This is a genomic window from Novosphingobium sp. LASN5T, assembly GCF_003856955.1.
Classification (GTDB): domain Bacteria; phylum Pseudomonadota; class Alphaproteobacteria; order Sphingomonadales; family Sphingomonadaceae; genus Novosphingobium.
In genome coordinates, this window is record NZ_RQSI01000008.1 from 55130 (window position 1) to 148043 (window position 92914).

The 92914-nt window shown below is 65.6% G+C and carries 96 protein-coding genes and 1 tRNA gene; 52 read left to right on the forward strand and 45 right to left on the reverse strand.

Annotated elements, in window-relative coordinates; all coding sequences use genetic code 11:
* The first annotated feature begins 44 nt into the window (after window positions 1–44).
* A complete protein-coding gene (locus tag EH199_RS07605; RefSeq protein WP_124808740.1) occupies window positions 45–2342 on the forward strand; it encodes an ATP-dependent helicase in 2298 nt (765 codons plus the stop codon).
* A 15-nt stretch (window positions 2343–2357) separates the two neighbouring features.
* On the opposite strand, the gene EH199_RS07610 is transcribed toward EH199_RS07605, so the two are convergent.
* From EH199_RS07610 to EH199_RS07620, 3 genes are all read right to left on the reverse strand, one after another.
* Window positions 2358–3107, reverse strand: coding sequence for a hypothetical protein (locus EH199_RS07610; protein ID WP_124808654.1), 750 nt, complete (start codon window positions 3105–3107; stop codon window positions 2358–2360).
* A gap of 27 nt (window positions 3108–3134) precedes the next feature.
* Complete coding sequence (locus EH199_RS07615; RefSeq protein WP_124808655.1) at window positions 3135–4523, reverse strand: DEAD/DEAH box helicase; 1389 nt, start codon at window positions 4521–4523, stop codon at window positions 3135–3137.
* A gap of 169 nt (window positions 4524–4692) precedes the next feature.
* Window positions 4693–5172: a hypothetical protein gene (locus tag EH199_RS07620; protein ID WP_125955782.1), complete on the reverse strand. Its 480-nt coding sequence runs from the start codon at window positions 5170–5172 to the stop codon at window positions 4693–4695.
* A gap of 274 nt (window positions 5173–5446) precedes the next feature.
* Between EH199_RS07620 and EH199_RS07625 the strand changes: the two genes are divergently transcribed.
* Window positions 5447–6877 (forward strand): FAD-binding oxidoreductase, encoded by a 1431-nt coding sequence (locus EH199_RS07625; protein WP_124808657.1) that lies wholly within the window; start codon window positions 5447–5449, stop codon window positions 6875–6877.
* Window positions 6878–7019: 142 nt separating this feature from the next.
* Window positions 7020–7799 (forward strand): SapC family protein, encoded by a 780-nt coding sequence (locus tag EH199_RS07630; RefSeq protein WP_124808658.1) that lies wholly within the window; start codon window positions 7020–7022, stop codon window positions 7797–7799.
* 348 nt (window positions 7800–8147) lie between these two features.
* Here the strand turns inward: EH199_RS07630 and EH199_RS07635 are convergent, their stop codons facing one another.
* Window positions 8148–9110, reverse strand: a complete 963-nt coding sequence (locus EH199_RS07635; protein ID WP_124808659.1) for an N-formylglutamate amidohydrolase — start codon at window positions 9108–9110, stop codon at window positions 8148–8150.
* A gap of 164 nt (window positions 9111–9274) precedes the next feature.
* Between EH199_RS07635 and cpdR the strand changes: the two genes are divergently transcribed.
* From cpdR to EH199_RS07655, 4 genes are all read left to right on the forward strand, one after another.
* A complete protein-coding gene (gene cpdR, locus EH199_RS07640) occupies window positions 9275–9661 on the forward strand; it encodes a cell cycle two-component system response regulator CpdR (RefSeq protein ID WP_124808660.1) in 387 nt (128 codons plus the stop codon).
* A gap of 121 nt (window positions 9662–9782) precedes the next feature.
* A tRNA-Val gene (locus EH199_RS07645) sits at window positions 9783–9857 on the forward strand.
* 238 nt (window positions 9858–10095) lie between these two features.
* Entirely contained in the window at window positions 10096–10998 is a 903-nt protein-coding gene (locus EH199_RS07650; protein ID WP_124808661.1) for a haloalkane dehalogenase, read from the forward strand.
* An 11-nt stretch (window positions 10999–11009) separates the two neighbouring features.
* Window positions 11010–11423: a DUF1330 domain-containing protein gene (locus EH199_RS07655; RefSeq protein WP_124808662.1), complete on the forward strand. Its 414-nt coding sequence runs from the start codon at window positions 11010–11012 to the stop codon at window positions 11421–11423.
* A gap of 31 nt (window positions 11424–11454) precedes the next feature.
* Here EH199_RS07655 and EH199_RS07660 read toward each other — a convergent pair whose 3' ends face one another.
* Window positions 11455–12015, reverse strand: a complete 561-nt coding sequence (locus tag EH199_RS07660) for an MOSC domain-containing protein (protein ID WP_124808663.1) — start codon at window positions 12013–12015, stop codon at window positions 11455–11457.
* A 58-nt stretch (window positions 12016–12073) separates the two neighbouring features.
* Window positions 12074–13162, reverse strand: coding sequence for an MBL fold metallo-hydrolase (locus EH199_RS07665; RefSeq protein WP_124808664.1), 1089 nt, complete (start codon window positions 13160–13162; stop codon window positions 12074–12076).
* 119 nt (window positions 13163–13281) lie between these two features.
* Here EH199_RS07665 and EH199_RS07670 point away from each other — a divergent pair, with 119 nt between their 5' ends.
* Together EH199_RS07670 and EH199_RS07675 are read left to right on the forward strand one after the other, a co-directional pair.
* Window positions 13282–13665 carry a hypothetical protein gene (locus EH199_RS07670; RefSeq protein WP_124808665.1) on the forward strand — a complete coding sequence of 128 codons (384 nt, stop codon included), beginning with the start codon at window positions 13282–13284 and terminating at the stop codon, window positions 13663–13665.
* A gap of 120 nt (window positions 13666–13785) precedes the next feature.
* Window positions 13786–14367 carry a TetR/AcrR family transcriptional regulator gene (locus EH199_RS07675; RefSeq protein ID WP_124808666.1) on the forward strand — a complete coding sequence of 194 codons (582 nt, stop codon included), beginning with the start codon at window positions 13786–13788 and terminating at the stop codon, window positions 14365–14367.
* Here EH199_RS07675 and EH199_RS07680 read toward each other — a convergent pair.
* A complete protein-coding gene (locus EH199_RS07680) occupies window positions 14357–14812 on the reverse strand; it encodes a MarR family winged helix-turn-helix transcriptional regulator (protein ID WP_124808667.1) in 456 nt (151 codons plus the stop codon). The genes EH199_RS07675 and EH199_RS07680 overlap by 11 nt on opposite strands.
* Before the next feature lie 128 nt (window positions 14813–14940).
* On the opposite strand from EH199_RS07680, the gene EH199_RS07685 reads away from it, so the two are divergent.
* Entirely contained in the window at window positions 14941–15369 is a 429-nt protein-coding gene (locus EH199_RS07685; protein WP_124808668.1) for an organic hydroperoxide resistance protein, read from the forward strand.
* Window positions 15370–15453: 84 nt separating this feature from the next.
* On the opposite strand, the gene EH199_RS07690 is transcribed toward EH199_RS07685, so the two are convergent.
* The gene (locus tag EH199_RS07690; protein ID WP_124808669.1) at window positions 15454–16218 is read right to left on the reverse strand and encodes a crotonase/enoyl-CoA hydratase family protein; all 765 of its coding nucleotides are present in this window, start codon (window positions 16216–16218) and stop codon (window positions 15454–15456) included.
* Window positions 16219–16428: 210 nt separating this feature from the next.
* On the opposite strand from EH199_RS07690, the gene EH199_RS07695 reads away from it, so the two are divergent.
* Together EH199_RS07695 and EH199_RS07700 are read left to right on the forward strand one after the other, a co-directional pair.
* Entirely contained in the window at window positions 16429–17652 is a 1224-nt protein-coding gene (locus EH199_RS07695) for an NADP-dependent isocitrate dehydrogenase (protein WP_124808670.1), read from the forward strand.
* Between the two features lie 252 nt (window positions 17653–17904).
* The gene (locus EH199_RS07700) at window positions 17905–19689 is read left to right on the forward strand and encodes a cation:proton antiporter (protein ID WP_124808671.1); all 1785 of its coding nucleotides are present in this window, start codon (window positions 17905–17907) and stop codon (window positions 19687–19689) included.
* A 6-nt stretch (window positions 19690–19695) separates the two neighbouring features.
* On the opposite strand, the gene EH199_RS07705 is transcribed toward EH199_RS07700, so the two are convergent.
* Together EH199_RS07705 and EH199_RS07710 are read right to left on the reverse strand one after the other, a co-directional pair.
* Complete coding sequence (locus EH199_RS07705) at window positions 19696–20637, reverse strand: glutaminase (RefSeq protein WP_124808672.1); 942 nt, start codon at window positions 20635–20637, stop codon at window positions 19696–19698.
* The gene (locus EH199_RS07710; protein ID WP_124808673.1) at window positions 20634–22664 is read right to left on the reverse strand and encodes a S9 family peptidase; all 2031 of its coding nucleotides are present in this window, start codon (window positions 22662–22664) and stop codon (window positions 20634–20636) included. Before EH199_RS07710 ends, EH199_RS07705 begins: the two co-directional genes overlap by 4 nt.
* A 396-nt stretch (window positions 22665–23060) precedes the next feature.
* Here EH199_RS07710 and EH199_RS07715 point away from each other — a divergent pair, with 396 nt between their 5' ends.
* From EH199_RS07715 to EH199_RS07730, 4 genes are read left to right on the forward strand one after another with little or no spacing between them, the layout of a single operon-like run.
* Entirely contained in the window at window positions 23061–24341 is a 1281-nt protein-coding gene (locus tag EH199_RS07715; RefSeq protein ID WP_190287184.1) for an arylsulfotransferase family protein, read from the forward strand.
* Window positions 24332–24601 carry a hypothetical protein gene (locus EH199_RS07720; RefSeq protein WP_223806533.1) on the forward strand — a complete coding sequence of 90 codons (270 nt, stop codon included), beginning with the start codon at window positions 24332–24334 and terminating at the stop codon, window positions 24599–24601. Before EH199_RS07715 ends, EH199_RS07720 begins: the two co-directional genes overlap by 10 nt.
* A complete protein-coding gene (locus EH199_RS07725; protein WP_124808675.1) occupies window positions 24598–24990 on the forward strand; it encodes a hypothetical protein in 393 nt (130 codons plus the stop codon). Before EH199_RS07720 ends, EH199_RS07725 begins: the two co-directional genes overlap by 4 nt.
* Window positions 24941–26014 carry a sulfotransferase gene (locus tag EH199_RS07730; RefSeq protein WP_124808676.1) on the forward strand — a complete coding sequence of 358 codons (1074 nt, stop codon included), beginning with the start codon at window positions 24941–24943 and terminating at the stop codon, window positions 26012–26014. Before EH199_RS07725 ends, EH199_RS07730 begins: the two co-directional genes overlap by 50 nt.
* Window positions 26015–26036: 22 nt before the next feature.
* Here EH199_RS07730 and alaS read toward each other — a convergent pair whose 3' ends face one another.
* The 6 genes from alaS to smpB all read right to left on the reverse strand — a co-directional run bounded on the left by alaS (window position 26037) and on the right by smpB (window position 34498).
* Window positions 26037–28688, reverse strand: coding sequence for an alanine--tRNA ligase (gene alaS, locus EH199_RS07735; protein ID WP_124808677.1), 2652 nt, complete (start codon window positions 28686–28688; stop codon window positions 26037–26039).
* A gap of 68 nt (window positions 28689–28756) precedes the next feature.
* Window positions 28757–29593: a trans-aconitate 2-methyltransferase gene (locus EH199_RS07740; RefSeq protein ID WP_124808678.1), complete on the reverse strand. Its 837-nt coding sequence runs from the start codon at window positions 29591–29593 to the stop codon at window positions 28757–28759.
* 136 nt (window positions 29594–29729) lie between these two features.
* Window positions 29730–30800 (reverse strand): recombinase RecA, encoded by a 1071-nt coding sequence (recA, locus tag EH199_RS07745; RefSeq protein WP_124808679.1) that lies wholly within the window; start codon window positions 30798–30800, stop codon window positions 29730–29732.
* 145 nt (window positions 30801–30945) lie between these two features.
* Window positions 30946–33366: a response regulator gene (locus tag EH199_RS07750; protein ID WP_124808680.1), complete on the reverse strand. Its 2421-nt coding sequence runs from the start codon at window positions 33364–33366 to the stop codon at window positions 30946–30948.
* Window positions 33363–33923, reverse strand: a complete 561-nt coding sequence (locus EH199_RS07755) for a DUF2062 domain-containing protein (RefSeq protein WP_124808681.1) — start codon at window positions 33921–33923, stop codon at window positions 33363–33365. Before EH199_RS07755 ends, EH199_RS07750 begins: the two co-directional genes overlap by 4 nt.
* A gap of 92 nt (window positions 33924–34015) precedes the next feature.
* Window positions 34016–34498 carry an SsrA-binding protein SmpB gene (smpB, locus tag EH199_RS07760; RefSeq protein WP_124808682.1) on the reverse strand — a complete coding sequence of 161 codons (483 nt, stop codon included), beginning with the start codon at window positions 34496–34498 and terminating at the stop codon, window positions 34016–34018.
* A 182-nt stretch (window positions 34499–34680) separates the two neighbouring features.
* Between smpB and EH199_RS07765 the strand changes: the two genes are divergently transcribed.
* Both EH199_RS07765 and EH199_RS07770 read left to right on the forward strand, forming a co-directional pair.
* Window positions 34681–35817 carry a patatin-like phospholipase family protein gene (locus EH199_RS07765; protein ID WP_124808683.1) on the forward strand — a complete coding sequence of 379 codons (1137 nt, stop codon included), beginning with the start codon at window positions 34681–34683 and terminating at the stop codon, window positions 35815–35817.
* 49 nt (window positions 35818–35866) lie between these two features.
* On the forward strand, window positions 35867–36649 hold the full coding sequence (locus EH199_RS07770; RefSeq protein ID WP_124808684.1) for a 3-hydroxybutyrate dehydrogenase: 783 nt from the start codon (window positions 35867–35869) through the stop codon (window positions 36647–36649).
* 129 nt (window positions 36650–36778) lie between these two features.
* Here the strand turns inward: EH199_RS07770 and dapA are convergent, their stop codons facing one another.
* Window positions 36779–37660: a 4-hydroxy-tetrahydrodipicolinate synthase gene (dapA, locus tag EH199_RS07775; protein WP_124808685.1), complete on the reverse strand. Its 882-nt coding sequence runs from the start codon at window positions 37658–37660 to the stop codon at window positions 36779–36781.
* Between the two features lie 119 nt (window positions 37661–37779).
* Between dapA and EH199_RS07780 the strand changes: the two genes are divergently transcribed.
* The 6 genes from EH199_RS07780 (at window position 37780) to EH199_RS07805 (ending at window position 41935) form a co-directional block, all read left to right on the forward strand.
* The gene (locus EH199_RS07780; protein ID WP_223806534.1) at window positions 37780–39780 is read left to right on the forward strand and encodes a lytic transglycosylase domain-containing protein; all 2001 of its coding nucleotides are present in this window, start codon (window positions 37780–37782) and stop codon (window positions 39778–39780) included.
* 77 nt (window positions 39781–39857) lie between these two features.
* Window positions 39858–40346: a GreA/GreB family elongation factor gene (locus EH199_RS07785; RefSeq protein WP_124808687.1), complete on the forward strand. Its 489-nt coding sequence runs from the start codon at window positions 39858–39860 to the stop codon at window positions 40344–40346.
* A gap of 40 nt (window positions 40347–40386) precedes the next feature.
* Window positions 40387–41028: a phosphoglycerate mutase family protein gene (locus EH199_RS07790; RefSeq protein WP_124808688.1), complete on the forward strand. Its 642-nt coding sequence runs from the start codon at window positions 40387–40389 to the stop codon at window positions 41026–41028.
* The gene (locus tag EH199_RS07795; protein WP_124808689.1) at window positions 41028–41219 is read left to right on the forward strand and encodes a DUF4169 family protein; all 192 of its coding nucleotides are present in this window, start codon (window positions 41028–41030) and stop codon (window positions 41217–41219) included. Before EH199_RS07790 ends, EH199_RS07795 begins: the two co-directional genes overlap by 1 nt.
* Entirely contained in the window at window positions 41219–41422 is a 204-nt protein-coding gene (locus EH199_RS07800; protein WP_124808690.1) for a hypothetical protein, read from the forward strand. The genes EH199_RS07795 and EH199_RS07800 overlap by 1 nt, the downstream gene beginning before the upstream one ends.
* A 3-nt stretch (window positions 41423–41425) precedes the next feature.
* Window positions 41426–41935 carry a hypothetical protein gene (locus tag EH199_RS07805; RefSeq protein ID WP_223806535.1) on the forward strand — a complete coding sequence of 170 codons (510 nt, stop codon included), beginning with the start codon at window positions 41426–41428 and terminating at the stop codon, window positions 41933–41935.
* A gap of 93 nt (window positions 41936–42028) precedes the next feature.
* Here EH199_RS07805 and EH199_RS07810 read toward each other — a convergent pair whose 3' ends face one another.
* Window positions 42029–42703, reverse strand: a complete 675-nt coding sequence (locus tag EH199_RS07810; RefSeq protein WP_124808691.1) for an outer membrane protein — start codon at window positions 42701–42703, stop codon at window positions 42029–42031.
* Between the two features lie 274 nt (window positions 42704–42977).
* Here EH199_RS07810 and rlmN point away from each other — a divergent pair, with 274 nt between their 5' ends.
* Both rlmN and EH199_RS07820 read left to right on the forward strand, forming a co-directional pair.
* A complete protein-coding gene (gene rlmN / locus EH199_RS07815; RefSeq protein WP_124808692.1) occupies window positions 42978–44225 on the forward strand; it encodes a 23S rRNA (adenine(2503)-C(2))-methyltransferase RlmN in 1248 nt (415 codons plus the stop codon).
* Window positions 44226–44352: 127 nt separating this feature from the next.
* Window positions 44353–45666 (forward strand): cyclopropane-fatty-acyl-phospholipid synthase family protein, encoded by a 1314-nt coding sequence (locus tag EH199_RS07820; protein WP_124808743.1) that lies wholly within the window; start codon window positions 44353–44355, stop codon window positions 45664–45666.
* Here EH199_RS07820 and EH199_RS07825 read toward each other — a convergent pair.
* Entirely contained in the window at window positions 45624–47669 is a 2046-nt protein-coding gene (locus tag EH199_RS07825) for a S46 family peptidase (protein WP_124808693.1), read from the reverse strand. The two genes, EH199_RS07820 and EH199_RS07825, sit on opposite strands and share 43 nt — an antisense overlap.
* Before the next feature lie 423 nt (window positions 47670–48092).
* Here EH199_RS07825 and EH199_RS07830 point away from each other — a divergent pair, with 423 nt between their 5' ends.
* The 3 genes from EH199_RS07830 (at window position 48093) to EH199_RS07840 (ending at window position 51476) form a co-directional block, all read left to right on the forward strand.
* Window positions 48093–49394, forward strand: a complete 1302-nt coding sequence (locus tag EH199_RS07830; protein WP_124808744.1) for a cyclopropane-fatty-acyl-phospholipid synthase family protein — start codon at window positions 48093–48095, stop codon at window positions 49392–49394.
* 62 nt (window positions 49395–49456) lie between these two features.
* Window positions 49457–50146 carry an aquaporin Z gene (gene aqpZ / locus EH199_RS07835; protein WP_124808694.1) on the forward strand — a complete coding sequence of 230 codons (690 nt, stop codon included), beginning with the start codon at window positions 49457–49459 and terminating at the stop codon, window positions 50144–50146.
* Between the two features lie 115 nt (window positions 50147–50261).
* Window positions 50262–51476 carry an argininosuccinate synthase gene (locus tag EH199_RS07840; protein ID WP_124808695.1) on the forward strand — a complete coding sequence of 405 codons (1215 nt, stop codon included), beginning with the start codon at window positions 50262–50264 and terminating at the stop codon, window positions 51474–51476.
* Between the two features lie 891 nt (window positions 51477–52367).
* On the opposite strand, the gene EH199_RS07845 is transcribed toward EH199_RS07840, so the two are convergent.
* Window positions 52368–52790 (reverse strand): CHRD domain-containing protein, encoded by a 423-nt coding sequence (locus tag EH199_RS07845; protein WP_124808696.1) that lies wholly within the window; start codon window positions 52788–52790, stop codon window positions 52368–52370.
* Window positions 52791–52915: 125 nt separating this feature from the next.
* Here EH199_RS07845 and EH199_RS07850 point away from each other — a divergent pair, with 125 nt between their 5' ends.
* Window positions 52916–53902, forward strand: coding sequence for a 2-hydroxyacid dehydrogenase (locus EH199_RS07850; protein ID WP_124808697.1), 987 nt, complete (start codon window positions 52916–52918; stop codon window positions 53900–53902).
* Window positions 53903–53911: 9 nt separating this feature from the next.
* On the opposite strand, the gene EH199_RS07855 is transcribed toward EH199_RS07850, so the two are convergent.
* Complete coding sequence (locus EH199_RS07855) at window positions 53912–54691, reverse strand: enoyl-CoA hydratase (RefSeq protein ID WP_124808698.1); 780 nt, start codon at window positions 54689–54691, stop codon at window positions 53912–53914.
* 211 nt (window positions 54692–54902) lie between these two features.
* Here EH199_RS07855 and rpsF point away from each other — a divergent pair, with 211 nt between their 5' ends.
* The 3 genes from rpsF to rplI are packed head-to-tail and all read left to right on the forward strand — an operon-like array spanning window position 54903 to window position 56099.
* Complete coding sequence (rpsF, locus tag EH199_RS07860) at window positions 54903–55265, forward strand: 30S ribosomal protein S6 (protein ID WP_124808699.1); 363 nt, start codon at window positions 54903–54905, stop codon at window positions 55263–55265.
* A gap of 3 nt (window positions 55266–55268) precedes the next feature.
* A complete protein-coding gene (gene rpsR / locus EH199_RS07865; RefSeq protein ID WP_011445073.1) occupies window positions 55269–55493 on the forward strand; it encodes a 30S ribosomal protein S18 in 225 nt (74 codons plus the stop codon).
* A gap of 12 nt (window positions 55494–55505) precedes the next feature.
* Window positions 55506–56099 carry a 50S ribosomal protein L9 gene (gene rplI, locus EH199_RS07870; protein WP_124808700.1) on the forward strand — a complete coding sequence of 198 codons (594 nt, stop codon included), beginning with the start codon at window positions 55506–55508 and terminating at the stop codon, window positions 56097–56099.
* 59 nt (window positions 56100–56158) lie between these two features.
* On the opposite strand, the gene EH199_RS07875 is transcribed toward rplI, so the two are convergent.
* On the reverse strand, window positions 56159–56731 hold the full coding sequence (locus EH199_RS07875) for a septal ring lytic transglycosylase RlpA family protein (RefSeq protein WP_124808745.1): 573 nt from the start codon (window positions 56729–56731) through the stop codon (window positions 56159–56161).
* 106 nt (window positions 56732–56837) lie between these two features.
* On the opposite strand from EH199_RS07875, the gene EH199_RS07880 reads away from it, so the two are divergent.
* Both EH199_RS07880 and EH199_RS07885 read left to right on the forward strand, forming a co-directional pair.
* Entirely contained in the window at window positions 56838–58277 is a 1440-nt protein-coding gene (locus EH199_RS07880) for an AMP nucleosidase (protein ID WP_124808701.1), read from the forward strand.
* 335 nt (window positions 58278–58612) lie between these two features.
* Window positions 58613–59929 (forward strand): HD-GYP domain-containing protein, encoded by a 1317-nt coding sequence (locus EH199_RS07885; protein ID WP_124808702.1) that lies wholly within the window; start codon window positions 58613–58615, stop codon window positions 59927–59929.
* Here EH199_RS07885 and EH199_RS07890 read toward each other — a convergent pair.
* The 15 genes from EH199_RS07890 to ffh all read right to left on the reverse strand — a co-directional run bounded on the left by EH199_RS07890 (window position 59904) and on the right by ffh (window position 74381).
* Window positions 59904–60482, reverse strand: coding sequence for a YbjN domain-containing protein (locus tag EH199_RS07890; RefSeq protein WP_223806536.1), 579 nt, complete (start codon window positions 60480–60482; stop codon window positions 59904–59906). The two genes, EH199_RS07885 and EH199_RS07890, sit on opposite strands and share 26 nt — an antisense overlap.
* 85 nt (window positions 60483–60567) lie before the next feature.
* Complete coding sequence (locus EH199_RS07895; protein ID WP_124808703.1) at window positions 60568–62394, reverse strand: M2 family metallopeptidase; 1827 nt, start codon at window positions 62392–62394, stop codon at window positions 60568–60570.
* 86 nt (window positions 62395–62480) lie between these two features.
* Window positions 62481–63242: an alpha/beta fold hydrolase gene (locus EH199_RS07900; protein ID WP_124808704.1), complete on the reverse strand. Its 762-nt coding sequence runs from the start codon at window positions 63240–63242 to the stop codon at window positions 62481–62483.
* Window positions 63239–63685 (reverse strand): GFA family protein, encoded by a 447-nt coding sequence (locus tag EH199_RS07905; protein WP_124808705.1) that lies wholly within the window; start codon window positions 63683–63685, stop codon window positions 63239–63241. Before EH199_RS07905 ends, EH199_RS07900 begins: the two co-directional genes overlap by 4 nt.
* 52 nt (window positions 63686–63737) lie before the next feature.
* Window positions 63738–64430, reverse strand: a complete 693-nt coding sequence (locus tag EH199_RS07910; protein ID WP_124808706.1) for a hypothetical protein — start codon at window positions 64428–64430, stop codon at window positions 63738–63740.
* Window positions 64423–65073: a 2-hydroxychromene-2-carboxylate isomerase gene (locus EH199_RS07915; RefSeq protein WP_124808707.1), complete on the reverse strand. Its 651-nt coding sequence runs from the start codon at window positions 65071–65073 to the stop codon at window positions 64423–64425. Before EH199_RS07915 ends, EH199_RS07910 begins: the two co-directional genes overlap by 8 nt.
* Before the next feature lie 118 nt (window positions 65074–65191).
* Entirely contained in the window at window positions 65192–66217 is a 1026-nt protein-coding gene (locus EH199_RS07920; protein WP_124808708.1) for an aspartate-semialdehyde dehydrogenase, read from the reverse strand.
* A 99-nt stretch (window positions 66218–66316) separates the two neighbouring features.
* On the reverse strand, window positions 66317–68623 hold the full coding sequence (locus tag EH199_RS07925) for a S9 family peptidase (RefSeq protein ID WP_124808709.1): 2307 nt from the start codon (window positions 68621–68623) through the stop codon (window positions 66317–66319).
* Between the two features lie 140 nt (window positions 68624–68763).
* On the reverse strand, window positions 68764–69144 hold the full coding sequence (gene rplS / locus EH199_RS07930) for a 50S ribosomal protein L19 (protein ID WP_124808710.1): 381 nt from the start codon (window positions 69142–69144) through the stop codon (window positions 68764–68766).
* Between the two features lie 3 nt (window positions 69145–69147).
* Complete coding sequence (trmD, locus tag EH199_RS07935; protein WP_124808711.1) at window positions 69148–69888, reverse strand: tRNA (guanosine(37)-N1)-methyltransferase TrmD; 741 nt, start codon at window positions 69886–69888, stop codon at window positions 69148–69150.
* Between the two features lie 19 nt (window positions 69889–69907).
* Entirely contained in the window at window positions 69908–71428 is a 1521-nt protein-coding gene (locus tag EH199_RS07940) for a serine hydrolase (RefSeq protein ID WP_223806537.1), read from the reverse strand.
* Between the two features lie 100 nt (window positions 71429–71528).
* Window positions 71529–71849, reverse strand: coding sequence for a hypothetical protein (locus EH199_RS07945; protein WP_124808712.1), 321 nt, complete (start codon window positions 71847–71849; stop codon window positions 71529–71531).
* Window positions 71850–71901: 52 nt separating this feature from the next.
* Window positions 71902–72390: a ribosome maturation factor RimM gene (gene rimM, locus EH199_RS07950; protein ID WP_370385485.1), complete on the reverse strand. Its 489-nt coding sequence runs from the start codon at window positions 72388–72390 to the stop codon at window positions 71902–71904.
* A 2-nt stretch (window positions 72391–72392) separates the two neighbouring features.
* On the reverse strand, window positions 72393–72851 hold the full coding sequence (gene rpsP / locus EH199_RS07955) for a 30S ribosomal protein S16 (RefSeq protein ID WP_124808714.1): 459 nt from the start codon (window positions 72849–72851) through the stop codon (window positions 72393–72395).
* Between the two features lie 45 nt (window positions 72852–72896).
* Window positions 72897–74381 carry a signal recognition particle protein gene (gene ffh / locus EH199_RS07960; protein ID WP_124808715.1) on the reverse strand — a complete coding sequence of 495 codons (1485 nt, stop codon included), beginning with the start codon at window positions 74379–74381 and terminating at the stop codon, window positions 72897–72899.
* Between the two features lie 259 nt (window positions 74382–74640).
* Here ffh and dapF point away from each other — a divergent pair, with 259 nt between their 5' ends.
* The 6 genes from dapF (at window position 74641) to EH199_RS07990 (ending at window position 79604) form a co-directional block, all read left to right on the forward strand.
* A complete protein-coding gene (gene dapF / locus EH199_RS07965) occupies window positions 74641–75465 on the forward strand; it encodes a diaminopimelate epimerase (protein ID WP_124808716.1) in 825 nt (274 codons plus the stop codon).
* Window positions 75462–76664: a MiaB/RimO family radical SAM methylthiotransferase gene (locus EH199_RS07970; protein WP_124808717.1), complete on the forward strand. Its 1203-nt coding sequence runs from the start codon at window positions 75462–75464 to the stop codon at window positions 76662–76664. Before dapF ends, EH199_RS07970 begins: the two co-directional genes overlap by 4 nt.
* Window positions 76661–77599: a signal recognition particle-docking protein FtsY gene (gene ftsY, locus EH199_RS07975; protein ID WP_124808718.1), complete on the forward strand. Its 939-nt coding sequence runs from the start codon at window positions 76661–76663 to the stop codon at window positions 77597–77599. The genes EH199_RS07970 and ftsY overlap by 4 nt, the downstream gene beginning before the upstream one ends.
* Before the next feature lie 129 nt (window positions 77600–77728).
* Window positions 77729–78382 (forward strand): inner membrane-spanning protein YciB, encoded by a 654-nt coding sequence (locus tag EH199_RS07980; RefSeq protein ID WP_124808719.1) that lies wholly within the window; start codon window positions 77729–77731, stop codon window positions 78380–78382.
* A 159-nt stretch (window positions 78383–78541) separates the two neighbouring features.
* Window positions 78542–79117: a urate hydroxylase PuuD gene (locus tag EH199_RS07985; RefSeq protein WP_124808720.1), complete on the forward strand. Its 576-nt coding sequence runs from the start codon at window positions 78542–78544 to the stop codon at window positions 79115–79117.
* 145 nt (window positions 79118–79262) lie between these two features.
* A complete protein-coding gene (locus EH199_RS07990; RefSeq protein ID WP_124808721.1) occupies window positions 79263–79604 on the forward strand; it encodes an entericidin EcnAB in 342 nt (113 codons plus the stop codon).
* A 50-nt stretch (window positions 79605–79654) separates the two neighbouring features.
* On the opposite strand, the gene EH199_RS07995 is transcribed toward EH199_RS07990, so the two are convergent.
* The 8 genes from EH199_RS07995 to ccmC form a co-directional block, all read right to left on the reverse strand.
* Window positions 79655–81592 carry a potassium transporter Kup gene (locus tag EH199_RS07995; RefSeq protein WP_124808722.1) on the reverse strand — a complete coding sequence of 646 codons (1938 nt, stop codon included), beginning with the start codon at window positions 81590–81592 and terminating at the stop codon, window positions 79655–79657.
* Window positions 81593–81752: 160 nt separating this feature from the next.
* Complete coding sequence (locus tag EH199_RS08000) at window positions 81753–82460, reverse strand: tetratricopeptide repeat protein (protein ID WP_124808723.1); 708 nt, start codon at window positions 82458–82460, stop codon at window positions 81753–81755.
* The gene (locus EH199_RS08005; RefSeq protein WP_124808724.1) at window positions 82457–82939 is read right to left on the reverse strand and encodes a cytochrome c-type biogenesis protein; all 483 of its coding nucleotides are present in this window, start codon (window positions 82937–82939) and stop codon (window positions 82457–82459) included. Before EH199_RS08005 ends, EH199_RS08000 begins: the two co-directional genes overlap by 4 nt.
* Window positions 82936–83505 (reverse strand): DsbE family thiol:disulfide interchange protein, encoded by a 570-nt coding sequence (locus EH199_RS08010; RefSeq protein ID WP_124808725.1) that lies wholly within the window; start codon window positions 83503–83505, stop codon window positions 82936–82938. Before EH199_RS08010 ends, EH199_RS08005 begins: the two co-directional genes overlap by 4 nt.
* Entirely contained in the window at window positions 83502–85451 is a 1950-nt protein-coding gene (locus EH199_RS08015) for a heme lyase CcmF/NrfE family subunit (RefSeq protein ID WP_124808726.1), read from the reverse strand. Before EH199_RS08015 ends, EH199_RS08010 begins: the two co-directional genes overlap by 4 nt.
* Window positions 85452–85464: 13 nt before the next feature.
* Window positions 85465–85908 carry a cytochrome c maturation protein CcmE gene (gene ccmE / locus EH199_RS08020; RefSeq protein ID WP_190287187.1) on the reverse strand — a complete coding sequence of 148 codons (444 nt, stop codon included), beginning with the start codon at window positions 85906–85908 and terminating at the stop codon, window positions 85465–85467.
* Window positions 85909–85913: 5 nt separating this feature from the next.
* The gene (locus EH199_RS24365; RefSeq protein ID WP_190287185.1) at window positions 85914–86054 is read right to left on the reverse strand and encodes a hypothetical protein; all 141 of its coding nucleotides are present in this window, start codon (window positions 86052–86054) and stop codon (window positions 85914–85916) included.
* Window positions 86055–86075: 21 nt separating this feature from the next.
* Complete coding sequence (ccmC, locus tag EH199_RS08025; protein WP_124808748.1) at window positions 86076–86804, reverse strand: heme ABC transporter permease CcmC; 729 nt, start codon at window positions 86802–86804, stop codon at window positions 86076–86078.
* A gap of 325 nt (window positions 86805–87129) precedes the next feature.
* Here ccmC and EH199_RS08030 point away from each other — a divergent pair, with 325 nt between their 5' ends.
* The 11 genes from EH199_RS08030 (at window position 87130) to EH199_RS08080 (ending at window position 92790) form a co-directional block, all read left to right on the forward strand.
* The gene (locus EH199_RS08030) at window positions 87130–87540 is read left to right on the forward strand and encodes a hypothetical protein (protein ID WP_124808728.1); all 411 of its coding nucleotides are present in this window, start codon (window positions 87130–87132) and stop codon (window positions 87538–87540) included.
* A 16-nt stretch (window positions 87541–87556) separates the two neighbouring features.
* Window positions 87557–87763 (forward strand): hypothetical protein, encoded by a 207-nt coding sequence (locus tag EH199_RS08035; protein WP_124808729.1) that lies wholly within the window; start codon window positions 87557–87559, stop codon window positions 87761–87763.
* Window positions 87764–87956: 193 nt separating this feature from the next.
* Window positions 87957–88142 carry a hypothetical protein gene (locus EH199_RS08040; protein ID WP_124808730.1) on the forward strand — a complete coding sequence of 62 codons (186 nt, stop codon included), beginning with the start codon at window positions 87957–87959 and terminating at the stop codon, window positions 88140–88142.
* A gap of 1 nt (window position 88143) precedes the next feature.
* Window positions 88144–88359, forward strand: a complete 216-nt coding sequence (locus EH199_RS08045; RefSeq protein ID WP_124808731.1) for a hypothetical protein — start codon at window positions 88144–88146, stop codon at window positions 88357–88359.
* Window positions 88360–88701: 342 nt separating this feature from the next.
* A complete protein-coding gene (locus tag EH199_RS24635; protein WP_223806538.1) occupies window positions 88702–89109 on the forward strand; it encodes a hypothetical protein in 408 nt (135 codons plus the stop codon).
* A 45-nt stretch (window positions 89110–89154) separates the two neighbouring features.
* On the forward strand, window positions 89155–89880 hold the full coding sequence (locus EH199_RS08055; protein WP_124808733.1) for a hypothetical protein: 726 nt from the start codon (window positions 89155–89157) through the stop codon (window positions 89878–89880).
* 95 nt (window positions 89881–89975) lie between these two features.
* Window positions 89976–90335, forward strand: a complete 360-nt coding sequence (locus EH199_RS08060) for a hypothetical protein (protein WP_124808734.1) — start codon at window positions 89976–89978, stop codon at window positions 90333–90335.
* A gap of 86 nt (window positions 90336–90421) precedes the next feature.
* Complete coding sequence (locus EH199_RS08065; protein WP_124808735.1) at window positions 90422–90772, forward strand: hypothetical protein; 351 nt, start codon at window positions 90422–90424, stop codon at window positions 90770–90772.
* Window positions 90769–91362 (forward strand): hypothetical protein, encoded by a 594-nt coding sequence (locus EH199_RS08070; RefSeq protein ID WP_124808736.1) that lies wholly within the window; start codon window positions 90769–90771, stop codon window positions 91360–91362. The genes EH199_RS08065 and EH199_RS08070 overlap by 4 nt, the downstream gene beginning before the upstream one ends.
* A gap of 34 nt (window positions 91363–91396) precedes the next feature.
* On the forward strand, window positions 91397–91531 hold the full coding sequence (locus tag EH199_RS24960; RefSeq protein ID WP_255420447.1) for a hypothetical protein: 135 nt from the start codon (window positions 91397–91399) through the stop codon (window positions 91529–91531).
* Window positions 91532–92379: 848 nt separating this feature from the next.
* Complete coding sequence (locus tag EH199_RS08080) at window positions 92380–92790, forward strand: hypothetical protein (protein WP_124808737.1); 411 nt, start codon at window positions 92380–92382, stop codon at window positions 92788–92790.
* Window positions 92791–92914: the final 124 nt, after the last annotated feature.

Genomic DNA, 92914 nt, shown 5'->3' on the forward strand with positions numbered 1-92914 from the left:
GAATGATCGTTGCGACGACCTGTTTTGGTCCCTATCTGTTCACGATGTCCGTTCCCCACCCTACGAATCCCGCAGACAACGAAGCCTGGCTGGATGGCCTGAACCCGCCACAACGCGAAGCCGTGCTGACCACCGAAGGCCCCGTGCTGATGCTGGCGGGCGCGGGCACGGGCAAGACCGCCGCGCTCACCGCGCGCATGGCATATTTGCTGCGCACGCGCCGGGCGTGGCCGTCCGAAATCCTCTGCGTCACCTTCACCAACAAGGCCGCGCGCGAAATGCGCGAGCGCGTGGGGCAATTGATTGGCCCAGCGGTGGAAGGGATGCCCTGGCTGGGCACGTTCCACGCCATCGCCGCGAAAATGCTGCGCCGTCATGCGGAGATCGTCGGGCTGCAATCGAACTTTACGATCATCGACACCGACGACCAGTTGCGCCTGCTCAAGCAGCTGATCCAGGCGGAAGGGCTGGACGAAAAGCGCTGGCCCGCCCGCCAGCTGGCGGGGCTGATCGACAAGTGGAAGAACCGGGGCCTCAACCCCGCCGATCTCGATGCGGGCGAGAACGAAGCCTACGCCAACGGGCGCGGCCAGAAATTCTACGCGCTCTATCAGGCGCGGCTCCAGGCGCTCAACGCCTGCGACTTCGGCGATCTGCTGCTCCACATGCTCAACGTGTTCCGGCGCGAGCGCGAGGTGCTGGAACAGTACCAGCAGCGCTTCAAATACGTGATGGTGGACGAATACCAGGATACCAACGCGGTGCAGTACCTGTGGCTGCGGCTGATCGCCCAGGCCCGCAAGAACATCTGCGTGGTGGGGGATGACGACCAGTCGATCTATTCCTGGCGCGGCGCGGAAGTGGCCAACATCCTGCGCTTCGAAAAGGATTTCCCCGGCGCCAAGGTGATCCGGCTGGAGCAGAACTACCGCTCCACCCCGCACATCCTGGGCGCGGCGTCCGGACTGATCGCGGAAAATTCCGAACGGCTGGGCAAGACGCTGTGGACCGAACAGAACGGCGGCGACAAGGTCCGCGTCGTGGGCGTGTGGGACGGGCCGGAGGAAGCCCGCCGCGTGGGCGACGAGATCGAGCGGCTGGAACGCGAAGGCTGCGGGCTCAACCAGATCGCCATCCTCGTTCGCGCGCAGTTCCAGACGCGCGAACTGGAAGACCGCTTCATCCAGATCGGCCTTGGCTATCGCATCGTCGGCGGCTTCCGCTTCTACGAACGCGCCGAAATCCGCGATGCGCTGGCCTACCTGCGCCTGATCGCGTCACCATCGGACGACCTCGCGTTCGAGCGGATTTACAACACGCCCAAGCGTGGGCTGGGCGACAAGACGCTGGAAAAGCTCCACCGCCATGCCCGCGCGCGGGGCGTGCCGCTGTCGCTGGCGGCGGTCGAAATCCTCGATACCGATGAACTGCCCGCCCGCGCGCGCGGCACGCTGACCGCGCTGATGCGCGATTTCGCGCGCTGGCGCGATGCTTCGAAAACGCTGGTCCCTGCCGAACTCGCGCGGACCATCCTCGATGAAAGCGGCTATACCGCCGCGCTCCAGGCCGAACGCAGCGCGGAAGCGAACGGCCGGCTGGAAAACCTGTCCGAACTCGCCCGCGCGATGGAGGATTACGAGACGCTGGGCGATTTCCTCGAACACGTCAGCCTCGTGATGGACAACGAAGCCGCGCCCGATGACGAGAAGGTCACGGTGATGACCATCCATGCCGCCAAGGGGCTGGAGTTCGACCAGGTGTTCCTGCCGGGCTGGGAGGAAGGCGTGTTCCCCTCGCAACGCGCGCTCGACGAAGGCGGCCTTGCCTCGCTGGAAGAGGAACGCCGGCTCGCCTACGTCGCCATCACCCGCGCGCGCAAGCGCTGCACGATCCTGCATGCCGCCAACCGCCGCATCTATGGCCAGTGGACCAGCTCGATTCCCAGTCGCTTCATCGGCGAACTGCCGCAAGGGCATATCGAGGAAGAGACGACCCTGTCCGGCGGCGCCTCGCTTTGGCGCGCGAACTGGTCGGAACAGAGCGATCCCTTCGCCGACGTCGCGCGCGCGCAACCGTCGCGCGGCGTGGGCCGCGGCCCCGGCTGGCAGCGCGCGGCGGCGCAGAGCTATGACCCCAGCCCCCGCCGCATTCCCGAAGCCACCCGCAGCGCCGCCAGCTTCGCCGCCAAGCCGCGCGCCGACATCGCCATGGGCGCACGCGTGTTCCACGACAAGTTCGGCTACGGCACCGTCGCCGCGCAGGAAGGCAACAAGCTGGAGATCGATTTCGAAACCGCCGGCCGCAAGCGCGTGATCGACAGCTTCGTCAAGCCGGCGGGGTAGTCCAAAGCGCGATCGTTAGTTTCCGTCCGGCATCTGCCGAGGAGCGGCTAGGCATAAACGCCAAAATACAGGATGCGCCAAGCGCATATGGAGCCCAACGAGCCAACCGAATTTAATCCAAAAGGTATAGCAGATTGGCCCGATTGTAAGTGAGCTTTGAAAACCTTTAACTCGTTTTCCGGAATTATTTAAAAGTGCCTGCAGTCCGCCATGTGCAGCGTAGGAATTAATGCCGAATTCCGTAGAAAAGCGTGCATAATTATCGTCATATTTTATCTTAAGCAGAACAATATTGCGTCTCACAAGACCACGTGCAAATTGCGTAAGAGGTGTAAGGCGAGGTCCGCAATCTTCAGCGATATGGCAGGCTAGAATTTTTGCAAAATAGCGAAAGAGATTCAGATATTCTGAGCTGTTTACAGCAAAGTCCGCATGCTGAAATGCACTATCTGGATCATCACCACTCTGGAAGTGATCCAAAGCCAACAAATGAAACCGCTCGAACGCACGATCCGCAGGTTGCGTTAGCGTACCATTACAATCTTTGCAAAGAGAAGCATTGCTTTTAAAATGAAATACTTTGGACTTTGGTCCCTGAGCATAACGTGGTTTATCGCTGCCATCAAAACGGCCCATTACCATCGCTTCTTGACCAAAAAGACGTCTTAACAAAGACGCTTTAATTTTGTGCTCGCCCGTAAGGTTTTTGCTGGACCCACAAAGGCTGCAACTATCAGGAGCCCACGGTTCAGTCAGAAGCTCCATTTCTGACTCTGCTCAGACTTCAAAATTCTATAACGCTGAAACGTTCAGGAATCCCGGTATCGGCCCGTTCCACGCGCCCGGTTCGCTCGGCGGTTCCGCATCCTGATAGCGTGGCGCGCGTTCCGCCGGCGCCTCGCGGCGGGGCCGCGCTTCGCTCCGAGGCGGGCGGGCGCGGGCGGGTGATGCTTCTTCCTCCGACGCGCGCGGTTCGGCCTTGCGGCCGCGCTTCGGCTTTTCGGCCGCTGCGGGTCTTTCCTCGCGCGCCTTGCGGGCCGGCCGTTCCTCCGCCGGAGCGCCAGCGATATCGAGCTTGATTTCCGGGATCGGAGCGCCGGTAAGCTTCTCGACGTTCTCGATCGCTTCGGCATCCTCCGGCGCGACGAGCGTGAACGCGCGGCCGGTGGCTCCGCCGCGGCCGGTGCGGCCAATGCGGTGGACGTAATCGTCCGGATGCCACGGCGTGTCGAAGTTGAAGACGTGGCTCACGCCCTTGATGTCCAGCCCGCGCGCGGCAACGTCGGACGCGCACAGGATGTTGATGTCGCCCGACTTGAAGCGATCCAGTTCGGCGATGCGGCTGGACTGGTCCATGTCGCCATGAATCTCGCCGGCGGCAAAGCCGTGGCTCTTGAGGCTCTTGGCGAGTTCGCGCACGGTGGTCTTGCGGTTGGCGAAGATGATCGCGGTGGTCACGTTGTCGTTGCGCAGCAGGTGGCGCAGCACTTCGCGCTTCTGCCGGCTGCCGACCTTCACCTTGTGCTGGGCGATGCTGGCGTTGTTCGAAGCGGGCCGCGCGACCTCGATGTACTTGGGGTTCGAGAGGAAGCGATCCGCCAGCTTCTTGATCGGCGGCGGCATCGTCGCCGAAAACAGCAGCGTCTGCCGCTGCGCCGGCAGCTTGGTGCAGATGTTCTCGATGTCCGGAATGAAGCCCATGTCGAGCATCCGGTCGGCTTCGTCGATCACCAGCAGGTTGCAGCCCGTGAGCAGGATCTTGCCGCGTTCGAACAGGTCCATCAGCCGGCCGGGGGTGGCGATCAGCACGTCCACGCCTTCGGACAGGGCCTTGATCTGATCGCCCATCTGCACACCGCCGATCAGCAGCGCCATCTTGAGATCGTGGTTCTTGCCGTACTTCTCGAAATTCTCGGCCACCTGCGCGGCGAGTTCGCGCGTCGGCTCCAGGATGAGCGAACGCGGCATCAGCGCGCGGCGGCGGCCATGGGCGAGGATATCGATCATCGGCAGCACGAAACCGGCGGTCTTGCCGGTGCCCGTCTGCGCGATGCCGATCAGGTCGCGCATCATCAGCACGCTGGGGATGGCCTGCGCCTGGATCGGAGTCGGCTCGTCATAGCCGGCGTCCGTCACCGACTTCAGCAATTCGTCAGACAGGCCGAGATCGGCAAACTTCATCAGCGACAATTTCCGAAAGAAGCGGGGCCGGATATACTCCTCCCCGACCGTCGCCGCATGACGCCGGTTCCCTTAGCGCGCGCTATGACCATTGCGGGGCCAAAGTCAAGGAAACCCGAGAACTTCGGACGCTTTCAGGCTTAATTTTCGCAATGGTGGCGTTTTGGGATCAGTTTTCGGGAACGAGCTCGCGCATGCGGCTGATCTCGCAGGTCGCCCCGGCGCGTGAATGAATGGTGTCGCGCCCGGCACAAAGCATCCCGTCGGCGGTCTGCTCCACATAGAAGCCCAGATAGAAATCGCGCGCGTTGCAGGATTTGTCGAGGCTGGCGCCGATGATGCGGCGATCGCGCATGAACAGCACCAGCCGGTCAGCCATATCGCGCTGTACGCCGGCGATCCCGGCCACGGGCAGGCAACGTGCGGACTTGCGCTCGCGAAGGCGCATCGGCCCGGGAGGCGGTGGAGGCGGCGCGAACGAATCACGGCCCGGCGCGCGCGGCGCGATGCGAATAATCAGGCGCTGTTCGATACGGACCTGATCCCAGGAATCCTCTGGAAACCCGCCTGTCCACTCCGCTAGCGGTCCTCCGCCGAAACGGCCGTCCCCGGCGAATCCGCCGATAAGCGGCGGCCCTTCCGGCGCCACGGCCGTCGGCCACGGATCGCCAACGCCCTCTCCTCCCGCCACGGCGGGAAACAGCAGCGCGAACGGCGCTAGAAATGCGGCAAGCACCATCATGGAAGGAAAACGGCCAACCTGATCCCTCATCCCGCACGCGAACACGCACCCCCCGGCAGGTGTCGCTGCGAATGTAGCTTCGTTACATCGTCCTGTTGAACGGCTGCTTAACCCGATTGCCGGACCGGATGACAAGCAGATTTGAATTGCAGCACCCCGACGCGCGGCCTAGCGCTGCCGGATGTCCACATCCTTTTCGCCGACCGCCTTTCTTGAAGAAGCAACCGCCCTACTCGGTCCCAAGGGCATCACCGCCGATCAGGAGGCCATGGACGGGTGGCTGACCGACTGGCGCGGGCGCTTCACCGGCCGCGCGCTGGCCATGGCGTCGCCCGCCGATACGGACGAGGTGGCGGCCTTGGTCAAGCTTTGCGCCCGGCATGGCGTGCCGATCGTACCTCAGGGCGGCAACTCCGGCATGTCTGGCGGGGCAACGCCCGACCGGACCGGCAACGCGCTGTTGCTCACCCTGCGCCGTATGAACGCCATCCGTGCCGTCGACACCGAAAACCGCACCGCTACCTGCGAAGCGGGCGTCGTGCTGCAAGTGCTGCACAAAGCGGCCGAAAAGGAAGCCTTGCGCTTTCCGCTTTCGCTGGGCGGCAAGGGTTCGGCGACGGTGGGGGGCCTCATCTCCACCAATGCCGGCGGCACGCAAGTGCTGCGCCACGGATCGATGCGCGCGCTGGTGCTGGGGCTTGAAGCGGTGCTGCCCGATGGTTCCGTGTTCGATGCGCTCACCCCGCTGAAGAAGGACAATCGCGGTTTCGACCTGAAGCAGCTGCTGATTGGATCGGAAGGCACGCTTGGCATCGTCACCGCCGCCACGCTCAAGCTGGAACCGGCGGTTGCGGCGCGCGCGGTGCTGTGGGCGGGCGTGGAATCGCTCCCGGTCGCGCGTACCCTGCTGCTGCACGCCGAAAGCGTCGCCGGCGGCGCGCTGGAGGGTTTCGAGGTACTGCCGCAGCACAGCCTCGATGCGGTGATAGATTACCTGCCGACGGCGCGCGCACCGCTGGCGGAACCCCATCCCTGGCATGTGCTGATCGAACTGGTTGCCGATGCCGACCGAGCAGAAGGCCTGCCCGACCTGGCCGAACGCCTGCTGATCAGCGCGTTCGAGGCGGGGCTGGTCACCGACGCGACGATCGCCGCGAGCGAGACTCAGGCCGAGCAGATGTGGCTGATCCGGGAATCGATCGCCCCGGCGGAGCGCGCGATCGGCCCGGCGGTCCAACACGACATCAGCGTGCCCGTGGAGCGAATGCCCGAATTCGTCGAAACGGCCGTTCCACTGATCGAAGCCGCCTGGCCCGGCACCCGCGCGGTGGGCTTTGGCCATCTGGGCGATGGCAACATCCATTTCCACGTTCTGGCGCCCTCCGGCGTCGATGCCGCGGAATGGCAGGCAGGCGATGGCAAGGCGATCAGCCGCCAGGTCCACGATCTCGTCACCCAGTGGAAGGGGTCGATTTCGGCCGAACACGGCATCGGGCAACTCAAGCGCGACGAACTGGAGCGGCTGGGCGATCCGGTGGCGTTGCACATGATGCGTGCCATAAAGCAGGCGCTCGATCCGCAGGGGCTGATGAATCCCGGCAAGCTGATCTGAAACGGTTCGCCGTGGCCCTGCAAGGGTGTGGATGCGTGGTTACCGGCCTTGCCTCGCCCCGATGGACCGCTTAAAGCCCCTGTTCCCGCCGGACCCGCGGCCCGCCCGCGCGTTTTCGCGAAAGTTTTTTCGGAGAGACCTCATGGCCAGCGCGCCGCAAGCCAACCTTCCGTTGTTCTACAATGACCTGATGCCGCTCAACAGCCGCGATCACGCCACCTGGCATGCCCGTGGCGCGAATGCCGCTCCGTGGCTGATCGACCAGCACGCCGTGCCGCTGACGGTGGAAGAGTTTCCGCAGGCCGCGCGCCATTTTCCCATCGTGTTCTCGTCGGGCGACAACCCGGTGCCGCTGGCGCTGATGGGGCTGAACGAAGGCGTCAACGTGTTCGTCGACAGCGAAGGCAAGGTCGATCAGCCGGTCTATCTGCCGGCCTATGCCCGCCGCTATCCGTTCCTGCTGGCCAAGCTCGATCCCAGCAGCGAGGAACTGTCGCTGTGCTTCGATCCGTCCTCCGGTCTGATCGGAGAGTTCGAGGAAGGCGACGCGCTGTTCAACGGCGATCAGCCGTCGGACGCGACCAAGGCCGCGCTGGAATTCTGCGAACAGTTCGAACAGGCCGGGATGCGCACGCAGGCTTTCATCGATGAATTGAAGAAGCACAACCTGCTGATGGACGGCGAAGTCTCGATCCAGCAGACCGGTCTGGAGCAGCCGTTCGTCTATCGCGGCTTCCAGATGGTCGATCAGGAAAAGCTGCGCGAAACCCGTGGCGACGTGCTGCGCGGCTGGGCGCAGAGCGGCCTTCTGCCGCTGCTCTACGCCCATGTCTTCTCGCTCGATCTGATGAGCACGATCTTCGGCCTGCAGGCACAGCAGGGCAAGGGTCCGGTTCCGGCGATTCCCGTTCCGGCGGAATGAATCACCAGCCGCACGCTGGAAACCCGATTTATTTCAAGAGTGTGAATGCGGTGGTCGGATTAGCGTCCGGCCGCCGCATTTTTTTGCGCGCAGTCGCCAAAACGCAGCAAAAATTCCAAACGAAACCACTTGCGCGCCCATGGCGCCTCACCTATCTTTAGTACGTCGCATCGGTGCTCCCCTCATGGCCCGGTGTGACTGGTGCACTTTGTGCACCTCCTCCCTGAACCTTGGCCACCTGGAGCATGTCTCCAGGTGGTTTTTTATGGGGTTTCTGCGTGAGGATCGTCCGAACCGAGAGCCGGTTGCCCGCTCCGGTTTCCTCGCCGGCCCACCTGCCTCGCTGATCTACTCGGCGGCCGCGCGCCACCGTTCGCGTTGCCGATCGCGCCCCAGTTCAGCCACATCGCCGGCCAGCCGCTGGACCATGCCCACCAGCAGCGCGATCGTTTCATCCATGCCCGGCCCCGGCTCGCTGAATCGGGCATCAAGGTAGCAGCGCCGGTCGATCTCGATCTGGATGCAGTGAATGCCTTCCTTGCGCCGCGCATGCCGCTCCAGCACGTAGCCGCCGGCATAAGGCCGGTTGTGCGCCGCCAGCCGCCGCGCCGCCGCGAAGTGCGCGAAGGCAGAAGCGACCAGCGCGCCGGCGCAACTCGCCCCGAACCGGTCGCCCAGCACGAATTCAGGCGCAGGCTCCGCTCCGCAATAGGCGGTCAACGGCGGCATCGAATGCAGATCGATCAGCAGAGCCGCTCCCCAGCGGTCGCGCGTATCTTGCAGCGCATCGCCCAGGGCGCTGTGATAGGGTTCGTGGACCAGCGCGATGCGATCGTCCAGTTCGGCCCGGTCCAACCGCCGCTTCCACAGTTCCCCCAGCCCCGGCAGCCGGCGCGGGATCAGGCCCAGCCCGGTGCGCGCCCGATGGGCAAGGCCCTGCAGGGCGGAAGAAGCATCGGGCGGCGGGCCGCCAACCATATCCCAGTCGATGTCGTCGGCAGCCCGATTGAGATCGATCATCGCGCGCGGCGCATGGGCGACCAACAGCGAGGCGCCGGTCTGCCGCGCCACCGCATCGGCCACGAGGTCGACATAGCGGTCTTCCAGGCGCAGCGCGGCGAACGCCGGGTGGCGCATCCGGTCCAGCAAGGTCCGGGCATAGCTGCGCCCGGCGTGCGGCACGGCGATGATGACGGGAATCGCGGACGGCTCCACCAGCCGCAGCGCATAGGCGGGCACATCCGGGCAGCCGGGCACCGCCCCGCCCTGCAGCAGGCGCGAATCGCCCCCTGGATCGCCTTCGTCACGCATGGAATAACGCTGCAACTGATTCGCGGCTGTGTCAAAGTCGGCCACCGCGAACAAGGGCGCAGAAACTTAACCCAACCCGGTATATATTCGTTTCCTGCCATGCCTTAAACCAAAACGTTACGACATGGCCCGATGAGGCGACCACTCGAATCGCGAAGGTAATCATGATCCGGATTCTACTGGCCGAAGACGAAGAAGCGATGCGCACCTATCTTGCGCGCGCCCTGGAAAACGCCGGGTACAGCGTGGTTGCGGTCGATCGCGGAACGGAGGCCCTGCCCCTGCTGCGGTCGGAACACTTCGATCTGCTGCTGTCCGACATCGTCATGCCCGAGATGGACGGCATCGAGCTTGCCAAGCATTGCGCCGAGATCAGCCCCGAAACGCGGGTTATGTTCATCACGGGTTTTGCCGCCGTCACGCTCAAGTCCGATCGCGAGGCACCGCAGGCCCGTGTCCTGTCCAAACCGTTCCACCTGCGCGACCTGGTGCTCGAAGTCGAACGGGTCTTCGCCGATGGCGCGCTGACGGGGGCCGGGCCTTACGCCTGACAGCCCGCCAGGCGCGCGCACGGGATGGGGAAAAGAGCCTGCAAAAGTCTCTTGCCAGCATTCCCAAGCGCCGCTAATGGGCTGCCTCCCGCGCCGGAAACGGCCGGGCGCACGATGGTTCGGGCGTATAGCTCAGTGGTAGAGCACTATGTTGACATCGTAGGGGTCGCAAGTTCAATCCTTGCTACGCCCACCATCGAAAAAGCCCGCTAAGCCCTTGGCTTGAGCGGGCTTTTTTCATGGCGATCATGGCATTCGCCGACACAAGGCGCGGAACGCCCACCCCGCTGCGACTAGCACCACCTGCGGCGGCGCACGTCTCGCTCCCCTCCCGCCCGCGGGAGGGTGTGGGGGTGGGAAATGCCCCAGCCGGCATTTGACCTCCGCGTTTATTATGGCATTATGCGTGCCACAATAATCAACTGGGAGATGCCATGGAGATCCTGCGCACGCCGGACGAACGCTTTGCCGGCCTGGATGGCTTTGATTTTTCGCCGCATTACAGCGAGGTGATCGACGGACAGGACGGTACGCGCCTGCGAATCCACCATCTCGACGAAGGCCCGCGCGATGCCGCGCCGGTGCTGCTCATGCACGGCGAGCCGAGCTGGTGTTACCTCTATCGCCGTTTCATCCCCGATCTCGTCGCGCGCGGTCATCGTGTCGTCGCCCCCGACCTCGTCGGCTTCGGCCGCTCCGACAAGCCCGCGCGGCGCGACGACTATACCTACGAACGCCATGTCCAGTGGATGAGCGACTGGCTGACGCAGCTTGATCTCACCGGCATCACCCTGTTCTGCCAGGACTGGGGCGGCCTGATCGGCCTGCGACTGGTCGCAGCCTTCCCCGATCGCTTCGCCCGCGTGGTCGTCTCCAACACCGGCCTGCCGGTGGGCGCGGGCGCAACCGACGGCTTCCGCGCATGGCTCGATTTCAGCCAGAACGTGCCCGTCTTCCCAGTCGGCATGATCGTCAACGGCGGATGCCATCGTGATCTTTCGCCGGCAGAAGTCGCCGCCTACGACGCCCCTTTCCCCGACGAAACCTACAAGGAAGGCGCCCGCCAGTTCCCCACGCTCGTGCCGATCACGCCCGAACATGGCTCGGTGGCGGAGAACAAGGCGGCCTGGGACGTGCTGGCGCGTTTCGACAAGCCGCTGCTGACCGCCTTCGGCGCCGAGGATGCCATCACACGCGGCGGCGAACGGCCGTTCATCGATCGCGTTCCGGGCGCGAAGGGGCAGGCGCATACCGTGCTGCAGGGCGCGGGCCACTTCCTGCAGGAAGATGTTCCCGCCGAGCTTTGCACGATCATCGACACACTCATTCGCGGCTAAGGGAGGCCACCATGGAAGTCGTCAACGCCGTCACCCCCGGCCCCGAACAGATCGCCGCCTTCTTCGGCAGTGGCGAGGACGGGCCATTCGTGATGATCAACCTGCTCAAGTTCAAGCCGCACGCAACCTATGCCGATGGCAGCGAACCCGAACTGACCGGACGCGAGGCCTATGCCCGCTATGGCACGGCGGTGCAGGCCTGTGTCGCCGCCGTCGGCGGACGGCAGGTCTATGCCGGCGCCGTCACCGGTCTGATGATCGGGGAGGTCGGCGAACTGTGGGACATGGCGGCGCTGGTCGAATACCCCTCACTCGCCGCGATGATGCAGATGATCCAGTCACCGGAATACCAGGCAATCGAGAAGCACCGCCATGCGGGGCTGGCGGGCCAGCTCAACATTCGCACGAGGCCGCTGGGCCGATAGAATGGCGCGGGAGGCGCGAGCCTCCCCGCTTTCACACCGGCGCGAGCGGCTGGTGCGGCTCGGGCGGCAGGCAGACCTCGATAAGGTCCCCCACGGCCATTTCGCCGCCGGACAGGACCACGCTCATAACCCCGGCCTTGCGCACGAGTTCCCCGTCCGGCCCACGATCGAGCACGGCGACCAGCAACCCCTTCTGGAATGCCTCGATCTGTGCGCAGGGATTGCGCAGCCCGGTCACTTCCAGTTCTACATCCGGCCCGATGCGCAGCACGGCGCCCCGGGGGAGATCGAGAAGGGCGATCCCGGCCGTGACGATGTTCTCGCCAAGGTCGGCAGGCCCAACGGCGAAGCCCTTTTCGCGCAGTTCCTCGAACAATTCCGCATGGATCAGGTGGACCTGCCGCAGGTTCGGCTGGTCGGGGTTCGCTTTCACGCGGGAGAGGTGCTGGACCTTCTCGCCGGCATGAGCGTCACCCTCGACGCCGATCCCCTGGATCACCTTCACGCGCTCGATCGCCTGTTTCGAGAAAGCATGGTCGCCAGATCGCGCGAGCGAGACCACGCGGGCCGGTGCGGATGGCGCCTTGTCCATATCCGCAACGGCTATCGCGTGCGGCGGCCCGAAGCAACGGAAACCCGGCTACGTCGAATCATCTGACCGACCATGTACGCAGTTCCATGCCCTTGCCGCCGGCCGGCAGGCTGAACACCATGCCGTCCTCGCCCACCGTGATTGTGCCGTCGAATTTCTGGCGCGCGTTGCCGAGATAGGCGGGATACATGGCGCGCGTGGGCAATTGCGGCACGTTGTGGCTGAACACCAGATTCTTCACGCCGGCCTCCTGCGCCTCGGCCGCAGCGGCCTCTGGCGAGGTATGATAACCGGGGATGTCGCTCATGATCTTTGCGAGGCCTGGCTGTCCGCGCTTGCGCAGCGTTTGCTCCATCAGGCTGACCAGCCGGGGCTGCAACCCTTCATGCACCAGCAGGTCCGCGCCGCGCGCGTTGCGCACCAGCAGCGGCGTGGGCGCGGTATCGCCGCTGAACACGATCGAGCGCCCCTTGTAGTCGAAGCGATAGCCCACCGCCGGATCGACCGGGCCATGATCCACGCGGAACGCGGTCACCGTCAGCCCGTCGCGTTGCAGCACGGTGACGGGCGTGCCATCGCCCCTTGGCGGCAGCGCGAAAGGATAGGCGGTGCCACCCCTGCCCGATGGCGGCGCAACCGCGGGGCCATGGTGCGCGGTGCGATAGCCCCCGTCGATCGCATAGGCCTCGTTGATGCCCGCTACGACGCGCTCGGTTCCCGCCGGTCCGTAGATCGGCAGCGGCACGGTGGCATTCGCCCCGGTCCAGCGCAGCAGCATCATTGGCCCCAGCCCATCGATATGGTCGGAATGGAGATGCGTGAGGAACACCGCCTCGACATGGCCATTGGGAATGCGCATCAGCGTCATGTTACGTGCGCCGCCCTCACCCGCATCGACCACGAAGACATGCTTGCCGGCGATTACCATGCTGCACGGCCCGGCGCGGGTGGGATCGGGTAGCGGAGAACCGGAGCCGCACAAGGCCACATGCAGCCCCTCGGGCAGTTCCTGCGTGGCATCCACGCCGGCACGCGCATCGATCGCCAGCCGGGCCATCGCCAGTCCGATCGGCGCCGGAAATGCCGCCAGCGCCAGCACGCCGGCGAGCATAGCACCACCAAGGCCCCATTTCACCGCCCCGTGCATCCGCGTTCTCCCTTCCTGTTTTGCGGAAAGATACGCGATATTATGGCATTTACAATGCCGATATATTGCCACGCGCCCGGAACGTGGTAGTCTGGCTCGAACAGTGGGGAGAGAATGACATGAAAAATGCCATGCGCGTGATCGCCGGCCTGCTCGGCCTGTTCAATGTGGCGATCGGCCTCGGTTTTCTGCTCGATCCGGCGATCGCGGGCCAGCGCTTCTTTCTGGCCTCGCTCGGGACGCAGGGAATGGCAACGCTGCGAGCCGATTTCACCGCGCTGTTCGTGGGCATGGGGTTGTTCGCGCTGGCGGGCGCCTGGAAGGCCAGCCGCGCGCTGGTGCTGGTCCCGGTGGCGCTCCTGCCGCTAGCGCTGATCGGACGCGGCGTCAGCCTGATCGCCGATGGCGCGCCCGCCACGGCCTTTCCGCCGATGGTGGTGGAAGCCGCGATGATCGCGATCCTGGTGCTTGCGGCACGCAGTTTCGACGAGAAGCGGGGCTGAGGCCATCCGCGCCTGCCCCTCCAGGCTTGACCGTTGCAATCGATCGCAGGCTTGGTAGGGCGCAAAACCGAAATGCAAGCGCATACTGGACATACGGGATTGCCACAGAAACAGGCCACCATGGACATCACCGCGACGGACGGACGCCGCAAGCGTTCGGAAACCAGCCGTCAGCGCATTGTCGAGGCGATGATCGCGCTGGTGGGCGAAGGGCATATGAGCCCCAGCGCGGAACAGGTGGCGACGCGTGCCGGCGTGGGCCTGCGCACCGTGTTTCGCCACTTTGCCGACATGGACAGCCTCTACGCCTCGATGGCGCTGCGGCTGGAGCGCGAATACGAGAACTGGCTCGATCCGTTCGAGGGGCCGGACTGGCGGGCCAAGCTGGCGGAAATGATCGAACGCCGGCTCAGCACCTATGAAAAGCTGATGCCCTACAAGCGCGCTGCCGATGGCCACCGCCATTCGCTGCCCACGATCCAGCGCAACTACGGGCAGAGGCTGGCGATGATGCGCGAACGGCTGGTCGCAATCATGCCTCCCGCAATCGCCGAGGATCCGATCCTGCTGGAAACGATGGACCTCCTGCTCAGCTTTGAAACCTGGCAACGCCTGCGGCTGGACCAGCACCTGCCCCCGCCTCAGGCGCGTGCGGTGATCGAAAGCGCGGTGGCACGGCTGACCGAAACGGTCAGTCCCTGACCGCGCGACGCAGCCCGGCGGCAAGTTCGTCGAGCGTCTGTGCCATTTGCCCCAGCCTCGCATGGTCGATGCCGATCGCCTCGCCGATCTGCGGCGGTACGCATTCGATATCGATCGCCAGCGCCCTGCCCGCGTCGCTCAGGCTGACGCGCACCACGCGTTCGTCGCGCGTATCGCGCCGGCGCTCGACCAGCCCGGCCGCTTCCAGCCGCTTGATCAGCGGCGTCAGCGTGTTTGATTCCAGGAACAGCGCCTCGCCCAATTCGCTGACCGTCCGCCCGTCGCGCTGCCGCAGCGCCACCAGCACCAGATATTGCGGATAGGTCAGCCCGAAGCGATCGAGCACCTGCTTGTACAGGCGGTTGAACGCCAGCCCCGCCGTATAGACGGAAAAGCACAAGTAGCCTTCGAATGGGCCAGCGGCGGTCTGGGAAGCGTCTGTCATGTCCGGAATATAAATCGCACACGATTTAATCGCAAGGGGTTGACGACTCGGTGCGACAAGTCCATATAGATCGCACACGATTTAATCGTTCTCGATTTTAACCCTTCTCAAGCAAAAGGAAGCATCCCATGAGCACCAAGATCCTCTATTCGACCAGCGCCACTGCCACCGGAGGCCGCGATGGCCGCTCGCGCACCGCGGACGGTTCGCTGGACGTGGTGCTCGCAAGCCCCAAGGAGCTGGGCGGCAACGGCCAGGGCAACAATCCCGAACAGCTGTTCGCGGCCGGATACGCCGCCTGCTTCCTAGGCGCGATGAAGTTCGCGGCGACGCAGGACAAGAGCCTGCCGCGCGTGCCGGCGGATGCCACGGTGACGGCCACGGTCGGCATCGGTCCGCGCGCCGACAAGGGCTTTGGTCTCGCGGTTTCGCTGGAAGTGAGCCTGCCGGGTGTGGACCGCGCCGCCGCCGAGGAGCTGGTGGCCGAAGCCGACACGATCTGTCCCTACAGCCACGCCACGCGCGGCAACATTGAAGTCACGCTCAGCGTCGCCTGAGACCATTTCCCGGACAACAAAAGGCCGGACCATCGCGTGATGGCCCGGCCTTTTGCGCATTCGGTGCGTGGCAAGCGCCGCGCGTTACTTGCCCTGCCAGTTCGGCTTGCGCTTCTCGGCAAAGGCTGCGGCGCCTTCGCGCGCGTCCTGCGAGGTGAACACCGGGGTGATATAGGCCTGCTGCTTGTCCCACATGTCGGCCTCGGTCCATTCGTGCGAATCGCGCACGATGGCCTTCGACGCGGCCAGCGCCAGCGGGCCGTTTTCGGCGATGCGCGCGGCCAGCTCCTTGGCCGCCGGCAGCGACGGGCCTTCGACCACGCGGTTGACGAAGCCCAGCTCGTAGGCCCGGGCCGCATCGATGAAGTCACCGGTCAGCGCCAGTTCCATGGCGATGCGCGGTGGAATCTGGCGCGGCAGCTTGATCAGGCCACCCGCCGCCGCGGCCAGGCCGCGCTTCGCTTCGGGAATGCCGAACTTGGAGGCGGAACTGGCCACGATCAGATCGCACGACAACGCCAGTTCCATGCCGCCCGCCAGCGCATAGCCATCGACCGCCGCGATGATCGGCTTCTTCGGCGTCCACTGCGAAAGGCCGCCGAACCCGCGCCCGGGAAGCGACGGCGATTCCCCGCGCAGGAAGCCCTTGAGGTCCATGCCGGAACAGAAAGTTCCGCCAGCGCCGGTCAGGATCGCGACCTGCAGGCCGGCTTCCGCGTCAAGCCGGTCCATCGCCGCGCTGATGCCTTCGGCCGCCGCCTTGTTCATGGCGTTCTTCGCGTCGGGCCGGTTGATCGTGACCACCAGGACGTTGCCGTCCACTTCGGTCAGCACTTCAGGTTCGCTCATCCCCATCTCTCCTGCAAAATTCCCGGACCTTTAACCGGTCACTTAAAATTCTTGGACCGGACCGCTTCCCGTGTCCAGAGGGAGCGGCCGGCGGGGATGCAGAAAATTGCGCTCTAAGACGGAAGTCCGGGGCGTCCTTGCCTTGCACCACGGCGCGCCTCTGCTAAGGGGAGCCTAACTTTTCTCCCCCAGACGAGGCACGGAACGGCTATGGCGAAGATCAAGGTGAAGAACCCGATCGTCGAAATCGACGGCGATGAAATGACGCGGATCATCTGGGAATGGATTCGCGAACGCCTGATCCTCCCCTACCTCGACGTCGATCTCAAGTACTATGACCTGTCGGTCGAAAAGCGCGACGAGACCAACGACCAGATCACCATCGATTCCGCCAACGCGATCAAGCAGTATGGCGTGGGCGTGAAGTGCGCCACGATCACCCCCGACGAACAGCGCGTCGAGGAATTCGGCCTCAAGAAGATGTGGAAGTCGCCCAACGGCACGATCCGCAACATCCTGGGCGGCGTGGTGTTCCGCGAACCCATCGTGATCCAGAACGTGCCCCGGCTTGTTCCGGGCTGGACCGACCCGATCGTGGTCGGCCGTCACGCCTTCGGCGATCAGTACAAGGCTACCGACACCCTGATCCCCGGCCCCGGCAAGCTGCGCCTGGTGTGGGACGGCGTGGACGGCGAGAAGATCGACCTCGACGTGTTCGACTTCCCCTCACCCGGCGTCGCCATGGCGATGTACAACCTGGACGATTCGATCCGCGACTTCGCCCGCGCCAGCCTCAACTATGGCCTCAATCTCGGCTGGCCGGTCTATCTCTCTACCAAGAACACCATCCTCAAGGCCTATGACGGGCGCTTCAAGGACCTGTTCCAGGAAGTCTACGAGACCGAAGGCTTCAAGGAAAAGTTCGCCGCCGCCGGCATCGAATACCAGCACCGCCTGATCGACGACATGGTCGCCTCCGCGCTCAAGTGGAGCGGCAAGTTCGTCTGGGCCTGCAAGAACTACGATGGCGACGTCCAGTCCGATACCGTGGCGCAGGGCTTCGGCTCGCTGGGCCTGATGACCTCGGTACTGATGACGCCGGACGGCAAGACCGTGGAAGCGGAAGCCGCCCACGGCACCGTCACCCGCCACTACCGTCAGCACCAGCAGGGCAAGCAGACCTCGACCAACCCGATCGCGTCGATCTTCGCCTGGACGCGCGGCCTGATCTATCGCGGCAAGTTCGACGATACCCCCGATGTGGTGAAGTTCGCCGAAACGCTGGAACGTGTTTGCATCGAAACCGTCGAAAGCGGCAAGATGACCAAGGACCTCGCGATCCTGATCGGTCCCGACCAGCCGTGGATGACCACCGAAAAGTTCTTCGAGGCGATCGTTGCCAACCTCGAAAAGGAAATGACCGCCTGGAGCTGAGCCAGACGCGTTCCTGACGGACACGAACAGAGGCCTCGGCATTGCCGGGGCCTCTTTCGTTTGGCGCGTGCATCCTTTGCGGGCGATGGGACGCTGCCCACCCCCAACCCCTCCCGCAAGCGGGAGGGGAGAATAAGGGGCATCCCTCGCGCAGCGCTTGCAAGCGATATGATCGCCTTTCATTTTGTTGCTGAGGGCGCTTTCTCTACCGCCGGGGTTGGCAAGGCCGGTTAACGAAGGTTACGGTGTCCCATGGCTGGTTCCCTTGCTCCTTCCGCTGCGCTTTCCGATGCCCTGGTCATTCTCGGCGCCGCCGGAATCGTGATCCCGGCTTTCGCCCGTTTCCGCATCACCCCGATCATCGGGTTCATTCTGGTCGGCCTCGCGGTCGGCCCCTATGGCCTGGGCTCGCTGGTCGGGCAGACTCCGTGGCTCTATCACATCACGATTTCCGATCCGGAGGCGATCGCGCCGTTCGCGGAGTTCGGCATCATCCTGCTGCTCTTCGAGATCGGGTTGGAACTGTCGTTCAACCGCCTGTGGTCGATGCGGCGGCTGGTGTTCGGGCTGGGCGCGATGGAGCTTGCGGGCGGCGCGCTCCTGATCGGCCTCGCCCTGATGAGCATCATGGGAGAAAGCCTTTACGCCGCGCTCGGGCTGGGCCTCGCGCTGGCGCTGTCCTCCACCGCGCTGGTCCTACCCATCTCGGGCACGCAGGGTCCGGTCGGGCGCGCGGCGCTGTCGATGCTGCTGTTCGAGGATATCGCGCTTGTTCCCATCATCTTCCTGCTCGGCGCGATCGCGCCCACGGCGGCGGCGGATGGCGGGGCGGTGCTGCTGGATACGCTGTGGCGCGGCGGTCTCGTCATCATGGCTCTGCTGCTGGCCGGGCGCTTCCTGCTGCCAAGCCTGTTCGCGCAGGCCGCGCAGACCAAAAGCCCCGAACTGTTCCTCGCCGCCAGCCTGCTCGTCGTCATCGTCGCGGCGCTGGCCACGGGTGCGGTCGGCCTTTCGCCAATCATGGGCGCGCTGCTCGCCGGCCTGCTGATCGCGGAGACCGAATACCACAACGAGGTCGAGGCGATCACCAAGCCGTTCAAGGGCCTGGCGCTGGGCGTGTTCCTTATCACCATCGGCATGGGCATAGACCTGCGGGTGGTGTGGGCGAACCTTGGCCCGCTGGCGGCGGGCGTGGTTGGCGTGGTGGTGACCAAGGCGCTCGTCACCGGGCTGCTGCTGCGCGTGATGGGCAAGGGCCGGGGCACCGCGCTCGAGACGGGCATTCTCATGGCCAGCCCTTCGGAAACCACCCTGATCGTGCTGGCGACGGCCACCCAGGCGCAGCTGATCCTGCCCGCGACCGCGCAGTTCTGGCAGATCGTCACCGCGATCGGCCTCACCATCACGCCGGCGCTGGCCAAGGTGGGTGAAGCCTTCGCCAAGCGGCTGGAAGCGCGCGAGCCGGCCTCGGCCGACCTGCCGCGCGAGGAGCCGGCCGGCGACCGTGCCGTGATCCTCGGCTTCGGCCGCGTCGGCAGGCTGGTGGGCGAGATGCTGGCAATGCACGATGCGCCCTACATCGCCATCGATTCCGACCCCCGGCTCGTCCGCGAAGCACGCCTCGCCGGCCTGCCCGTGCTGTTCGGCAACGTCGCCAGCGAAACGGTGATCGACCGGCTCGATCTCGATCACGCCCGCGCGCTGATCGTCACCATGGACGAGCCGGTGCTGGTCTCGCGCATCGTCAAGAAGCTGCACAAGCTGCGGCCGGAACTGCCGATCATTGTGCGCGCCCGCGACGCGGATCATGCTGGCGAACTCTACCGCGCAGGCGCCTCCCATGCGGTGCCGGAAACGCTGGAAAGCTCGCTGCAACTGTCCGAAGCCGTGCTGGTTGATCTGGGCGTGCCGATGGGGCCGGTGATCGCCTCAATCCACGAAAAGCGCGACGAGCTGCGCCAGCAGATCATGGAAGATGGCGATCTGGCCATCGCTCCCAAGCTGAAGTCGACCAGCCTGCGCGAACGAACCGCCTGAACCCGATCAGGCAACCGGGCGCGGCTGGAACACCGACCAGCCAGTCCGCTGGGTCAGCCGTTCCAGCGCCAGCGCGCCCAGCTGCGAATTGCCCTTGTCGTTCAGCCCAGGCGACCATACCGCGATCGACGCGATGCCCGGCGCCACGGCGAGTATCCCGCCCCCCACGCCCGATTTGCCCGCAAGGCCGGTGCGAAACGCGAATTCGCCCGAATTGTCGTAGTGCCCGCACAGCATCATCAGCGCGTTGATGCGGCGCGCGCGGCGTGGCGAAACGACGCTGAGGCCCGTGGCGGGGTTGCGCCCGTCGTGCATCAGGAACCGCCCCGCCATGGCCAGCTGGCGACAGCTCATCGCCAGCGCGCACTGGTGGAAATAGACGCCCAGCGTGCGCTCCACGGGATGGCGAATATTGCCGAACGCCCGCATGTAGTTGGCCAGCGCGAAGTTGCGGAAGCCGGTTTCCCGCTCGGCATTGGCCACGCGTTCGTCGATGATCACGCTCTCGTCGCCCGCCAGCGCGCGCACGAAGTGCAGGATGCTGCCGATCGCCTCGCGCGGCTCGTGGCCGGAAAGCAGCACATCGGCCACCACGATCGCCCCCGCGTTGATGAACGGGTTGCGGGGAATGCCGTGCTCGCTTTCGAGCTGGACGATCGAATTGAAAGCGCTGCCCGAAGGTTCGCGGCCCACGCGCCGCCACAGGGCATCGCCCACCGCGCCCAGCGCCAGCGTGAGGGAAAACACCTTCGAGATCGACTGGATCGAAAACGGTTCTTCCGCGTCCCCGGCCGTGAACACCTCCCCTTGGGCCGTCACCACCGCCATGCCGAAGCGATCGGGCGATACGCAGGCCAGCGGCGGGATATAGTCGGCCACCTGCCCGCGCTCGGTGGCCTCGCGCATTTCAGCGGCAATCTCGGCAACGATGGCGGCGATATCGCTCACTTCAGATAGCGCTTATACCAATCGGCGATCCGCTCGAACCGGTCGCGCAGGAAGCTTGGCCGGACAAGTCCGTGGTGTTCGCCAGGATAAGCCACCAGCCGCGTCGGAACCCCCGTCAGCTTGAGCGCCTGATAGAGCTGCTGCCCACCGATCAGCGGCACGTTGTCGTCCGCCGTGCCGCCCAGGAACAGCGTTGGTGTCTTGATCCGGTCCGCATGGAGCAGCGGCTCGGAAAGGCGCGTCCACAGCGCCGTGTTCTGCCACGGTGGGCCAAGCTCCTGGACATATTGCTCGATGTACTGGTCCACGCCGAAGAAGGCGAAGATGTTGCCCACCCCCGCCCCGCTAACACCAGCCTTGAAGCGGCTGTCGCGCACGATCAGATAATCGGTGAGAATGCCGCCATAGCTCCACCCGCCAACGCCAAGGCGCGCGGGATCGGCAATGCCCTGCGCCACCGCCCAATCGATGGCGGCATGAAGGTCGAGCACTTCCTTGTTGCCCCAGTCGGCGGCGATCGCGGCGCCATAGGCATCGCCCCGGCCCGAACTGCCGCGATAGTTGACCGCGAGCACGGCATAGCCCTGCGCCGCGATCCATTGCCGCATCGTATCGATCTCGTGCGCGTCCTGCGCCGTAGGCCCGCCGTGAATCCACAGCACGGTAGGATAGCGTTGCCCCGGCACGTAGCCGGCCGGGAGCGTCAGAATCCCGTGCACCTCGCTGCCGTCGCTCGCTGTGGCGGCAAAATCGCGCACCGGTGACCAGGCAATGCCCGCGTTCAGCGCGCGATTGTGCGCGGTCAGCGCCCGCATCGTCTTGCCTTCCAGCGCATAGACTTCGGGCATCGCGTCATCGCCGCTGGCAATCACCGCGCGCGGGGCCCTGGCATCTTGGCCGCCGCACTGGTCGAACACCGCCAGCCGGGGATCGCCCAGGCGCTGCACGCCGCCCGTCGCCAGATCGAAGACGGCGGGAACCTCGTGCCGGTCCTCGGCCAGGATGGCGCCCACGCGCCCGCCGCCCAGATCGACGGGCCGTTGCACATAAGTGCCCACCGATGTCGCCACAGTCCGGGTTTGACCGGTCGCCAGCACCGTTTCGGCAAGGCGCGGCTGGCTATACTGGTTTAGCTTGGGCACATCGCCCACCAGATGCGCGATTTTCGCGCCATCGGCAGACCAGATCAGCGCCTGCCCCAAAGCCCCGGCAAGCTTCGCCACCACGCGCGGAGCCGCGCCCGCCTTCACCTCAACCACGGTGAGCCACTGGGTTGCCGGCGCGGCAGGATCGATCCCGTGATTGGCGAGGTAGGCCACGCTCTTGCCATCGGGTGACCATTCCGCCGCGATGACGTCGAACGAATCCGAAGCCGTCAGCCGCATCTCGGTGCGCGTGGCCACGTCGAACAGCGCCAGATGGGTATGGCTCGCAGCGGTGATGAAGCCCTGGCCGTCTTCCTTGAACTTCGCATCATCGACCACGACCGGCAGCGGCCGCTCAGGATCGTCCTTGGGTGGCTCGGGCGCGGGATCGCTCAGCGTCAGCAGCAGGCGGCGCGAATCGGGCGACCAGCGGAAGGCGGCGATATCGCCCTTAACATCGGTCAGCTTCTGCGCCTCGCCCCCCCGCCGGTCGAGCAGCCATATCTGGGCCTGCTTGTCCTTGCCGCGCTTCGAAAGGAACGCGATGGTCTTGCCATCCGGACTGAACGCGGGCGCGCTGGCGCTCTCTTCGCCGTCTGTAAGCTGCAGCGCGGGCGCCCCGGCCAGATCGGCAAGCCAAATCACCGATCGGCGCTTGTCCGTCTTCACATCCGCATCGCTCGCCACGTAGGCGGCCTGCCGGCCATCGGGCGCGCAGGCCATTTCCGAGAGCGACCGCATCGCGAGAATGTCGTCGATAGACACCGCGTGACGTGCCGGAGCGGATTCCCCCGCCACCGCGAAGGCCGGCAGTGCAGCCAGCGCCAAAATCGTGCCACACCGCAGCGCGCGTGAAGCCTGACGCCATTTCGCGATACCCATCTCTTCCCCCCCAACAATCCGTGAAGCAGAGCGTAACCGGGCGGGCCCCAACCGGCAATCGCTCCGGCAAAAAGGGTGCCCGCTGCGCAATCAGCCCCCCGATGCCCGCTTTCAGCCCGCCGCCACGCGTACGCCCGATACATTTTGCGACAAAGCGCCCTGTGGCTGACATACCCCGGTTACAACTTGTCTATAACTTTAGATCATGAATCTTTATATCTCCTCCATGGGGGCAGCCCGTCCTGGTTCAGGGGAAAATCGTATCCGCTCAGGATTCAGCCGGGGATGAGGGAGCCCACGACGGCAGCAGCGGCGTCCCCGCCAGCACGTCTGTGGGAACGCATTTGCAACGCCCGGATACCGTTGTGGGCAGTCGGCCTCCTGAGCCTTTGCGGGGTGGCCGTCACCATCGCGTTCGGCGCGATCGTGGCACAGGCCGATCGCCATGGCGCGCTGGGCAAGGCTGCGGCCCAGATCGCCAGCATCCCCAACACGCTGGCCGGCGTCTATCACGGACTGTTCCCCAACCGGCCGAAGCTGGTACTCGATTACGTGCCGGAACCCGGCGGGCTGCACTATGCGGCCGGCCAGAGCTTTGTCGATCCGGGCTATGTCCTGCTTACGGAATTCAGCAATGCCCGCCAGCAGCGGGTCATCCGCCTGATGCGGCTGAGCGATGGCAAGATGCTTCGCGAATACGCGCCGGACGTGCGCGCCATGCTGCAAGGGTCCACGTTCCGATCGGCCATCGTCGACCTGCAACGCGACAAGACCCAGCGGCTCTACTTTCCGATGCATCCCATGCTCACCAATGATGGCGGGCTGATCCTGCACGATACCTCGCCACTCACGCGGATCGATGCCTGCGGGAAGCGGCAGTGGATGATCGACGGCATCTTCCACCACGCGGTCGAACGCGCGCCGGATGGCACGCTGTGGGCGGCCGACCGGCAACCCCGATCGCGCCGCCCCGGGCTTGGTCCGCTGTTCGGGGACGAGAATATCGTACATCTCCGGGCCGACGGAACCGTCCTGCGGCGCGAAGCGATCATCGACATTCTCGATCGCAACGGCCTTGGCTATCTCTGGCGCAGCCGCCCCTACCAGGACGATCCGATCCACCTGAACGATGTGCAGCCGGTGCCGGGCGATGGCCCCTACTGGCATGCCGGCGATCTCCTGCTCAGCCTGCGCAACCTTTCGATGATCGCCCTTTACCGGCCGACGGAAGGCCGCATCGTGTGGCATCGCGAAATGCCCTGGCGGTTCCAGCACGATGTAGCCGTGATCGACGATCATCGCATCTCGGTGTTCGACAACAACTGGCGCTGGAACTGGCAGGCACCCGAAAAGGTAGAAACCGACGGGCACAACCGCCTCCTTGTCTACGACTTCGCGGCCGACACGGTCAGCGATCCGCTGGGTGAGGCCTTCCGCAAGCTGGACATCCGCACCCACGCGCAGGGCAGGGCGATGCCGCTGCCCGGCGGCGATTTCCTGATCGAGGAAACCGAACGCGGCCGCCTGTTCCGCATCGCGCCCGATGGCTCCGTCCGCTGGCGCTACCTATCCGCCGATCCCGACCAGCACCGGTATGAACTGCGCTGGAGCCGGTATCTCGATCCCATCGCCGACAAGGTCGGCATTCAAGCAGCGGTGAACGCCAAATGCGAATGAACCTTGAGAGCATGGCCCATGGCCTTTCGATCGCTTCCCTTGCCGCCATCGCCCTGATGGCCACGACCGTTCCGGCGCAGGCCTATGTCGGCCCGGGCCTGGGCCTTGGCGCCATTTCCACCGCACTGGGCGTGGTGGGAGCCATTCTTCTCGGGATCGTGTCCTTCGTGTGGTACCCGGTCAAGCGGCTGGTCCGCGCGGCGCGGCGCAAGCCGGCTGCGCCGGCGCAAAGCGATCCGCTGCCGGAATCCGAGCTGTGATTCCCGCCGCGCTGGTCCTTTTCGCCGCGCTTCTGGCCTCCGTGCATCTGGCGCGCCGGTGGATGCTGCTGCGCCATTTCGGCGATCTTGCGGCAATCGGCCAGCGCTCCGTCCGCACGCTCGCCCGCAGCGGCGTTTCCGATTGGAGCAAGGAGCGCGCGACGCGCATTCTCGCGATCCGGATGATGGGCAAATCGCTCGCGGCCGGCGGCCTCCTGCTGATGATCGTCCTGCCCATCGCAGCCGTGCTGGCGATCGGCCCGGTCGCGGGCATTCCAACGCAGGACGCACTGTTCGATCCCACCGCCCGCCTGTCCATTCTTGCCGCAGGTATCGCCCTTGCCTTCCTCCGCTCCCGCGTCCGCCGCTTTGGCTTACGGCCCGCTTGACCGCCTGCTGCACCGCATCGCCCTGGGCAGCGACGCGGTGCTGGAGATGAGCTTCGATCTGGAACGCGCCCGCCATGGCAAGGCGGCGACGGCGCGGGAACTCGGCCCGCCGGTCTTCGTCACCGGCCTGGCCCGCGCCGGCACGACCATCCTGATGCGGCTGATCCACGCGGCCGACGATTTCGCCGCGCTCCGCTATCGCGATCTGCCCTTTCCGCTGGCGCCGAACAGCTGGGCGCGGATAACCGCCCGCCTGAAGCGAAAGGTCGAAACGCGCGAACGTGGCCACGGCGATGGACTGGAGCACGATCTCGACAGCCCCGAAGCGATCGAGGAAGTGTTCTGGAAGCTCCACGACGGCAAGCGCTATTGCCGTCCGGACGGCTTGCTTCCCTATCAGCCCAATGCCGAAACGCTGGCCGCCTTCGCTGATTACCGGCGGCTCGTCTGCCTTCGCTATGGCGCGCCGCGCTATCTTTCCAAGAACAACGCCAACGTGCTGCGCGTGGGCAGCCTAGCGCGGCACGTTCCCGGCGCGCGCATCTTGCATCCCTTCCGCGATCCGCTGGCGCAGGCCCGTTCGCTCCACCGCCAGCACCAGCAAGCCTGCATGCTGGCAGCGGACGATCCGTTTCGCGGCGCCTTCATGCGGTGGCTGGGCCACCACGAATTCGGCGCGCACCAGTTGCCTTTCCTGCTGCCCGCCGGCTCAGGCCCCCAGGGCGATCCCGATACGCTGGCGTACTGGCTGGCGACGTGGATCGGCGTCCATACCCACCTGCTCGGCCAGCCCGAGGACGTGCGCGAAACCCAGGTTTTCGTGGACTACGACCTGCTGGCCACCGGCGATCCCGAATTGCTGGTCCGGCTTGGCAGGCGGCTCGATCTGGCCCGCCCGCTCTCGCCCGTAACCCTGCGTCCGCCGACGGCGCTGCCACACCGGGACGTGAAATTGCCCGCTGACCTGATGGTTGAGGCCAACCGGGTACACGCCGCGCTGCGGAAACGCGCGGCGGCCCTGTAAGGAGCCACCGCCCGGCTTGTCGCTATCCGGCGATCACGGACTTGACCGCGGCGATGGCTGCGGCCGCCTTCGCGCCATCCGGACCGCCGCCCTGCGCCATGTCGGGGCGCCCGCCGCCGCCCTTGCCGCCCAGCGCTTCCACGCCCGCGCGCACCAGATCGACGGCGCTGACCTTGCCGGTCAGGTCGTCGGTCACCGCCGCCGCGATCGATGCGCGGCCATCGTTGACCGCGACGATCACGGCCACGCCCGAACCAAGCCGCTGCTTCGCCTGATCGAGCAACCCGCGCAGTTCCTTGGGGTCTAGCCCTTCGAGCACCTGGCCGGCGAACTTCACGCCGCCCACGTCCTCGTCGGCCGCTTCGGGCTTCGTCCCGCCACCGCCGCCCAGCGCCAACGCCTTCTTGGCCTCGGCCAGTTCGCGTTCCAGCTTGCGCCGCTCGTCGAGCAGCGCGGCAACCCGGCCTTCGACGTCCTCGGGCGTGGTGCGCAACAGGCTGGCGGCGTGCTTCAGCGCTTCCTCGCGGCCCACCAGCCACTGGCGCGCACCTTCGCCGGTCAGCGCCTCGATCCGGCGCACGCCGGAGCTGACCGCGCTTTCGGACACGATGCGGAACACGCCGATATCGCCCAGCGCGCGAACGTGCGTGCCGCCGCACAGCTCCACCGAATAGGGATGCTCCGCGCCCGCGCTGCCCATGCTCAGCACGCGCACCTCGTCGCCATACTTTTCGCCGAACAGCGCCATGGCCCCGGCCGCGATCGCGTCGTCGGGCGTCATCAGGCGTGTGGTCACCGGCTCGTTGCCGCGGATCTCGGCGTTCACTTCGGCCTCGATCACCGCGATGTCCTCGGCGCTGAGCGCCGTGGGGTGCGAGAAATCGAAGCGCAGACGATCAGGCGCGACCAGCGAGCCCTTCTGCGTCACGTGCGCGCCCAGGCGGTGGCGCAGCGCCGCGTGCAGCAGGTGCGTGGCGGAATGGTTCGCGCGCGTGGCATCGCGGCGCGCGGTATCCACCGCCAGCGCCACGGCGTCGCCCACCTTGATCGTGCCGGCTTCGACCTTGCCGTGGTGCGCGTGCAGCCGGCCCAGCGGCTTTGCCGTATCGCTGATGGCGATCTGCAGGCCATCGCTCCCCGTGATCGTGCCGCTGTCGCCGGTCTGGCCGCCCGATTCGCCATAGAACGGGGTCTGGTTGGTCAGGACGACCACCTCGTCGCCCGCGCTCGCCGACGGGACTTCCTTGCCGTCCTTCACCAGCGCGACCACCTGCCCCTCGCCGCTTGTCGCGGTGTAGCCGGTGAATTCGGTCGCTCCCTCGCGCTCGGCGATGTCGAACCACACTTCGCTGTCGGCGGTCTGGCCGGACCCCTTCCACGCCGCGCGCGCCGCCGCTTTCTGCTGCGCCATTGCCGTGTCGAAGCCGTCCTTGTCGACGGCGATCCCGCGCGAACGCAGGGCGTCCTCGGTCAGGTCATAGGGGAAGCCGAAGGTATCGTAGAGGCGGAACGCCGTCTCGCCCGGCAGCTTGTCGCCCTCGCCCAGCTCCGTCGTCGCCTCGTCGAGCAGCTTGAGGCCGTTCGAGAGCGTGCGGCGGAACTGCACTTCCTCGCGCAGCAGGGTTTCCTCGATCAGCGGTTGCGCACGACCGAGTTCGGGATAGGCCTGGCCCATCTCCGTCACCAGCGCGCCGACGAGCCGGTGCATCAGCGGCTCCTTCGCGCCCAGCAGGTGTGCATGGCGCATGGCGCGGCGCATGATCCGGCGCAGCACATAGCCGCGCCCTTCGTTCGAGGGCAGCACGCCGTCCGCCAGCAGGAAGCTGGTCGAGCGCAGGTGGTCCGCGATCACGCGATGGCTGGCGCGCTGGTCGCCTTCCGCCTTCACCCCGGTCAGCCCTTCGGACGCGGCGATCAGCGCGCGGAACGTGTCGGTATCGTAGTTGTCATGCTCGCCCTGCAGCACCGCCGCTACGCGCTCCAGCCCCATGCCGGTATCGATCGAGGGCTTGGGCAGGTTGCCGACGATTTCGCCCGCCGCCTGCTCGAACTGCATGAACACGAGATTCCAGATCTCGATGAAGCGGTCGCCGTCTTCCTCGGCCGATCCCGGAGGGCCGCCCCAGATGTGGTCGCCGTGGTCGAAGAAGATTTCCGAGCACGGCCCGCACGGGCCATCATCACCCATCGCCCAGAAGTTGTCCTTGGTGGCGATGCGGATGATGCGGTCCTCAGGCAGGCCGGCGATCTTCTTCCACAGATCGAACGCCTCGTCGTCGGTGTGATAGACCGTGGCGAGCAGCTTGTCCTTGGGCAGGCCCCATTCGCGTGTCAGCAGCGTCCAGGCGTGGGTGATCGCCTGTTCCTTGAAATAGTCCCCGAACGAGAAGTTGCCGAGCATCTCGAAGAACGTGTGGTGGCGCGCGGTATAGCCCACGTTGTCGAGGTCGTTGTGCTTGCCGCCGGCGCGCACGCACTTCTGCGAGGACGTGGCGCGCGGCACGGCGCGCGTTTCCAGCCCCGTGAACACGTTCTTGAACGGGACCATGCCCGCATTCGTGAACATCAGGGTCGGGTCGTTGTAGGGCACCAGCGGCGCGCTGTGCACCACCTCGTGCCCTTGCGAGCCGAAGTATTCGAGGAAGGACCGGCGGATTTCGTTCGTCGACGTCATGAGCCGCCGATTAAGCGAGCGTTCGGCCCGGAACAAGCACGTTTCGCCGATCAATGTGATCGCACATGCTATTCGGCCGTCGCGCGCACCAGCCAGACCGCCGCGGGGAACGAGACGACATCGCCTGAACGGTGGCTTTCGAGCAGATTTGCCAACCGTTCCAGGAAGGCTGGCCGCTCCGCTTCGGACATCACGCGAATCGCCCGCGCCGCGGGACCGATCCGGCCGAAGAACGCCAGCGCTTCGGCCACGGCATCGGGTCCGGCTCCGGCGATATAGTCGAAATCGACCGGGGTGAACGTCACGTCCCGCCATCCGCGCAGGCAGGTGCGCACATGATCGGGATCGGCGAACGCGAACGGCCCCGGCGCAAAGGGATCGGCTGAAGTCGGGGATGGGTTTGACACGGACGCGCCGGATTCCGGCAGCAGCGAAGCGATGCCGCTCGCCCAGCGATTCTCGCGCGGGGTGCGGAAGCAGGAGAAGACGATTCGCGCGCCCGGCGCGGCTATGGCGGAAAGGTGCGCAAAAGCGGCTGGCGGTTCGGGAAAGAACATCACGCCATGGCGCGAGACATAGAGGTCCGGTGCCTGCTCCGGCTGCCAGGTCGAGGCATCGGCAACGGCGAAACGCACGTTTTCCAATCCGGCAGCCCGTGCCGACGCAGCCGCCACCAAGTCCGCCGAAACGTCGACACCGGTCACCATCGCATCGGGGCGGCCCCGCGCGAGCGCAAGCGAGAGTTCGCCGGCGCCACAGCCAATATCGACGACGTACCGCGCCTGCTCTTCATGGATCGCCGCCAGCAGATGCGGCGTCATCCGGGAAAAGCTCCGGTCCGTCCTGGCGTGCTCGTCCGCCCAGCTCCGGCCCACGCCGCCCTGCCATTCGCCGATGTCCGTCATGTCCGTTCGCCTTCTTCCCGATCCCTCCCGACGCCAAGAAACCGGCACTGCTCCTGCCGGGGAGCGTGCCGGTTCTTTGGTCTGGCTGGACGGACGCGAGCGAGAGGAAGATGCCCGCGCCCGTCAGCCTGAAGGATCAGATGTCGTCGTCCGCGTCCGGCCCCGCCATCAGTCCTTCGGCAACCTGTTCGGTGCGGCCGCGAATGGCGGCTTCCAGACGGTCGCAAACTTCCTTGTTCTCGCGCAGGTAATTCTTCGCGTTCTCGCGCCCCTGGCCGATGCGGATCGAATCGTAGCTGAACCACGCACCCGACTTTTCGACGAGCCCGGCCTTGACCCCGAGATCGAGAATCTCGCCGATCTTGGAGATGCCCTCGCCGTACATGATGTCGAATTCGACCTGCTTGAACGGCGGCGCGACCTTGTTCTTGACGACCTTGACGCGGGTGGAGTTGCCGACGATCTCGTCACGGTCCTTGATCTGCCCGGTGCGGCGGATGTCGAGCCGGACCGAGGCATAGAACTTGAGCGCGTTGCCGCCGGTGGTGGTTTCGGGATTGCCGTACATCACGCCGATCTTCATGCGCAGCTGGTTGATGAAGATCACCATGCAGCGCGAACGGCTGATCGAACCGGTCAGCTTGCGCAGGCTCTGCGACATCAGGCGCGCCTGCAGGCCGACGTGGCTGTCGCCCATCTCGCCCTCGATTTCCGCCCGGGGCACCAGCGCGGCGACCGAGTCGACCACCAGCACGTCGATCGCGTTGGAACGAACCAGCGTGTCGGTGATTTCCAGCGCCTGTTCGCCGGTATCGGGCTGCGAGACGATCAGTTCGTCGATGTTGACGCCCAGCTTCTTGGCATAGACCGGATCGAGCGCGTGTTCGGCGTCGACGAACGCGGCGGTGCCGCCGTTCTTCTGCGCTTCGGCGATGACGTGCAGCGCCAGCGTGGTCTTGCCCGAGCTTTCCGGCCCGTACACTTCGATCACGCGGCCGCGCGGCAGGCCGCCAACCCCGAGCGCGATATCCAGCCCGAGCGACCCGGTGGAAATCGCTTCCACCTGCATGGTCTCCTTCGAGCCGAGCTTCATCACCGAGCCCTTGCCGAATGCCCGGTCGATCTGGGCGAGCGCCGCGTCGAGCGCCTTCTGACGATCCATTTCCTTGTCTTTGCCTTCCTGAATGAGCTTGAGCTGCGCCGCCATGGCTTCTCGTCCCCTTGCTAGAGATGGCTGACCTGAACCGTCAACAGGGACTATGTACCCACTTTGTTCCATAAGAACAAGATGGGAACGAAAATTTTTCCCGACATCGCCGGAAAATCATCCATACCATTGTAGATTATAGATTTTATGCGCCTCGCAGAACCTTTTCCACGGCCGCGACGATCTGCGCAACCGAGAACGGCTTGGCGATAAAGTGCATGTTGGGGATGTCGATATCGCGCCGCAGCTGCTCTTCGGCATAGCCCGACATGAACAGCACCGGCAGATCGGGCTTCAGCCGGCGAATCTCCCGCGCCATGGCGGGGCCGTCCATCGAAGGCATCACCACGTCGCTCACCACCAGGTCGAACGGCCCGTTCCGGCCGATCGCTTCCAGCCCTTCCTCGCCGTCGGCGGCGGTGGTCACCTCGTAGCCCTGCCGCACCAGCGCGCGCTCGGCCACGGCGCGGACGGTGTCCTCGTCCTCGACCAGCAGCACGCGGCCACCGCCGCTCCATTCGCGCCGGACATCAGCCTTCGGCTTCGGGCCTTCCAGGCTGGCTGCCGGATCGGGGGCATGGACCGGCAGGTAGATCGAAAACCGCGTACCCCGGCCTACCTCGCTTTCGGCGAAGATGAACCCGCCCGATTGCTTGACGATGCCATAGACCGTCGAAAGCCCGAGCCCGGTGCCCTTGCCCTTTTCCTTGGTGGTGAAGAACGGTTCGAAGATCTTGCCGAGCAGCGCCGGCTTGATACCGTGGCCGTTGTCCTCGACGATCAGCGCGGTGTAATCGCCGATCGGCAGGATATCGCTTTTCATCCCGCGCACGTCGGCGGCGGTGATGCGCCGGGTCATCAGCCGCAGCACCCCGCCGCTCTTGTTGTCGGCCATGGCATCGCGCGCGTTGACCGCCAGGTTAAGCAGCACCTGTTCCAGTTGCACCGGATCGGCCCGCACGAAGCCAAGGCCGCGGTCATGCGTCACTTCCAGCTGGATCTTGCCGCCCAGCAGCCGCTTGAGCAGGGTGGACACCTCGGCCACCACGTCGGGCAGTTGCAGCACTTCGGGGCGCAGCGTCTGCTGGCGCGAGAAGGCGAGCAGCTGGCGCGTCAGCGATGCCGCGCGGTTGGAATTGGCCTTGATCTGCTGGATATCGTCGTAATCGCTGTCGCCCGGCGTGTGGCGCATCAGCATGAGGTCGCAATACCCGATGATCGCGGTCAGCACGTTGTTGAAATCGTGCGCCACGCCGCCGGCAAGCTGGCCCACGGCCTGCATCTTGGTGGCCTGCGCGATTTCGCGCTTGAGACGGGTTTCCTCGCTCGAATCCTTCAGGCTGAGCAGCACCGCGCCATCGCCCAGCCCGCGCACGCCGGCCAGGCTCAGCGAAACCGGCTCCTCGGGCGAGGACCGCAGCCGCACCGCAACGTCGCCCGCCGTCGGCGCCCCTTGCGCGTAACGGCGCACGGCATCGGCGAGCGCGCCCTTGTCCTCGCGGATGACAAGGTCCGAGGGATAGGGAGGCGGCATCGTGTCGTCATGGCCGGCGGCGCGCAGGAAAGCCCGGTTGGCGAACAGGAAGCGCCCGTCGCGGTCCGTCATGGCCAGGCCCAGCGGCAGCCTTGCGAGCAGCGCCTCGATCTGCGGCAGGCCGGTGCGCGCGTCGCCCACCCCGCCCTGGTTGTCGAGCAGGATGAACAGCGAGGCGGTGTGCGAGGGATCGGCATCGATGCCCCCGTCCGGATCGGCTACCGGCATGTGGATGAAACGCACCGGGATGCCCTTGGCCCCCTCCCGCGCGTAGTAGATCCGCTCCTGCTCGTCCGAGCGGAACCAGGCCACGAATTCGGTCCCGGCAACCGCGCCGTTCTCTTCCCCGCTGGCGCGGCTGGCGAACGCGGTATTTCCGGCAAGGATGCGCCCGTCCGGCGCCACGACCGCCGCCTGGATGCTTTCGCGGGCCAGCGCGCGACCCACCTTGCCGCCGATGTGCTGCACCATCTCCGCCACCAGATCGCGCTGGTTCACGGGCGTGAAACGCCACACGAGGTAATCCTCGCCCCGCCCTGCGCGGGCGACTTCACCGCTCCAGCGGCCGGTTGCGGTTTCGATCAGGTCCAGCGTGGCACGCCCATCGCGCCAGGCGGTGCGGGCGGCGGCATCCAGCGCCTCGGCCTGCGGCTTCGACACCGGCAGGCGCGGCGGGGCGGCGCCAAGGCCGAACCATTCGCTGAACCGCAGACTGGCGCAGGCCAACCGGCCGGCGCGATCGGTGATGGCGATGCCCATGTCCGGCCGCTCGATCGCGGCATGGGTCACCGACCAGTCGGGCGCGGCGAAATCGGGCGCGGCCACCTGCGGGCGCAGGCGCAGGGCCAGCCGAAGCGCACCGCCCAGCAGCAGCGCGCCACCGGCAAAGGCCACCGCGACCACCGGTTCGCCCGATACCGCCCACAGCAGGACGGCCGTCGCCACCAGCGACCCGCCCAGCAACAGCCATTCGCGCCAGGGTGCCCTGGCGTTCTGCGCCACGGGACCAAGCGCGAGCGGCGATTCGTTCATTCGGCGTGATCCCGCGCGGCCGCGCGCATCAGCCGCGTGCGCCGCTTGTGCCCGGTCCACCAGCGCCAGCCGAGCGCCGAGAGGACATATCCCGCCACCGCCGCCAGCAGCGAAATCAGGAACAGACCGATCAACAGCGAGGGCGCGGCATCGCTGCCCAACCAGGCGAGCCATTCACCCACACCCGCTCCGCGCGTAACCAACTCACGCACCGTCAGGAAATCGGCGTGATAGCCGAAGCTGTTGCCCACCCAGATCGCGCCCGGCAGGAACACGAACAGCGTCGTGGGCGGAATCGAGATGAACGTCATCAGCGCAGCCAGCGGAATATTGCCGCGGACGGGAACGCACATCAGTGCTGCGCCGACGATCTGCACGCCGGGAATCAGCGCGAAGATGCCGATGAACAGGCCCGCCGCCACGCCGCGCGGCACCGACCGGCGGGTGAACCGCCACAGCTCATGGCGCGCGGCGAGCGGACGGGCGAAGCGGTTCTGCTCCATCTGCTCGCGCGTTGGCATGTTGGCCTGCGCCCATTTCACGATCCTGTCGAACATCGCGTCCTGCGTTCCACCCGTTTCCCGCCGCCCCACCTTCGGGCCGATTTCGCCGCTCTAGCCCTGCCCCGCTTTCGAACCGGTGAAGCGCGTCAGCCGTGCTCCTTCATGATCCGCGCCTTTTCACGCTTCCAGTCGCGTTCCTTGATCGTGGTCCGCTTGTCCGCCGCATTCTTGCCCTTGGCCAGCGCCAGTTCCACCTTGGCCCGGCCCCGGCCGTTGAAATAGACCGACAGCGGCACCAGCGTCATGCCCTTGCGCTCCACCGCGCCGTGGAACTTGGAAATCTCGCGTTCCTTCAGCAGCAGCTTGCGCGGCCGCTTGGGCTCGTGGTTGAAGCGGTTGCCGTGGCTGAATTCGGGCACGTTGGAATTGATCAGCCAGACCTCGCCGCCTTTGACCTCGGCATAGCTTTCGGCGATCGATCCCTCGCCGAAGCGCAGCGATTTCACTTCCGTGCCGGTCAGCACGATTCCCGCCTCGTACACGTCCTCGATATGGTAATCGAAACGCGCACGGCGGTTCTCTGCGACGATCTTCTTCTTGTCGAAAGCAACGGGAGTCGGACGGGCCATGGTATCGAGCATGTAGGTGCGCGGCGGGCGAATTGGAACCCCGCAGGCAAATAGCGGCCGCTCCCGCCCGAAACGGTGCGAAACAAGGTCGCCGGCACGGGAACCGCTCTTGCACTTCCTTCGTTGCAGTGCACAAACCGGACCGGGATTTCCTCTGCGGGGATTCGCAAGCGGAGCAGCGCATGGCCAGATCGAAGGTCCGGCAATCTGAAGACCGAAATCAGGCGGATGACCGGGAACAAGTCGTTCTCGTCCTCCAGGGCGGCGGCGCGCTCGGTTCCTACCAGGCCGGCGTGTTCGAGGCACTGGCCGAAGCCGGGCACGATCCGGACTGGATCGCCGGCATCTCGATCGGCGCGGTCAACGCGGCGCTCATCGCCGGCAACCCGCCCGAACGGCGCGCGCGGCGGCTGCGCGAGTTCTGGGAACAGGCGTCCTCGCGCGTCCCCTTCCCCTCGCCTTTCGCGGAAGGGTGGGGGCGGCGCGTGTTCAACGAGGCGGCGGCGGCAACAGTGGCGTTAACCGGCATCCCCGGTTTTTTCGCCCCGCGCCTGACCCCGCCGTGGCTGGCGCTGCCCGGATCGCCCGAAGCGATCAGCCTCTACGATACCGCCCCGTTGCGGCAGACCCTTCTCGATCTCGTCGATTTCGATCTGCTGAACGAAGGGCCGACCCGTTTCAGCGTGGGCGCGGTCAACGTGCTGACCGGGAACTTCGCCTATTTCGACAACCGCGACCGGTTGATCGAGCCCGAACACATCATGGCCAGCGGCGCGCTACCGCCGGGCTTCCCGCCGGTGATGATCGACGGCGAGCCGTACTGGGACGGCGGCATCGTTTCCAACACGCCGCTGCAATACGTGCTCGACGAAAGGAACGGGCGCCCGCTGCTGGTGTTTCAGGTGGACCTGTTCAGCGCGCGCGGGCTGATGCCGCGCACGCTGGCGGAAGCCGCGCAGCGCGAGAAGGACATCCGCTATTCCAGCCGCACCCGGCTCAACACCGACATGCAGAAGCGGATCGAGGCGCTCGAAGCCGCCGCAGCGCGGCTGGCGGACAAGCTGCCGGAGGACTTGCGTAATGATCCCGACGTGGCGCTGCTGCGCGCCAATTCGTGCGACAGCCCCGTCACCATCCTGCATCTCATCAACCGGGGCGAGGATTACGAAACGCAGAGCAAGGACTATGAATTTTCGCGCATGACGATGGAAGGCCACTGGCAGGCGGGCATGCACGACGTGCGCCGTTCCTTCGCCAGCCCTCGCTGGAAGAAGCGGCACCCGCCCGCCCGGGGCATCGCCACGCTCGATCTCGCCTGAATCTCAGAATCTTTTCGGGGACCGCCCCTAAAGCAACCGGAGCAAGTAAATGGAACTCAAGGACAAGGTCTGCATCGTCACCGGCGCGGCCAGCGGCATCGGCCTCGCCATCGCGAAGCGCTATGCCGCGGCGGGCGGCAAGATCGCGATCGCCGACCTCAAGATCGAGGCGGCGCAGGCGGCGGCCGACGGCATCAACGCCGACCATCCCGGCCAGGCGATCGCGGTGGCGATGGACGTGACGCAGGAAGATCAGGTCAATGCCGGCGTCCAGCAGGTGGTCGATGCCTGGGGCACGGTGGACGTGCTGGTCTCCAACGCGGGCATTCAGATCGTCAACCCGGTGGAACAGTTCGCCTTCGCGGACTGGAAGAAGATGCTGGCGATCCACCTCGACGGCGCCTTCCTCACCTCGAAGGCGGTGCTGCCGCACATGTACAAGCAGGGGTCTGGCAGCGTGCTGTTCATGGGCTCGGTCCATTCCAAGGAAGCCTCGCCGCTGAAGTCCGCCTATGTCACCGCCAAGCACGGGTTGCTTGGCCTGTCACGGGTGATCGCCAAGGAAGGCGGGCCGAAGGGCGTGCGCACCAACGTGATCTGCCCCGGCTTCGTACGCACGCCGCTGGTCGACAAGCAGATCCCGGAACAGGCCAAGGAACTCGGCATTTCCGAAGAGGACGTGATCAAGAAGGTCATGCTCGGCCAGACCGTGGATGGCGAATTCACCACGGTCGACGACATCGCCGAAGTCGCGCTGTTCCTGGCCGCTTTCCCCACCAACGCGCTGACCGGGCAATCGCTGGTGGCCAGCCACGGCTGGTACATGAACTGACGCTCCGACCGTTCACAACCGACCATCGTCATTGCGAGCGCAGCGAAGCAATCCAGAAGTTTCACGCGGGACTCTGGATTGCTTCGCTATGCTCGCAATGACGAAACTACGAGGCGAAAACGCGGAGCGTTACACCAGCCCCGCGTGTTCCAGCGCCGCATCCACCGCCTTGCGCGCGGCATCGCTGCACGGCACCAGCGGCAGGCGCATATCCTCGGTCATCCAGTCGTGCACCCGGGTCAGCGCATACTTGAGCGGCCCCGGCGAAGCGTCCTCGAACATGGCGTAGTGCAGCGGATAGAGCCGGTCGTTCAGCTCGCGCGCCTTGGCGATGTCGTTGTCGGCGCAGGCCTGCTGGAATTCGGCGCAGAGCTTGGGCGCGACGTTGGCCGTCACCGAAATGCAGCCCACCGCGCCCGCCGCGTTGGCGGGCAGAGCCAGCTCGTCATCACCCGAAAGCTGGCAGAAATGCTTGCCGATGCCCATGCGGTGATCGGTAACGCGCGAAAGATCGCCGCTGGCGTCCTTGATGCCCACGATCTTGTCCGGATAGCGCTTGGCCAGCTCGCATACCGTTTCCGGCAGGATGTCCGTCACCGTGCGGCCGGGCACGTTGTAAAGAATGATCGGCAGTTCGTTGTGCTCGGCCAGATAGCTGAAATGCGCGATCAGGCCTGCCTGGCTCGGCCGGTTGTAATAAGGCGCGACGCAGAGCGCCGCCGCCGCGCCGCTCTTGCGCGAGAACGTCATGTGCAGCAGCGCGTTCATCGTATCGTTGCTGCCGCAGCCCGCGATCACCGGCACGCGCCCTGCCGCCTGCTCCACGCAGACTTCGATCACGCGGTGGTGTTCCGCGTTCGACAGCGTGGAGGCTTCGCCGGTGGTGCCGCAGGGAACCAGCGCTTTCGAACCATTCTCGATCTGCCAGTCGACAAGGCGGCGAAACGCCTTCTCGTCAAACACTCCGTCGCGAAAAGGAGTCACCAGAGCCGGAATGGAGCCGGAAAACATGGACTTTGTTCCTCAATTTGCCGCAAGAACGGCGGTGATCGCCCCGTTGTGGTTGGTTTTGACCGACGAACCGGGCATGTTCAGCGCCTGATAAGGAGCCGTTCCATAGGATGTCCAGCATGGACGTGAAAACCGTGCTTCGCAAATTCGCCTGTACCGCGCTGGTCCTGCCGGGCCTCGCCGCATCCGTTGCCTGCCACGCGAGCGACAATGACGGCAGCGCGTGGGACCAGGCGCGCGCGCAACTGTCCGCCTCGCAACAGGGGCCGATGTCGTTCGCCGTCGAACGCTGGAAGCTGCTGACCTCGTCGAACCGCTTTGCCTTCAACGATTATGCGGGCTTCGTGCTCTCCTACCCCGGCTTCCCGGACGAGGAGAAGCTGCGCCGCTATGCGGAAAGCGCGCTGGACCGGGATTTCGCCGATCCCGCGCGGCTGGTGGCGTTCTTCGACCGGGAACCGCCGCTGACCAATCCCGGCCGCGCGCAATATGCGCTGGCGCTGCAAGCGCTGGGCCGGCCTGAAGCCGCGCAAGTCGCCAGGGCCGCATGGCGCGGCGGAGCGATGAGCGATTCGGCCGAATCCTCGCTGCTGGCGGGCTGGGGCACCACCTTCACGCAAGACGATCATGACGCGCGCATGGACGCGCTGCTGTGGGCCGGCGCGGCAGGCCAGGCGGCGCGCGAACTCGCCTGGGTTTCGCCGGCGCGCCGTCCGATCGACGCGGCACGCCTTGCCGCGCTGCAGGGAACCGATCCCTATGCCGCGGCCGCCGGGATCAACGGACAGGTCCTGAACAGCGATCCGGGCTTCGTTTACCAGCGCGTGCGCCAGTTGCGGAAGAACGGCGACGGTGTCTCGGCGCGGGCCTTGCTCTCCAGCCGGCCGCCGCTCGCGCGCAAGCCGCTGGATCGTGCCAAGTGGGTCGATGAACTGCTGATCAACGCGCGCGGCGCGGCATCGGCCGGCGATTCGCGCAGCACCGTGCGAATCGCGGCGGGAATAGACGATGCCTTCGATCAGGGCGAAGATGTCAGCCAGATGCCCTATGACCTGCGCGACGATTATACCTCGCTGATGTGGCTCGGCGGCACGCAGGCGCTGTGGAACCTGGGGGCGGGCAGCGACGCGGCCCCGCTGTTTTACCGCTATGGCGCCGCCGCGCGCACGCCGGGCACGCGATCCAAGGGCTTCTACTGGGCCGGGCTTGCCTCGGCACAGGCGGGGCGCGGGACCGACGCGCAGCGCTATTTCGCCATGGCCGCGCAATATGCCGACCAGTTCTATGGCCTGCTCGCGCTGGAACGGCTGGGCAAGCCGGTGCCGCGCTTTGCAGTGGATTCGACCGCGCAGCCGACTCCGGACGAACGCGCCCGCTTCCAGAACGCGCCCATCACGCAGGCCGTGCGCGAAGTCGCCCGCAATGCCGACTGGCGCACCACCGTCCGCTTCTTCAAGGAAATCGCGGAACAGCAGCAGAGCGAAGGGCAGCACATGCTGGTGGCGGACCTTGCCCGATCGCTGGGCCGGCGCGATCTGGGCGTGATCGTGGGGCAAGCCGCCGGTGCGCGCGGCTACCTCGATTTCCAGCACATTGCCTTCCCGCTGATTCCCGTGCCCGACAACAGCCGCGATACCTGGACGATGGTCCACGCCATCACGCGGCAGGAAAGCCAGTTCGCACAGAACGCGATCAGCCATGCCGGCGCGCGCGGGCTGATGCAGCTGATGCCCGGCACCGCCAACGAACAGGCCGGCAAGCTGGGCCTTTCGTTCAGCTCGCAGGCGCTGATCGACGATGCCGGATTCAACATCCAGCTGGGATCGGCCTATTTCCAGCGGCTGATGAGCTACTACAACGGCAGCTATCCGCTGGCCGTCGCCGCCTATAACGCCGGCGCGGGCAACGTGAACAAGTGGCTGCGCGCCAATGGCGATCCCCGCACCGGCGGCATCGCCTGGGTCGACTGGCTGGAACGCATCCCGATTTCGGAAACGCGCAACTACGTGCAGCGCGTGCTGGAAAACGCGGTGGTCTACGAGGCAATGAACCCCGACAAGGCAAGCTACACCGGCGCCAATCCGATGAGCCACTTCCTCGGCAAACCGTCTCCCGGCTGATTTGGGTTCGCGCGCAGGCGCGGATGCGCGAACCAAATCCTCTTTCCAGACACGGCGCTTGGGCTAATACCGCACCGATGAAACCAGACGGCAATCCCATAACCCCCGCCGGCCTCGCCGCCCTGCGCGCGCGGTACGATCATCTGCTCGGCACCGAACGCCCGCAGATCGTCGAGGTGGTGAGCTGGGCCGCCGGCAACGGGGACCGGTCCGAGAACGGCGACTACCTCTACGGCCGCAAGCGGATGCGCGAGATCGACCGCGAACTGGCGTGGCTGGCGCGGCGAATGAAGGCTGCGCGGATGGTCGACCCGGCACGGCAGGAAGACCGTTCGCGCGTACTGTTCGGCGCCACGGCCGAGATCGCGGACGAGGATGACAACCGCAAGGTGCTGACTCTGGTGGGCGACGACGAGCAGGACGCGAGCGCCGGACGGATCGGCTGGAGCGCCCCGATCGCCCGTGCCCTGCGCGGCGCGCGGGTGGGCGATCTGCGCGTGGTGCGGCTGCCCGGCGGGGAGAAGGAGTGGGAAATCGTCTCCATCTCCTACCCCGATCCCGCCTGACCCCTTGGAATGTGCCGCGCTTTGCTGATACCAGCGGCGCATGAAATCCGGCCGCTTCTTCATCATGCGCCACGGCGAAACGGTGTACAACGCCTCCGCCCGGCTCCAGTCCAACCACATCCATACCCCGTTGACGCGGCAGGGATTCGAACAGGCGCTGGCCATGGGCAAGGCGCTGCGCGAGGAACTGGGCGCGCGGCCACCGGTGGTGCTGCACATCTCGGAAACCGGGCGCGCGTTGCAGACCGCGGCGATCATCGCCGAAGCGCTGGAACTCGACTGGTTCGAGGCGCGCCGGTCGAACGCGCTCAAGGAAATCGACATGGGATCGTGGTGCGAACGCCGCTACGCCGATGTGGAAGCGGAGGAAGGGCCGGTGATCCTGGCCGATCACCTGCTGCGCCCCGCCCCCGATGGCGAGGACTATCCCGCCATCGCCAGCCGGCTCGAATGCTGGCTGGAAGCGATCGAGTACGAAGGGCTCACCGACGGGCGCGATCACATCGTGGTCATGCACGGTATTTCCAGCCGCGTGCTGCGCGGGATGATGGCCGGCTATCCGGTCCATCCCGATCATGGCGTGCCGATCGCGCCGTCGCTGGTGCAGGGATCGGTGGCGCTGATCGAAGGTGGCCGGGAACGGGTTTTGTTCGGCGCCGAACGCGGAATCGAGCACGCCTGATGGGCGATGTCGTCAACCTGCGCCTTGCCCGCAAGGCCAAGGCCCGCGATGCGGCGCAGGGACAGGCGGCGTCCAACCGCGCGAAGTTCGGCCGGACCAAGACGGAAAAGCAGCGCGATGCGCTGGAGATGGCGCGCGCGGAACGCCTGCTTGATGGAGCGCTACGCGACACCGGGCGCGAGACGGACTGATGCGCACCACCCATGACGACGCGACGGTGCGGCTTTACCATCTGGATGGCGGCCCCGAAGGTGGCGCTGCGGAAACGCTGTTCTACGGACCGCTGGCGCAGGCGCTGGACATCGCCGCCGCGCAGTCCGAGGCGGTGCAGGACGGCCTGTTCCTGGCGACCGACAATGACGTGATCGCCTATCTCGACCTCATCGGGGAATAGCTCTTGCGCCGCCTTCTGCTCCCTGCCTGTCTGATCGGGGCCTGCCTGATCGGCCTGTTGCCCGCCGCGCCGGCCACGGCGCGCGACAGCCTGGGCATCTGGAACGACTGGGGCGCTTTCCGCGATGCCGCCGTGCCGCGCTGCTACGCCATCGCCATGGCGCAGCCCGTCACTGGCCGCCCGCGCGATTTCCAGCCGTTCTTCACCGTGGGCATCTGGCCCCGACGCAACGCCCGCAACGAAATCCACATCCGCCTTTCGCGTCGGATCGGGCCAAGCGGCCGCGCGGTGCTGTCGCTGGGTGGCCAGTCGTTCGAACTGGCGACCGGGCAGGCCGATGCCTGGGCGCAGGACCCACGCATGGATGCGGCCATTGTCGCCGCGCTGCGATCGGCGCGGGAAATGACAGTCTCTGCCCGCGGGCGTGACGGCCGACTGTTTCGCGATACCTATCGCCTTCCCGGCGCGGCCAGCGCGATGGACGCCGCCGCGCTGGGATGTGCCGGGCGGTAAAGCAACCCCGCACAATTGTTCGCGCATGGAAAAGCGGGCCGGAGTTTCCCCCGGCCCGCCCTTCCCGCCCTCAAGCGGATCAGCCTGCTTCCGTCAGAAGCGCAGACCGTAGGTCACCGCGATCTGGTGACGGTCGGTATCCACGTTGAAGCGGCTGCTGTCCGGCGTCTGGCCGCCGAAATCGAACTCGCCCTTGCCGTAGTGCGAATAGCGGTATTCGATGCGGCCGAAGGTCTTCGGGCTGAACGCATATTCCAGACCGCCGCCGACGCGGTAGCCATCGAGGTCGATCCGCTGGTCCAGCGTGGTCGTGCCATCGCTGCCAAGCACGCCGTAACGGGCGTTGGTATAACCGCCCTTCACGTAGAGCAGTGTCTTGGGCGACATCGCATAACCGACCCGCGCGCCCACATAGACGTCACGACCAGCCGAAACCCGGCCCAGGTTGAACGTGTTGGGGCGCGCGCCCTGCGCGGTCCACTTCGCGGTGCTGTCGGTCAGTTCCGCATCGGCACCGACCACAAGGTTGCTGCCCAGCGGCACGTCATAGCCGATCTCGCCACCATAGAGCAGGCCATCGATCGACTGCTTGAAATTGCGGGTATTGTCGATGTCGACGCTGCTGCCCGACCGGCTCTTGTCGTAGCCCAGCGTCACGCCGACGCGCGGGCCCTTGAAGGTTTCCGAAGGGGCAGCCTCCTGCGCGGACGCGGGGGCTGCCAGCGCAAGCGCGGTGCCGGTGGCGAGGATGGCGCAGATAGTCTTCATTGTTCACTCCATTCGCTTGTTGTCTGTCGGTTTTGCGACCCGACAGGACTTCTCGAATGGATGAAGGCGCAGCTTGTTTCATGAACCTAACACAACGAAAATGCTGCGATATTTTTACAACACCTCGTGCGATGAGCCCCCCTGTGCGCGGGACGGGCGGGGGAACCCGTCAGCGCCCGTCATGTTCGCGCGCGTGCGAGCGGAGATTCCACCGTCGATGTTCGTGTTTGCCTCGGGACTGGCGATTTCGGGGAAAATCCGTATATGGCCAGCCATGACAGCCATTCCGATCATGCCGATCCCCGGACACGTCGATCCGGTTCCCGTTCCTCGCGACGTTACGCCGCGCGCTGACGGGCGCGTCGATCTGATCGGTCTTCCCCGCCCGCGCATCGCCGAACTGTTCGCCGAAGCCGGGCTGGACGCCAAGGCGGCGAAGCTGCGCGCCAAGCAGGTTTTCCACTGGCTGTACCATCGCGGCGTCACCGATTTCGACGCGATGACCGACATCGCCAAGACCATGCGCCCGTGGCTGGCGGAACGCTTCGTCATCGGCCGGCCCGAGATCGTCACCGCGCAGGTTTCCAGCGACGGCACGCGCAAGTGGCTGCTCCAGACGGCGGACGGCCACGACTTCGAGATGGTGTTCATCCCGGATGCCGACCGGGGCACGCTGTGCGTCTCCAGCCAGGTGGGCTGCACGCTCAACTGCCGCTTCTGCCACACCGGCACGATGCGCCTGGTCCGCAACCTCACGCCCGGCGAGATCGTCGGCCAGGTCATGCTGGCGCGCGATGCGCTGGGCGAATGGCCCAAGGGATCGATGGCGGGCCTCGAAGAAGACGAGGACGAGCGGACTTATACTTCCGACGGGCGCCTGCTCACCAACATCGTGATGATGGGCATGGGCGAACCGCTCTACAACTTCGACAACGTGCGCGATGCGCTGAAGCTGGTGATGGATGGCGATGGCCTGGCACTGTCGAAGCGGCGCATCACCCTGTCCACCAGCGGCGTGGTGCCGATGATGGAACGCTGCGGCGAGGAAATCGGCGTCAATCTGGCCGTGTCGCTCCACGCCGTGACCAAGGACGTGCGCGACGAGATCGTGCCGATCAACCGCAAGTTCGGTCTGGACCAGCTGTTGCAGGCCTGCTCCGATTACCCCGGCGCTTCCAACGCCCGGCGCATTACATTCGAATACGTGATGCTGAAGGACAAGAACGACAGCGACGACGACGCCCGCGAACTCGTGCGCCTGATCCGGCAATACAAGCTGCCCGCCAAGGTCAATCTGATCCCGTTCAACCCCTGGCCCGGCGCGCCTTACGAATGTTCGGCGCCGGAGCGGATCAAGCGCTTTGCCGAAATCGTGTTCGAAGCCGGCATCAGCGCCCCGGTGCGCACCCCGCGTGGCCGCGACATCGATGCGGCCTGCGGCCAGCTCAAGACCGCCGCGCAGAAGATGAGCCGCGCGGAACTCGACCGGCTGGCGGACGAAAAGCAGGCGGCGCTCGGCTGAAGGAACAGGCAGGTTCAGCCGATCCGGTCTATCTATCGGGTTTGCGGCGCAATTTCCTGTCCCCAATCCGCCTAACCATCGTTAGGCTGCGTCCTCGAACACCGAAATGAGGTCGCCCGCGATGTCGATGCTGCTGCTGGACCGCGTGCTCAGGCGGATCATCCGCCGGGGTACGCTCACCCTGACCGAACACTCCGGCAAGGTTCGCACCTATGGCACGGCGGAACCTGGCTGGCCGGATCTCGGTCTGCGCCTGCTGGACGCGGGCGTGCCCGGCTATATCGCGCGGCACCCCACGCTGGGCCTTGCCGAAACCTTCATGGACGGCCGCATCGCCATCGAGGGCGGCGACATCCTGGACTTCATCACGTTCGCGCGGCGCAACAACCCGTGGGAGCGCTCGGGCGATTTCGAGGCCAAGGGGTTGGGCGGCCGGATCGTCGAACGGATCGTCAGCCGGATCGACCAGATCAACCAGCGCACCGCCTCGCGCCGCAACGTGGCGCATCACTATGACCTGGGCGATCCGCTCTATGACCTGTTCCTCGATGCCAGCCGGCAGTATTCCTGCGCCTACTGGGCGGACGGCGTCACCACGCTGGAGCAGGCGCAGATCGCCAAGATGGACCACATCGCCGCCAAGCTGGCGCTGAAGCCGGGGATGCGCGTGCTCGACATCGGCTGCGGCTGGGGCGGCCTGGCGCTCCACCTGCACCGGGTGGCTGGCGTGGACGTCCACGGCGTGACGCTGAGCCGGGAACAGATCGCCTATGCCAAGGCCTGGGCGGAACGCGAGGGCGTGGCGGACAAGGTGACCTTCGGCCTCACCGATTATCGCGACGTGACGGGGCGGTTCGACCGGATCGTCTCGGTCGGCATGTTCGAGCATGTCGGCGCGGCCAACTTCCCCGCCTTCTTCCGCAAGTGCCACGATCTTCTGGCGGACGACGGCGTGATGCTGCTCCACACCATCGGCCGGTCCGATCCGCCGGGCGGCACCGATGCCTTCACCCGGAAATACATCTTCCCCGGTGGCTATATCCCGGCGATGAGCGAGACGCTGGCGGCGATCGAGCCGCACAAGCTGATGCTGGGCGATATCGAGATCCTGCGTCGGCACTACGGCCTGACCATCCGCGAATGGTACAAGCGCTGCGCCGCCAACCAGGCACGGATCGAGGAGCTCTATGACGAGCGGTTCTACCGCATGTGGATGTTCTATCTGGCCGGCGCCGCGACAGCGTTCGAATACGGCGGGCTGGTCAATTTCCAGTTCCAGATCGTGCGCAACCGCGATGCCGTGCCGCTGACGCGCGACTACATCGGCAGGGCCGAAGCGGAGATGCGTGCCGCACGCGGCAGCACCTCCGCCCCCGATCCCTGTGCTGCGTCAGCGCTTCACTTGCCGGAAAGTTCCCTGACCAGCGCCGAAGCGGGGTAAATCCTTTCCAGCGCCTGCTGCACCGCCGCCGTGCTGACCACCACGGTGCGGTTCACATCGGGCTGGTAGCCATAGTTGCCGCCGAGCGAATGGATGTTGCCATCGAACGCAGCGCCGATCACCGCGCCGTCCTTGTCCACCACGGGCGAACCGGAATTGCCGCCGATGATGTCGTTGGTCGTCACGAAGTCATAGGGCGTGGACTTGTCGATCTTTGCCTCGTTGGCAACGAAAGCCTTGGCCAGCACGAACGGATCGGCCCCCGTGGCACGCGCGAACGCGCCGCCCATGGTGGTCACCGGGGCCACGTCCTGCCCGCGCTCCTTCCAGCCCGCGACCTTGCCGTAGCTGATGCGCAGCGTGAACGTGGCATCCGGATAGACGCTGTCACCATAGGCGGCGAAACGCGCGTCGGCGAGCTTTGCGCCGGCGGCGGCCAACGGTCCCTGATAGCGTTCGTCGACCTGTTTCTGGAGTTCGCGGTCGCGCGCGTCGAGCTGACGGGCATAGGCGATCAGCGGATCGGTGGACGCATCGATCGCCGCCTTGTCGCCCTGCCACAGCGCCTTGCGCACCGCCGGATCGGCCAGCGTGGTGCCGCCCACGAGCCGCGCCGCCAGCCCTTCGGGCGATTCCCGGCCGAGCATCAGCCTGGTCTGCGCATCGTCCGCGCCCAGCGCCTCGCGCGCCTTGGACAGGCTCCATTCCAGCTTGAGCTGCTCCAGCCACGGATAGATCGGCCGTTCGTCCAGCACTTCCTTTTCCAGCAGGGGCAGCTGCGAATCAGTGAAGCCGGGCAGCCGCTCGGCATTGGGCTTGGCCCGTTCGTCTGCGGCACGCACCAGCGACTGCGCATAATCGTAAAGGTCGCTCATCGGGTGGATGAAGCGATAGGGCAGGTAGAGATCGCGATAGGCGCCGACGGCCTTGGCGACATCGCCCCATGGATTGCCGATCGCCGCGTTGCCGGCGGCCTTCGCCTTGAGCGCGGCTTCGTTATCGGCCAGCACCTTGACGAACGCCGGATCGTTCAGCGCCTGCTCACGGCCGATGAACACCTTGAGGGTGTTCTCGATGCCGAACAGGGTATCGCCACCTTCACGCTTGCGTTCGGCGCTCTGCTCCATCGCCGAAAGCAGGCGTCCCCGCAGTTCGGACAGGACGCGGTTGTTCAGCGGCAGCGAAACCGCGCGCTGGAAAGCCAGCTGGTCGGACGTGAACAGGCGCTGCGTAGAACCCGGATTGCCGACCACGAACGTCGCCTCGCCCGGCTGCGGCGCGCGCGGGCTCCACTTGAGGAACGCCGCCACCTTCACCGGCTTGCCGTTCTCGTAGGCCCGCAGGAACGAGGCATCGAGCGCATAGCGCGGATAGTTGAAGTTGTCCGGATCGCCGCCGAAGAACGCGGCCTGGAACTCGGGCGCCCAGACCAGGCGCACGTCGGAATACTTGCGATAGGTGTAGAGCTTGTACTGCCCGCCGCCGAACAGCGTGACGACCTGGCAACGCGTGGTCGCGGTATCCTTGCAACCCGCCTTCTCGATCTCGGCGATCTTGGCGTCGCGCGCCTTGACCAGCGCCTCGCCCGCCAGCGCGCCGATCGCGCCTTTCACGTCCGCCGTCACATCGGTGATCGCTGTAACGACCTCGGCCTGCTGGCCGGGGCACTTGCGCTCCTCCTCGCGCCGGGCGGCGATGAAGCCGTTGGCGACGAGATCGGCCTGCTGCGTCGAAAGGTTCTGCGCGCATTCGACCACGCAGTGATGGTTGGTGAGGATCAGGCCATCGGGCGAAACGAAGCTGGCCGAACAGCCGCCGGTCAACCGCACGGCGGAGGCACGCACGCGATCGAGCCATTTCTGATCGGGCGCCCAGCCGTAATCCTTCTTCATCGTCGCGGCGGGAAAGGCATCGAACGTCCACATGCCTTCATCGGCCTGGGCCGGGGCAGCGAGCAGGAACGGCGCGGCAAGGGTCGCGGAAGCCAGGAGAATACGGCGCATGAACAGGGGTGTCCTTGTTGGGGTTGGCAGCGAAGTTGACGAAGTTGACACGGTCCTGAGAAACATCGTCAATCACCGTTCAGCCGGCATCGCGGGCGCAACGGGATGGGCGCACGCAGACGGAAAAGCGGTTCCGGCTGAAATCATGCGCGGAGGGGTGCCACGGCGGACGGGGGTTAGGAAAGGGAAATGTTGGAGTGTGGGCCTGATCGCTCGTGCTCGCATCCTTCGACAGGCTCAGGATGAGTGGGTGTGGCAGTGGGATCGTTCTCGCGATCGGCGCCTGCTTCCAACCAAATCCGCTCATCCTGAGCCTGTCGAAGGATGCTCGCGGTGACCGCCCCGCCCAACCCACACCATCGCCCGCCACATGGTTCGATTCCCCCTTGCCTCGCCTCCGCTTTGCCATAGTCTCCCATGTCGATGTGGCTGCTTGACCAGATGCTTCGCCGGCTGATCCGCAAGGGTCGGCTCATCGTCATCGATCACGATGGCAAGGAATACGCCTATGGGCCGGGCACGGACGCGCCCTTGCGCATCCGGCTGACCGACAAGGGCGCCTCGACGCACATCGCGCGCTATCCGCGCGTGGGCGCCGGCGAGGCCTATATGGACGGGCGGATGGTGATCGAACCACCGCACGACATCCGCGATCTGGTGCTGTTCGTGGCGCTCAATGCCGAAGGCGATCACGAGCGCGCGCTGGGCGCCAAGGGGCCGCTGCGCAAGCTGCTGGACCGGGTTGCCGCCACGGTCGACAGCTTCAACGACCGGCGCTCGGCCCGCAAGAACGCCGAGTACACCTATAACCTCACCCGCCGGCTCTACGAACTGTTCCTCGACGAGGACCGGCAATACACCATGGCCTATTACCGTGATCCGGCGATCAGCCTGGAACAGGCGCAGCTCGACAAGAAGGCGCACATCGCGGCCAAGCTCCATCTCGACCGCGCCACTTCTTCGGGTAAGCGCGTGCTCGATATCGGCTGCGGCTGGGGGGGCCTGGCGCTCTATCTGCACCGGCATTACGACGTGGACGTGCTGGGCGTGGCGCTCGCGCCCGACCAGATCGAGTTCTGCCGCGAACGCGCGGCCGAGCTGGGCGTTGCCGACCGCGTGAAGTTCGAGTTGATGGACTATCGCGACGTGCAGGGCGAATTCGACCGGATCACCTCGGTCGGTCTGCTGGAGCATGTGGGCACGCCGCAGTATCCGGCGTTCTTCGAGCATACCCACCGCCTGCTCAAGCCTGATGGCGTGATGTTCTCGCATTGCTGCGGCCGCGCCGGCCCTCCCGGCACCACCGATGCCTGGACGCGCAAGTACATCTTCCCCGGCGGCTACATCCCCGCGCTGTCCGAACTGGTGAGCGAGAGCGAGAAGGCCGGCTGGCAGGTGACCGACGTGGAAGCCATGCGCTTCCATTACGCGCACACGCTGGAGGAATGGTACAACCGCACCCGCCTGCACCGCGACGAGATCGTGGCGCTCTATGACGAGCGGTTCTACCGCATGTGGGAATTCTACCTGGCCGGGGCGGAGCAGGCGTTCCGCTATGGCGGGCTGGTCAACTGGCAGCTCCAGTACGTGAAGCGGCGCGACGCGATCCCGATGATCCGCGACCGGATGGTAGAGGAAAGCGCCCGCCTGCGCGCCAGCGATACCGCGCCGGCCTGGCATCTCGATCCCGCGCTGAAGCAGGCGGCGAAGCAGGCGGCGGAATAGCCAGCCCGCGCGGCAACGATACCAAAAGGGGAAAAACCCCGGGTAAGTGGAGAGGAACGATCATGATCAAGAGACTGGCTGCCGAGGGATTCGGCACGTTCTGGCTTGTGTTCGGCGGGTGCGGATCGGCCGTGCTGGCCGCCGCCTTCCCCCAACTCGGCATCGGGTTCGCCGGCGTGGCGCTGGCGTTCGGGCTGACGGTGCTGACCATGGCCTATGCCGTGGGCGGCATCTCGGGCGGGCATTTCAACCCGGCCGTATCGCTGGGCCTCGCCGTGGCCGGGCGCTTCGGCTGGAAAGACCTGATCCCCTACTGGATCGCACAAGTGCTGGGCGCGGTGATCGCGGCGGCGGCGCTCTATGCCATCGCCAGCGGCAAGGCCGGCTTCGAAGCGGGCGGCTTCGCCTCGAACGGCTATGGCGCGCTCTCGCCCGGCGGCTATTCGCTGCATTCGGCGCTGCTGATCGAAACGATCCTGACCGCCGGCTTCCTGATCGTGATCCTGGGATCGACGTCCTCCGCCGTTCCGGCCGGGTTCGCGCCGATCGCCATCGGCCTCGCGCTCACGCTGATCCACCTGATCTCGATCCCGGTGACCAACACCTCGGTCAACCCGGCGCGTTCGACCGGCGTGGCCTTCGTCGCCACCACCGACGCCCTCCACCAGCTCTGGCTGTTCTGGGTGGCGCCGCTGGCGGGCGCGGCGATCGGCGGGCTGATCTGGAAGACGCTGCTGACCACCTCGGACTGACGGCGCCCTTCAACCACCGCTTTCCTGCGCGGCCGGTCCGGATGGGCCGGCCGCTTGCGATACGGCCCCCGTCCTGTTACGCGCCGCGCGCTTATCTCACGGGGAATCGCCGATCATGTCCGATATCAAGCGCGTCGTCCTTGCCTATTCCGGCGGCCTTGACACCTCCGTCATCCTCAAGTGGCTGCAGGTGACCTACAATTGCGAGGTGGTGACCTTCACCGCCGATCTCGGACAGGGCGAGGAACTCGGGCCGGCGCGCGCCAAGGCCGAACTGATGGGCGTGAAGGCCGAGCATATCTACATCGACGATCTGCGCGAGGAATTCGTGCGCGATTTCGTGTTCCCGATGATGCGCGCCAACGCCCGCTACGAAGGCGATTACCTGCTCGGCACCTCGATCGCGCGGCCGCTGATTTCCAAGCGCCTGATCGAGATCGCCAAGGAAACCGGCGCCGACGCGGTTGCGCACGGCGCCACCGGCAAGGGCAACGACCAGGTCCGCTTCGAGCTTTCGGCCTATGCGCTCGATCCCTCGATCAAGGTCATCGCCCCCTGGCGCGAATGGGACCTCACCAGCCGCACCGCGCTGATCGCCTGGGCGGAAAAGCACCAGATCCCTGTGCCCAAGGACAAGCGCGGCGAAAGCCCGTTCTCCACCGACGCCAACCTTCTGCACACCTCGTCCGAAGGCAAGGTGCTGGAGAACCCGTGGGACGAGACGCCGGACTACGTCTATTCGCGCACGGTCAACCCGGAAGACGCGCCCGACCAGCCGGAATACATCACCATCGATTTCGAGAAGGGCGATGGCGTAGCGCTCAATGGCGAAGCGATGAGCCCGGCCACGCTGCTGACCGCGCTCAACGAACTCGGCCGCAAGCACGGCATCGGCCGGCTCGACCTCGTCGAGAACCGCTTCGTCGGCATGAAGAGCCGCGGCATGTACGAAACGCCGGGGGGCACGATCTATGCCGCCGCGCACCGGGGCATCGAATCGATCACGCTCGACCGGGGGGCAGCGCACCTCAAGGACGAGCTGATGCCCAAGTATGCGGAGCTGATCTACAACGGCTTCTGGTTCGCGCCCGAGCGCGAGATGCTGCAGGCCGCGATCGACCATTCGCAAGCGCGCGTGAACGGCACCGTGCGGCTCAAGCTCTACAAGGGTCTTGCCTCGGTGGTCGGCCGCAAGTCGCCCGACAGCCTCTATTCGGAACGGCACGTGACGTTCGAGGACGATGCCGGCGCCTATGACCAGAAGGACGCGGCCGGCTTCATCAAGCTCAACGCGCTGCGCCTGCGTCTGCTGGCCCAGCGGGATCGCTGAGCGGTCGGGACCCAGTCAGCACCCGAATCAGAAAACGAAAACCGGCCTCTCTGACGGGGCTGGTTCAAGTTGTCCACCGCAAAACCGATCGCCTGTGGATAACTTCCGGGGTTTCCGCTTGCGCGACTCAGACTGCAGGCGCAGCATTGGCTTGTCGAAAGGGAAAGCGACCCGAAATCTGAAGCGCAAGCCGATGAATTCAGGAGTTTTTCTCCAGAGACCCGATCTGGAAAGTACGCACTTCAATCGGCCGCAGGGTATCATCCGTGCCCGGCGAAGCGGGGAAGTGTGACCGGACAAATCGGTAAGGCGAGTGCAACGGTGACGCCAGCAGGGCGTATCGCGCGGCAAGGGCTCTGCCTCCACCCGGCGCGAAAGGTCCGGCCACGGCGAAAGCGGAACGCAGCGCCGATCCTTCAGACCCGCGGGGGTCCGTCCGACGGCGCGCCTTTCTCGGCTCGACCCGAGGGAGCGGTGCCCGGACACGAAGGAAAAACGCCCGCCCATGGCCGCAAGGCCGGCAGCGGGAACCAACGCCGCCCCTGCCCCGCCGGCAGGACCCGGCCCGGATGCAGGAAGCGTCAGTTGCCGAAGGTATGCGCAAGCATCGTCCAGGCAACGGCCTAGGGGCTTCGCGCCCCGGATGGCACGCTTTCGGACAGAAGGCACGGTCTGGCGAAGGAACCCGCCTGAGGGCGGTGGCAGTGGAGGCCGGCAGCGATGCCGGCCTCCATTTGCGTTAGGGCGATTGTATCGCTGGCGAATGAGACGCTTGGATTGCCCACCCCCAACCCCTCCCGCAGGCGGGAGGGGAGCGAGACTTGCGCCGCCGCAGGTGGCGTTAGTCGCAGCGGGGTGGGCTTGCCGCGCCCCCCCCCTGCCTCTCGAAGATCACGGCTTGGCGAGCTGCCCCCGCACCGCGCCCTTGGGGAAATCGTCGGTGTGGATGTTGACGTAGAACCCTGCCGGGTCCGCGAGGATCTTCTTGATCTGGTCCGGCTCCATGGCGATGCAGGCATCGCTGGTCGGCCCGGTGACTTCCAGCGTGGCCAGCGGCGGCCCATCGACGCCGGCCGCTCCGGTGTGCACGTGGGCCATGGTCGGCTTGGCGATCTTCGCGCCAGACAGCGTGTAGCAGAAGTCGCCGCTGTCGGGATCGAGTTCGGCGCGGAACGAACCCGTGCCGTCAGGATCGCCGCCCGCCGGCTCGTTGGCGCCGGCCAGCGTCGCGGTCAGGATCGTGGTCGCGGCGAATGCGGGGGTAACGGCAAGCGACAGCGCCAGAGCGGGCGCCAGCAGGATAGCCTTGTTCATTGCAACGTCTCTCCATCGACCGGAGATACGGACTCGCCCCCGGCCCGTCGCTACCGATACACCTCTCGCACACTGCAAGGAACCATGGGCTTGCCGGATCCGCGCCGTCGATCCATGAGCGGCACATGACGTCCCCCAACGCCTTGCAGAGCATCGAGATTCTGGTCACCGCCCCGATCCGCTCGGGCGTTACCGAGGCGCTGGAAACAACCTTTACCGCGCACCGGCTGTGGGAGCAGGACGACCCGGACGCCTTTTTCGCCGCACACGGCGCGCGGATCCGGGGAATCGCCACGACCACACTGTTCGGCAAGGTCCGCGCCGACCTGATCGAACGCCTGCCCGCGCTGGAGATCATCGCCAGCTTCGGCGTGGGCTACGACAACGTGGACGTCGCCGCCGCCGTGCAAGCCGGCGCGATCGTGACCAACACCCCCGGCGTGCTGGTGGACGAGACGGCGGACCTCGCCCTGGGCCTGCTGCTGGCGACGATCCGGCAGATCCCGCAAGCCGAACGGCATTTGCGCGCCGGGCTGTGGCCGCAGGAGCGCTTCCGCCTGTCCCCCTCGCTGCGCGGCCGGCGCGTGGGCATCCTCGGGCTCGGCGCTATCGGCAAGGCGATCGCGCGGCGGCTGGAAGGGTTCGGGGTGGATATCGCCTACCACGGACGCGCCCGGCAGCCAGGCGTGGATTATCCGTGGTATCCCGATGCCCGCACGCTGGCGCAGGCGTGCGACACGCTGATCGTCGCCGCGCCGGGAACGGCCGAGACCGAGAAGATGGTCGATGCCGCGGTGCTCGCCGCACTCGGCCCCGACGGCATCCTTGTCAACATCGGGCGTGGATCGATCGTGGACGAGGACGCGCTGGTGGCGGCGCTGGCGAATGGCACCATCCTCGCCGCCGGGCTCGACGTCTACGCGCACGAACCGCAGGTGCCCGAAGGCCTGCTTGCCCATCCCCGGTCGGTGCTGCTGCCGCATGTCGGCTCCGGTTCGGAACGGACGCGCGCGGCGATGGGCGCGTTGCAGGTGGAAAACCTCGTCCGCTGGTTCACCGACCGCGCGCCGGTAACCCCGGTGCCCGAAACGGCACACCTCGCGCCGCGTTGAGGGTTCGGCCTACCCCTTCTGGCTGCGGCCGCGTTCGATCACCGCGCGGCGGCGCGCCTCGACGTCCTCGGCGCTGACCTGGCTGTTGGCGGCAACAGAAACGCGATGTTCCAGCGCGATCGCCTCGCCGAACGGCAGCGCATAGCCATCGTCGATCAGCTTCTTGTAGGCGGTGACCATCGCCGGATCGGCCCCGGCAATGTCATGCGCCAGCCGCTTCGCCGTGGCGAGCAAATCCGCCGGCGGGACCACGCGGTTGACCAGCCCCCAATCGGCGGCAGTGCGCGCGTCGAGGAAATTGCCCGACAGCGAAAGCTCCTTGGCACGGGCGATGCCGATCAGGCGCGAGAGTTTCTGCGAAAGGCCCCAGCCCGGCATGATGCCCACGCGCGCATGGGTATCGGCAAAGCGCGCATTTTCGGACGCGATCAGGATGTCGCAGGCAATGGCCAGTTCGAACCCGCCGGTGATGGCGACGCCGTTGATCGCGCCGATCACCGGCTTGCGGCACTGCTCGATCGCCTTGACCGGGTTCTCCTCCGCCGCCTCTGCATTCGCCGCGCCCAGGTTGGACGTGTCCGCGCCCAGTTCCTTGAGGTCCAGCCCGGCGGTGAAGGCGCGCTCCCCTGCTCCGGTCAGAACCACCGCGCGGATGCCGTCGTCGCCGTCCAGTTCCTGCATGGCGCGGGCAAGGCTGGCCCGCATGGCGCGCGACAGCGCGTTCATCGCCTCCGGCCGGTTGAGCGTGACGATGGCAACCGCTCCTTCGCGATCGACGGTAACGGGCATCGGACATCCTCCCGGAGTTGTTTCGTGCCATTATGACCCCTTGCGTGACGCGCGATCAAGCCCGCGAACGGACCGAAGCCCCTTGCGTTCCGCCCGGAATCCGCTAAGGGCCGCAGCTTCCCGTGACTTACGGGATTCGAAGAAAGCCGGAGGGGCCCCGCAATCCCGCGGATCAGCCAGCGATCGGTTAGAAGATGAAAGGACGCGAAGCATGCCGCTTTACGAGCATGTCTTTCTGGCGCGCCAGGATCTGAGCCAGGCTCAGGTCGATGCGCTTGCCGCCACCGCCACCGAAATCGTCGAGAGCAACAACGGCAAGGTCACCAAGACCGAGACCTGGGGCCTCCGTTCGCTGGCCTACAAGATCCAGAAGAACCGCAAGGCGCACTTCGTGATGCTCAACATCGACGCCCCCGCCGGCGTGGTGGCCGAGCTGGAGCGCCAGACGCAGATCAACGAAGACGTCATCCGCTACATGACGATCCGCGTGGACGAGCACGAAGGCGGCCCGTCGGTGATGATGCGCAAGAACGAACGCGACCGTAGCCGTCGCCGCGAACGCGAAGGGGAATAAGAGATGGCTCGTCCGTTTTTCCGCCGCCGCAAGAGCTGCCCGTTCTCGGGCAAGAACGCGCCGAAGATCGACTACAAGGACGTGCGCCTGCTGCAGGGCTTCATGTCCGAACGTGGCAAGATCGTCCCCAGCCGCATCACCGCGGTTTCGGCCAAGAAGCAGCGCGAGCTGAGCCAGGCGATCAAGCGCGCCCGGCACATCGGCCTGCTGCCCTACATCGTCAAGTAAGGAGCGCTACCCATGCAGATCATCCTGCTCGAGCGCATCGAGAAGCTGGGCACCATCGGCGACGAAGTGACCGTCAAGGACGGCTACGCGCGCAACTATCTGCTGCCCAACAAGAAGGCGCTGCGCGCCAACGAAGCCAACCGCAAGGTCTTCGAAGCCAACCGCGCCCGCATCGAGGCCGATAACGCGGCCCGCCGCGAAGAAGCTGGCAAGGAAGCCGGTTCGGTCGAAGGCAAGGAAGTCGTGCTCATCCGCGCATCGTCGAACGCTGGCCATCTCTATGGTTCGGTTTCGGTCCGCGACATCGTGGAAGCCCTGGTCGATCAGGGCGCCAAGGTGTCGAAGGCGATGATCGTTCTCGAACGCCCGATCAAGACCATCGGCGTGTTCCCGGTCCGCGTTGCGCTGCACCCGGAAGTTTCGGTTCAGGTCAAGGTGAACGTCGCCCGTTCGCCGGACGAAGCCGAACTCCAGTCGCAGGGCGTCAACGTGATCGACGCGATGTTCGACAACGAAGCCGGCGGCTTCACCGAGGAAGTCGATCCGAACCTCGAACCCGGCGAAATCCCGGCGGAACTGCTGGAAGAACGCGCCGCGGAAGCCTGATCGCTTCGCGACAAGCAAACGGAAAAGGGGCGCCCCACGGGTGCCCCTTTTTTGTTGTGTCAGAACCCCGCCGCCGAAAGCTGGCCGCGCAGGTTGCGCAGGATCGGTTCGGGAACGGGCGGCAGCGGGCGCGCGGGCTGGCCCCGGCGCAGGCGGGCACGGTCCTCCTCCGAAGGCTCCACCCGGCGCACGCGCACCGACACCTGGCCCTGCGCGCGCACGCCGAGTTGGTCCGCCGCGCCGCGCGACAGGTCAATGATCCGCGCGCGGCCGACGAACGGTCCGCGATCGTTGACCCGCACGATGATCCGGCGGCCGCTATCAAGCGCGGTAACTTCCACGTAGCTCGGCAGCGGCAGCGTGGTATGCGCGGCGGTGACCCAGCCGGGAATGAACGCCTCCCCATTGGCGGTGCGGTTGCCCGATTCACGGCCATACCAACTGGCATAGCCGAGCATATCATAGGTGGGGCTGGCGGCGGGCACGTAAGTCTGCCCACGCACGGTATAGGCCGGACCGATCCGCACCGGCGTATCGCTGACCGGACGGAAACCGCCACCACCGCCGCCCGCGCAGCCGGACAGCGCCAGCAAAAGCGCCATTGCCCCACCGATATTCGCCCGAAACCGCATCATACCTTCTTAACCTGCCGGTCCCGCGCCGGCCATACCGGTCCTCTCCGCCGTGGCGGCATAAGCCGTCTTTGCAGCGTCACCGATTGCGCGCTACATACTGCCGATGGATACACCTGAAACGATCATCACCGAGCTTTCCCGCATTTTCGACGCCGCCGTGGCCTGCCTGCGGGCGGATATCGCCGCTTTCGCCACGCAAGGCACCCCGCCCCCGCCCGAACGGCGCCACGATGGCAGCTACTGCTATCCCGAACTGCGCATCCACTTCGATGGGCAGACATTGGGCGACCATTCAACGCGCTCGTTCGGCCGGCTGATAGAGCGCGGCACTTATGCCTGCACCGTCACGCGCCCGGCCCTGTTCGAGGACTATCTGGCCGAGCAGCTCGCGCTGATCCTGTCCGACTACGAAGTGCGGATCGAAGTCTGCCCGTCCCGGCAGGAAATCCCGTTTCCCTACGTGCTGGACGGCAGCGATGGGGCGCAGATGAACGGGGTGACACCGCAGGATCTGGCGCAGCACTTCCCCACCACCGAACTGGCCCGCATCGGCGACGAGATCGCCGACGGGCTCGACGTGCCCGAATACGAAGGACTGCTGCCGCTGTCCTTGTTCGATGGCCTGCGCACCGATTTCAGCCTTGCCCGGCTGGCGCATTACACCGGCACGCGGCCCGACGATTTTCAGCGCTACGTGCTGTTCACCAATTACCACCGCTATGTGGATGAATTCGTGGACTGGGCGGCGCAACAGGTGGGCGATGGCCATCACATCGCGCTGTCGGGCGCGGGCGGGCTGTACCTTGATGCGCCGGTCGACAACGCCCGTGCGCGCCTGTCCGACACCGCCTGGCGGCGGCACCAGATGCCGGCCTACCACCTGATCGCTCCCGATCGTTCGGGCATCACGCTCGTCAACATCGGCGTAGGCCCGTCCAACGCCAAGACGATCTGCGATCACCTGGCCGTGCTGCGCTCCGAAGCCTGGCTGATGATCGGCCATTGCGGCGGGCTGCGCCCCACCCAGAAGATCGGCGATTACGTGCTCGCCCACGCCTACCTGCGCGATGATCACGTGCTCGATCCCGTGTTGCCGCCGGAAATCCCGATTCCCGCCATCGCCGAGATTCAGCGAGCGCTGGCGCAGGCGGCGGAGATGGTCAGTGGCACCGGCGGCGCGGACCTCAAGAAGCGTATGCGCACGGGCACGATCGTCACCACCGACGATCGCAACTGGGAACTGCGCTACACCCAGTCCGCACGGCGGTTCAGCCTGTCGCGCGCGGTCGGCATCGACATGGAAAGCGCCACGATCGCGGCGCAGGGCTATCGCTTCCGCGTGCCCTATGGAACGCTGTTGTGCGTCTCCGACAAGCCGCTGCATGGCGAGATCAAGATGCCGGGGCAGGCCAACCGGTTCTACGAGGAAGCCATCGCCGCGCACCTGGCCATCGGCACCACCACCTGCGCGCTGCTGCGTGCCGAAGGCCCGCGCCTGCACAGCCGCAAACTGCGCGCGTTCAACGAGCCTCCGTTCCGGTAAACCGCTCGCTCCGATTGTGACAGTGCCGCCGGATGCGATTCGCGTGGCGGCACCGGTCACAATCGGCGTTCCGATTGAAAAAGGTGGATGGCGCGGCCAGCTTTCGCTGCACCGCCAAAGCCGCACAAATTACTGATTTTTTTGCACTATATTCGCCAGCACCTCGCCAGCGTAGCGCGGGTTGCAAACATGGCACTTTCACGCCCCCCGAATTTGTACGCGACGTTTACGATTTGGAACCATCCTGAATGTTACGCGAACCGAAGCGGACGAACCTGCGTCCGTATCGCACGGAGCAGTTTGGGTCAGGCTTTGAATATGAAGGTCGGTTGCCAATGGCGCTAAAGCAGATTGAGAAGGATCAGGTCCGCGCCGGCATGTGGATTCATGCCATCAAGGGCGTGTGGTTCTTCCACCCGTTCTGGCGTGGCAAGTTCCTTCTGGAGCATAGCGACGATGTGGACGCGCTGCGCTCTGCGCGGATTTCCGGCGTGATCATCGATACCGATAAGGGGCTCGACATCAAGGTCGACCCTCCCAAGGCCGCGAACCAGCCCGCTCCTCCGCCCGCCGCCGCACCTGCGCCGCCCCGCGCGACCTCGCGCAAAAGCGCCAAGCCACGGCTCGCCCCGATCGCACCGGCAGCGCGCCAGAAGCCCGCCGCGCCCGAAACCTGCTCCATGGCAGCCGAACTCGGCCGGGCGCGCAAGACCGTGAACCTTGCGCGTCGCCTGATGTCCCAGCTTCTGAAGCAGGTTCGCTCGGGCGATACCATCGATGCCGAAAAGCTCGGACCGCTGGTGGACGAAATCGCGGATTCGCTGTCGCGCAACAATTCCACGCTCACGTCGGTGCTGCGACTGAAGCGCAAGGACGAATACACCTACATGCATTCGGTGACCGTCTCGGCGCTGATGATCAACCTTGCCCGCGAACTGGATTTCTCCGAGGAAAAGGTGCGTGAGGCCGGCATGGCCGGCTTGCTGCACGATATCGGCAAGATGGCGATCGATGATTCGATTCTGAACAAGGCCGGACGCCTGACCGACGCCGAGTTCGCCTCGATGCGGGAGCATCCCGAACGCGGGCATTCCGTACTGCGCAAAGACGATACGCTGTCGGCGCTGGTCATGGACGTGGCGCTGCATCATCACGAAAAGGTCGATGGCACCGGGTATCCCCACCGGCTGAGCGGCGACGAGATCACGCTGCTCTCGCGCATGGGCGCGGTGTGCGATGTCTATGACGCCGTCACGTCGGACCGCCCCTACAAGGCTCCTTGGACACCGGCCGAAGCGATCCACGAGATGCTGAGCTGGAACGGCCATTTCGACGAATATGTGCTGGCCGCGTTCGTGCGCTCGGTCGGCGTCTATCCGGTCGGCTCACTGGTGCGCATTCCCGGCGACCGGCTCGCGATCGTGATCGAAACGCACCGCAAGCATCCGGAACGCCCCACGGTGCGCGCTTTCGCCAGCACCACGCCCGGCATGACAATCGAGCCGGAAGACATCAACCTGGCCGAAACGCAGGACGACATTCTGAGCTTCGAACGGCCGGCCGACTGGGACCTTCACGATTGGGAAGAACGCTGGCCCGAACTTGCCGGCGCTTCGCTCAAGAACGTCAAGGGCGAGAGCCGGAAGCGATAAGGCGGCCCGCTGGCCGCTTCGCATCCGCACCGGTATCCTCGTTGAACGCCAGCGCGCCCACGTTATCCAGGGCGAAGCTGAAGTTTTCGACCACCTTGCGGAACACCGACGAATCAAGGCCGCCTCCGGTCACCACATCCCAAGACAGCACGACCGACTTGTCGGTGCCAATGGTCAGGGCGCCGAACCGATAGTCGCGCGCGAAGGCCGCCGCTTCCTGCGGCCCGAAGGGCTTGTCGGGCGTGAAACTGGCGCTGAACTGCAACGACTGGCAATTGTCGTGCATCTTCGCGTCGCAATCATAGAACAGCACGAACGTCTGCCATTTGCCGATGCGCGCGTTGATCAGCGGTTCGCCGGCGTCATCCGCGGTCAGATCGGCGCCATAGCCCAGCGAGCGCAGCGCCGCGACCACGCCATCCGGGCTGGTCGCCGAAACCTGCCGCGCCAGCGCGACGGGTTCGGTATCGAGATTCATGCTGGCATGGGCGGGCACCGAGGCCGCAAAGGCACTTCCCAAAGCCAGAAACGCGGCAATCCGGCGCGATTTCATGATGGCATCCTCTGATTTTTATATGATTTGAGAGGATGGTGACTGAAACCGCGCCTGACGGCAAGACCTTATCGGGGAACAGGCCCTACCAGCCGCAGTCCTTGCCGCGGTTCTGCTGCTCCAGCCAGCGCGAAAGCGGCGCGAAATAGCGCACCATCGAGGCGCCGCTCATCTCGCGGCTGCCGGTGAAGGCTTCCAGCGCATCGGGCCAGGGCTTGGATGCGCCCATCGTGAGCATCGCATTGAGCTTCTGGCCCACCGCCTTGTTGCCATAGAAGCTGCACCGGTGCAGCGGCCCCTTCCAGCCGGCCTGCTTGCACGCCGCCTCGAAGAACTGGAACTGCAACACCCGCGCCAGGAAATAGCGCGTATAGGGCACCACGGCGGGGATGTGATACTTTGCGCCCGGATCGAAGGCATCGGCGCTGCGCGGCGCGGGCGGCACGATGCCCTGATACTTCAGGCGCATGTCGTTCCAGGCCGTTTCATACTGCGCGGGCTTGATCGTGCCGTTGAACACGTTCCAGCGCCAGCGATCGATCAGCAGGCCGAAGGGCAGGAACGCCACCTTGTCCATCGCCTGGCGCAGCAGCAGGCCGGTGTCCTTTTCCGGCCCCGGCACCTTCGCGCGATCGAGCAGGCCGATCTGCACGAGATATTCGGGCGTGATCGAGAGCGCCACGAAATCGCCGATCGCTTCGTGGAAACCGTCGTTGGCGCCGTTCAGGTAAAGCGGGTCCTGCCCGTTGTAGGCGCGCTGATAGTAGTTGTGGCCAAGTTCATGGTGGATGACGCCGAAATCGTCACCGTTCACCTTGATGCACATCTTGATGCGCAGATCGTCCTTGTTGTCCACGTCCCAGGCCGAAGCGTGGCACACCACCTCGCGATCACGCGGCTTCACGAACTGCGAACGCTGCCAGAAGGTTTCGGGCAATTGCGCCAGGCCCAGCGAGGAATAGAAGCCCTCGCCCGCCTTCACCATCTTGAGCGGATCGTAGCCCTTCGCTGCCAGCAGATCGGTGACGTCGTAGCCAAGATCCCCCGCCCCGGCGGGAGCGACGATATCATAGATGTTGCCCCATTCCTGCGCCCACATGTTGCCCAGCAGGTCGGCGCGGATCGGGCCGGTCCTGGGCTGCACGGCATCGCCGTACTTCTCGTTGAGCTTGGTGCGGACATAGCAGTGCAGCTGGCGGTAAAGCGGCTGGACCTCGCCCCAGATCTTCTCGGTCAGCGCCGCGAAGGCATCGGGGTCCATATCGTAGTTCGAGCGCCACAGCGCGCCGGTATCGGCAAAGCCAAGTTCGCGCGCGCCAGCGTTGGCGATATCGACCATGCGCACGTAGTCGGCCTTCATCGGCGTGCCGACCGTATCGTGCCAGCTTACCCACATTTCCTTGAGCTTCGCCGGATCGCGCGTGGTGCCCATCGCTTCCTCGATGTCGCTACCATTGACGGGCTCGCCATTCAGCGTGCCGTGGCCCTTGCCGTAGATGCCCTGGACGCGGGCCTGCAGCGCTGCGAATTCCTCGGCCGCGCCGGGGGTGGTGGGCGCCGGCGTGGTGATCTGGGTGCGGATGACCAGCAGCTTGCGCGCGACGTCAGGCGCAAGGCCTGGCACCTTGGCGAGGATCGCCGCCTGTTTGGCCTGATCGACCTGAAGCTTCGTCAGCGCCGCGTTGCCAGCGGACGTAAGCTCGGCGGTATCGTAGGTTATGTTGGTCTGATAGACCCACTCGGTGCGGTTGGTGCGGATGGACTGGTCGAAATAGTCCTTTTCCGCCTGGGACAGCCACGTCTTCACCGTGGCGGGTGTGGCGGCAGCATCCTGCGCGCAAGCGGGCGCGGCAAGGCCCGTCACGGAAAGACCCGCGACGGCCAGCGCAAGAACGGAAGACAGCGATTTCATGGACGGGGACTCCCTGACGACATTGCCAGCGCCGCGCGATGCGGGCGCTTGTCATGCCTCCGTGGTTAAGCCTCCGAACGCCGCGGTCAAGCCGGACTGGTAAGAAACGAAACGATCTCCGCCCCCATTTCCGGCACGGTCACACTGCTCATGTGCGTGCCGGGAATGGTCGCGCGGCGCGCATCGGGCAGCGCGGCGGCCAGCCGGTCGGCCGAGCCGTTGTCGTTGTCCTTGTCACCGCACAGCACCAGCACGGGCATGGTCACGCCGGCCAGATCCTCCGGCGCGGTATCCGCCATCGAGCCCAGCAGCAGCCGCGCGGCCACGCGATCGACGTTCATCGTCTTCATGAACTGCTGCGAGACATAGGCGGGATCACCGGGCCGGATCGTGCCGAAGCGATCGATCACGTCGATAAAGAAATCGCGCCGGCCCTTCCATCCGGCAAGCCCTTCCAGCCCCATGCCCGCCAGCACCAGCCGGCGCGGGGAAAGCCCGCCCAGCACCGCCCGCGCCGAGGTGCGCGACCCCAGCGAGAACCCGCACAGGTCGAAATCGGTGAGCCCCAGATACCCCACCAGCGCCATGGCATCGAGCGCGAGCACGTCCGCCGGATAGGAAGCCGGATCGTGGGGCGCGGCACTTTCACCATGCGCGCGCAGATCGGGCATCAGGCATTCGAACCCGGCGGCGACAAGCTGCGCGGCGGTGCCGAACTTGACCCAGTTGATCGCCGCCGAGGAGAACAGCCCGTGCAGCAGCACGACCGGCCTGCCCTTCCCCATCCGGTGCAGCGCGAGTTGCGCACCGCCATGGCCGGCGAAGAATTCGGTGGTCAGCTCGGTCATTCGGGAACCTCCAGTCCGGCGGCCTTCCAGCGGTCGGCCACGCTCGGCGTCTGGTCGCTGCGATGGCGGGGAAGCGCGCGCGTGTCCAGCCATGCCTCGTGCAGGCTTTCCGTGCCGGCATGCGATACCGGCCGGAGGATCGAAGGATCGTCGAAACTGCCGACGGTCAGGTCCATCATGCCGGCGCCATCGAGGAAGGCAAAGCCCAGCGGCGTGCCGCAAGCCGAACAGAACGGGCGCCGCGCGATCGGGGACGAGGCATACCAGTCGGGCTCGCGCTCCCAAACGATGGCATCGCGCGCAACCTGCACGAAGGCCGCCGCCACCCCGCCGGTCGCCTTCTGGCACATGCGGCAATGGCAGAGATAAGCCTCGTGGTTGTCCAGCCGCACGGCATAGCGAATGCGGCCGCACTGGCAGCCGCCGGTCATGGTGGTCAGCATGAGCGAGAGGATAGCGAAGGGGCAACGCTTAAACCAGAGTCACTCCCTACATTTAGCTATGGACTGCGGCGGCCTGCCTCGTGCCTTCCGCATCAAGGGGGGCTGGGAGATCGAGCGGCCTTTCGATGGAAATGACGCCCCGTGCCCAATCGGCAATCACGAACCTCGATTTGCCGTCTGGCTTCGCGAGTACCATCGATACGCCCACGCCCGCCACCGCCTGAGGCGCGTCCATTGCCGCAACGCCACGCGCAAGCGTAAAGAACTTAACATCCGAAAAGCGGCATCCCACCACATCGAACAACGGGCGCTCATCCGTTCCGCCATTGCGCGCAATTGCAATGTAGCCTTCCGCATCGGCGCCCTCCGCCTCAGACAGCAAGGTAAATCCGCTCAGGACGCGCTGATCGTCCTTGAATGGCCGGAAAACCTCGCCGGAGCGCATGTCCACCAGCCTCAACGCCCGGCGCCCTCCGCCTGGTACATCAAGATAATATAACGTGAGCGGCCTGTTTCCCGCATGCACCACCTCACCGATCAACCGCGTGTTGTCGACGGGCTGCGATATGGTGGATGACCCTGGAAGCTCCCTGCGTCGCACTAGGTCGGACGTCATCGCAACCAGCAGCAGCACGAGGCCCACGATCAGCAAAACGGCAATCACTGCGAAGGCAATCGTGTTGAACGCCCTCAATTTGCGCATCAGCCGCCTTGAGAGCATCCACCGGGGTTTCTCGTCATCCACTAGGAACCAGCCCCTTCTGTTCCATGCGCCACACCGCAAGGTCGATGCGGTCCTGCCCGAAGAAGGGTTCGCCGTCAAAGACCAGCGTCGGCACGCCCCAGTGCCCGGCGGCTTCCAGCGCTTCCTGGTTGGCAGCGAGTTCGGCGTCGAGCCGGTCCGCGTCGCTGGCGGCTTCGGCTTCGAGTTCGGCGAAGTCCAGCCCGGCGCGCGTGGCGGCGCCGGCCAGATGATCGCCTTCGTGCCAGCCCTGCGTGCCGCCCCAGATCAGGCGCGAGACTTCATCGGCGAAGGCCAGCGACTTGCCGCGCCGCGATGCCGCCTGCCCCATGCGAGTCAGGCGGAAGATATAGGGCTGCTCGTCCGCGATGCGCCGCGTGGCGATGTCCTGCACGATCGGATCGGGGCGCGGCGGAACGAAGGGAATGCCGTGGAACTGCGCCAGCCGCGCCACATCCACGAACAGATAGCGCAGCCAGCCCGGATGATTGCGTTCGAAGAAATCGGGCTGCCGGATCGCCAGCGGATAGACCGGGCGCAGATTGATGGCGAGGTCGTACTCTTCCGTCAGCGCGCGATAGCGGCGCGTGGCGAGGTAACTGTACGGGCTGCGGAAAGACCAGAAAACGTCGGCGGAAAGCGTCATGGCGCGAGTGCCCTCTCCCAAGGATCAGAGGCGATCCTAGGGAGAGGGCGGCTGTCGCGCAAATGTTATGACATCGGAAATGCCGAATCCTTCCCGCAACCGGGGAGGAATTGCCGGCTTACCCCTTCTTGAGGTGCCGGCGGCCCAGCAGTTCCGCGATCTGCACCGCGTTAAGCGCCGCGCCCTTGCGCAGGTTGTCGGAAACGCACCACAGCGCCAGGCCGTTATCGACCGTGGAATCCTCGCGCACGCGCGAAACGAACGTGGCGTAATCGCCCACGCATTCGATCGGAGTCACGTATCCGCCGTCCTCGCGCTTATCGACGAGCATGACGCCCGGCGCCTCGCGCAGGATCGACTGGGCCTGTTCGGCGGAGATTTCTTCCTCGAACTCCAGGTGCACCGCTTCCGAGTGGCCGATGAACACCGGCACGCGAACGCAGGTGGCGACGACCTTGACCTTCGGATCGAGGATCTTCTTGGTTTCGGCGACCATCTTCCATTCTTCCTTGGTCGATCCATCGTCCAGGAACACGTCGATGTGCGGGATCACGTTGAACGCGATCTGCTTGGTGAACTTCTTCGGTTCCACCGGATCGCCGACGAAGATCGCGCGGCTCTGTTCGAACAGTTCGTCCATGCCTTCCTTGCCCGCGCCGGACACGGACTGGTAGGTCGAGACGACCACGCGCTTGATCTTCGCCGCATCATGCAGCGGCTTGAGCGCGACGACCATCTGCGCGGTCGAGCAATTGGGGTTCGCGATGATGTTGCGCCGGGTATAGCCGTCGATCGCATCGGGGTTCACTTCGGGCACGATCAGCGGCACGTCCGGGTCCATGCGATAGAGCGACGAGTTGTCGATCACCACGCAGCCCTGCGACGCGGCCTTGGGCGCATAGATCTTGGTCGGGCCGGAACCGGCGGCGAACAGCGCGATATCCCAGCCGGTGAAATCGAAATGCTCGATGTTCTGGACCTTGAGCTTCTGCCCGGTCTCGCCGAACTCGATCTCGGTGCCCTGCGAACGCGGCGAGGCGACAGCGGCGATCTCGTCGATCGGAAACGCGCGCTCGGCAAGGATGTTGAGCATCTCGCGGCCCACGTTCCCCGTCGCGCCGACAACTACAACCCGGTAACCCATGTCACTTCCCTTCCAGTGCCGCGCATCGCATGACGCGGGCCGTCCATAGCGGCTGGTTCCGACCAGCCAAGCGAATTGGCCTTCCGGCCACCCAAATTCCTATTTCCCGGCCACGAGCGGCGCCGGTCCGACGCCGTTGCGATCGAGGAAACGGAAAACCGTCTCGTAGAGATGCTGGCTCACCTTCGGCCCACTGATGCGGTGGGTATAACCGGGGTAGAGCATCATTTCGAAAGGCATCGCCTCCGCCTGCATCTTGGCAATGAACGCGGAGGAGTTCTCGAACACCACGTTGTCGTCCGCCATGCCGTGGATCAGCAGCAGCGGATCGCGGATGCGGCCGGTATCGGCCAGCGCGTTCGACGTGGCATAGACCTGCGGTTCGCGCTTCGGGTCGCCCAGGTAGCGTTCGGTATAGTGGGTGTCATAGAGTTCCCACTTGGTGACCGGAGCCACGGCGATGGCCGCCGCATAGGCGCCGGGGTCGGCCTGCAGCATCTTGATCGACATATAGCCGCCATAGGACCAGCCAAACGTGGCGATCCGCTTCGGGTCCACGAAATCCAGCGCCTTGAGGTAATTCGCCCCGGCAAGCTGGTCCTGCACCTCGGCCGAGCCCATCGCGCGGTAGAGTGTGCTTTCGAACTTCACCCCGCGATTGGCCGATCCGCGGTTGTCGATCGCGAAATAGATATAGCCCTTATCGACGATCGCCTGCGCCAGCGCGCCCTGCCAGCCCTTGTGCACCACCTGCGCGTGCGGGCCGCCATAGTGGAAGGTGAAGACCGGATACTTGCGCCCAGGCTCCAACGGCGGCGTGATCATCATCCAGTGCAGCGGAGTGCCATCGGCGGCCGGGATCGTGCCGAAGGTCGCCGGGCGATGGCTGGCGAGATAGGGCGCGTAAGGGTGCGATCCCTCCACGCGGTTCTCCTCGATCCACGCGATGCGCTTGCCGGCGGCGTCAGCAAGGTAGGACTGCGGCGGCTGCGCATCGGCATTGCGCGTGACCATCAGCGTCTGGCCGCGCTTGTCCATCGTCGCGGCGTTGTCGAAACCGGGATCGGTCAGGCGCACGATCTTCGACGGCGCCGCGAGATCGAGCGCATAGACCTGCTGCGTCAGCACGCCGTCCTTCGTACCGGTGAAGAACACGCGGCCGGCCTTCTGGTCCACGCCGACAAGGCCGGTCACCACCCAGTCGCCCTGCGTGAGCTGCTGCCACTGGCTGTCCGGATAATGGTCGGGCCGGAAGCGGTAGAGATGGCCGAAGCCATCGCGTTCGGACCACCAGATGAGGCTGCCGTCCGCCAGAAAGCGATAGCTGTCCGACAGGTTGATCCAGCTGCGTTCGGCGGCCTGTTCGCTGAACAGCACCCGCGCCTTGCCCGTGGCGGGATCGACCGCCAGCATGTCGAGCCGGGTCTGCGCGCGGTTTTCGCGCTGGACGTAGAGCGTCTTGCCGTCGGGTGCCCAGTCCACGCGAGCCAGGTAGATGTCCTTTTCAGCGCCCGGATCGCCCGCACCAAGGTCCACCGCCACGCGGCCGCTGCCGTCCGGCGCCATGATCCACAGCGAAACCTCGGCGTTGGGCGTGCCGGCGGCCGGATAGCGCTGGTCGAAGGTCTTGGTGCCCTCCGCGCCGATTGCCGCGCGGGTGACCACGCCCACGCTCGCCTCGTCGAACCGCTCGACCGCCAGGCGGCTTTCGTCGGGCGACCACCAGAAACCCGCAAAGCGGGACATTTCTTCCTGCGCGACGAATTCGGCCTCGCCCCAGTGGACGGTCTGCGCACTTTCCTCCGGCGTCACGGCGACGGGCGCGCCCTGCCCGGCGACCTGACCGACCCACAACCGGCGATCGCGCACATAGGCGATGCGATCGCCCTTCGGCCCCAGTTTGGGGTTGAGTTCGCCCCCCTGCGTTCCGGGAATGCGCTGGACGCTGCCGTCCAGCCCGGCCAGGAACAGATCGCCATCGAGCGGCACCAGCACGGCCTTGCCATCTGGCGCCCATTCGTAGCTGACGATGCCCTTCAGATCGCCGATCCGCTGCCGCTCGCGCTGCATCTTCTCGGCCTCGGACAGTTCCTTGCCCGACGACAGCTTGAGCGAATCCACCAGCATCCGCCACTTGCCCGTCTTCCGCTCGAAGCCCCACAGGTCATAGCGCTCACGATCGTCGGCACGGTTGCGCAGCAGCGTGAGGTACGCGCCATCGGGCGAGAGCTTGACCCCGCGCGGTGCCGGCCCGTTGAGCGAGGGACTGGCGAAGACGCGCTCCAGCGTGAGCGCGGGCGCGGCCTGCGCGGTGGAGGTCACCGGCGGTTCTCCGGCGTGAGCCGAAGCGAGGGGCAGAAGGGCGCAGAGCGCCGATGCGGCAAGGAGGTGTCGGAAGCGAAGCATGGCAAGGTCACGAACCTCTCTGGGAAAGGGCAGCGGATGAGGAGAACCGGCGAAAACGGCGCGCAGACAGCAAAAAGGCGCCCTGGCGGTGGTGCCAGGACGCCTTTCTACACAATTTCCGTGTCTTGGGCGTTGGGCTTTCAGCCCTCCTGGCCGGTCTTGACGACCTTGCGCTCGGCAATACGCGCCGATTTGCCGGTGCGGCCACGAAGATAGTAGAGCTTCGCACGACGCACGACACCACGGCGCACCACGGTAATCGAATCAATATTGGGCGAGTAGAGCGGGAACACGCGCTCCACGCCTTCGCCGAACGAGATCTTGCGCACGGTGAAGTTCGAGCCGAGGCCACGGTTCGAGCGCGCGATGCACACGCCTTCGTAAGCCTGGACGCGGGTGCGGTCGCCTTCAACGACGCGCACGCCCACGCGCACGGTATCGCCCGCGCGGAAATCCGGAATATCCTTCTTCGCCTTGAAATCGGCGATGGCTTCAGCTTCAAGCTGCTGAATCAGGTTCATTTTTCAATCGTCCTGCACTTCACGCTGCGCGCCAGAGGCAGACTGGACCCGAGCACCGACGTGGCGCTCCCAAAGGTCCGGCCTGCGTGACCGGGTATCGTCTTCCGAACGGCGTTTCCGCCATTCCGCGATTTTCGCATGATCCCCCGATCGCAGCACTTCAGGGATCGTGCGCCCTTCCCATTCGACGGGTCGGGTATAGTGCGGGTATTCGAGGAGACCGTTCTCGAACGACTCCTCCTGCCCGCTTGAAGGCGCGCCCATTACGCCGGGAAGCAGCCGAATGCAAGCGTCGAGCAGCATAAGGGCGGCGCATTCGCCGCCGGACAGCACGATATCGCCCACCGAGACTTCCTCGACCTGCCGGCCCGCGAAGATGCGCTCGTCGAAACCCTCGAACCGGCCGCACAGCACGATCACACCGGGACCGGCCGCCAGTTCTCGCACGCGCTCCTGCGTCAACGGCTTGCCGCGCGGTGTCATGGCAACGACCGGGCATCCGGGATGCGCCGCCAGCGCATGATCGACCGCCGCCGCCAGCACGTCCACCCGCAGCACCATGCCGGCGCCGCCGCCAGCGGGCGTATCATCGACGGTCCGGTGCTTGTCGATCGCGAAATCGCGGATCTGCACGGCATCGAGCGCCCACGTCCCCTCGCGCAACGCCCGCCCCGCCAGACTGACGCCGAGCGGGCCGGGAAACATTTCAGGATAGAGCGTGAGGACAGTGGCGGCGAAGGTCATTCGGGCTTCTTGGCAGAGATCAGGGAACGGCACCCTCGAACGTGAACCGCAACGCCTGGATCGTTATCGGGCGCGTCGGCGCGAGGACGATCTGTCCGTTGACGCTCCCCTTGCCGCAAGTCCAGCGGAAAGTGCCGGTCATGCGGCCGGTCGGCGTAACCGGCGCGGCGGTGTCGCACGTGCCGGCCTGCGCTTTCAGCTCACCCAGCACTTTCGCCCAGTTTTCGGCCGTGCGATCCATCGGGAAGTTCATCGCCACGCGGCCGTCCAGCGGGGCAATGGCACCCGTCTGCCACACCGCCTGCGCGGCAGCGTAGAAACTGGCGAGATCGGCCGAGATGGGCATCGTCGGGCGGTGGAGCAGGCCCGCCTTGTACATCAGCATCGCCGCGTCCCACGCCGGCCCGGTGGGGCCGGCATAGGTGCGGTTGGTCAGCACGAAGATACCGGTGCCGTATTCGGGCATCAGCATGACATGCGAGCCATAGCCCGGATAGCCGCCGCCATGGCTCATGGTGAGGCCCAGGTCGCAATCCTGCATCACGCGCCAGCCCATGCCATACGCGAGCGCCAGCGGGCAGGCGGTGGCACCGGTGCTGCCGGGGCGGGTGGCGATCGAGACGAAGTTCAGCCCCTGCGCCAGTTCGCGGATGGTCGCGCGGCGCACCGGCCCTGTTTCCGGCCCGTCGCGCGCCGGCCAGCCGGAGAGGAGGAAAGCGATCCACTTCGCATAGTCGTTGGCGCTGACCTGCAACCCGCCCATGGAATTGAACGCGCCGTCCCGCATGGTCGGCTCCTCGCTCCACGCGCCGTTTTCCCAGCGATAGCCGATGGCGCGGCGCTCGATCGGCGAGGCGGGCGTGTCATAGCCGCTCGAGGTCATGCCCAGCGGGGCGAGGAAAGTCTTCTCGACATAGCGGCGATAGGGCTGGTGCGTCACGTTGGCGACGATCCGGCCGAGAATGGCATAGCCGAGGTTCGAATATTCGTGCCGCGCCTGCGGTTCGCGCGTGAAGGGCACCCCGGCTTTGAGCAGCGCGGTGAAATCCTCCTGGCTCAGCACCTGCTGGCGATCGCCCCAGGGATCGTCGGTGACGAAGCCAGCGACGTGCTGCAACAGATCGCGCACACGGATTTTCGGGGAATCGCTGGTGGGATAGGTCCAGCCGCGCATCTCGGGCACGTACTTTTCGGCCGGATCGTCCAGCGCGAGCAGGCCCTTGTCGCGCAGCGAGAGGATCGACAGCGCGGTGAAGGCCTTGGTCATCGAGGCGATGCGGAACAGGCTGTCGGGCGTGACGGGGCGGCGCGCGGCGAGATCCTGCACGCCTTCCCCCTTCACCAGTGCGAGATGGCCGCCCTGCACCACGCCATAGACGAGACCGGGCACATGGTTTTCCACCATGAACGTGGTGAAGCCCGCTTCGATCCGCGGCGCGATGCTATCGAGCGTGGCGCTCTGGGGACTCGTGCTCTGGGCGTGAAGCGGTGACGCCGCGAGCACGACCGCCATCGCCGGAATCATCGTCATCGCCCGCATCGGAACCTCCCGCCCTGCCAATATTGCGCGCGGAACGTGCCTGATACGGGTGCGAATGCCCAGCGGGCGCATCAACCCTTTTGCGGATTGCGCGCGGGTGTTACCGGAAAGCCCGCGCCGGGCCGAGCACGGCCACGCGATAGCGGTACTTGCGAACGGCCAGATGCGCGGTCGCGGCGGCAAGGCCATAGGCCGCCAACCCCAGCAGGACGAGCGCGAGCGCCACGTCATCCTCACCCGCCATGAGCAGTACGATCGCCGCCAGCCAGATCACACCGGCAACCGGCAGGGCGGCATGGAGCGCGAGGCGCAGGTCGCCCCATTCAGGCCGGCGCACAACGAGCTTCTGCGCCAGCACCCGGCCGGCGATACCGAAAGGGATCAGGAACAGGATCAGCGCGAAGTCCATGGCGACGATCATATACGGATCGCCACGGCGGCGTTATCGAAACAAAGGCCGGACCGGGCCGAAATCAGGCCTCGGCATAGGCGGAAGCGATCAGCATCCGCGTTTCGTTCCATTCCGGCACAGCTTCGGCGCGCATCGGCACCATGAAGCGCTTTCCATCGGGCCGGCGGATTTCCAGCACATCGCCCGCGCCGTAGTTTTCGACCGCGATACATTCGCCCAGCGATTCGCCATCGGTGGAAACGGCTGCAAGGCCGATCAGGTCGGCGTGATAGTACTCGCCCTCCGCCAGCGACGGCAGGGCCGAGCGCGGCACGGTGAGCGCGGTGCCGCGCAGCCGTTCGGCGGCGGTCCGGTCGGTCACTTCGGCGAAGCGGGCGATCGCCCCGCCCTTGCCGTCATCGCGCAGCTTTTCCAGCGTCAGGCTGGAAGCGTTGAAGGCGCGGTAGCGCTTGAGCGCCACCACGCCTTCTCCGAACAGCTTGAGACGGACTTCGCCCGTCACTCCGTGCGCACCGGTCACGGCGGCCAGCGTAACGGGCTTGTCCGACAAGATCAGGCCTCGGTCGACTCTTCGGCAGCAGCCTCGGCAGCGGGCGCTTCCTCAGCCGGAGCTTCCTCGACGGGAGCCGGAGCAGCAGCTTCAGCGGCGGCGGCTTCAGCGGCCTCTGCGGCTTCACGCGCCTTCTCGGCCTTTTCCTCGGCGCGATCCTTGGCCTTCTGGCCCGGTTCACCCTTCTTGAGGTTGCTGGTCGCGGCGCGTTCCTTGATCCCGGCCTTGTCGAGCAGGCGGGCTACGCGATCGGTCGGCTGCGCGCCGACGCCCAGCCAGTAGCGCACGCGGTCTTCGACCAGACGGACGCGGTTGGCGTCGTCCTTGGCCAGCAGCGGGTTGTAGGTGCCGACCTGCTCGAGATAGGCGCCATCGCGCGGGGCGCGGCTGTTGGCGACGACGACCTTGTAATACGGGCGCTTCTTGGAACCACCACGCGACAGACGCAGAGAAACAGACATTACTTCAACCTTTCCTCGAAACTCTTCGAACGCAAATTTCCGAAATCACTTCTTCCGCAGCAGATCGCCGAGGTTGGCGGGCATGTTGCCCAGCCCCGGCAGACCGCCGGCACCACCCATGCCGCCACCCAGGCCACCGAGCCCGCCCGGCCCGGCCTGCTGGTCCAGCCCCGGCATGGCGGCGCCAAGGCCGCCCTTGCCGAACAGGGCGCCAAGCCCCTTGAGGCCGCCCATCTTCTTGATCTGCTTCATGGCCTTGGCCATTTCCATGTGCATCTTCAGGAGCTTGTTCACGTCCTGAACCTGTGTGCCCGAACCCTTGGCCACGCGGATCTTGCGCTTGGCGTTGAGCAGTTCGGGCCGCGTGCGCTCGGTCGGCGTCATCGAACCGATGATCGCGTCCATGCGCAGCAGCACCTTGTCGTCCATGCCCGATTGCGCCATCGCCTGCTTGGCCTTCTTCATGCCGGGCATCATGCCTGCCAGCGCGCCAAGCCCGCCCATGCGCTGCATCTGCTGCAGCTGGGTGCGCAGGTCGTTCATGTCGAACTGGCCCTTGGCCATGCGCGCGGCCAGCCGTTCGGCCTCGTCCGCCTGCACCGTCGCCGCCGCCTTTTCGACGATGGAGACGATATCGCCCATGCCCAGGATGCGGCCGGCAACGCGCTGCGGGTGGAACGGCTCGATCGCATCGAGCTTTTCGCCCGTGGCCGCGAACTTGATCGGCTTGCCGGTGACCGCGCGCATCGACAGCGCCGCGCCGCCGCGCGCATCGCCGTCCATGCGGGTCAGCACCACGCCGGTCAGATCGACTTCGCCGGCAAAGCTCTGCGCCACGTTGACCGCGTCCTGCCCGGTCAGCGAGTCAACGACGAGCAGCGTTTCCTTCGGCGCGGAGACGGCGGCGACGGCCTTCATCTCGTCCATCAGCGCGGCATCGACGTGGAGGCGGCCGGCGGTATCGAGCAGGAGGACGTCCACCGCCTGCAGCTTCGCCGCGTGGAGCGCGCGCGTGGCGATGTCCACGGGCTGCTGGCCAACGATGATCGGCAGCGTGGCGACGCCGACCTGTTCGCCCAGCACCTTGAGCTGTTCCTGCGCCGCCGGACGGTTCACGTCGAGCGAGGCCATCAGGACCTTCTTGCCCTGCTTTTCCTTGAGCAGCTTGCCGATCTTGGCCGTGCTGGTGGTCTTGCCCGAACCCTGCAGGCCGACCATCATGATGACAACCGGCGGCGCCGCGGCGAGATCGAGATCGGCGGTTTCCGATCCCAGCATCTCGACCAGCGCGTCGTTGACAATCTTGACGACCTGCTGGCCGGGCGTGACCGACTTCAGCACCGACTGGCCAACGGCCTCCTCGGTAACCTTGTCGACAAAACGGCGCACCACGGGCAGCGCAACGTCGGCTTCGAGCAGTGCGATGCGCACTTCGCGCATGGCCGCCCGGACATCGTCCTCCTTGAGCGCGCCGCGGCCACGCAGGCGATCGAACACGCCTCCAAGCCGGTCTGAAAGACTATCGAACACGCCGTATTCCCGTTGCCATGCCCCGCCATTCGCCACATCGCCAACGCAAAACCGCGTAACGCGAAAAACGCCGGTGGGCGAAACCTCGCCGACCAGCGTGTGGCATCCTGTTGGAGCCGTTATTGAGCCGTGCCAGCACCCTTCGGGGTGATGGAACGCGTCGCCCTTAGCGCTGCCCGGACGAAAAGGCAAGCCGAACCGCCATCGCGGATGCCCTATGGCATTGCGCTAAGCCCGCGCGCGCCCTAGATCGCCCGCCATGCGCATACCCTTCCGCAAGATGCACGGCCTTGGCAACGATTTCGTGGTGATCGACGCGCGCGAGACTCCCCTCGCCATGTCGGACCGCCGCGCCGCCGCGCTGGCCGACCGGCGCACCGGCGTGGGCTGCGACCAGTTGATCGTGCTGGAGCCCTCCGCCGTCGCCGACGTGCGGATGCGCATCTTCAATAACGACGGCGGCGAAGTGGAAGCCTGCGGCAACGCCAGCCGCGCGGTGGGCCTGCTGCTCGGCGGCGAACGGCGGATCGAGACGCTGGCCGGCGTGATCCGCTCGGAAGCCGGCGCCGATGGCGTGGCGGTCGACATGGGCACGCCCCGCTTCGACTGGAACCGCATCCCGCTCGCCTATGCCATGGACACCTTGACGATGCCGGTCGGCTGGGAGAGCCTGACCGATCCCGCAGCCGTCAACGTCGGCAATCCGCACGTCATCTTCTTCGTGCCCGATGCCGATGCGGTGGACCTTGCCCGGCTTGGTCCGCTGATCGAGAACGACCCGCTGTTTCCCGAACGCGTCAACGTCAATGTCGCCAGCCTTATCGGCCCCGACCGCATCCGCCTGCGCGTGTGGGAACGCGGCGCCGGGCTGACCCGCGCCTGCGGCACCGGCGCCTGCGCCACCGCCGTCGCGGCGATCCGGCGCAAGCTGACGGGGCGGACGGTAACGGTCGAACTTCCCGGCGGTCCGCTGACGATCGCGTGGCCGGAGGGGGAACAGCCGGAAGGCGGCGCGATCCTGATGACCGGCCCGGCCGCCACGAGCTTCGAGGGCAGCTTCGAGGATACGGACTTCCCCGCATGACCGAAACGGTCGCGCCGGCCGACGTGGTGACGCTGGGCTGCCGGCTCAATCTCGCCGAAAGCGAAAGCATCCGGGCGATGCTCGCGGATGCCGGAACGCCAACGGTCGTGGTCAACTCCTGCGCGGTGACCGCCGAAGCCGTGCGTCAGTCGCGCCGGGCGGTGCGCCGCCTGCGCCGCAGCCACCCGCAGGCACGGCTGGTGGTTACCGGCTGCGCCGCCACGATCGAGCCGGACAGCTTCTCCGCCATGCCCGAAGTGGATGCGGTGGTGCCCAACGCGGCCAAGGCCGATCCGCGTGTCTGGCACCCGAATGGGGAAGAAGCGCCCTCCCGGCAGCGGCAGAGCGAAGTCCATACCCGCGCCTTCGTGCCGGTGCAGACCGGCTGCGATCACGCCTGCACCTTCTGCATTATCCCGCAAGGGCGCGGTCGCAGCCTGTCCACGCCCGTCGCCGATGTTCTGCGCGTGATCGAACGGCACCTGCTGCTGGGCGTCAACGAGATCGTGCTGACCGGGGTGGACGTGACCGGCTGGGGCGCGGAACTGCCCGATGCGCCGCGCCTGGGCGTGCTGGTGCGTGCGATCCTCGATGCCTTCCCCCGCCTGCCGCGCCTGCGCCTCTCCTCACTCGACGGGGTGGAGATCGACGGCCTGCTGTTCGAGATCATCACCGGCGAAGCCCGCGTGATGCCGCACGTGCATCTCTCGCTGCAATCGGGCGACGACATGGTGCTCAAGCGGATGAAGCGCCGCCACAGCCGCGCACAGGCGGTCGCGCTGACGGACGCCCTGCGCGCTGCCCGTCCGGACATCGCCATCGGTGCGGATCTGATCGCCGGCTTTCCCACCGAGACCGAGGCGATGCACGCCAACAACCTGGCCATCGTGCGCGATTGCGGCGTCGTCCACGGCCATGTCTTTCCTTACTCCCCCCGCCCCGATACGCCCGCCGCGCGGATGCCGCAGGTTGCCCCGGCCACGGTCCGGGCGCGGGCAGCCGAAATCCGCGCCGCCGTCGCGGCCGAACGCGCGCGCTGGCTCGCATCGCTGGTCGGCCTTCCGCGCGAAGTGCTTGCCGAACGCGACGGCACCGGGCATTCGCCCGAGTTCGCGCCCTATCGCCTGCCCGAAGGCACGGCCGCGGGCACCATCGTCACCCTGACGCCGACAAGGATCATCGAAGGAATGCTGGCATGAGCCCCGAGCCGGAGAACGGAAGCTGGAGCGACAGGCTTCTCGGCGGGTTTCGCAAGACTTCGGAACGCCTCACCGAGAACCTGACCGGCATTGTCGGCAAGACCCGGCTGGACGACGCGCAGCTCGACGAGATCGAGGACGCGCTGATCCTGTCCGACCTTGGCCCGCGCGCCGCCGCGCGCATCCGCGAACGGCTGGCGGACGAAAAGTTCGAACGCGGGATCGACGAAACCGCGCTGCGCGAAGCCGTGGCCGAGGAAATCGCCGCCATCCTGCGCCCGGTAGCCAAGCCGCTGGAGATCACCGCCTTCCCGCGCCCACACGTCGTCCTCGTGATCGGCGTCAACGGATCGGGCAAGACCACCACGATCGCCAAGCTGGCGCATCTGTTCCAGGAACAGGACTATGGCGTGATGCTGGCGGCGGGCGACACGTTCCGCGCCGCCGCGATCGGCCAGCTCAAGGTATGGGCGGACCGGCTGGGCGTGCCCGTGGTCACCGGCCCCGAGGGCGGCGACCCTGCCTCGATCGTGTTCGACGCGGTAAAGGCGGCGACCGATACGGGCATCGACGCGCTGATCGTCGACACCGCCGGACGGCTCCACAACAAGCGCGAACTGATGGACGAATTGGCCAAGGTCCGTCGCGTGCTCGGCCGCCTGAACCCCGCCGCGCCGCACGACGTGGTGCTGGTGCTCGATGCCACCAACGGCCAGAACGCGCTCCAGCAGATCGAAATCTTCAAGGAAGTGGCGGGCGTGACCGGCCTGATCATGACCAAGCTGGACGGCACCGCGCGCGGCGGCGTGCTGGTGGCGGCGGCGGAACAGTATGGCCTGCCGATCCATGCCATCGGCGTGGGCGAGAAGATCGACGATCTGCGCCCGTTCGACCCCGATCTGGTCGCCCGCGTCATCGCGGGCGTGTTCCGGTGAACGCCTTGCCTTTCCCCCTTCGTCATTGCGAGCGAAGCGAAGCAATCCAGAGTGCGGCCCGAGAGGCTCTGGATTGCTTCGTCGCTACGCTCCTCGCAATGACGATCCAAAGCATGATGCAGGTTTTCCATGTCTGACTCTCAACGGCCCGGGGCCAAGCCCAAGTCCTCGTGGATCAACCTGCTGGTCGATTACGGCCCGTTGCTGGTGTTCTTCCTCGCCTATCGGCATTTCAGCCCCAGGGAAACCAACGCCGGGATCGGCACCGTGGTGGCTGTCACCAAGGGTACGGTCGCGTTCATGGTGGCGACGATCGTGGCGCTGATCGTGTCGAAGTGGCGGCTCGGCCGGATCTCGCCGATGCTGTGGCTGTCGACCGTGCTGATTCTGGGCTTCGGCACGCTGACCGTGCTGCTGGGCGATCCGTTCTGGATTCAGATCAAGCCCACCGCGATCTACCTGCTGTTCGCCGGTGTGCTGTTCGCCGGCCTTGTCCGGGGCAAACCGATGCTGCGCACGCTGCTGCAAAGCGCGTTCGACGGGCTGGACGATGCGGGCTGGATGAAGCTTTCGCGCAACTGGGCGTTCTTCTTCCTGTTCCTGGCGGTGCTGAACGAAGTGCTGCGACACACGCTCAGCTTCGATGGCTGGCTTCAGGCCAAGCTGTGGGGCGTGACCGCGCTGTCGTTCCTGTTCACCTTCGCCCAAATCCCCATGCTGCTGAAACACGGGCTGGGCGCGGAAGCGGCGGACGAGGTGGAACAGAACCCGCCACACGATTGAGCGCTTCAGTCCGTCAAGCCGCTTTGCCGCAAATGGCCGACGCCCTACCGCACGACAAAAACGTGTGACAAATTGCGCACACCCCCTAGAATGTTGTCAGCCCACCTCCGGCGATAACCGGGTAAACGGATCAAAGGGCGCAAACTGGGGGAAAGTTTCATGGCCAAGCTGTTTGGTAACCTGCATCTGGTGCTTGCGATCGGCCTTGTCGCGGCCATCGCTGTTATGCTGGGGTTCGGCGCGGAAGTGCCGGTCGATGTCAATTCCGTGTTCCGCTGGCTGCACGTGTTCTTCGGCATTCTGTGGATCGGCCTGCTCTATTACCTGAACTTCGTGCAGGTGCCGACGATGCCGTCGATTCCGGCCGAACAGAAGGGCGCGATCACGGGCCACATCGCGCCGAAAGTGTTCTTCTTCTTCCGCTGGGCCGCGCTGCTGACGGTCGTTACCGGCCTGGTGATCGCCTACGTCACCGGCTACGTCCACCGCGCGCTGATCTTCCAGGGGCTCAACCTGCATGAAAACCTGATCGGCCTGGGCATGGACCTCGCGCTGATCATGGCGTTCAACGTGTGGTTCATCATCTGGCCCGCGCAAAAGAAGATCCTCGGCATCGTCGAAGCCAGCGCGGAGGAAAAGGCTGCCGCCGCACCGCGCGCCCTGATCGCCAGCCGCACAAACCTGCTGCTGTCGCTGCCGATGCTCTACTGCATGGTCAGCGCCAACCTCGGGTAACTCCGACGCTGACCGGAGCCATCCAGGCTTGCACGGGCGCGGCTTTCTCCGGAAAGTCGCGCCCGTTTCCGTTGGACGATACGTTCGTCAGGAACCCGAAGCGCCATCGTGCTTTGATGTGACGCGACAGAGAGGAGCTTTTTTGATGCGCAAACCCATCTTCACCACCCTGACCGCAGCGGCAGCCGCCATCGCGCTTTCCGCCTGCTCGGAAAAGACGCAGGACAACGCGCAGGAAGCCGCTACGTCAGCCGGGAACGATATCGCTGCCGCCGCCTCGGACATGAGTGCAACCGCCAGCGAGGGCGCGGAATCGGTCCGCAACGCGGCAGACGAAGCGATCAACAAGGCCGACGCCGCCGCCGACAAGGCCGGTGTCGAGGCGGACAAGGCTGGCGTGAAAGCCGCCGATGCGCTGAACAAGGCCGGCGACAAGGCCAAGGAAGAGGCCGCGAAGCTCAAGGCCAAGGCCGAAAACAGCAATTGATCGGTTTATCCTGACAAGCGTCTCCCGTCCGCGCGACGGGCGGGAGACCGTCAGATCTTGAGCTGGCTGCCCAGCTCCACCACGCGGTTTGTCGGCAGCCGGAAGAACTCCATCGCACTCGCCGCGTTGCGCAACATCCACGCGAACAGCTTTTCGCGCCAGATCGCCATGCCCGGCTTGTCCGACGCGATCAGCGTCTGGCGCGACAGGAAGAAGCTGGTCTTCATCATGTCGAACGGTTCGCCGCACATCGTCACGGTCTTGAGCGTGGCCGGCACGTCGGTTTCCTCCAGGAAGCCGAAGCGCAGGCTGACCCGGTAGAACCCGTTACCGAAATCCTTGCAGGCCGATCGCTCCACCTGATCCACGTAGGGCACGTCCTCGATCTGCACGGTCAGGATCACCACCCGCTCGTGCAGCACCTTGTTGTGCTTCATGTTGTGGAGCAGCGCCGAAGGCACGCCCGATGCGGTGGAGGCCATGAAGATCGCCGTGCCCGGCACCCGCGCCGCGCTGGCATGGGCAGACTTGGTGAACACTTCCAGCGGGATCGATCCCTCCGCCATGTTCTGCCGCATCAGCGCGCGCCCGCGTGACCAGGTGGTCAGCAGCGTGAAGATGGTGACGCCCATCAGCAGCGGCACCCAGCCGCCATCGGGGATCTTGGTCAGGTTCGCGCCGAGGTAGCCCGCGTCGATCACGAAGAACAGCGCCAGCAGCCCGACGGCGAACACCGGCTTCCAGTTCCACAGCTTGAACAGCACCACGGCCAGCAGCACGTTGTCGATCAGCATCGCGCCGGTCACGGCGATGCCATAGGCCGCCGTCAGGTTCGACGAACGCTGGAACACCAGCACCAGCAGGATCACCGCGACCATCAGCGCCCAGTTGATGACGGGGATATAGATCTGCCCCGCCGCCGTGCTGGTGTGCTTGATCGTCATGCGCGGGATGAAGCCGAGCTGGATCGCCTGCTGCGTAACCGAGAACGCGCCCGAGATTACCGCCTGCGAGGCGATCACCGCCGCCAGCGAGGCGATGACGAGCAACGGCCACTGGAACCATTCGGGCGCGAGGAAATAGAACGGGCTTTCCAGCGCGGAAGGATCGCGCATCAGCAGCGAGGCCTGGCCCAGATAGTTCAGCACCAGCGCCGGCAGCACGAACGTCAGCCACGACACCCGGATCGGGTTGCGGCCGAAATGCCCCATATCGGCATAGAGCGCTTCCGCGCCCGTCACGGCGAGCACCGCCGCACCCATCGCCAGGAAGCCCCGGAACGGGTCCGCCGCGAACATAATCACCGCATGATGCGGGCTGAGCGCGGTGATCACGTGCGGGAAGGCCATGATGCTGATCACGCCCAGCACCGAGATCGTGGTGAAATAGGCGAGCATGATCGGGCCGAAGAAGGTCGCGACGCGTTCCGTGCCCCGGCTCTGGATGAAAAACAGGAAGATCAGGATGGCCACGACCATCGGCACCACCAGCCGGTGCATTTCGGGCTGATAGACCGCGACACCCTCGATCGCACCCATCACCGAAACGGCTGGGGTAATCATAGAATCGCCATAGAACAGCGCGGTGGCGAACACCCCCATCAGGATGATGCCCTTGCCCCAGCGGTTGCCGCTGGTGTGCTGATTGATCAGCGCCAGCAGCGCCAGGCTTCCGCCCTCGCCCTTGTTGTCCGCGCGCATGATCACGCTGACGTACTTCAACGTCACGATGATCATCATCGACCAGAACATCAGGCTGATGATGCCATAGACGTGCAGCTGGTCGAGCGGCAGCTTGTGGTGGCCGGCGAAGGTATCGCGCAGCGCGTAGAGCGGGCTGGTGCCGATATCCCCGAACACCACACCGATCGCGCCCACCGCCATCTTGAGCAGGCTGCCCTGATGGTGAGTCTGGTGGCCGGAATCGCGAAGAGTGGATAAAGGAACTGCGCTTTCGTCCGAACCGTTCGCAAGCACGGAATCACTCATGGCAACGGTGCCCCCGGGCCTTGGCCCAAACCGCCGGTCCGCCATCGGACACCGGAACGGCGCGGCGCTTTAGCACCGGGCCTTGGCCCCGGCAATGGCTGCCTTCGTCACACCGGATACCACGAAATCAAGCCCCGCATGGCATCGCAAATAGCTGATTTCAGGGCGCTTCAGAAGAGGCGTCCGACGGTTCGGCGGTTGCGGCGGGCGGCTCGTCCGATGGAGATGCCGGCGCCGGCGCCTGTCCCGAGGCCGCCAGCATCGAATCGAGTCTCGCCAACCGGGCCTGAAGGTCTTCCCGATAGGGGGCATCGGCAGGCGCACGGCGAAGCAGTTCGGCCCAGATCGCCCGTGCTTCTACCAGCTTGCCGGACTGCGCCAGCGCCAGCCCCATGAAGAACGGCGGCCCCGGATGTTCGGGCGAAATCTTCGCCGCCTTCTGGAACGCGAACTGCGCGGCCGGCGTGATCAGCCCGTCGCTATGGCCGACCAGCGTATTGCCGAGCGCCACCCACAGGTCCGCATCGTTGGGATCGGCCTTCACCGCCTTGCCCAGGATCGTCGCCGCCGCGCCGAACTGACCCTGCCGCGAAAGCCCGTCGGCCAGCACCATCCAGCTCTGGCCCTTGCCGAAGGCATCGCCCATCGCCTGCCGCTGCTTGATCAGCGCCTCGTCGGCCGCCTTCTGGTTCTCGACCGCGGCCTTGGGCGCGCCGGGAACGCCCGGATGTCCCTGCAAGGCATAGCCGGCGATGCCGAACAGCAGGGCCGCGCCGGTCAGTTCCCAGCCGGAGCGCGGCATCTTCAGCACGAATGCCAGCACCGCGAAGACCAGAATCGCGATCAGGAGGATCAGCACCCAGGTCATGCGTTATCCTCCAGCCCTTCGGCGTCCGGCTCGTCCACCCCGCCATCGCCATTCCCCCGGCGGAAGCGCTTGCGCAGAAGCAGCGCCGCCAGCACGAGGAACGCGGCCGGCGCGGCGAACAGCGGCCAGGTCATCGGTCGCAGTTGCGGGGTATAGCTCACATAGTCGCCATAGCGTTCGATCAGCCACTGGCGGATTTCCTCCGGGTCTTCCCCCGCCGCGATGCGCGTGCGCACCTGATGGCGCATGTCGCCCGCCATCGGCGCGTCCGAATCCGCGATCGACTGGCTCTGGCACTTGAGACAGCGCAGTGTCTCCATCAGCGCCTGCGCCCTCGCCTCTTGATCGGGATTCGGAAGCTGCTTGTAGGCATAGGGCGCCGGCGGCAGCGAATCCTGCGCGGCGGCCGGAGAAGCCAGCAGAAGCGAGAAGACCGCGATAACGGCGGCTCCACGCCTCGATGCGGCGCGCGCGATCACGATTCCGCCTCCTTCAGCTTGCGCAGGATCAGCGGCACGTCCTCGGCGCGGATGTCGCCGATATGCTGGTAGCGGATCACGCCCTTGCCATCGATCACGAACGTCTCGGGCACGCCCGACGATCCGATCGCGAGCTGGACCTTGCTCAGATCGTCCTTGCCGATCCGGCGGAACGGGTTGCCGTTCGCGGACAGGAACTGGGCCACGTCCTCGCGCCGGTCGCGGATCGCGACGCCGTCGATCTCCACGCCCTGCTGCGCCAGCGCGGCAAGCTGCGGCGATTCCACCGCGCAGGGCACGCACCAGCTGGCGAACACGTTGAGCAGGCGCGGCTTGCCATCCCGGAAGTTGGCGAGCGCCAGGCCGGGGCGGTCGTCCACCGCCGGGGGCAGGTCGAAGCCGGGCAACGGCTTGCCGATGAAGGCGCTCGCCACCTCGCGATCGGCCGGCCGCACCAGGCCGTAGATCACCAGCACGAAGAACCCGGCGAACAGCGCCAGCGGCAGCCACAGCGCCAGCCCCGGCTTCTTCGGCGTCGGATCACGCGGATCGTTCTGCTTGCTCATCGTCCCTGCCTCATGCGGCGATACGCGATCTTGCCTTCGGCCCGCAGCCGCTTCACGTCGGCAGCCACGCGGCCAAGCAGCGCCAATACCCCACCCAGCGCGATCAGCACGCCACCGTACCAGATCATCGGCACGAACGGCTTCCACCAGAAGCGCATCTGCCAGCGGCCGTCCTCGCCCTCTTCGCCCAGCACCGAATAGAGCTGGCCGTTCCAGCGGGTCTTGAGCGCGCTTTCGGTGCGCGTCCCCGGAGGCGAGGCGAAGACGCGCGCCTGCGGTTCCAGCGTGATCGGCGCACCGCCGGCATAACGCGCCGATAGCGTGGCCTGCAGCGCGGTCCAGTTCGGGCCGGCGACCGGATCGATGCTTTCGAGCTTCACCTGCCACGGCCCCACGTTCTGCGTATCGCCCACGGTCATCGCGGCAAGCTTCTCGGTGGAGAAAGCGCTATCGCTGGCCATGCCGAAGAGAGCGACGGCAATGCCAAGGTGCGCGATCACCATGCCCCACACCGGCAGCGGCGTGCGGCGCAGGTTGCGCCCCTTCAGCGGCAACAGGCTGGCGAAGAAGAGCCCGCTGGCGATGGCAAGGCCCAGCGCCGGCAGCAAGTGGATACCCGGCGCGACCATTTCGGCGATCAGGAACACCGCCGCCATAATCAGCGCGGCGATCGCAAAGGGCATGGTGATCCGCCCCGCCTTGTCATTGCGCCAGCGCAGCAGCGGGCCAACCGCCAGCACCAGCAGCATCGGGATCGCGAAGATCGCGGACACGGGATTGAAATAGGGCGGGCCAACCGAAACCTTGGTGCCAAACGCCTCGGTCAGCAGCGGATAGAGCGTGCCGACCAGCACGATGCCCAGGATGCCGCACAGCATCACGTTGTTGAACACGAGGCTCGCCTCGCGGCTGACGAAGCTGAACCGCGCGCCTTCGGTCACCGTCGCCGCGCGTACGCCGAACAGGGTCAGCGCGCCGCCGATGTAGATCGCCAGCAGCGCGAGAATGAAGCTGCCGCGTTCCGGATCGACTGCAAAGGCATGAACCGAGGTGAGAATGCCCGATCGCACCAGGAAGGTGCCGACCATCGACATCGAGAACGCGATCACGCCCAGCATCACGGTCCAGGCCCGCAACGCGTTGCGCGAGGCGAGGACCGAGCACGAATGGAGCAGCGCCGTCGCCGCCAGCCAGGGCATCAGCGAGGCGTTTTCCACCGGGTCCCAGAACCACCAGCCGCCCCAGCCCAGCGTGTAGTACGCCCAATAGGAGCCGGCGGTGATGCCCAGCGTCAGGAATATCCACGCGCCCAGCACCCACGGGCGCATCGCGCGGGCGAAGGCGGGGCCGACATCGCGCGTCACCAGCGCGCCGATGGCGAAGCTGAAGGCGATCGAAAGGCCGACATAGCCGACGTAAAGCGTGGGCGGATGGAAGGCGAGGCCGATGTCCTGCAGCAGCGGGTTGAGGCCGTTGCCATCGGGTGCGGGTTCTGGCAGCCGCTCGAACGGGTTCGAGGACAGCAGCAGGAAGGCGTAGAACCCCAGGCTGACGAAGGCCTGGCCCGCCAGCGTGGCCACCAGCGTATCCTCGCGAAGCCGCTTCTCGATCAGCGCCACGAAGCCGCCGGCCAGGCCCATGATCGTCACCCACAGCAGCATCGAGCCTTCGTGGTTGCCCCAGGTGCCCGCCAGCTTGAAGATGAACGGCTTGGCCGAATGGCTGTTTTCCGCCACCAGCTTTACCGACAGGTCGGTTTCCAGAAACAGCGTGACGAGCGCCAGGAACGCGAAGGCGACCAGCACCCCCTGCATCACCGCCAGCGGACGCACCACGCCGGCCAGATGCTCCCCCTTGGGGCGCAGGGCGATGATGCCCGCCGCCAGTTGCAGCACTGCCAGCGCGGCGGCCATCCACAGGACGGCAAGGCCCAGTTCGGCTATCATGGGAGTTCCGCCATCATTTCGTTTCGGCCACCACCTGTTTCGCCTGCGCGTCGGTCATGTTCTTCATCTCGCGCGGGACATATTTCTCGTCATGCTTGGCCAGCAGGTTGTCGGCCACGAACGTGCCGCCTTCCATCTGTCCTTCCGCGACCACGCCCGATCCTTCAACGAACAGATCCGGCGTGATTCCGGTGAAGCGCACCGGCACCCGCGCCTTGCCATCGCCGACGATGAAATCGATGGTCACGCCATCGGGCCGGGTCTTGATCGATCCCTTCTCCACCATGCCGCCGAGGCGCACGGCGCGGCCCTGTTCGGGCGGATGGGCGACAAGATCGCTCGGCACGTAGAAATAGGCGGCCTGGTTGCGCAGCGCATAGGCGGCGAGCAGGCCCGCGCCCACCAGCACGACCAGCGCGATGACCAGCAGGACCAGCCGCTGATGCTTTGCCTTGATGCCGCTCACTTGCCCCTCGCCCTGTCACGCCGGCGCTCGGCGCGGGCCATGGCCCACAGCGTCCAGCCGACCAGCAACAGCGTGCCGATCACCCCGATCGCCAGCGCCGCCGCCACGTAATCCCATTGATCCAGTCTCTCGTGCATCCTGTCCCCCCGCGCGCCGCGTCAGCCCAGCGCCTTGCGGCGCAGGCGCGCCTCGGTCTGGATGTCGGCCAGCAGCGTCCGCATCCGCGCCAGCACCACGCCGCCGAAGATGCACGAAAAGCCGATGGCCGCAATCAGCAGCGGCCACAGGAACGTGCCGTCGATCGCGGACTTGCCGATGGTGATCGACGGCGGCTGGTGCAGGCTGTTCCACCACACCACCGACCGGTTGATGATCGGGATGTTGATCGCGCCGACCAGACCGAAGATCGCGGTCACGCGGCTCGCGCCCTCACCCGCCTGCGCATCGCGCTGCGCGGCGCCTGCCAGGGCGATATAGCCGAAATAGAGGAACAGCAGGACGAGGAAGCTCGTCAGCCGGCCGTCCCACACCCACCACGTACCCCAGGTGGGACGCGCCCAGATCGATCCCGTGGCCAGGCAGATCGCGGTGAACGCCGCGCCCGGCACCGCCGCCGCGCGCGCGCCGATGGCGGCGAGCGGATGGCGCCAGACCAGCTCGACCAGGCTCGCCACGGCGATCGTGCTCCAGCCCGCCATGCCCAGCCAGGCCGAGGGCACATGGATGAACAGGATGCGCACGGTATCGCCCATCAGCCGATCGGGCGGTACCACCAGCAGACCCCAGGCCAGCGCGCCGAAGGCAAGCACCAGCCCCAGCCCCAGCAGCAAAGGCATCAACCAGCGCGCAAGGCGCAGAAAACGGGCGGGATTGGCAAAACCGTGCATGGACGCGGGAAACACATATCCTCGTCCGGCGGCGCGCGCCGCCGGTTCGCGCCACGCTCTGCCACCTGCGCCGTTCCGGGGCAAGCGCTTAGCGTCCCTCGAAAGGCCGGGATGCGCAGAGAATCTGAGGAAAGATGGGGCGATCGAAGGGGTTCGAACCCTCGACCTCCGGTACCACAAGACGCGACCTCACCTCGCACATGGCTCATTTGCGCCCATCCTGACGCACCGTAGCCGCACCTGACCCACCAAAACCACCCGAAACTAGCCCTCTAGGTTCAAGCTGAACCCTGGAGCGCCGGTTCGCGATCTCGCGAGACATATCATGAACATGCTCCTCCGCTTGGAACATCCGACAACCCTGTATGGTGCCTACCACGGCTTGTTTGCCTGCGGCTCCTGGCGTCAGAACTACAGCGACCCGATGCTGCACCCGTCGCCACTGTCGTGCGGAGAGGTAGCCCAGTTCAGCTACCGCGACATCTTCGGGTTTTCTAGCCTGTCGGCCGCGCGCCGTTGGTTTTTCGACGAGCAGGACCTCAGGGATTGGCACCGTGGCGGCCTGCGCCTCGCTGTGTGGCGCTACCAGCACTCGGACAAGGTACTGGAGGGGTACTCGCAAGTGGCCTTCACCCGGCCCGCCAAGGACCCGCTCTACCTCCCCGCATACGCCATCCACGCCTTCGACGAGGCGACCATCAACGACCTTCTGTCCGACTGGGACATCCGCATTTAACCCAAGGAGTACACCCATGATTGGTTCGATTGTTACCGGCTCCGGCAACTCCCGCCGTGTCCACTCCCTGCCCCGAGATCGCCATGGCCGGAACACCGTGTCCCGCATTCTCAAGGATGCCCTGTTCCCCACCAAGGGGGCCTTCCACAAGGCGCTCCGCGCCGGGAAGCGCCGCGCGGCCGAATACCTGAACCAACAGCAGGAACTTCCTGCCACCGCGTAACGGCCCACTCCACAACCTGAAAGCGGACACGAGGTCCGAGGAGGCACGTACATGCCATACTACATCCATGCCTATGTATCGGATACCGGCGCGCTCCGTTTCGGCGGGGCCACTAACGAGTCGGTCTCTGCACAGCTTATTCAGGTGCCCCCAGCCGGGCACCGGGTAGCCTACCGCATCAGAGTGCGCCCCCGTGGCTGAGTTCCTCGTCTCTGCAACCAGAACAACCGTTGAGCAGGTTACCTACGTGGTGCCTGCCCGGTCACCCTCCGAAGCGGTCCAGAAGATCGCCCATCACGAACTCGACGACGCCGATGAAGCAGCGGCTAGCCCGCTGACCACGGACATTGAGCACCCGTTTTACGCAGGAGAAGCATGACATGCCGAAGATGACCCGCGCTCACTACAACCTGATTGCTGACGCTACTGCGGCCATCATCAGCCGCGCGCAGTCATTCGGCCTCACCGGAGATAACTACAGGGCGTTTCAAGACGCCGCATCGCGGATCATGACGGACGCCATGGCCGGGACCAACAGCCAGTTCAAGGCGGTAAGGTTCCGGGATCGCTGCGTCGGTATCCGCTGCGGAAGGTAACCAAGAAGGAGCAGAGCAGTTAGCAAACAGTTGCGGGTCCTAGTGGCCTGCGAGTTCAGCGGAATTGTACGCCGGGCGTTTGACAGGTTGGGCCATGATGCGTGGTCCTGCGATCTTCGCCAGGCAGAGGACGGAAGCAACCGGCATTACACCGGGGATGTCCGCAAAATCCTGTCATGGGGGTGGGACCTGCTTATCGTTGCTCACCCGCCATGCACCCGTCTGTGTAACAGCGGCGTCAGGTGGCTTAACGAACCTCCTACGAAGCTCAACCCAGCACACCACTCTCAAGAAGAGATCACCGCATACCTGTCATGGAGCAGGGAGGAGAGGCTGGCGTTCATGTGGCGCAAGCTGGATGAGGGCGCAGCCCTATTCTCGGATATGTGGAACGCCCCGGTAGAGCGTGTGGCCGTGGAAAACCCGGTTATGCATCAGCACGCGAAGGACCGGATAGCGAACTACGCCGAGTTCTCTCAGTCGGTACAGCCCTGGCAATACGGGGACTGGGAGACGAAACGAACATGCCTGTGGCTACGGGGCCTACCCCCGTTAGTCCCGCCGTATCCGACCCTTGCGGCCGCAAGGCAGGCGCTCGGCAAATCCGATGAGGATCAGCCCGTAGCCCGCGTCCACAACATGCCTCCGGGTCCAGACAGAGACAAAGAACGTAGCCGCTTCTTCGACGGCATCGCAAACGCGATGGCGGAACAGTGGGGAGGCTACGCGGAAACCGCGATGGCTGCCTAGGTAGCCACAACACATAGCATTCAGCCTTGAAGGGAACCTAAATCAGTGACCGATAATCAGGGGCACATGCCCAACCGTGCCCCGACAGCAAAGGAAATCGAACGGGAGACGCTTTCGTTGGATGCCTACGGTATGAAGGTGTCCGACCTGCTTTCTTTGTATCCGGTACGTCTCGACGCGAGCGTTCGGAAGCAACTGATCCTGAACCCGCTGATCGATGCCATGGCGGAAGAAGGCTGGCTGTTCGCCGGCTCCGGCTTCTTCTCAGCCGTGTTCATCAAGGGCGGCCTGGCCCTCAAAATAGGCTTCAAGGTAACCGACACCGGAGCGATGTACGCGGCTTGGTGCCGGGCCAACCAAGGGAAGCCTGGGGTCCCGCTGGTGTACAGCCTGTCCAAGTTCGTCGGATGCTACGTGATCCTCCAGCGGCGCTACGACAAGCTGGAGACCGTGTGGCTCGACGAGGAAGACGAACACTTCCTCCGTGATGTCGCGGATGAGTACGGCGAGATCAAGACCGCGCTGAACGTGGGTGGCAGCGTCTTTGGGACGCGATACGCCACTGTCAGGACGGCTGCCCAGATACGGGAGTTCTTCGAGGGCATCGTGGACTGGGACGTGCATCACAGCAACGTGATGATGGACGACAGCGGCGAGCTTATCATCACCGACCCCATCAGCTATGGCCCTTGCAGTGACGCGGATGACGGGTATAGCTACGCATCTAACTCGGGGTATTACGGCTACGCTGAAACCAGCGAGACCCTTTGACTGACCTGACTTCACTTGGCATCCCCCGTGGGTGCCAAGCATTGTCCGGCCAACCTCCGGGCTTATTCCACTCAGAGACAAGGATTACGAATTTCATGGCCAAGATGACCCGCGTTCAGAAGATCGCCTACTACAAGGAGCAGATCGCGAAGCTGGAAGCGGAAGAAGCCGCCGACGCGGCGCGGAACAATATCGAAGTCGGGGACAAGGTGGTCTTCGTCTGGGGACGCAGCGAGAACCGCGTCGAGCGCCCCGGCGAAGTGGTCGCCATCAAGGATGACCCGGCAACCGGCCGTTGGGTCAAGGTGACCTCGGGCGAAGGCTTCGACGCCGAGTTCTTCACGGTGCGCCAGAGCGGCATCCTCTCGAACGCTTCGGCCGAAGCCCGCAAGAGCGAGGCCGCGCCTGCCGAGCCGACCCCGGCCGATCCGAACGATCCGCTCGCCGCCGAGTAATCGCCGCACTCTACGACCTGACAACCCGCTTCTGACAAGAGGGCGTCCCTAACCGGACGCCCTTTTTCGTTTCTACAAGGACAAGCATGAACCCGAAGATTATCGCGGTCACCCGCAAGATTACGAACGCCGCCCTCGCGGCCACCATGGCGATCAGCAAGGCGGCCCTGGCTATCAGCCTCGCCGCCAACAAGCTGCACAACTGGGTTCTCGACAAGGCAGCCGACGCAGCGGACCTCAAGGTGGCCAAGGCTTACCGCCAGATCGAGGACGCCGAGTTCGGCATCATCATGGCCAAGAAGCTCAAGGACGCCGCGTGGAGCGATTGGGCGGACGTGGCAGACCGGCGCGACGCCATCGTTGCGGTGGTCAACGCCGAGAAGGACCTGCTTCTCGGAAAGATCGGAAGGGCCGTCCGGGAAACCGTTCCTGCATGATCGATGACAACGGGCCGGCTCTCTGGGGCCGGCTTCTGGAGGAGATCGGAGACGAGCACGCTGTGGTGGCAGGAGGCTGCATCCGGGATTACGAACTCGGGCTGCCTCCCAAGGACATCGACATCTTCATCGTCGGGGACCGTCAGGTACTCAGCGATCTAGTCTCCGAGTTGAACTTTCAGCGAGTCGCGGACCTCACCCTGCTTAATTACCAGGGCGAGTATGACAGCTACGATGACCCCTTGGTTGGCGTGGCCGAAGGCACGCTTCTTGGCGTGGCCGAAGGCACGCTTCTTGGCGTGGCCGTCAACATCATTGCCAACGAGCGCATGGCGCAAGGCCCGGAGTATCTCGTCGAGGGCTTCGACTACGCCGTGACCCAAGGCTGGTGGAGACAGGGCATGGCCAATCCGTGCCTCACCTACGCCGCGCGCGAAGACATCGACAACAGGACAGCAACCCTCCTCACGCAGCGCTGCTACGAGCGAAGCCTGCGGCGGCTGGACAAATACAACCTCAGAAACGGCCACATTCTCAAACTCGTGGACCCTTTCCAGCGGAGTTTCTCCTTTGCACCGATTCTCGGGTGACTGGCCAGTACGGCCTGCCACCAACCCAGACGCAATGACCATTGCCTATGACCCCATCAGCGATGGGGAGCAGGCTTTCTCCGATGTTCCATCGGGCTTTCAAGAAGCGGATTTCCTGAAAGAGAAGATGGACGAGTTCACCTACATCCTGGGGTCACCGGAAGACTAGCCGGTGCTGGACCTCGCATCGTGGTTACCCCAAGCTGAGGTACTGGCACTCGGGCAGCGGCGACGGGTAAATCACGATTGCGGGGGCGGCAGGACCCTCCTTGTCGAGCACAAGGAAAACGGCTTTGCTGCATGGTGTCACCGCTGTTCCCAGCCCGGATGGCACCCACACCCACAACCTAGCCTTGCCGAGAGGATCGCCCGTCTGCGGGCTGTCCGAGAGGCGGAGAAGTCCGCCGAAGCTAGTTCCGCCCCACCAACACCAACGGAGTTCAACCCGTCACTGTGGCCCCTAGAGGCCCGCGTCTGGTTGTACAAAGCAGGTTTCAACAATGACGACATCCAACGACACGGGTTTTATTTCGCAGGTCGTATCCAGCGTGTTGTCCTCCCTGTTCTACGGGACTGGCGTGTTATCTATTGGCAGGCAAGAGGCTTCGACGCTGACCGCCCGAAGTATCTCAATCCGCCAGTGGATAAGCCAATCGCGTACTTCGGAGACAGCGGCCCTCTCGTACTCACCGAAGACATACTCAGTGCCGCCCGTGTCGGGGCCGTCGCACGAGGCGCTGCTATCCTCGGCACTTCGCTTGGAGACCCGGCGATTGCAGAGGTGGTACGAGAAGCAGGTGGCCAGCCTGTCCGTATCTGGCTCGACCCTGATAGCGCTGGCCGAAAAGGCACGGCGAAGGCGCGAAAGGCGCTCTCCCTGGCTGGCCTCAGCGTGTCCAATATCCGCTCTGAGCTAGACCCCAAGTTTTACACCCGATCCGAAATAGAGGAGTTCATTCTATCAGTTTAGACATCACGCTCTTGAGGCTACTTCGGACACGGGAGCGTTACGACAAGATGATCCGGGCTGTGCCCAAGCACGTACTGGACATCAAGACACAGACAATCCTCGACGACTATGGAAAGTTCTTCCGGGAGTTCCCCGATGTCTCCGCTGTTGAGGAGGAGCCATTCTGGCTGTGGTTCCGTAGCTTCGGCCACCCAGGATTGAAGCCGGAGACGCTGGAGTTCTACCGGGAAATAGTCCGGCAGATACAGCAGCCGGTGCCTGAGGAGCTAGAGGCCGGGCTGATGGCCCGCCTCGTGGCAGCCGACACGGCAAGCCAGCTTGCGACGCTGCTGGAGCGGTGGAACGAGGGAGACGAGATCGACCTCGGCTCAGAGCTTCGCGCCACGGTTGAGCGGTTCGAGTTGGACACCAATCGCAAGGTCCGTACCCCGTGGGTGCAGGACGATATTGGTGACTGAGTAGCCCCTAGATTTCTGGACGCCTTCGATCCTAATTTTGAGGACAGGAGGCGATGATGGGAAAGCCCAATTTCAGTGATGAGTTCAAGCGTGATGCGGTGGCCCAGATCACCGAGCGCGGATA

What these genes read in the sequence shown, in the direction of transcription:
- EH199_RS07605 (WP_124808740.1), top strand. Translation starts at nt 45, where the DNA reads ATGTCCGTTCCCCACCCTACGAATCCCGCAGACAACGAAGCCTGGCTG.
- EH199_RS07610 (WP_124808654.1), bottom strand. Translation starts at nt 3,107, where the DNA reads ATGGAGCTTCTGACTGAACCGTGGGCTCCTGATAGTTGCAGCCTTTGT.
- EH199_RS07615 (WP_124808655.1), bottom strand. Translation starts at nt 4,523, where the DNA reads ATGAAGTTTGCCGATCTCGGCCTGTCTGACGAATTGCTGAAGTCGGTG.
- EH199_RS07625 (WP_124808657.1), top strand. Translation starts at nt 5,447, where the DNA reads ATGTCCACATCCTTTTCGCCGACCGCCTTTCTTGAAGAAGCAACCGCC.
- EH199_RS07630 (WP_124808658.1), top strand. Translation starts at nt 7,020, where the DNA reads ATGGCCAGCGCGCCGCAAGCCAACCTTCCGTTGTTCTACAATGACCTG.
- EH199_RS07635 (WP_124808659.1), bottom strand. Translation starts at nt 9,110, where the DNA reads ATGCGTGACGAAGGCGATCCAGGGGGCGATTCGCGCCTGCTGCAGGGC.
- cpdR (WP_124808660.1), top strand. Translation starts at nt 9,275, where the DNA reads ATGATCCGGATTCTACTGGCCGAAGACGAAGAAGCGATGCGCACCTAT.
- EH199_RS07650 (WP_124808661.1), top strand. Translation starts at nt 10,096, where the DNA reads ATGGAGATCCTGCGCACGCCGGACGAACGCTTTGCCGGCCTGGATGGC.
- EH199_RS07655 (WP_124808662.1), top strand. Translation starts at nt 11,010, where the DNA reads ATGGAAGTCGTCAACGCCGTCACCCCCGGCCCCGAACAGATCGCCGCC.
- EH199_RS07660 (WP_124808663.1), bottom strand. Translation starts at nt 12,015, where the DNA reads ATGGACAAGGCGCCATCCGCACCGGCCCGCGTGGTCTCGCTCGCGCGA.
- EH199_RS07665 (WP_124808664.1), bottom strand. Translation starts at nt 13,162, where the DNA reads ATGCACGGGGCGGTGAAATGGGGCCTTGGTGGTGCTATGCTCGCCGGC.
- EH199_RS07670 (WP_124808665.1), top strand. Translation starts at nt 13,282, where the DNA reads ATGAAAAATGCCATGCGCGTGATCGCCGGCCTGCTCGGCCTGTTCAAT.
- EH199_RS07675 (WP_124808666.1), top strand. Translation starts at nt 13,786, where the DNA reads ATGGACATCACCGCGACGGACGGACGCCGCAAGCGTTCGGAAACCAGC.
- EH199_RS07680 (WP_124808667.1), bottom strand. Translation starts at nt 14,812, where the DNA reads ATGACAGACGCTTCCCAGACCGCCGCTGGCCCATTCGAAGGCTACTTG.
- EH199_RS07685 (WP_124808668.1), top strand. Translation starts at nt 14,941, where the DNA reads ATGAGCACCAAGATCCTCTATTCGACCAGCGCCACTGCCACCGGAGGC.
- EH199_RS07690 (WP_124808669.1), bottom strand. Translation starts at nt 16,218, where the DNA reads ATGAGCGAACCTGAAGTGCTGACCGAAGTGGACGGCAACGTCCTGGTG.
- EH199_RS07695 (WP_124808670.1), top strand. Translation starts at nt 16,429, where the DNA reads ATGGCGAAGATCAAGGTGAAGAACCCGATCGTCGAAATCGACGGCGAT.
- EH199_RS07700 (WP_124808671.1), top strand. Translation starts at nt 17,905, where the DNA reads ATGGCTGGTTCCCTTGCTCCTTCCGCTGCGCTTTCCGATGCCCTGGTC.
- EH199_RS07710 (WP_124808673.1), bottom strand. Translation starts at nt 22,664, where the DNA reads ATGGGTATCGCGAAATGGCGTCAGGCTTCACGCGCGCTGCGGTGTGGC.
- EH199_RS07720 (WP_223806533.1), top strand. Translation starts at nt 24,332, where the DNA reads ATGCGAATGAACCTTGAGAGCATGGCCCATGGCCTTTCGATCGCTTCC.
- alaS (WP_124808677.1), bottom strand. Translation starts at nt 28,688, where the DNA reads ATGACGTCGACGAACGAAATCCGCCGGTCCTTCCTCGAATACTTCGGC.
- EH199_RS07740 (WP_124808678.1), bottom strand. Translation starts at nt 29,593, where the DNA reads ATGACGGACATCGGCGAATGGCAGGGCGGCGTGGGCCGGAGCTGGGCG.
- recA (WP_124808679.1), bottom strand. Translation starts at nt 30,800, where the DNA reads ATGGCGGCGCAGCTCAAGCTCATTCAGGAAGGCAAAGACAAGGAAATG.
- EH199_RS07750 (WP_124808680.1), bottom strand. Translation starts at nt 33,366, where the DNA reads ATGAACGAATCGCCGCTCGCGCTTGGTCCCGTGGCGCAGAACGCCAGG.
- EH199_RS07755 (WP_124808681.1), bottom strand. Translation starts at nt 33,923, where the DNA reads ATGTTCGACAGGATCGTGAAATGGGCGCAGGCCAACATGCCAACGCGC.
- smpB (WP_124808682.1), bottom strand. Translation starts at nt 34,498, where the DNA reads ATGGCCCGTCCGACTCCCGTTGCTTTCGACAAGAAGAAGATCGTCGCA.
- EH199_RS07765 (WP_124808683.1), top strand. Translation starts at nt 34,681, where the DNA reads ATGGCCAGATCGAAGGTCCGGCAATCTGAAGACCGAAATCAGGCGGAT.
- EH199_RS07770 (WP_124808684.1), top strand. Translation starts at nt 35,867, where the DNA reads ATGGAACTCAAGGACAAGGTCTGCATCGTCACCGGCGCGGCCAGCGGC.
- dapA (WP_124808685.1), bottom strand. Translation starts at nt 37,660, where the DNA reads ATGTTTTCCGGCTCCATTCCGGCTCTGGTGACTCCTTTTCGCGACGGA.
- EH199_RS07780 (WP_223806534.1), top strand. Translation starts at nt 37,780, where the DNA reads ATGGACGTGAAAACCGTGCTTCGCAAATTCGCCTGTACCGCGCTGGTC.
- EH199_RS07785 (WP_124808687.1), top strand. Translation starts at nt 39,858, where the DNA reads ATGAAACCAGACGGCAATCCCATAACCCCCGCCGGCCTCGCCGCCCTG.
- EH199_RS07790 (WP_124808688.1), top strand. Translation starts at nt 40,387, where the DNA reads ATGAAATCCGGCCGCTTCTTCATCATGCGCCACGGCGAAACGGTGTAC.
- EH199_RS07795 (WP_124808689.1), top strand. Translation starts at nt 41,028, where the DNA reads ATGGGCGATGTCGTCAACCTGCGCCTTGCCCGCAAGGCCAAGGCCCGC.
- EH199_RS07800 (WP_124808690.1), top strand. Translation starts at nt 41,219, where the DNA reads ATGCGCACCACCCATGACGACGCGACGGTGCGGCTTTACCATCTGGAT.
- EH199_RS07810 (WP_124808691.1), bottom strand. Translation starts at nt 42,703, where the DNA reads ATGAAGACTATCTGCGCCATCCTCGCCACCGGCACCGCGCTTGCGCTG.
- rlmN (WP_124808692.1), top strand. Translation starts at nt 42,978, where the DNA reads ATGACAGCCATTCCGATCATGCCGATCCCCGGACACGTCGATCCGGTT.
- EH199_RS07820 (WP_124808743.1), top strand. Translation starts at nt 44,353, where the DNA reads ATGCTGCTGCTGGACCGCGTGCTCAGGCGGATCATCCGCCGGGGTACG.
- EH199_RS07825 (WP_124808693.1), bottom strand. Translation starts at nt 47,669, where the DNA reads ATGCGCCGTATTCTCCTGGCTTCCGCGACCCTTGCCGCGCCGTTCCTG.
- EH199_RS07830 (WP_124808744.1), top strand. Translation starts at nt 48,093, where the DNA reads ATGTGGCTGCTTGACCAGATGCTTCGCCGGCTGATCCGCAAGGGTCGG.
- aqpZ (WP_124808694.1), top strand. Translation starts at nt 49,457, where the DNA reads ATGATCAAGAGACTGGCTGCCGAGGGATTCGGCACGTTCTGGCTTGTG.
- EH199_RS07840 (WP_124808695.1), top strand. Translation starts at nt 50,262, where the DNA reads ATGTCCGATATCAAGCGCGTCGTCCTTGCCTATTCCGGCGGCCTTGAC.
- EH199_RS07845 (WP_124808696.1), bottom strand. Translation starts at nt 52,790, where the DNA reads ATGAACAAGGCTATCCTGCTGGCGCCCGCTCTGGCGCTGTCGCTTGCC.
- EH199_RS07850 (WP_124808697.1), top strand. Translation starts at nt 52,916, where the DNA reads ATGACGTCCCCCAACGCCTTGCAGAGCATCGAGATTCTGGTCACCGCC.
- EH199_RS07855 (WP_124808698.1), bottom strand. Translation starts at nt 54,691, where the DNA reads ATGCCCGTTACCGTCGATCGCGAAGGAGCGGTTGCCATCGTCACGCTC.
- rpsF (WP_124808699.1), top strand. Translation starts at nt 54,903, where the DNA reads ATGCCGCTTTACGAGCATGTCTTTCTGGCGCGCCAGGATCTGAGCCAG.
- rpsR (WP_011445073.1), top strand. Translation starts at nt 55,269, where the DNA reads ATGGCTCGTCCGTTTTTCCGCCGCCGCAAGAGCTGCCCGTTCTCGGGC.
- rplI (WP_124808700.1), top strand. Translation starts at nt 55,506, where the DNA reads ATGCAGATCATCCTGCTCGAGCGCATCGAGAAGCTGGGCACCATCGGC.
- EH199_RS07875 (WP_124808745.1), bottom strand. Translation starts at nt 56,731, where the DNA reads ATGCGGTTTCGGGCGAATATCGGTGGGGCAATGGCGCTTTTGCTGGCG.
- EH199_RS07880 (WP_124808701.1), top strand. Translation starts at nt 56,838, where the DNA reads ATGGATACACCTGAAACGATCATCACCGAGCTTTCCCGCATTTTCGAC.
- EH199_RS07885 (WP_124808702.1), top strand. Translation starts at nt 58,613, where the DNA reads ATGGCGCTAAAGCAGATTGAGAAGGATCAGGTCCGCGCCGGCATGTGG.
- EH199_RS07890 (WP_223806536.1), bottom strand. Translation starts at nt 60,482, where the DNA reads ATGAAATCGCGCCGGATTGCCGCGTTTCTGGCTTTGGGAAGTGCCTTT.
- EH199_RS07895 (WP_124808703.1), bottom strand. Translation starts at nt 62,394, where the DNA reads ATGAAATCGCTGTCTTCCGTTCTTGCGCTGGCCGTCGCGGGTCTTTCC.
- EH199_RS07900 (WP_124808704.1), bottom strand. Translation starts at nt 63,242, where the DNA reads ATGACCGAGCTGACCACCGAATTCTTCGCCGGCCATGGCGGTGCGCAA.
- EH199_RS07905 (WP_124808705.1), bottom strand. Translation starts at nt 63,685, where the DNA reads ATGCTGACCACCATGACCGGCGGCTGCCAGTGCGGCCGCATTCGCTAT.
- EH199_RS07915 (WP_124808707.1), bottom strand. Translation starts at nt 65,073, where the DNA reads ATGACGCTTTCCGCCGACGTTTTCTGGTCTTTCCGCAGCCCGTACAGT.
- EH199_RS07920 (WP_124808708.1), bottom strand. Translation starts at nt 66,217, where the DNA reads ATGGGTTACCGGGTTGTAGTTGTCGGCGCGACGGGGAACGTGGGCCGC.
- EH199_RS07925 (WP_124808709.1), bottom strand. Translation starts at nt 68,623, where the DNA reads ATGCTTCGCTTCCGACACCTCCTTGCCGCATCGGCGCTCTGCGCCCTT.
- rplS (WP_124808710.1), bottom strand. Translation starts at nt 69,144, where the DNA reads ATGAACCTGATTCAGCAGCTTGAAGCTGAAGCCATCGCCGATTTCAAG.
- trmD (WP_124808711.1), bottom strand. Translation starts at nt 69,888, where the DNA reads ATGACCTTCGCCGCCACTGTCCTCACGCTCTATCCTGAAATGTTTCCC.
- EH199_RS07940 (WP_223806537.1), bottom strand. Translation starts at nt 71,428, where the DNA reads ATGCGGGCGATGACGATGATTCCGGCGATGGCGGTCGTGCTCGCGGCG.
- EH199_RS07945 (WP_124808712.1), bottom strand. Translation starts at nt 71,849, where the DNA reads ATGATCGTCGCCATGGACTTCGCGCTGATCCTGTTCCTGATCCCTTTC.
- rpsP (WP_124808714.1), bottom strand. Translation starts at nt 72,851, where the DNA reads ATGTCTGTTTCTCTGCGTCTGTCGCGTGGTGGTTCCAAGAAGCGCCCG.
- dapF (WP_124808716.1), top strand. Translation starts at nt 74,641, where the DNA reads ATGCGCATACCCTTCCGCAAGATGCACGGCCTTGGCAACGATTTCGTG.
- EH199_RS07970 (WP_124808717.1), top strand. Translation starts at nt 75,462, where the DNA reads ATGACCGAAACGGTCGCGCCGGCCGACGTGGTGACGCTGGGCTGCCGG.
- ftsY (WP_124808718.1), top strand. Translation starts at nt 76,661, where the DNA reads ATGAGCCCCGAGCCGGAGAACGGAAGCTGGAGCGACAGGCTTCTCGGC.
- EH199_RS07980 (WP_124808719.1), top strand. Translation starts at nt 77,729, where the DNA reads ATGTCTGACTCTCAACGGCCCGGGGCCAAGCCCAAGTCCTCGTGGATC.
- EH199_RS07985 (WP_124808720.1), top strand. Translation starts at nt 78,542, where the DNA reads ATGGCCAAGCTGTTTGGTAACCTGCATCTGGTGCTTGCGATCGGCCTT.
- EH199_RS07990 (WP_124808721.1), top strand. Translation starts at nt 79,263, where the DNA reads ATGCGCAAACCCATCTTCACCACCCTGACCGCAGCGGCAGCCGCCATC.
- EH199_RS07995 (WP_124808722.1), bottom strand. Translation starts at nt 81,592, where the DNA reads ATGAGTGATTCCGTGCTTGCGAACGGTTCGGACGAAAGCGCAGTTCCT.
- EH199_RS08000 (WP_124808723.1), bottom strand. Translation starts at nt 82,460, where the DNA reads ATGACCTGGGTGCTGATCCTCCTGATCGCGATTCTGGTCTTCGCGGTG.
- EH199_RS08010 (WP_124808725.1), bottom strand. Translation starts at nt 83,505, where the DNA reads ATGAGCAAGCAGAACGATCCGCGTGATCCGACGCCGAAGAAGCCGGGG.
- EH199_RS08015 (WP_124808726.1), bottom strand. Translation starts at nt 85,451, where the DNA reads ATGATAGCCGAACTGGGCCTTGCCGTCCTGTGGATGGCCGCCGCGCTG.
- EH199_RS24365 (WP_190287185.1), bottom strand. Translation starts at nt 86,054, where the DNA reads ATGCACGAGAGACTGGATCAATGGGATTACGTGGCGGCGGCGCTGGCG.
- ccmC (WP_124808748.1), bottom strand. Translation starts at nt 86,804, where the DNA reads ATGCACGGTTTTGCCAATCCCGCCCGTTTTCTGCGCCTTGCGCGCTGG.
- EH199_RS08030 (WP_124808728.1), top strand. Translation starts at nt 87,130, where the DNA reads ATGAACATGCTCCTCCGCTTGGAACATCCGACAACCCTGTATGGTGCC.
- EH199_RS08035 (WP_124808729.1), top strand. Translation starts at nt 87,557, where the DNA reads ATGATTGGTTCGATTGTTACCGGCTCCGGCAACTCCCGCCGTGTCCAC.
- EH199_RS08045 (WP_124808731.1), top strand. Translation starts at nt 88,144, where the DNA reads ATGCCGAAGATGACCCGCGCTCACTACAACCTGATTGCTGACGCTACT.
- EH199_RS24635 (WP_223806538.1), top strand. Translation starts at nt 88,702, where the DNA reads ATGTGGCGCAAGCTGGATGAGGGCGCAGCCCTATTCTCGGATATGTGG.
- EH199_RS08060 (WP_124808734.1), top strand. Translation starts at nt 89,976, where the DNA reads ATGGCCAAGATGACCCGCGTTCAGAAGATCGCCTACTACAAGGAGCAG.
- EH199_RS08065 (WP_124808735.1), top strand. Translation starts at nt 90,422, where the DNA reads ATGAACCCGAAGATTATCGCGGTCACCCGCAAGATTACGAACGCCGCC.
- EH199_RS08070 (WP_124808736.1), top strand. Translation starts at nt 90,769, where the DNA reads ATGATCGATGACAACGGGCCGGCTCTCTGGGGCCGGCTTCTGGAGGAG.
- EH199_RS24960 (WP_255420447.1), top strand. Translation starts at nt 91,397, where the DNA reads ATGACCATTGCCTATGACCCCATCAGCGATGGGGAGCAGGCTTTCTCC.
- EH199_RS08080 (WP_124808737.1), top strand. Translation starts at nt 92,380, where the DNA reads ATGATCCGGGCTGTGCCCAAGCACGTACTGGACATCAAGACACAGACA.